Source organism: Priestia sp. FW507-14D1A, assembly GCF_058781295.1.
In genome coordinates this window covers 137950-253292 of record NZ_JBYSWQ010000006.1, presented here as the reverse complement: position 1 = coordinate 253292, position 115343 = coordinate 137950, and the positions used below count along the sequence as shown (strand labels likewise).

At 34.4% G+C, this 115343-nt stretch carries 115 protein-coding genes, 5 pseudogenes and 2 other annotated features (2 of these 122 only partly in view); of the genes and pseudogenes, 81 read left to right on the top strand and 39 right to left on the bottom strand.

Annotated features, from left to right (window positions below; translation table 11 throughout):
* Positions 1-113, bottom strand: the 5' portion of a protein-coding gene (locus AC3WJG_RS20755; protein WP_337133346.1) for an AraC family transcriptional regulator. 781 nt of this gene lie to the left of the window's left edge; only the first 113 of its 894 coding nucleotides appear in the window; the start codon lies at positions 111-113; its stop codon lies off the left edge, out of view.
* A gap of 192 nt (positions 114-305) precedes the next feature.
* Here AC3WJG_RS20755 and AC3WJG_RS20750 point away from each other — a divergent pair, with 192 nt between their 5' ends.
* The 4 genes from AC3WJG_RS20750 (at position 306) to AC3WJG_RS20735 (ending at position 2599) form a co-directional block, all read left to right on the top strand.
* Positions 306-893, top strand: a complete 588-nt coding sequence (locus AC3WJG_RS20750; protein ID WP_098332638.1) for an NDxxF motif lipoprotein — start codon at positions 306-308, stop codon at positions 891-893.
* Positions 894-1056: 163 nt separating this feature from the next.
* Positions 1057-1545, top strand: coding sequence for a hypothetical protein (locus AC3WJG_RS20745; RefSeq protein WP_028410006.1), 489 nt, complete (start codon positions 1057-1059; stop codon positions 1543-1545).
* 161 nt (positions 1546-1706) lie between these two features.
* Complete coding sequence (locus tag AC3WJG_RS20740; RefSeq protein WP_025749161.1) at positions 1707-1889, top strand: hypothetical protein; 183 nt, start codon at positions 1707-1709, stop codon at positions 1887-1889.
* Positions 1890-2197: 308 nt separating this feature from the next.
* Positions 2198-2599 (top strand): hypothetical protein, encoded by a 402-nt coding sequence (locus AC3WJG_RS20735; protein ID WP_034276572.1) that lies wholly within the window; start codon positions 2198-2200, stop codon positions 2597-2599.
* Between the two features lie 258 nt (positions 2600-2857).
* Here AC3WJG_RS20735 and AC3WJG_RS20730 read toward each other — a convergent pair whose 3' ends face one another.
* Both AC3WJG_RS20730 and cax read right to left on the bottom strand, forming a co-directional pair.
* On the bottom strand, positions 2858-4372 hold the full coding sequence (locus AC3WJG_RS20730; RefSeq protein WP_253352619.1) for an arylsulfotransferase family protein: 1515 nt from the start codon (positions 4370-4372) through the stop codon (positions 2858-2860).
* Between the two features lie 362 nt (positions 4373-4734).
* Positions 4735-5778 (bottom strand): calcium/proton exchanger, encoded by a 1044-nt coding sequence (cax, locus tag AC3WJG_RS20725; RefSeq protein ID WP_102813299.1) that lies wholly within the window; start codon positions 5776-5778, stop codon positions 4735-4737.
* Between the two features lie 430 nt (positions 5779-6208).
* Between cax and AC3WJG_RS20720 the strand changes: the two genes are divergently transcribed.
* On the top strand, positions 6209-7705 hold the full coding sequence (locus tag AC3WJG_RS20720; RefSeq protein WP_335571060.1) for a class I adenylate-forming enzyme family protein: 1497 nt from the start codon (positions 6209-6211) through the stop codon (positions 7703-7705).
* 72 nt (positions 7706-7777) lie between these two features.
* On the opposite strand, the gene AC3WJG_RS20715 is transcribed toward AC3WJG_RS20720, so the two are convergent.
* On the bottom strand, positions 7778-7999 hold the full coding sequence (locus AC3WJG_RS20715; RefSeq protein ID WP_098248860.1) for a hypothetical protein: 222 nt from the start codon (positions 7997-7999) through the stop codon (positions 7778-7780).
* A gap of 731 nt (positions 8000-8730) precedes the next feature.
* Between AC3WJG_RS20715 and AC3WJG_RS20710 the strand changes: the two genes are divergently transcribed.
* Together AC3WJG_RS20710 and AC3WJG_RS20705 are read left to right on the top strand one after the other, a co-directional pair.
* Positions 8731-9933 carry a DUF4145 domain-containing protein gene (locus AC3WJG_RS20710; protein WP_337133345.1) on the top strand — a complete coding sequence of 401 codons (1203 nt, stop codon included), beginning with the start codon at positions 8731-8733 and terminating at the stop codon, positions 9931-9933.
* 170 nt (positions 9934-10103) lie between these two features.
* A complete protein-coding gene (locus AC3WJG_RS20705) occupies positions 10104-10268 on the top strand; it encodes a hypothetical protein (protein WP_335571095.1) in 165 nt (54 codons plus the stop codon).
* 312 nt (positions 10269-10580) lie between these two features.
* On the opposite strand, the gene AC3WJG_RS20700 is transcribed toward AC3WJG_RS20705, so the two are convergent.
* Positions 10581-10802, bottom strand: coding sequence for a hypothetical protein (locus AC3WJG_RS20700; protein WP_028410011.1), 222 nt, complete (start codon positions 10800-10802; stop codon positions 10581-10583).
* A gap of 206 nt (positions 10803-11008) precedes the next feature.
* On the opposite strand from AC3WJG_RS20700, the gene AC3WJG_RS20695 reads away from it, so the two are divergent.
* A complete protein-coding gene (locus AC3WJG_RS20695) occupies positions 11009-11389 on the top strand; it encodes an immunity 22 family protein (protein WP_098332615.1) in 381 nt (126 codons plus the stop codon).
* Between the two features lie 476 nt (positions 11390-11865).
* Here the strand turns inward: AC3WJG_RS20695 and AC3WJG_RS20690 are convergent, their stop codons facing one another.
* Positions 11866-14088: an MMPL family transporter gene (locus AC3WJG_RS20690; RefSeq protein WP_337133344.1), complete on the bottom strand. Its 2223-nt coding sequence runs from the start codon at positions 14086-14088 to the stop codon at positions 11866-11868.
* A 135-nt stretch (positions 14089-14223) separates the two neighbouring features.
* Between AC3WJG_RS20690 and AC3WJG_RS20685 the strand changes: the two genes are divergently transcribed.
* The 6 genes from AC3WJG_RS20685 (at position 14224) to AC3WJG_RS20660 (ending at position 19221) form a co-directional block, all read left to right on the top strand.
* Positions 14224-14844: a TetR/AcrR family transcriptional regulator gene (locus tag AC3WJG_RS20685; RefSeq protein WP_098525854.1), complete on the top strand. Its 621-nt coding sequence runs from the start codon at positions 14224-14226 to the stop codon at positions 14842-14844.
* Positions 14845-15173: 329 nt separating this feature from the next.
* Entirely contained in the window at positions 15174-15947 is a 774-nt protein-coding gene (locus AC3WJG_RS20680) for a TerC family protein (RefSeq protein ID WP_016766363.1), read from the top strand.
* 693 nt (positions 15948-16640) lie between these two features.
* A complete protein-coding gene (locus tag AC3WJG_RS20675) occupies positions 16641-16838 on the top strand; it encodes a hypothetical protein (RefSeq protein ID WP_016766364.1) in 198 nt (65 codons plus the stop codon).
* Between the two features lie 17 nt (positions 16839-16855).
* Complete coding sequence (locus tag AC3WJG_RS20670; protein ID WP_013056394.1) at positions 16856-17146, top strand: spore coat protein; 291 nt, start codon at positions 16856-16858, stop codon at positions 17144-17146.
* 259 nt (positions 17147-17405) lie between these two features.
* Positions 17406-17732 carry a YflT domain-containing protein gene (locus tag AC3WJG_RS20665; protein ID WP_028410015.1) on the top strand — a complete coding sequence of 109 codons (327 nt, stop codon included), beginning with the start codon at positions 17406-17408 and terminating at the stop codon, positions 17730-17732.
* Between the two features lie 727 nt (positions 17733-18459).
* Entirely contained in the window at positions 18460-19221 is a 762-nt protein-coding gene (locus AC3WJG_RS20660) for a PAS domain S-box protein (RefSeq protein WP_225049663.1), read from the top strand.
* Positions 19222-19531: 310 nt separating this feature from the next.
* Here the strand turns inward: AC3WJG_RS20660 and AC3WJG_RS20655 are convergent, their stop codons facing one another.
* Both AC3WJG_RS20655 and AC3WJG_RS20650 read right to left on the bottom strand, forming a co-directional pair.
* A complete protein-coding gene (locus AC3WJG_RS20655) occupies positions 19532-19744 on the bottom strand; it encodes a hypothetical protein (RefSeq protein ID WP_016766369.1) in 213 nt (70 codons plus the stop codon).
* A 277-nt stretch (positions 19745-20021) separates the two neighbouring features.
* Positions 20022-20444 (bottom strand): Lrp/AsnC family transcriptional regulator, encoded by a 423-nt coding sequence (locus AC3WJG_RS20650; RefSeq protein ID WP_334036035.1) that lies wholly within the window; start codon positions 20442-20444, stop codon positions 20022-20024.
* A gap of 144 nt (positions 20445-20588) precedes the next feature.
* On the opposite strand from AC3WJG_RS20650, the gene AC3WJG_RS20645 reads away from it, so the two are divergent.
* Complete coding sequence (locus tag AC3WJG_RS20645) at positions 20589-20795, top strand: DUF1272 domain-containing protein (RefSeq protein WP_081085204.1); 207 nt, start codon at positions 20589-20591, stop codon at positions 20793-20795.
* A gap of 9 nt (positions 20796-20804) precedes the next feature.
* Positions 20805-21008, top strand: a pseudogene (locus AC3WJG_RS20640) (cysteine hydrolase); the annotation flags it as partial.
* 175 nt (positions 21009-21183) lie between these two features.
* Here AC3WJG_RS20640 and AC3WJG_RS20635 read toward each other — a convergent pair.
* Positions 21184-21681: a DinB family protein gene (locus AC3WJG_RS20635; protein WP_328239986.1), complete on the bottom strand. Its 498-nt coding sequence runs from the start codon at positions 21679-21681 to the stop codon at positions 21184-21186.
* Between the two features lie 214 nt (positions 21682-21895).
* Here AC3WJG_RS20635 and AC3WJG_RS20630 point away from each other — a divergent pair, with 214 nt between their 5' ends.
* Positions 21896-22690, top strand: a complete 795-nt coding sequence (locus tag AC3WJG_RS20630; protein ID WP_492588548.1) for a hypothetical protein — start codon at positions 21896-21898, stop codon at positions 22688-22690.
* 41 nt (positions 22691-22731) lie between these two features.
* On the top strand, positions 22732-23244 hold the full coding sequence (locus tag AC3WJG_RS20625; RefSeq protein ID WP_016766374.1) for a DIP1984 family protein: 513 nt from the start codon (positions 22732-22734) through the stop codon (positions 23242-23244).
* A 237-nt stretch (positions 23245-23481) separates the two neighbouring features.
* Here the strand turns inward: AC3WJG_RS20625 and AC3WJG_RS20620 are convergent, their stop codons facing one another.
* Complete coding sequence (locus AC3WJG_RS20620; protein ID WP_060745018.1) at positions 23482-23793, bottom strand: DMT family transporter; 312 nt, start codon at positions 23791-23793, stop codon at positions 23482-23484.
* Positions 23793-24131 carry a DMT family transporter gene (locus AC3WJG_RS20615; RefSeq protein WP_028410021.1) on the bottom strand — a complete coding sequence of 113 codons (339 nt, stop codon included), beginning with the start codon at positions 24129-24131 and terminating at the stop codon, positions 23793-23795. Before AC3WJG_RS20615 ends, AC3WJG_RS20620 begins: the two co-directional genes overlap by 1 nt.
* 184 nt (positions 24132-24315) lie before the next feature.
* On the opposite strand from AC3WJG_RS20615, the gene AC3WJG_RS20610 reads away from it, so the two are divergent.
* The 6 genes from AC3WJG_RS20610 to AC3WJG_RS20585 all read left to right on the top strand — a co-directional run bounded on the left by AC3WJG_RS20610 (position 24316) and on the right by AC3WJG_RS20585 (position 29384).
* Complete coding sequence (locus AC3WJG_RS20610; RefSeq protein WP_102813308.1) at positions 24316-25203, top strand: LysR family transcriptional regulator; 888 nt, start codon at positions 24316-24318, stop codon at positions 25201-25203.
* Between the two features lie 129 nt (positions 25204-25332).
* Complete coding sequence (locus AC3WJG_RS20605) at positions 25333-25809, top strand: hypothetical protein (protein WP_060745020.1); 477 nt, start codon at positions 25333-25335, stop codon at positions 25807-25809.
* 79 nt (positions 25810-25888) lie between these two features.
* Positions 25889-26374 carry a hypothetical protein gene (locus AC3WJG_RS20600; RefSeq protein WP_102813309.1) on the top strand — a complete coding sequence of 162 codons (486 nt, stop codon included), beginning with the start codon at positions 25889-25891 and terminating at the stop codon, positions 26372-26374.
* Between the two features lie 185 nt (positions 26375-26559).
* The gene (locus AC3WJG_RS20595) at positions 26560-27159 is read left to right on the top strand and encodes a hypothetical protein (protein WP_060745022.1); all 600 of its coding nucleotides are present in this window, start codon (positions 26560-26562) and stop codon (positions 27157-27159) included.
* A gap of 1013 nt (positions 27160-28172) precedes the next feature.
* On the top strand, positions 28173-28799 hold the full coding sequence (locus AC3WJG_RS20590; protein WP_337133341.1) for a hypothetical protein: 627 nt from the start codon (positions 28173-28175) through the stop codon (positions 28797-28799).
* A 66-nt stretch (positions 28800-28865) separates the two neighbouring features.
* On the top strand, positions 28866-29384 hold the full coding sequence (locus tag AC3WJG_RS20585; RefSeq protein ID WP_337133340.1) for a hypothetical protein: 519 nt from the start codon (positions 28866-28868) through the stop codon (positions 29382-29384).
* Positions 29385-29465: 81 nt separating this feature from the next.
* Here the strand turns inward: AC3WJG_RS20585 and AC3WJG_RS20580 are convergent, their stop codons facing one another.
* A complete protein-coding gene (locus AC3WJG_RS20580; RefSeq protein WP_013056404.1) occupies positions 29466-29612 on the bottom strand; it encodes a BH0509 family protein in 147 nt (48 codons plus the stop codon).
* Between the two features lie 946 nt (positions 29613-30558).
* Between AC3WJG_RS20580 and AC3WJG_RS20575 the strand changes: the two genes are divergently transcribed.
* Positions 30559-30762: a cold-shock protein gene (locus AC3WJG_RS20575; RefSeq protein WP_013056405.1), complete on the top strand. Its 204-nt coding sequence runs from the start codon at positions 30559-30561 to the stop codon at positions 30760-30762.
* A gap of 282 nt (positions 30763-31044) precedes the next feature.
* On the opposite strand, the gene AC3WJG_RS20570 is transcribed toward AC3WJG_RS20575, so the two are convergent.
* The gene (locus tag AC3WJG_RS20570; protein WP_028410031.1) at positions 31045-31248 is read right to left on the bottom strand and encodes a cold-shock protein; all 204 of its coding nucleotides are present in this window, start codon (positions 31246-31248) and stop codon (positions 31045-31047) included.
* 284 nt (positions 31249-31532) lie between these two features.
* Here AC3WJG_RS20570 and cshA point away from each other — a divergent pair, with 284 nt between their 5' ends.
* Together cshA and AC3WJG_RS20560 are read left to right on the top strand one after the other, a co-directional pair.
* A complete protein-coding gene (gene cshA, locus AC3WJG_RS20565; protein ID WP_337133339.1) occupies positions 31533-32933 on the top strand; it encodes a degradosome RNA helicase CshA in 1401 nt (466 codons plus the stop codon).
* A gap of 37 nt (positions 32934-32970) precedes the next feature.
* A complete protein-coding gene (locus AC3WJG_RS20560) occupies positions 32971-33144 on the top strand; it encodes a hypothetical protein (protein ID WP_176524049.1) in 174 nt (57 codons plus the stop codon).
* Between the two features lie 84 nt (positions 33145-33228).
* On the opposite strand, the gene AC3WJG_RS20555 is transcribed toward AC3WJG_RS20560, so the two are convergent.
* A complete protein-coding gene (locus AC3WJG_RS20555) occupies positions 33229-33429 on the bottom strand; it encodes a cold-shock protein (protein WP_016766383.1) in 201 nt (66 codons plus the stop codon).
* A gap of 714 nt (positions 33430-34143) precedes the next feature.
* Entirely contained in the window at positions 34144-34788 is a 645-nt protein-coding gene (locus AC3WJG_RS20550; RefSeq protein WP_337133338.1) for a glycosyltransferase, read from the bottom strand.
* 455 nt (positions 34789-35243) lie between these two features.
* Here AC3WJG_RS20550 and AC3WJG_RS20545 point away from each other — a divergent pair, with 455 nt between their 5' ends.
* The gene (locus AC3WJG_RS20545; RefSeq protein WP_337133337.1) at positions 35244-36839 is read left to right on the top strand and encodes an acetolactate synthase large subunit; all 1596 of its coding nucleotides are present in this window, start codon (positions 35244-35246) and stop codon (positions 36837-36839) included.
* Between the two features lie 60 nt (positions 36840-36899).
* On the opposite strand, the gene AC3WJG_RS20540 is transcribed toward AC3WJG_RS20545, so the two are convergent.
* Positions 36900-37460 carry a hypothetical protein gene (locus AC3WJG_RS20540; protein WP_225049670.1) on the bottom strand — a complete coding sequence of 187 codons (561 nt, stop codon included), beginning with the start codon at positions 37458-37460 and terminating at the stop codon, positions 36900-36902.
* Positions 37461-37794: 334 nt separating this feature from the next.
* Positions 37795-39225, bottom strand: coding sequence for a PQQ-dependent sugar dehydrogenase (locus AC3WJG_RS20535; RefSeq protein ID WP_337133336.1), 1431 nt, complete (start codon positions 39223-39225; stop codon positions 37795-37797).
* A 317-nt stretch (positions 39226-39542) separates the two neighbouring features.
* Here AC3WJG_RS20535 and AC3WJG_RS20530 point away from each other — a divergent pair, with 317 nt between their 5' ends.
* On the top strand, positions 39543-39917 hold the full coding sequence (locus AC3WJG_RS20530; protein ID WP_098248841.1) for a cupredoxin domain-containing protein: 375 nt from the start codon (positions 39543-39545) through the stop codon (positions 39915-39917).
* Between the two features lie 145 nt (positions 39918-40062).
* Here AC3WJG_RS20530 and AC3WJG_RS20525 read toward each other — a convergent pair whose 3' ends face one another.
* Positions 40063-41364: an MFS transporter gene (locus AC3WJG_RS20525; RefSeq protein WP_098333453.1), complete on the bottom strand. Its 1302-nt coding sequence runs from the start codon at positions 41362-41364 to the stop codon at positions 40063-40065.
* 369 nt (positions 41365-41733) lie between these two features.
* On the opposite strand from AC3WJG_RS20525, the gene AC3WJG_RS20520 reads away from it, so the two are divergent.
* The 8 genes and pseudogenes from AC3WJG_RS20520 (at position 41734) to AC3WJG_RS20485 (ending at position 49752) form a co-directional block, all read left to right on the top strand.
* On the top strand, positions 41734-42429 hold the full coding sequence (locus tag AC3WJG_RS20520) for a Na-translocating system protein MpsC family protein (RefSeq protein WP_043981826.1): 696 nt from the start codon (positions 41734-41736) through the stop codon (positions 42427-42429).
* Positions 42430-42606: 177 nt separating this feature from the next.
* Complete coding sequence (locus AC3WJG_RS20515) at positions 42607-42822, top strand: hypothetical protein (protein ID WP_337133335.1); 216 nt, start codon at positions 42607-42609, stop codon at positions 42820-42822.
* 139 nt (positions 42823-42961) lie between these two features.
* The gene (locus tag AC3WJG_RS20510; protein WP_337133334.1) at positions 42962-43651 is read left to right on the top strand and encodes a Na-translocating system protein MpsC family protein; all 690 of its coding nucleotides are present in this window, start codon (positions 42962-42964) and stop codon (positions 43649-43651) included.
* Positions 43652-43768: 117 nt separating this feature from the next.
* Positions 43769-44200, top strand: coding sequence for an anti-sigma regulatory factor (locus tag AC3WJG_RS20505; protein ID WP_098579001.1), 432 nt, complete (start codon positions 43769-43771; stop codon positions 44198-44200).
* Positions 44201-44705: 505 nt separating this feature from the next.
* Positions 44706-46094 carry an aminotransferase-like domain-containing protein gene (locus tag AC3WJG_RS20500; protein ID WP_098579002.1) on the top strand — a complete coding sequence of 463 codons (1389 nt, stop codon included), beginning with the start codon at positions 44706-44708 and terminating at the stop codon, positions 46092-46094.
* 112 nt (positions 46095-46206) lie between these two features.
* Positions 46207-47536, top strand: a pseudogene (locus tag AC3WJG_RS20495) (MFS transporter).
* Positions 47537-48034: 498 nt separating this feature from the next.
* A complete protein-coding gene (locus tag AC3WJG_RS20490) occupies positions 48035-49297 on the top strand; it encodes a glycoside hydrolase family 18 protein (RefSeq protein WP_337133333.1) in 1263 nt (420 codons plus the stop codon).
* 119 nt (positions 49298-49416) lie between these two features.
* Positions 49417-49752 carry a L,D-transpeptidase gene (locus AC3WJG_RS20485; protein WP_013082624.1) on the top strand — a complete coding sequence of 112 codons (336 nt, stop codon included), beginning with the start codon at positions 49417-49419 and terminating at the stop codon, positions 49750-49752.
* A 147-nt stretch (positions 49753-49899) separates the two neighbouring features.
* Here AC3WJG_RS20485 and AC3WJG_RS20480 read toward each other — a convergent pair whose 3' ends face one another.
* The 3 genes from AC3WJG_RS20480 to lgt form a co-directional block, all read right to left on the bottom strand.
* Positions 49900-50859: an aldolase catalytic domain-containing protein gene (locus tag AC3WJG_RS20480; protein ID WP_097823763.1), complete on the bottom strand. Its 960-nt coding sequence runs from the start codon at positions 50857-50859 to the stop codon at positions 49900-49902.
* Positions 50860-51335: 476 nt separating this feature from the next.
* Positions 51336-52382, bottom strand: a complete 1047-nt coding sequence (locus tag AC3WJG_RS20475) for a YeiH family protein (protein WP_060745046.1) — start codon at positions 52380-52382, stop codon at positions 51336-51338.
* A 280-nt stretch (positions 52383-52662) separates the two neighbouring features.
* On the bottom strand, positions 52663-53478 hold the full coding sequence (lgt, locus tag AC3WJG_RS20470; protein WP_028410060.1) for a prolipoprotein diacylglyceryl transferase: 816 nt from the start codon (positions 53476-53478) through the stop codon (positions 52663-52665).
* A gap of 260 nt (positions 53479-53738) precedes the next feature.
* Between lgt and AC3WJG_RS20465 the strand changes: the two genes are divergently transcribed.
* The 4 genes from AC3WJG_RS20465 (at position 53739) to AC3WJG_RS20450 (ending at position 57460) form a co-directional block, all read left to right on the top strand.
* Positions 53739-54308, top strand: coding sequence for a MarR family winged helix-turn-helix transcriptional regulator (locus AC3WJG_RS20465; protein WP_337133332.1), 570 nt, complete (start codon positions 53739-53741; stop codon positions 54306-54308).
* Positions 54309-54395: 87 nt separating this feature from the next.
* Positions 54396-55424, top strand: a complete 1029-nt coding sequence (locus AC3WJG_RS20460) for a serine hydrolase domain-containing protein (RefSeq protein WP_337133331.1) — start codon at positions 54396-54398, stop codon at positions 55422-55424.
* A gap of 229 nt (positions 55425-55653) precedes the next feature.
* A complete protein-coding gene (locus tag AC3WJG_RS20455) occupies positions 55654-56472 on the top strand; it encodes a mechanosensitive ion channel family protein (protein ID WP_013056437.1) in 819 nt (272 codons plus the stop codon).
* A gap of 226 nt (positions 56473-56698) precedes the next feature.
* Entirely contained in the window at positions 56699-57460 is a 762-nt protein-coding gene (locus AC3WJG_RS20450) for a class I SAM-dependent methyltransferase (protein ID WP_337133330.1), read from the top strand.
* Between the two features lie 173 nt (positions 57461-57633).
* Here the strand turns inward: AC3WJG_RS20450 and AC3WJG_RS20445 are convergent, their stop codons facing one another.
* Positions 57634-58038 (bottom strand): MerR family transcriptional regulator, encoded by a 405-nt coding sequence (locus AC3WJG_RS20445; protein WP_060745052.1) that lies wholly within the window; start codon positions 58036-58038, stop codon positions 57634-57636.
* A 244-nt stretch (positions 58039-58282) separates the two neighbouring features.
* Here AC3WJG_RS20445 and AC3WJG_RS20440 point away from each other — a divergent pair, with 244 nt between their 5' ends.
* The 4 genes and pseudogenes from AC3WJG_RS20440 (at position 58283) to AC3WJG_RS20425 (ending at position 59952) form a co-directional block, all read left to right on the top strand.
* Positions 58283-58603 (top strand): carboxymuconolactone decarboxylase family protein, encoded by a 321-nt coding sequence (locus tag AC3WJG_RS20440; protein ID WP_098333442.1) that lies wholly within the window; start codon positions 58283-58285, stop codon positions 58601-58603.
* 17 nt (positions 58604-58620) lie between these two features.
* Positions 58621-59016, top strand: a complete 396-nt coding sequence (locus tag AC3WJG_RS20435) for a cupin domain-containing protein (protein WP_060745053.1) — start codon at positions 58621-58623, stop codon at positions 59014-59016.
* A 201-nt stretch (positions 59017-59217) separates the two neighbouring features.
* Positions 59218-59295, top strand: a pseudogene (locus AC3WJG_RS20430) (TetR-like C-terminal domain-containing protein); the annotation flags it as partial.
* A 183-nt stretch (positions 59296-59478) separates the two neighbouring features.
* Positions 59479-59952 (top strand): hypothetical protein, encoded by a 474-nt coding sequence (locus AC3WJG_RS20425; RefSeq protein ID WP_060745054.1) that lies wholly within the window; start codon positions 59479-59481, stop codon positions 59950-59952.
* 213 nt (positions 59953-60165) lie between these two features.
* Here the strand turns inward: AC3WJG_RS20425 and AC3WJG_RS20420 are convergent, their stop codons facing one another.
* Positions 60166-60540 (bottom strand): winged helix-turn-helix transcriptional regulator, encoded by a 375-nt coding sequence (locus AC3WJG_RS20420; protein WP_098333441.1) that lies wholly within the window; start codon positions 60538-60540, stop codon positions 60166-60168.
* Positions 60541-60642: 102 nt separating this feature from the next.
* Here AC3WJG_RS20420 and AC3WJG_RS20415 point away from each other — a divergent pair, with 102 nt between their 5' ends.
* From AC3WJG_RS20415 to AC3WJG_RS20405, 3 genes are all read left to right on the top strand, one after another.
* On the top strand, positions 60643-61302 hold the full coding sequence (locus tag AC3WJG_RS20415) for an MBL fold metallo-hydrolase (protein ID WP_492588543.1): 660 nt from the start codon (positions 60643-60645) through the stop codon (positions 61300-61302).
* Between the two features lie 11 nt (positions 61303-61313).
* A complete protein-coding gene (locus AC3WJG_RS20410) occupies positions 61314-62120 on the top strand; it encodes a carbon-nitrogen family hydrolase (RefSeq protein WP_337133328.1) in 807 nt (268 codons plus the stop codon).
* A gap of 372 nt (positions 62121-62492) precedes the next feature.
* Complete coding sequence (locus AC3WJG_RS20405; RefSeq protein WP_098333439.1) at positions 62493-63086, top strand: hypothetical protein; 594 nt, start codon at positions 62493-62495, stop codon at positions 63084-63086.
* Positions 63087-63379: 293 nt separating this feature from the next.
* Here the strand turns inward: AC3WJG_RS20405 and speG are convergent, their stop codons facing one another.
* Positions 63380-63904: a spermidine N1-acetyltransferase gene (gene speG, locus AC3WJG_RS20400; RefSeq protein ID WP_060745059.1), complete on the bottom strand. Its 525-nt coding sequence runs from the start codon at positions 63902-63904 to the stop codon at positions 63380-63382.
* Positions 63905-64079: 175 nt separating this feature from the next.
* On the opposite strand from speG, the gene AC3WJG_RS20395 reads away from it, so the two are divergent.
* Entirely contained in the window at positions 64080-65402 is a 1323-nt protein-coding gene (locus tag AC3WJG_RS20395; protein WP_337133327.1) for a right-handed parallel beta-helix repeat-containing protein, read from the top strand.
* 302 nt (positions 65403-65704) lie between these two features.
* Here the strand turns inward: AC3WJG_RS20395 and recA are convergent, their stop codons facing one another.
* The 4 genes from recA to AC3WJG_RS20375 form a co-directional block, all read right to left on the bottom strand.
* On the bottom strand, positions 65705-66742 hold the full coding sequence (gene recA / locus AC3WJG_RS20390) for a recombinase RecA (protein ID WP_043981848.1): 1038 nt from the start codon (positions 66740-66742) through the stop codon (positions 65705-65707).
* 443 nt (positions 66743-67185) lie between these two features.
* Complete coding sequence (gene arsC, locus AC3WJG_RS20385; RefSeq protein ID WP_337133326.1) at positions 67186-67608, bottom strand: arsenate reductase (thioredoxin); 423 nt, start codon at positions 67606-67608, stop codon at positions 67186-67188.
* A gap of 23 nt (positions 67609-67631) precedes the next feature.
* Positions 67632-68930 (bottom strand): arsenical efflux pump membrane protein ArsB, encoded by a 1299-nt coding sequence (locus AC3WJG_RS20380; RefSeq protein WP_028410069.1) that lies wholly within the window; start codon positions 68928-68930, stop codon positions 67632-67634.
* An 18-nt stretch (positions 68931-68948) separates the two neighbouring features.
* The gene (locus AC3WJG_RS20375; protein ID WP_028410070.1) at positions 68949-69296 is read right to left on the bottom strand and encodes an ArsR/SmtB family transcription factor; all 348 of its coding nucleotides are present in this window, start codon (positions 69294-69296) and stop codon (positions 68949-68951) included.
* 407 nt (positions 69297-69703) lie between these two features.
* Between AC3WJG_RS20375 and AC3WJG_RS20370 the strand changes: the two genes are divergently transcribed.
* Both AC3WJG_RS20370 and AC3WJG_RS20365 read left to right on the top strand, forming a co-directional pair.
* Positions 69704-70033 (top strand): ArsR/SmtB family transcription factor, encoded by a 330-nt coding sequence (locus tag AC3WJG_RS20370; RefSeq protein WP_098792270.1) that lies wholly within the window; start codon positions 69704-69706, stop codon positions 70031-70033.
* A 50-nt stretch (positions 70034-70083) separates the two neighbouring features.
* Positions 70084-70512, top strand: a complete 429-nt coding sequence (locus AC3WJG_RS20365; protein WP_028410073.1) for an ArsI/CadI family heavy metal resistance metalloenzyme — start codon at positions 70084-70086, stop codon at positions 70510-70512.
* Positions 70513-71142: 630 nt separating this feature from the next.
* Here AC3WJG_RS20365 and AC3WJG_RS20360 read toward each other — a convergent pair.
* Positions 71143-71340 (bottom strand): annotated as a pseudogene (locus tag AC3WJG_RS20360) (MerR family transcriptional regulator); the annotation flags it as partial.
* An 878-nt stretch (positions 71341-72218) separates the two neighbouring features.
* Here AC3WJG_RS20360 and AC3WJG_RS20355 point away from each other — a divergent pair.
* Positions 72219-72419 (top strand): cold-shock protein, encoded by a 201-nt coding sequence (locus AC3WJG_RS20355; RefSeq protein ID WP_028414801.1) that lies wholly within the window; start codon positions 72219-72221, stop codon positions 72417-72419.
* A gap of 269 nt (positions 72420-72688) precedes the next feature.
* On the opposite strand, the gene AC3WJG_RS20350 is transcribed toward AC3WJG_RS20355, so the two are convergent.
* On the bottom strand, positions 72689-72892 hold the full coding sequence (locus tag AC3WJG_RS20350) for a cold-shock protein (RefSeq protein ID WP_016763693.1): 204 nt from the start codon (positions 72890-72892) through the stop codon (positions 72689-72691).
* A gap of 640 nt (positions 72893-73532) precedes the next feature.
* Here AC3WJG_RS20350 and AC3WJG_RS20345 point away from each other — a divergent pair.
* From AC3WJG_RS20345 to AC3WJG_RS20330, 4 genes are all read left to right on the top strand, one after another.
* Positions 73533-74387: a hypothetical protein gene (locus AC3WJG_RS20345; protein WP_028410075.1), complete on the top strand. Its 855-nt coding sequence runs from the start codon at positions 73533-73535 to the stop codon at positions 74385-74387.
* A gap of 124 nt (positions 74388-74511) precedes the next feature.
* Positions 74512-74697, top strand: coding sequence for a hypothetical protein (locus AC3WJG_RS20340; protein WP_034276589.1), 186 nt, complete (start codon positions 74512-74514; stop codon positions 74695-74697).
* A 26-nt stretch (positions 74698-74723) separates the two neighbouring features.
* Positions 74724-74912, top strand: coding sequence for a hypothetical protein (locus AC3WJG_RS20335; RefSeq protein ID WP_013082641.1), 189 nt, complete (start codon positions 74724-74726; stop codon positions 74910-74912).
* Between the two features lie 180 nt (positions 74913-75092).
* Positions 75093-75425, top strand: coding sequence for a hypothetical protein (locus AC3WJG_RS20330; RefSeq protein ID WP_337133325.1), 333 nt, complete (start codon positions 75093-75095; stop codon positions 75423-75425).
* Between the two features lie 192 nt (positions 75426-75617).
* Here AC3WJG_RS20330 and AC3WJG_RS20325 read toward each other — a convergent pair whose 3' ends face one another.
* Positions 75618-76343 carry a ZIP family metal transporter gene (locus AC3WJG_RS20325; protein ID WP_337133324.1) on the bottom strand — a complete coding sequence of 242 codons (726 nt, stop codon included), beginning with the start codon at positions 76341-76343 and terminating at the stop codon, positions 75618-75620.
* Between the two features lie 185 nt (positions 76344-76528).
* Between AC3WJG_RS20325 and AC3WJG_RS20320 the strand changes: the two genes are divergently transcribed.
* The gene (locus tag AC3WJG_RS20320) at positions 76529-76972 is read left to right on the top strand and encodes a hypothetical protein (RefSeq protein WP_098333355.1); all 444 of its coding nucleotides are present in this window, start codon (positions 76529-76531) and stop codon (positions 76970-76972) included.
* A 327-nt stretch (positions 76973-77299) separates the two neighbouring features.
* Here the strand turns inward: AC3WJG_RS20320 and AC3WJG_RS20315 are convergent, their stop codons facing one another.
* Positions 77300-78676 (bottom strand): amino acid permease, encoded by a 1377-nt coding sequence (locus AC3WJG_RS20315; protein WP_102813328.1) that lies wholly within the window; start codon positions 78674-78676, stop codon positions 77300-77302.
* Between the two features lie 43 nt (positions 78677-78719).
* Positions 78720-78934 (bottom strand) — a binding site (T-box leader).
* Positions 78935-79456: 522 nt separating this feature from the next.
* Here AC3WJG_RS20315 and AC3WJG_RS20310 point away from each other — a divergent pair.
* Positions 79457-79972, top strand: coding sequence for a DinB family protein (locus AC3WJG_RS20310; RefSeq protein WP_098248811.1), 516 nt, complete (start codon positions 79457-79459; stop codon positions 79970-79972).
* A 305-nt stretch (positions 79973-80277) separates the two neighbouring features.
* Here the strand turns inward: AC3WJG_RS20310 and AC3WJG_RS20305 are convergent, their stop codons facing one another.
* A complete protein-coding gene (locus tag AC3WJG_RS20305) occupies positions 80278-80445 on the bottom strand; it encodes a gamma-type small acid-soluble spore protein (RefSeq protein WP_033580113.1) in 168 nt (55 codons plus the stop codon).
* A gap of 1523 nt (positions 80446-81968) precedes the next feature.
* On the opposite strand from AC3WJG_RS20305, the gene AC3WJG_RS20300 reads away from it, so the two are divergent.
* The 5 genes from AC3WJG_RS20300 (at position 81969) to AC3WJG_RS20280 (ending at position 85990) form a co-directional block, all read left to right on the top strand.
* A complete protein-coding gene (locus AC3WJG_RS20300; protein ID WP_098113792.1) occupies positions 81969-82415 on the top strand; it encodes a MarR family transcriptional regulator in 447 nt (148 codons plus the stop codon).
* Between the two features lie 101 nt (positions 82416-82516).
* Positions 82517-83716, top strand: a complete 1200-nt coding sequence (locus tag AC3WJG_RS20295; protein ID WP_337133323.1) for an MFS transporter — start codon at positions 82517-82519, stop codon at positions 83714-83716.
* Positions 83717-84658: 942 nt separating this feature from the next.
* Positions 84659-84937, top strand: coding sequence for a MerR family transcriptional regulator (locus tag AC3WJG_RS20290; RefSeq protein ID WP_060745072.1), 279 nt, complete (start codon positions 84659-84661; stop codon positions 84935-84937).
* Between the two features lie 142 nt (positions 84938-85079).
* A complete protein-coding gene (locus tag AC3WJG_RS20285; RefSeq protein WP_258006078.1) occupies positions 85080-85205 on the top strand; it encodes a hypothetical protein in 126 nt (41 codons plus the stop codon).
* A gap of 599 nt (positions 85206-85804) precedes the next feature.
* Positions 85805-85990 (top strand): hypothetical protein, encoded by a 186-nt coding sequence (locus AC3WJG_RS20280; protein WP_025751520.1) that lies wholly within the window; start codon positions 85805-85807, stop codon positions 85988-85990.
* An 804-nt stretch (positions 85991-86794) separates the two neighbouring features.
* On the opposite strand, the pseudogene AC3WJG_RS20275 reads toward AC3WJG_RS20280, so the two are convergent.
* A pseudogene (locus AC3WJG_RS20275) lies at positions 86795-87106 on the bottom strand (hypothetical protein).
* Between the two features lie 417 nt (positions 87107-87523).
* Here AC3WJG_RS20275 and AC3WJG_RS20270 point away from each other — a divergent pair.
* The 4 genes from AC3WJG_RS20270 to AC3WJG_RS20255 all read left to right on the top strand — a co-directional run bounded on the left by AC3WJG_RS20270 (position 87524) and on the right by AC3WJG_RS20255 (position 92023).
* Complete coding sequence (locus AC3WJG_RS20270; RefSeq protein WP_050688989.1) at positions 87524-87724, top strand: hypothetical protein; 201 nt, start codon at positions 87524-87526, stop codon at positions 87722-87724.
* A gap of 1083 nt (positions 87725-88807) precedes the next feature.
* Positions 88808-89236 (top strand): VOC family protein, encoded by a 429-nt coding sequence (locus AC3WJG_RS20265; protein ID WP_337134095.1) that lies wholly within the window; start codon positions 88808-88810, stop codon positions 89234-89236.
* 130 nt (positions 89237-89366) lie between these two features.
* A complete protein-coding gene (locus AC3WJG_RS20260; RefSeq protein ID WP_337134093.1) occupies positions 89367-89840 on the top strand; it encodes a stress protein in 474 nt (157 codons plus the stop codon).
* Positions 89841-90153: 313 nt separating this feature from the next.
* Positions 90154-90397: a binding site (T-box leader), on the top strand.
* Positions 90398-90454: 57 nt separating this feature from the next.
* Positions 90455-92023: a 2-isopropylmalate synthase gene (locus AC3WJG_RS20255; protein ID WP_225049686.1), complete on the top strand. Its 1569-nt coding sequence runs from the start codon at positions 90455-90457 to the stop codon at positions 92021-92023.
* Positions 92024-92197: 174 nt separating this feature from the next.
* Here AC3WJG_RS20255 and AC3WJG_RS20250 read toward each other — a convergent pair whose 3' ends face one another.
* The gene (locus AC3WJG_RS20250) at positions 92198-93118 is read right to left on the bottom strand and encodes a DMT family transporter (protein ID WP_337134092.1); all 921 of its coding nucleotides are present in this window, start codon (positions 93116-93118) and stop codon (positions 92198-92200) included.
* A gap of 121 nt (positions 93119-93239) precedes the next feature.
* On the opposite strand from AC3WJG_RS20250, the gene AC3WJG_RS20245 reads away from it, so the two are divergent.
* Together AC3WJG_RS20245 and AC3WJG_RS20240 are read left to right on the top strand one after the other, a co-directional pair.
* Entirely contained in the window at positions 93240-94580 is a 1341-nt protein-coding gene (locus AC3WJG_RS20245; RefSeq protein WP_225049688.1) for an aminotransferase-like domain-containing protein, read from the top strand.
* Between the two features lie 689 nt (positions 94581-95269).
* Positions 95270-96748 carry an Lsa family ABC-F type ribosomal protection protein gene (locus tag AC3WJG_RS20240; RefSeq protein WP_225049689.1) on the top strand — a complete coding sequence of 493 codons (1479 nt, stop codon included), beginning with the start codon at positions 95270-95272 and terminating at the stop codon, positions 96746-96748.
* A gap of 405 nt (positions 96749-97153) precedes the next feature.
* Here the strand turns inward: AC3WJG_RS20240 and AC3WJG_RS20235 are convergent, their stop codons facing one another.
* On the bottom strand, positions 97154-98002 hold the full coding sequence (locus tag AC3WJG_RS20235; RefSeq protein WP_337134090.1) for a class I SAM-dependent methyltransferase: 849 nt from the start codon (positions 98000-98002) through the stop codon (positions 97154-97156).
* A 1270-nt stretch (positions 98003-99272) separates the two neighbouring features.
* Here AC3WJG_RS20235 and AC3WJG_RS20230 point away from each other — a divergent pair.
* From AC3WJG_RS20230 to AC3WJG_RS20210, 5 genes are all read left to right on the top strand, one after another.
* The gene (locus tag AC3WJG_RS20230) at positions 99273-99557 is read left to right on the top strand and encodes an HMA2 domain-containing protein (protein ID WP_225049691.1); all 285 of its coding nucleotides are present in this window, start codon (positions 99273-99275) and stop codon (positions 99555-99557) included.
* A gap of 18 nt (positions 99558-99575) precedes the next feature.
* Positions 99576-100109: an HMA2 domain-containing protein gene (locus tag AC3WJG_RS20225; RefSeq protein WP_047933083.1), complete on the top strand. Its 534-nt coding sequence runs from the start codon at positions 99576-99578 to the stop codon at positions 100107-100109.
* Positions 100109-102223, top strand: coding sequence for a heavy metal translocating P-type ATPase (locus AC3WJG_RS20220; protein WP_337134099.1), 2115 nt, complete (start codon positions 100109-100111; stop codon positions 102221-102223). The genes AC3WJG_RS20225 and AC3WJG_RS20220 overlap by 1 nt, the downstream gene beginning before the upstream one ends.
* Positions 102195-102785: an HMA2 domain-containing protein gene (locus AC3WJG_RS20215; protein ID WP_029714746.1), complete on the top strand. Its 591-nt coding sequence runs from the start codon at positions 102195-102197 to the stop codon at positions 102783-102785. The genes AC3WJG_RS20220 and AC3WJG_RS20215 overlap by 29 nt, the downstream gene beginning before the upstream one ends.
* Positions 102786-102850: 65 nt before the next feature.
* Entirely contained in the window at positions 102851-103075 is a 225-nt protein-coding gene (locus tag AC3WJG_RS20210) for a hypothetical protein (RefSeq protein WP_011106165.1), read from the top strand.
* 580 nt (positions 103076-103655) lie between these two features.
* Here AC3WJG_RS20210 and brnQ read toward each other — a convergent pair.
* Together brnQ and AC3WJG_RS20200 are read right to left on the bottom strand one after the other, a co-directional pair.
* Entirely contained in the window at positions 103656-105008 is a 1353-nt protein-coding gene (brnQ, locus tag AC3WJG_RS20205; RefSeq protein ID WP_492588533.1) for a branched-chain amino acid transport system II carrier protein, read from the bottom strand.
* A gap of 694 nt (positions 105009-105702) precedes the next feature.
* Entirely contained in the window at positions 105703-105945 is a 243-nt protein-coding gene (locus tag AC3WJG_RS20200; protein WP_263034303.1) for a hypothetical protein, read from the bottom strand.
* 154 nt (positions 105946-106099) lie between these two features.
* Between AC3WJG_RS20200 and AC3WJG_RS20195 the strand changes: the two genes are divergently transcribed.
* The 6 genes from AC3WJG_RS20195 (at position 106100) to ppsA (ending at position 114086) form a co-directional block, all read left to right on the top strand.
* Entirely contained in the window at positions 106100-107365 is a 1266-nt protein-coding gene (locus tag AC3WJG_RS20195) for a Y-family DNA polymerase (protein WP_136789468.1), read from the top strand.
* A 14-nt stretch (positions 107366-107379) separates the two neighbouring features.
* Positions 107380-107712: a YolD-like family protein gene (locus tag AC3WJG_RS20190; RefSeq protein WP_028408921.1), complete on the top strand. Its 333-nt coding sequence runs from the start codon at positions 107380-107382 to the stop codon at positions 107710-107712.
* Between the two features lie 121 nt (positions 107713-107833).
* Positions 107834-108349, top strand: coding sequence for an SMI1/KNR4 family protein (locus AC3WJG_RS20185; protein WP_098249971.1), 516 nt, complete (start codon positions 107834-107836; stop codon positions 108347-108349).
* Positions 108350-108362: 13 nt separating this feature from the next.
* Positions 108363-108740 carry an SMI1/KNR4 family protein gene (locus tag AC3WJG_RS20180; protein WP_337134089.1) on the top strand — a complete coding sequence of 126 codons (378 nt, stop codon included), beginning with the start codon at positions 108363-108365 and terminating at the stop codon, positions 108738-108740.
* A 543-nt stretch (positions 108741-109283) separates the two neighbouring features.
* On the top strand, positions 109284-110504 hold the full coding sequence (gene hmpA / locus AC3WJG_RS20175) for an NO-inducible flavohemoprotein (RefSeq protein ID WP_337134088.1): 1221 nt from the start codon (positions 109284-109286) through the stop codon (positions 110502-110504).
* Between the two features lie 975 nt (positions 110505-111479).
* Entirely contained in the window at positions 111480-114086 is a 2607-nt protein-coding gene (gene ppsA, locus AC3WJG_RS20170) for a phosphoenolpyruvate synthase (RefSeq protein WP_337134087.1), read from the top strand.
* Between the two features lie 148 nt (positions 114087-114234).
* Here ppsA and AC3WJG_RS20165 read toward each other — a convergent pair whose 3' ends face one another.
* Positions 114235-114981 carry a gamma-glutamyl-gamma-aminobutyrate hydrolase family protein gene (locus AC3WJG_RS20165; protein ID WP_028408913.1) on the bottom strand — a complete coding sequence of 249 codons (747 nt, stop codon included), beginning with the start codon at positions 114979-114981 and terminating at the stop codon, positions 114235-114237.
* Between the two features lie 291 nt (positions 114982-115272).
* Between AC3WJG_RS20165 and AC3WJG_RS20160 the strand changes: the two genes are divergently transcribed.
* Positions 115273-115343, top strand: partial view of an ABC transporter substrate-binding protein gene (locus AC3WJG_RS20160; protein ID WP_492588531.1) — the 5' portion only. The gene runs 1468 nt beyond the window's last position; only the first 71 of its 1539 coding nucleotides appear in the window; the start codon lies at positions 115273-115275; its stop codon lies beyond the right edge, outside the window.

Genomic DNA, 115343 nt, shown 5'->3' with positions numbered 1-115343 from the left:
TAATGAAAAGGAGAAAAGTAAGCAATTTCTGCTAACTTTTCTAAAGTAATTTGTGTCTCCAAATTCTCCTCAATGTAATCTAGCGTTCTCTGTATACAAGTTACATAATTCATTTACATTCACCTACCTTACGTTCACTATAACAGCAAACAAATCGTTGTTCTTAACATTTTTTGCTATATTCAATTAGATGAGGGTAGTTTTGCAATATACACCTCTAGATGTATAGTCCTAAGGTAATTTTAATGCTAAAATTTTCTATGTAAATTAATGGAATTAATACATTGGTAAAGGGAGCGTTTGAATTGAAGAAACTTTATTTTAGCTTAATGATTATTTGTTTATTAGGTGCTTGTTCTTATCAGGAAAGTACAAAAGAAGTTAGTGAAGAAATTGTATTACCAACTTCTATATTTAGTTCATCGAAAAATAATGCTGTAATTGATGAAAAGGAAATGAAAGAAAGTATAAAGACTTACTTAAATACTAACGAGGATTTATCCAATATCAGTGATCAATTTGAAGAAATGATGGATTCTGATCAACAGCTACCTAAAGCTGAAGCGAAAAAACTTGAACAACTAAACGATCTGGTCAAAGAAAATGATCGTAACTTTTCCACATATATCTCGCACAATACTTTACCAGAAGGATATAAAAAAGAGTCAGAGAGAATTAGCCGCTTTATTATGGGTTCCAATCAAATTTTGGATGAACTGGATCAAGCCATCGATGACATGGTTGAGCATATGAGCGAAGGAGATTTTTCTGAAACAGAAATTGAGTCACTTATGAATAGAAATGAAGGTGTAAATGGAAGGGAACAGAAAAAGATAGAGAATTTTCTAGATGACAACAATATTGATACAAAAGCTTTTGGACGAAAGAGTTAAAACAATTTAATAGATTTGCTTTGGTTAGGGGGAGTTTACTATTGGAGTAGTTAAGTCTACAAATAAACTTGCATTTTCTATTATCTATTTAGTCTTCGGTACAGCTTTGGGGATAATAGCCAAATATTTAGATACTATTGCAGGTGTTGATGGAAGCTGGTGGATGAATATTCTGCCGTATTTTGGGGATTTGTGTTCTAGGGCCGGTATTTGGGTCCTGATTGCTACCCTTATAGCCGCGTATAGTAAAACCAAAATTAGTGGGGCTCTTAATACATTCATGTTCTTTATAGGAATGCTAACAGGCTATTATATATATTCCGCTTTTCTATTTGGATTTTTTCCAACTAGTTATTTTTTACTGTGGGGAAGTATCGCACTAGCGTCTCCGTTTCTAGCAGCTATTATATGGATGGCTAAAAATAATTTACGTCTAGCTTGGATATTACCAGCGTTGCCTATGGGGTTATTGCTAAGTCTTTCTTTAGCGGTTGGAGTATTTTATATCCATGTAAGTTATATGGAAGAATTCATTATGTATGCTGTTTTATGCGGAGTCTTTTACAAAAATCCAAAGCAGCTAGCGGCAACAATTTCTGTTTCGTTTATCATTTCGTTTATTATCAAACAAGTAAGTCCACTTCACTTTTGATTTAGATGAAGGTTTTAAAAAAATGAAAATTCACTATGTGAAAAGGGGATTTCGGTAACTAACTATAAATACAATTCAAAACGGCTTTTACATATATATTCTTTAAAATACAGTAATTGGGAAACTTTTATAGAAGTAATTCGTATAAAAGGTAGGAGGTGATGGATATTAACACGGAAAAACGTCTGGATGAAATTGAAAGAAAATTAGATGATTTACATAATAAGATAAGTAATCAAGAAAGTAGAGCAAAGTATAAACCTATCTTTACAATTGTACTCATTTTATCTGCAATTCTCATATTTTTTGTGCTTATAGGTGTTGTAAGTTTTTTTACAGGTTAATTTTTTTACTAATCTCTCAGAATTATTTCTGGGAGACCTTTCATTATTTAAACTAACGACAATTCATTTTGTATAAACTTGTATATAATATACCCGCTTAAAATAAAAAGGGATAAAATTATGATGGGAAATGAAAAGGAACGTTCCACATTTAGTGCGGCTTTCAAAACCTATGAACAGCTATTAAAAAAGATCTTGCATATGTTCTTTACTAGATAATATTCTACGCCATGTTAACTAAAGGTATATATTTTAATAAAATATATAGTAGTAAAAATGACATTATGGTGTTTACATGGAGGAAGAGCATGAGAAAGTTTTATATTGCTTTATTTAGTCTTTTCTTTTTTATTTCATTAGTAGTTGGATGTCAAAGTAAAGCTGAGGATCCTTTAGAGTTTTCAGGTGAAACTCAAAGCTGGTCAGCTACTATTACGTTATATCCTGTTGAAAATAGGAAAGAAACAGCTCAAATGAACTTAAATTATCTAGGTGGTAAGGTAGAATCCGTAGGAGATTTTGGGATTAATTTAGACACTTCAAATAATCAAAATGGAATTGCAGTAAGAGACGCAAGGTTAAATAAAGAAGGGAATTTCAAAGAAAAAGTAAAGATTGATGCTAGTAAAGATGTAATTAAACCTGAATATATGATTTTAACGGTTAAATGGAATGAAAAGTCAGAAGATATGATTTTAAAAGTTAAGTAATTAGGGAGAAAAAGCACCTTATACTCATCTATATCAAATATTCCCCCAGTTCTTTATCCTTACTATTTGTTAAAATATAATATTATATATCAGGAATTTTATTTTTGCAGTTTAGATTAATATAGTAGCGGTTTTTTGAAAAAGTCCTTAGCTCATGTAATTTCTAGTTGATTCCTTAAAAGGTAAAAGACCCCCTCAAGCCTTCTGAGTGGGGCGCTATACGACCATTTTTAAAATCTAATAGAAGATTATTAATGCTCACTTTCGTCTATTTCGTCTTATTTTTACGTAAGTAGTCGGTGATGTACCAATGACGTTCCCACAGGAGTCTAATGCTTTTACTTGAAAATAGGGGCCAGCTGCCTGGACATGAATGTCTGTTTCAAATCCAGTACGAGGGCTACTAAATATCACCACTGACAATTTAAAAGGCGTTGGTCCTGCAAGTAACTGCCAAGCAACTGTTTCTGTTGAACCATTCCATGATGCGTAAGCTGTAGCTTGACCGTCATGCAATAAGTCTACCGTTATGCTAGGAGGGTAAAGTGGTAGACCTACCCACTTATTTTTAAACGCTCGATAAGAAAGATTCTGATTTGGATACCGCATATCATACAACAAATTAAATGAAGGATTTCTTTGTGTATTACCAGCATTTTTAAATTCTGAAAGGTAGGGCTCTTGCCCCCACCCAATGAGTTGATTTCCATTAGAAAGCTTTTGCGCATTTCCTTGACTTGGAACATATAAAGCTGGGTCATGATAATACGTTCGATCTACATTGGCGACCTTGTGTTTATAGTCTAAGTGAAGAATTAGACCACGCGCCTGTCCCTCAGGAGGAGAGGTTGAAGAGGCACAGCAGGCGTCATCAAACAAGCTTATCCTATTTTCGGACCTGTAGCGCGCATCATGCTGCCAAGAAAATGCAGCGTTCGGTCCAAACTTAAAATCACTTTGTTTTCCACCAAGTTGCCAAACTACCTTTCCCGTTTTTTTATCAATGTTATAAATGGCCCACATATTACGCATACTCACTAGAAGTGTATTGTTTGGCCCTTCTTCGACTGAATTTACGTGGTAGCAATCCCATATATTATTAGAACTTGTCGCGGATGAAGCAGGTACCACTGAATCAGCTGGATTAATATGTTCAAGTGCACTCCAAAAGAAGAGAAGCTCTCCCGTTTCAATATCTACTTCTTGAATAGAGTAATCATCAAAATATCCGCGTACTGGTCCACCATACTTAGATAAATCCGCAGGTACTTGTTTTACTGCCGTAAACAAAGCCGTATTCCGTTCGGTGATTGTAAACTCATGCACATCAGCTGTAAATCCTTTTTTAGCAAATAATTTTTTAATGACCTTATAATGCTGGTTGATAATTTGAAAATAAGCACCAGGTTCAGGGTCGCCTGCTGGAAGGTTTGGAGTTGCGGTTTGAGTTCCTGAAATTGTTCCTTGCCACATCGTAAGAACAGGGTTCCCGCAGTACATTTGTACTCGAAAGTCTGTGTTTTGAATATATCTACTAGCAAGTGGTCTAAACCACACTGGATTACCTGTCTGATCCATAATTAGTGCCCCAGTTTGGCCAATCATCTCTGCTTCATATACCGTATAGGGCGCAACAAATAATAGGCCTGGAGCTGTTCCGGGCTTATCAACATTAATGGTAACCTTCATGGGATGTAAATTAGGAGCCGAAACAAAATTCCATACTTGCGGGTTTGAATGATTGGTGGATGATTGTGAATTAAAATTATCCATTCCCACTCTCATCTCCTCTGAATTTTATTATTAGCACTGTCGAGCTATTAATATGTCATTTACGTCAGAATATGTACATATGTTTTAGGTTTACTTGTGTCTTTTATTTATTTTAAATGCTTGTATATAAGGGCAGATGAAATAAATGTAAAAAAAGAGCCCTTAGCAGATAAGAGCTCGTTTTTCTCGTTCATATACCTTTATATATTATCAATGCAGCAATATTTTAATCGTGTTTAAAGTTGAAAACCATGCAAAAGAAAAGCAAATTTTTGTACATATGTTATTCGTCAAGATTTAAAAAGATGACCAAGCGTTGTCTTTATGTAAGCTGAAATTTTCATCTTTTTCTTGAAAAAATTCTATAAAAGGTAAAAACTAAAGCCTATCGCAATGTAGGTACCAACAAGTAAAACACCTTCGAACCAGTTGGAATCACCGTCGTTAACAACGGTCACCGTCATGAGAGCGGCAAGGATCATCGCAATCATTTCCGCTGTATTAAATACAAGAGGCAAGAAATCATACAAGTATGAAAACAGAACGAGTATAGGAGCAACAAACATGGCCGTTTGGACGGTTGAACCAATGGAAATCTCCACCATTACGTCCATTCTGTTATTATAGGCCATTGCAATTGCTGACACGTACTCTGCAGCACTTCCCACTACGGCCACAACAATAATTCCAATAAAAACGTGACTCCAGCCTAAGGCAGCACCTACTGGCTCAATGGTGCCAACAAGTTTTTCGCTAATATAAGCTAGTACAATTGTGGCCAGTCCAAGCACAACGATTGCTTTCTTTTTTCCCCATTCTGGTTCCTCTCCATTTTCTTCTGCGTTTCCAGTAAAAATCCCCTTATGAGTGACAAGTTTAAAAAGAAGAGCAAGCAGGTAAATGGTCAGCATTACAATAGCAAAAGAAGTTGATAGAACCTGCATATCTTTATCATCCAAGCGCTTTGCAAAGATAAATGGCAATACAAAAGTTACGATAATAGCAAACATTAAGAGAGAGGTATTATGTCGTGTTTTAAACACACTAAATTTTTGCTTTTTAAATCGAATTCCTCCAACAATCATTGATATTCCGCTCGCAAAAAGTAGATTAACGAGGACTGCTCCAGTAATAGAGGAAATGACAATTGTATTTAGTCCTTTACTTAATGCAAAAAACGAAATAATAATTTCTGCAGCGTTGCCAAACGTAGCATTAAGTAATCCCCCTGCTGTTGGACCTACTACAACGCTAAGGCTTTCAGTAGAACGTCTGATGTAATTAGCCAAACTAATTAATGTCACACAGTAAATAAAGAACATGAAAATATAATTCCAATTAAAAATGCTGCCAATAATTGAAAGAGGTACACCAATAATCATAAAAATGAAAAAGACTTTATTCATATTTTCCTCCATGGTCATTTATAGATCCTATAGCAAGAAGAGAAGCTCTATATTATCTTAGCGTTTTTATTAATATAACTCTTAAGACTTTTGTTATTCACATGGAGAGTGCAACTAGCAATTAACTCGACGCATAGAAAGAGAATATACTTAATAGATGGTGTAAAGTTAAAAAAGAAAAGAATCGTACAAGATAAAGCGCTATGAACTCCTCAACATAAGCTTCAAAGTATATTGAATAGTCTGCTTTGAATAGCCAATATATATCTTCTACATGCTAAAAAGATATGAATTTTTCGAACGTCTACAATTAACGTTTGCGTTAACGTTAATTGTGGGTAATGTAGTTTATAGATTTAAAAATAATTAGAATGAAGCACCATTTAAATATGATTCAAACTGGTCATTATCATTAAAGGAGAGAGCTATCATGTATACACTTGGAGAACTATTAGAGCAAAGGGCTACACAATCTGCTGAAAAAGAGGCTTTAATTTGGAGTACATCTTTCCATACATTTAAAGAATATAATGAACGTGTCAATCAACTCGCTCATTATCTGTTAAGCCATAACATTAAAAAAGGGGATCGAATTGCAATTCTATGTCAAAATAATCATCCGTTTCCTACCATTCTGCTAGCTGCATTAAGAATTGGAGCCGTAGCGGTTCCTATTAGCTGGCAGCTGACGAAGTATGAAATTATCGATATTTTAGACAGTGCACAACCTAAAGTTATTTTCTACGACCAAAAATTTCATGAGGTTATTCCTTTTGATTCCGAACTATTAAATGACGTTATTACTTTACAAGTAGGAAGAAAAAATAGTGTGGAGACAACTGAAGAATATAATGAAATTTTTTCTGCGTATTCTATACTAAATCCAAATATAAAGGTCTCTCAAGATGACATAGCTATGCTTCTTTTTACTTCCGGAACAACTGGCAACGCAAAAGGCTGTATGATTGAGCATGGTCATGTGTATTCTTATATACAGCCATCGAGTCAACGAATAGACTATGAAGAAGATGGTCGATTTCTTGCCTCGCATCCTTTTTATCATATGAGTTCTATTAATAATATTTTGAAGTCTGTTTCCAACGGAATGGGGTTATTTCTGTTGTCAGATCCTACACCCGAAATCATTTGGGAAACGATTGAAACTCATGAGATCACGATGATGCTAGCGTTTCCTTCTATGTATATGCAAATGCTTGAAAGAGTAAAAAATGCAGAGTCAAAGAGCTCTTCACTAAAGGTTGCTATTGCAGGAGGAGCAAAAGTTCCTGCTTATCTTATTAAGGAGTATGAAGAGTTAGGCATTAGAATGATCCAAGGGTATGGAAGTACAGAAGCATGGACAGTGAGTGTATGGACACCGGATATGGGAAATGAAAAAATTGAATCGGCGGGTAAGCCTCTTTCCGGTGTAGAAGTAAAAATTATTGATCCCGAATCAGGAAAAGAAGTAAAAACAGGGGAAGTTGGAGAAATTATTATAAAAAGCCCCTATTGTTTTAAAGGCTATTGGCATAATCAAGAGGCAACTGACAAAGTGCTACGAGACGGTTGGTTCTATATGGGGGACGCTGGAAAGATAGATCAAGACGGATTTTTATATATTATGGGACGCTATAAAGATGTTATCGTATATGGCGGCGATAATATCTACCCCGATCAGGTAGAAGAAATTATTGAGCAAATGGATACGGTTATAGAAGCTGCTGTGGTAGGCGTAGAAGATCCTGTTTATGGAGAAAAACCTGTAGCTTACGTGGTAAAAGATCCTGTTTCTCCTTTAACAAAAGAAGATATTCTAAACTATTGTAGAGAACGATTGGCAAGTTACAAAGTTCCAGAAGTTTATTTTATTGATCAACTCCCTAAAAATCAGCTCGGTAAAGTATTAAAAAGAGAACTGAAATGAAGATAATTAAAGCGTGGGCTGAATGTAGTCCACGCTTTTATGATGGGAGATTATATATTTACAGCAGAAATGTTAAGTGGAAAGTCCTTTTATATCTGGATAACAAATACGAAGTGTATTCTCATACTCAGATTCGTATCCTGTAAATACCAGCTTTCTTTCGTTATTATCATAGTGAAATCCGAATTTCTTTAAATCATTCCTCAATATATCTTCATTACTTTTGGTGGAAGAAGCAATCTCCTCATAAGTAGCACCATTATTTAGCTTTTGAACAATTTCACCTATTAACAAATTACAACCTCCAGTACCATACGTTTATTCAATAATAATTTAACCTAAATAGCTGCTTTTATGAACGTTATACAGAAAGCTATTTTAGATTATTAAAATTTGCATCATGCGCTTCGTTTGTAAAGCAGTGAATTAATTATGTTTTTTCTTTTTACGATAATCAGTAAAACAATAAATTAAAAAAATCCCAATAAAAAAACCAATGAAAAGACCGATGAGACTTTCTATTGGTACATCTTTTTCTCCAGTTAATCGGCCGTAAATCGAAATTCTTCTTTTTATTATTGAATACGTCAATTAAGTGGACCTCGATATGTATAAAGGGAGAAAGAACTCTATATTTTATTTCTTTACAAGTAGATGATTTAGCCGGATTTATACAATTCCTAAAACAGTTATGATAGCCACTAAAGTTATATAGTTTTTTAAAGGAGTGATTTTTTTATGGGATTTTATGCTAAAATGATGTAAAATCAGCATAACTTTACATGTGAAAGTAACTGTTGAGTGCTAACGAATTAATACGTAATAATTGGTATCAAAAACATGATATAAAGTTTGTTTATCTACTCCAGATAATCAGTTTCCTAATTTGCAAAGGTTACTATCATATCAAGTGAAAGAGTAATAAAAGCATTCCTTAAATAAATTTCAACTAAATAGTATTGAAAACGAGTAATTTTCAATAAAACTTTTAGCTTAATAGATACTAAGAAACAGGAGAGAGAAAGATGAATTTTTTATTTGATTTCGTTAGACAATTCTCGAACGAATTAGCAAACCTGGCTGAGCGTATAGAAGATAATTTGTTTAACGAGCCCCATGCCTCATTGATACAGGCCCGTTTATATAGTGAGCACCTTGTGAAGTTAATCAGTAAGGAAGAAGAACTTGAGGAGCTATATGCCCTTAAGCATGCTGAGAGAATACATAAATTATATCGCCAAAATGCGATTGAAGAAGATATTTATCTAAAATTAGAGTGGATTCGAAAGAAGGGAAATAAAGCTGTACATGACGTGAAGGAAGTAGAGACTGCCGATGTGCTGCAGACTCATAAGTTTTTATTTGAAATAAGCGTTTGGTATATGCAGCTGTATGTGACATACGAGTTTAAAGCTCCGGCGTATAAACTTTCTATTGCCTCAGAAACAAATAACGATCAAGATAAAACACTTAAACTATATCTAGATCAAAAGATTGATGATATGAGGTTAGAGATTCAAAAACAATTTGATGATATGAGGTTAGAAAAGGAAGAAGTAAAAAATGTAGCGAGACTAAAGCTTTCCGCCACTAACGAGGCAATTCTATCTCCCATGAATGCTCATCTTCAATTTAAAAATGAAAAGATTTTTATACCTAGCGAACTAGCAGATATGCCTATCACTACGCTTCCTGTAAATGGATGTAAGTATCTATTGAGTGAGTTTTCACGTGTAGGAATTACTTCTCTAAATAAAATTAACGAGCCGATGGCTGAGCTGCATATGAAATTAAATGGTATTGGTACCCAAGGTATGGAAAAGTTTTGGGAACAAATTAATAGTATTGAAAGTGTAGTACGTATGAATATGTCAGAAACCCACGACACTGAAGTTAAAACCATTACGATAAGCGAAAAGGTTAATAAAATCTTTGATAAACATAAATTTAAATTGAATCACCCAACGAAAAAGGCTATAGAATTTGAACACAAAATTACTAAAGAGATTGTATATTTACTACCTAATAAGCTAACAACGATTGTTCTACACCCAGATACAGCTAAGGAAAAGTTTAGAATTCCTGACAAACCGAGTCACAATACGGCATTAAGAAGCTTTCCGAAAGCGATAAACAAGGGGAAAACACCAACTAATTTCGGCTACTCTTTTAAATTTCAAAGCGAAGAAGAACTAGATGATTTTTTATATAAGCTAAATAATGCATAGAGTTAGGTAGTAATATGGCTAAGCGAGTTCGCTAAACGGAAAGGGTTCTTAACCCTTTCAAAATTTTAAGGGTTTTCACCTTCCAGCTTAACTAAATAGAGATAGTTCCATTATCTTCAAGTTAGAAATATCTTATATTTTATAAAGAATACCCTAGGGAGGAGATCACTATGAAAAAAGCATTGTATTATGGAGGATGGGTAGTTGTTTGTTCGTCTCTGGTTACTTTAGTTGTTGCTATTTACTCAAGTTCATCTCCTGTGGATCAGGTACCAGCTGTACAAAAGGAAGTTTCAGAATTCGATGAAGAAAATGAATTTATATTAAATTATTAAGCCTTTGTGAAAGCTTTTTTATTGAGGTTAGATTTTAAATAGAAGAAATAAGGTGCTTAAAATAAAATGGATTTCTCTCTTTTTTTATTATCATAAATATGTTCTTGTTCCCTTCGCTCCTCCTAACCTCATTTTAAATTTATTGGGGAGCGAAAGGGACACATAGCAGATAATAAATGAAAAGACATTCTATACGTATGATGAATAAAAAAGCAACCAACTATTTGGTTGCTTTTTCCGAAAGTTAGACAAATATAATTGTATTTACCTAGTTAGTTTCACAAATTGCATTTGAAATTTCACTCTAGATTTTTAATCTCTTAAATAACCAATAATTCCACCAAAGACTCCTATCGCAAGCGAAATGGGGATAGCTGCTATTCCGCCATATGCCACTGCAAATCCTAATCCATCTCCATCTGAAGGATTGGTTATATGATTTCCTTGCATGGTCACCCAAATGAGTAGAGCGCCAACCATTACAACAAAAGAAATGATAGTAGTCAGTAAAAATGCGCTAAAAGCTTTAATCATAAATTTTCCGTCACCCTCGCAATATACACTATTTGTTATTCTTCTTATTATAGTAATGATAACCAATAAAAACCAGGGGATTTTGTTTGAGAAGTTATCGTAGTGGGAGATTGAACAGACTAAGTTACCTAATTGATTGGCAATTCGTATAAAGTTAGTGTAGAGATAAATGATTGAAAAAAATGTTTGTTAGAAAGGTTGATTGTATGGAGAAGATAAGTTACGTATCTTTATGGGTTGGTAAATTTTCGTCTATTGAAGAGCTAGAAAATTATCTTTTGATTGCTTACACAGAAGACGGAGACGCTATACCTTCACAATTCGAAAAGGACTTTAATATTGAGTACTTTGACGAAGATTTCAGTGAAGCTCACTATGAGGATGTTGAGGTTCATAAACTTTCACAATTACTAGAAGGTTGTTCGTACGATGATGTAGTTATTCCTAACTTTGTTGAAAAATACGGAGATGCCTTACCTACTAATGCTAACAGTTTGATTTTACTTTACGATTTTGAACATACAAAAAGCAGGGATGACGACGAGATTAACCGCGTTAAATATGTAGGAAGTGTTCAATATGAATAATTTAGTAAAATGTTTGTAGCTTGTTTACACAATAAATGCGTTCACTTATAAAGGTTATATTATGAGGAGGTGACGAGCTTGGAAATAGCACATTTAGTCATTATGAAGTCTGTAAAATGGGGAGTGGTTGCCAATGCAATATGTGGAGCGGCATTTGGTATTTTATATCTACTGGGAATAATCAACGTTAGCTTATAAGAATCGTAACAACTCAACATGTTGATAAAAAACACTGGATAAATAACTTTACATACGAGAAATTTATAAATTCAGCCAGCCCTAGTATTAGCCATGAACTGGTTGAATTATTTAGTTCCTAGAGGAAAGATTACGTCCACTAGATGGAGCTTTATGTGAAACCATAATTGCTTGAAAGACAATTATGGTTTCTTTTTTTGTGATATTTTCCAGTTTCTTATTTCTACATCCGTGAAGCTATATGGAAAATTACCTATAAAACATCTTTGTTTAAATACTTATTTCTCTTTTTCTGATACCATTTCCACTTTGCTTGGCCAAAAAGCAAACCTTCCTAAAACCGTCGTGATCGCAGGTACAAGGAATGGTCGCACAATAAATGTATCTAACAGAACACCTAAAGCCGTGATAATTCCGAACTGAACGAGAACTTGAATCGGCAGTGTTGCTAGAACCGCGAAGGTAGCAGCTAAAATAATTCCAGCGGATGTGATCACACCGCTTGTTTCGCTTACGCCTTCTTTAATCGCTTGCTTTAACGGCATGTGCTTCTTTTTCTGCCAGATGCTTGAGATCATAAAGATATTATAATCCTCACCAAGCGCCACTAAGAATACAAACGCGTATAAAGGGATCGCTCCTTGAATAGCATCTGCCCCCATGATGTTGTGAATGATGAGCCAGCCTAACCCTAAAGCTGCACTGTAAGACAAGATGACCGTTCCAACCAAGTAAAGCATAGCTACAATAGAACGCAAGTAAGCCAATAGCAGCAACGATATAAAAATAATGATTAGCGGGACAATGATACTGTTGTCTTTATCACTAACCGTCATCGTATCATATTGCGTCGCTGTTTGACCGCCAATCCATACTTTGGATTTCACTGTGGAAACTCCTGACTGCGATAGTGCCTTTTCTGCTGCATCTTTCAAGTCTGGAATAGCTTCCATTGCTTCTATACTATATGGATTTATATTAAACGTGACGTCATATACTTTTAAATTCTTATTACTTTTACCACTTTGAGGTGCAGAAACGGTACTAATAAGATCATTTTTCTTTAATGCTTTTTCTAGATCTATTGATTTTCCTTCCGTATCAATAACTACTTGTGCTGGCGCCAGTTCGCCAGGAGAGTATGCGTCAGAGATAACCGCAAACCCTTCACGAGAAGGCATATCTTCAGGGAAAGAAGACAATAAATCATACGTGTACTTGATTTGACTAGAATAAATGGATAAAGCTCCAAAAAAGACTAGACAAGCTACAATGATTGTCCACGGCTTAGTCGTAACCACATTACCAATCCAATTTCCAAAACGATTTTTTTCTTTTCGGTCACGCACCGGTTTTCCTTTCTTTTTCGCCAATTCTTCTTCCATTTCAGGAGTACGAGGGACGAAAGGATAAAAAGAACCTCTTCCCATAACCGAAAGCAGGGCGGGAATAAGTGTTAAACTTGCTAATCCCATAACTAGAATAGATAAGCTAAAAGGGATTGCAAAACGGTGGTAAGCACCGTATTTTGCTACAATCAAGGCCAGAAGAGAGATGACAACTGTAAATCCACTCATAGCTATAGCACCTGAAGCACCTTTAAAGGCGTTAATAAGTGCTTGTCTCTTATCTTTTACTTTGCGAAGCTCATCGCGATAATGAGAAATTAAAAATAAACAATAGTCTGTTCCTGCTCCAAATAGCAAGACCGTCATAATGGATATGGACTGCGAGTCAACCGTAATCCATTCTTTATCTGCCAAAATACCGAGAATCGGACTCAGCACCCCATAGGCAAAACCTACACCGATTAAAGGAATAATCGCTAAAATTGGGGAACGATAAATGACAAGAAGTAAAATTAAGACTAATAAAACTGTCGCGATTAGTAAGGAAACGTCTGCTCCTTCAAATAAGCTGGTTGCATCTACTTGAATTCCTACAGGTCCTGTAACACGCGTGCTTAGCTTATCTTTTGCATCGATATCTGTAGCAAAAGAATCATATGAAACCTGTTCTTTTACTTGTTTTTTAATCGTGTCTAGATTTTTTTCTAGTACATCCGTTTCAACGTTTTCTTTAAAGAAAATGGGCTGTACAAGCGTTGTACCGTCCTTCGAAATCATTTTTTGTAAAGCTGCTAATGGTAATTTGTGCAAAAGTGGAGTAGACGTTTGTTCTTCTAATGGTTTCTTTTCTAAATCTGCCGCCACTTGCTGAATAGATTTTAAGTCATCGGTATTCAAACCCGATTCTTTATGCCATGTAAGCAGGGCAGGAACCCCTGAAGAGTTAGGGAATTCTTTCTTTATGAGATTTTCAGCCTCTACGGAAGGTGAATTCTCACTTAAGTTTGGTGCATTGTTCACTTCCGTTTTATTAACGGCAGGCCAAGCAATCGTTAGAACTGCAGTTGCCAGAATCCATACGGCAATAACAACCCAACGACTCACTTTTCCAGTCATCAATCGACTGAATGTTGCTAAAGGTGATTCTTTCATTAATTCTCCCTCATTTCCAAATCTGTTTGTTTCTATTACAATATATATAGAACCTTCAATAATTATATATACCAGAAGGTTAATTAATCAACTAGTTTAAATGTGCCAATTTCTTGAACTAGAAGGAGGGCCCTTATGAATACGAATCAGACACCGAAAAAAAAGCCTGGCAGACCTAAAATAACAACTGAAAATAATATAACAAGAGATCAAATTTTAAAAACAGCTGCCCATCTCTTTATGGCATATGGATACGAAAAAGTTTCAATGGAGCAAGTGGCTGAAGCAAGCGATGTGACCAAGGCCAGCGTTTACTACTATTTTAAAAATAAAGCAACTTTGTTTACCGTTTCGGTATCAAGCATGTTTCAACGCATTACAAAACAAACGGAGAAATTATTACAAAATTCCAATGGTCTAAAACACAGATTATATGAGGTAACATTAGATCATTTAAAAAGACCGCATATTGATTTTGAAACATTATTGCAAGAAGCCACTTCTTCGCTTACAGAAGGTCATATTCATGAAATTCGTGAAGCGGAGAAAGCGATACATGAGGCATTAGAGAATGTATTCAAGCAAGCTGCAACCAGCGGAGAAATCGTCGTAGCAAGTCCCAGATTGCTTGCGCATACATTTTCCACGGTAACAATGATTCGGAACAAAAAAGAATTAATTACAGAATTAGGGGGCCCTGAAAAAACGGCTCAGGCTCTAGTGGATCTTTTTTGGGTAGGGATTAGTCCTAATTAATTTTCTTATTTCACTATAAAAACCAGCTGTAACATATTAACCAATATGTTACAGCTGGTTTTTTATTGTTCACAGGTACTTCTTGAGAAAAGGGAAAGGGCATAACAATAATAAGGTGACTTTCTAACCTATGTAAGTATGTTGACATAAACTATTTACTGACATACTGGAATTCGTATTTATGTTTATCTTAAGAGATGTTCAATTGTTGATTAGTGTTAAAAAAATGAAAATTTTATCTTTTAGAGTTTACTGCAGCATATATGGTTATTCTATTGTAAACAAAACTTTTAGCATAACAGCTTACATTTTGGAAAGGAGAAAAGCGGATGGAATCTATTTGGCTGGAATACGTATGGGCATTATTGATTCTAATCGGGTTAGAAGGATTATTATCAGCTGATAATGCTCTCGTACTAGCAGTTATAGCTAAACATTTACCCGAGGATCAGAAAAAAAGAGCGATTAATTACGGAATTCTTATGGCATTTATTTTTCGATTTGGAGCTCTTTTTGCCATTTCATTTATCGCCAACGTCTGGTGGATACAGGCCGTAGGAGCAGTTTATCTTCTGTATTTAGGTTTAAAACATGTCATTCAGGCGCGGTTTGGGAAACATAATGAGAATATTCATGATGATGATGAGAAGGAGTCTGCTGGAAAGGGGTTCTGGCCGACAGTTGGGAAAATTGCGTTAGCTGACCTTGCTTTTGCCATCGATTCTATTTTAGCTGCAGTGGCCATAGCTCTTGGACTTCCTGATTCACAGTTTGGAGAAATCGGTGGGATGGACGGAGGGCAGTTTGCAGTTGTAGTTCTTGGAGGAGTTGCAGGCCTTATCTTAATCAAGTTTGCAGCAAGCTGGTTTGTAAAACTCCTTGAAAAACGACCTGCCCTAGAAACGACAGCATATGCCATTGTTGCCTGGGTAGGTGTGAAACTTGCTGTTATTACTTTTGCACATAAAGATATCGGTGTCTTAGATCCTCATTTTCCTCATAGCACCATTTGGACCCTGATTTTCTATGGAGTCTTAGTTGGTATCGCGCTATTGGGTTGGTTTGCACCGGGCAATAAGTCATCAGAAAAATCATCAGCCTAGAAGGTAATTGAGTGTAATGCGCACCCTGAATTTACTAATCACCCTTACTCTTTCCGTCCAAATGGATCCTCATTTCAGCATTTAAAAGGATGTTTAGATTCTATAGAAAATTGAGTTTTGTGGTTTCAAGCGTAACCATCAAGTGCGTTAATCCAAAGCCGGGTTAACGCACTTTTTAATTGAAATGGTGGCGCAAACGAACTTGGTTATTTTATTTATTATTTTTGTTCTTTTTACGATAATCAGTAAAGCAGGAAATTAAGAAAATCCCAATAAAAAAACCGATGAAAAGACCGATAAGACTTTCTATTTGAACATCTTTTTCTCCAATTATTTGACCGTAAATTACCCTGAATATAACACCAACAAAAGAGAGAATAACAGCCGTGATGGTAATACGTAAAAAATTAATAAAATCACACCTTTTTACAAAATGTATTACCCAATTTTGAACGATTAAAAAGGGAAAGACTTACAATTTAAGGTTCATTGAAGGGCTACATATTACACCTAAAGGGATTTATTCTGCAACACAATGGAAGGTCAATTGCAAAAACAGGTGATTATTTTTGTTAGTTTTAATATTCCTGTTTCTTTTTCTAAAATTTTTAAAAAATAATGAATACTTGTTTAAATGGAAATGATTTGGGAATATAATTCACAAGTCAAAAAAATGACAAGGAGGATGCAAACATGGCAAAGGGACTAGCTATGCACGAAACGCTAGAAGTTCATGAAATCTTAACGCTTAAAACATCATGTGTAACAAAAGGAACAGCGATGTTGGAATTGGTAGAGGATGAGGAATTAAAAAAAATTCTTGAAGAAGATGTTCAAACATCTACTGAAGCGATTAAAGAATTGAAAAAAATCTTAAAGAAAGCTCAATAAATAGGAGGGGTAGAAAAATGGCCACTAAAAGTACTCTTACTAAAACGTTAGACGATCTTGCTATTGCGACCGATTTATTATTATCAGCTAAGAATGGTGTACGAACATATGCTGTAGCGCTTACGGAAACAGCGACACCCGAAGTACGAAAGGTATTAAAAAAGCAATTAGATAAAGCTATTGAGCTTCATGAAAAGATTGCTCAATATATGATTGATAATGAGATGTATCATGCCTATGATGTAGAAGAACAAGTAAATCACGATTTAAAAAAGGCAGATAAAGCGTTAGATTTAGCGAAAGGTTAACTAAAATTCCCCCTCTATTGTCAGAGGGGGAATTTTTTCAAGGTTACATAAAAAGTTCTCTTTCCATATTTCTAAAAAGGAAAAGAAGTCTATATTTTATTCTCTTAGAAGTAGATAATTTACCCCATTTTATACAATATTTAGATGATTTTTTATAGTCTTTTATCCCATATCCGAATAAATTGGTTTTAATTGGCTGCTGAAGGATACACCTATTAGTAGAACGACATATTCTATGGGGATAGAGGAGGAGAAAATAGTGAAGGAAATTAAAGTAGCAGAAAATAGTGGTCAGGCAAATAAGTTTATTGAAGAGCTTTTCGCTAACGGGTTTAGTAAAAGTGAAATTTATTTATTGACTTATAATAAAGAGCGCTCGGAATATTTAACAAATACAACAAATACAAAAGAATATCGAGGTTCTGAACAAGGAGTTTTTGAATCTGCAGTTAATAAGTTATTTTCTCGTGAAGATGAACTTCATTCTAAAATGGCCTCGTTAGGTTTAACCCAAGAAGAAGCTAAACAGTGTGTCGGTGAAATGAAACAAGAACGTATAATCATTATTGCAAAAAAAGATGTGTAATGGTTTTTCCTTGCAATAACTTTCGAAGAAACTAAGTGATCGAGAAGTATTAGTAAATCATACTAGCATGTTGCTTTATATATAATATTTGTTCTTCTGTACGAAGGGTTTATGAATCGGAAAGATACTGAACGAAAAGTATATTACTTGAGTCGTTTACTACTCTCATATGGAGGTGAAAGGGTAATGATTCAATTTTTGGGTATCCACATAGGGACGTTATACTTTCCTACAAGTATCCTTCTAATTACTTTATTAGTTTTAGTAGGTTTTATTATCTATTTTCTTAGTAGAAGAAAAAGAAATAGAGATCAAACGATTCATTCAAATGAGAATAGGGTAAAGGGCAAAAGAGGAAAAGACAAAACTCTGTAAATGATCTAAAAGAAGAATTAATATATTTGGTCATCAAAAAGAATTCTCGTTTGAAGTGAAAAAAAATCATCCTAATCCTACAGTTCCTGATACAGCCTTACACCATGATTTAACTCGTAAGAAAGTATGATTTAAATAAATGCAGAGAGGGCCCTTGAATTCATTTCTAAGGGCTGTTTTTATTTTTGTTCTGTAAAGGACAGACGACCTTTTAATCTTCTATTTTCTTACTATTTCTTATTTATAACTTCAAAGGAAACTTTATTATCATTTTTTAAGATCTTAAACAAGCAATTGAACCCTTGATAAATTGGAAATAGTAGTCTAACCTTCATATTAAGGAGTGAAAATTATGAATGAAAACATTTCAGGTATTGATTATCAGGAAGTCATTGAATATGCGTTAGATCCACTCATTATTCATTCAAATCATAAGATTATATATGTTAACCACGCGGCTGAACATTTTTTTAGAGGAAAAAGGGAAGATATCATAGGTGCAAGTCCTTTAGATATATTTCAAGAAACATCTAAAGCAGCAATAAGGAAAAGAATCCAATCTGCTTATGAACGTCCAGCAGAGCTCATTGAGGAAACCATATTTAGAATGGACGGCACAACTGTTAATGTTGAATTATATTGTCATCCCTTGCTGCTGGGAGATAAAAAAGTAATCCAAACCTATGTGAGAGATATTACGGTAAAAAAAGAGAGTGAAACAAGACAAAAAGAAATAATAAAGCAAATAAATGAACTGTCTACAACCCTTGTTCCTCTTTTAGAGGGAATCGCTGTACTTCCCTTAGTAGGATCCATAGATGAGGAAAGAGCAAACCAACTTTTAATGGCTGTTCCAGTAAAAGTGCAGACACAAAATATAAATTGTTTAATTATAGACTTTTCTGGTATTTATACATTGGATTCAATTGTAACGGAGCATCTGTTTAAAATTAATAGCGTTATGTCACTACTTGGAGTGCAATGTATCTTAACAGGATTAAGACCAGAATTATCTCGCGCTGCTGTACAGCTAGGTATTAACTTAGCTTCTACCCCGACAATGGCTACTGTAAAAAATGCACTTCATTTTTTAGGAATTACTTCTAGTAAATAACCTGTAAAATGAAAATAACCAAAGCAACTTTTACAATTTTAAAGATACATATTATATGAATCTTTAGGTGGTGCTAAACCTTTTAGAGGGATTTTTTAATTAAAGGAATAGTGGCATGATCTGTACGTTTTCGTGCTGTTTTAAATATCTTTAGGTGAGTTTTTTAAATTAGATTTGTATCCTGTATACATTAGAAAAACAAAAAAGAAACTCCTGAACATATACCAGGAGTTTCTTTTGTTTAAAATAATATATTGTGCAATTGCACGTTTGTTAAATAAAAGATAGAAGAATCATTGAATCGCTTTCTTCAGTTTAAGATCTTGTATAAAGCTTCAGAAGCGTTATCTATATCATAATCGTTATAATTTAAGGTTTTTTGATCCGTAAGTGTAGTGATTTGAAAAATCTTAGATGTTTTACAATACGACAGTTCCAGTACTTGAGGAATGGTATGAGTAATAGCGCTATCCTCATATTGAATCAGAGTATAAAGCGTTTTTTTTATTTCAAGTATATTCATAAAAGTACCTCTTTCCATTATAAGGAAACCCAGGGTACAAAGAGACCATATAATTTTAATTTATGTTCTTACTCTATTGTAACATATGAACGCATAGAAAAATACCTGTCGATAACAGACAGTATGGTAACTGCAATTGTAAATTCTATACACTTCTAATTCTACTAGCTGGTCAGTTAAAAAGGTGACTATCAACAGAACATGTTCTTCTTATAATAGAATTACTAATAGAATTACCTTGAATAGATTCAGTAATAAAAAAGAGTAGATTATTAATCTACTTTATTGCTTTATAAACAACTGGTGAAGAAAGCTTAATCAATGTAGACGGCTCTCCAAAAGCCATAGATTCATCAATAAATGCTTCAAGAGATTGAACAGAATTAGTTAAAACTTTTACTAGATAGTTGTATTGGCCTGCCAAACGATGACATTCGATAACTTCAGGGTGTTCTTTACAATATTCTATGAATTGCTTACATTTTGTATTGCTATATAAAATAAAAGCTGTTACAGGTTTATTAAAATTTTCAGGATTAATTATTGCTCTATATCCATCTATTATGTTTTTTTCTTCAAGTTTTTTTACTCTTTCATTAACAGCAGGGGTAGATAAGCCAACCAGCTTTCCCAACTGTGTAACGGACAAACGAGCATTCTCTTGTAGATATAGTAATATATTTCGATCAATTTCATCCATAAAACATACCCCGCTTTAAATTATAAATTAAAATAATGAATTTTCCGTCAATATTAAAGCTATTAACTAGTAATACAATAAAATAGATATGTGAAAATAGAAATTTATACAATACAATTTAATTATATCAAAAGGAGGGATTTAATGGCTTTAGAAATGAGAAATACATGCGAAAAGTGCAATAAGAAACTCCATAATAGCTCTGTCGCTTATATCTGTACTCATGAATGTACATTCTGTGATAAATGTAGTGAAAACGCGATGTATATTTGTCCTAACTGTGGAGGAGAACTAGTTAAAAGACCAAGGGGCAAAGAACATTCGTTAAGTTGCTCACTGAGCTTGTCATAAATTTAGAGACAACACTGTATAGATAGTGCAGTCAAAACAGCTACGATCAATGGAGTGGGCATTCAACAGCGAACCATAACAGGTTTAAGTACGGAACAAATTATAAAGCATCATAGTGAAAGTTTACATGGTCATTACAATGTTGGACACTTTTCAATTGTCAGAAATGCAGAAGAAGACTTGTTTTGTCCGACACATTATTCTTATAGGTAACTAATTGCACGAAGACAAAGATTTTTAGAGTACTGAAAATCGAATTCAGTAATCGATTGATTTATAGATGAAACAGAAGGTAATAGTACATAACTAAAATAAAGCCCTAAAAGTGTTTAATTGACGGTTCTTAGGGCTTTGTTTCTGCTAATCATTGTGTTTCAATCGTTTTTTATTAAGCAGGAAAGCCTCCTGTTGGCGGTGGCCATGCTCCGTTTAACCTTCTCATAATGACAATTTCACCTAGATGATAGCTGTTGTGAGAAGCAATATTACGCAGTAATCCCCCTGGGGTTTCACTTGGCCAAGCATCCAGAGGTTCTTCGATTGCTAATGTATCAGCTAAGTGACATGCTTCGTCAATTCCATTACAAAAATGCTGGATTGTCTTTTTCCATTCTTCCTCATCAAACGGAGCAGGGTGTTCAGGCCAGCTTTCACTTACACTTTTCGGTCTTTCAGGGTTTTCTCCTTTAGCAAGGGCAAGTAAAAAGTCTTGCCAATAGCTCATATGCTTCACTAATTGATAAATAGAATAAGGTAATTCCTCTTGTTTATGTGAAGCAAGCTCTATATTAATATCAGTTATTGCGTTAATCGTCGGAAGATGGCCTCTTTCACCTCGCAGTGATTTGATAAGCGCATCACGAAATGCTGTATTCGTTTGTGTCATGTTTTTTTCAGCCTTTCTTTTTCAAAGTATTAAGCTTGTAACAGTCTAACACAAATCAGTTTAATATATGTACTTCTGTGATTAACGACTTACTACAACAAAGCCACTAAAACAATTAGTATCAATCACAATTTTTTGTTTGTAAGTCACCTTTATATGAAGAAATATGGTTTAATATAAAATATATAGAAATAAGTAGAAAAAGGTACCCTTTATGGAAAGTAAAAAAGATTATGTGATTTTGAGAAAGACGATAACAACTCTTTCTACAAGCTTTATTTTAGCTTACCTTTTGACAATAACAGGTCTGATTCAACAGCTAACTGACGGAGAAGAACTATCGTATCATACTGGAAATGACATGGTAGGGTGGTTCCTTGTATATCTTTTTTATGTAGGGGACGTTATTGCTATATATGGAAATTTTGTCTCAGTTATACTGGACGCTATTCGAAAGAAATGGCTTCCCAACATGAGGTGGCTATTTGTCTTCTTCCACGGCATATTAGGCTTAATTAACGGTTTGTTTTTTCAAGATACACATTTGGCTTATTACGGGATGGCAGCCGCTATGTTATATGCATGTATAGATTGGTGGGTAGAAAGAAGAATTGACAGGGAAAAAAGTACAAAGGTATTGCTAATTATACCTCTTATTCTTTCACTTCTCAGTTGGAGTATATTAGAAGCGCTATCACCTAGCCTTCCGCCATTTACGAAAGAAGATGCCATAGAGTTTGCGACAAGTGGTGAAGGAACAGATATTGATTTATTTCCTGCTAAAGTTGGAACATGGAAAGGAGCTTTTGGAGGGTATCAAATCGAAAGAAAAACTCGTGCTAAAAAATTAAATAAAGAGTTTTATCTAGTGACGTTTGAAGAAAACTGGACTAAAGGTAAACAAAAAGGACGCTATGTAATGTCTTATAAAGTAGATCGCAGCAGTGTCTCAGGGGATGGCGGAAGTGGCACAACACCTCCTTATTATGAAAAGGTATTAGAACAATAAAATAGTGAAAATTAAGTTTATGGATAAAGGAGCTTTGATCTATGTCTAAGATTTCTCTAGCAGAGGCTGTGAAATTGAAAAGTGTATTATCAAAACGAATACATGAATTAGAAGAAGAGATGGACCGAGTTGCATTTGTAGAGATCGAAAAAGGGGAGAAGATTCCTCCTCAGGCTAGATCACTATCTGATGTTGAACAGGATTTAGAGGACATTCGAAAGGATTTGCGTCTACTTGATAAATTAATGTATCAAGCCAATATTCAAAATAATATTACTTATAATGAACACAAACTAACAATTGTAGAAGCGATTGAATATGCCACTCAATTACGTGCTAAAGCAAGAAAATATAAGGAGTTTGGTTCATCATCTAAAGAAGAATATCCTTACTACGGAGAAGGGGTATCCATTATTAAAGTGGCTACATTTGATCCTGAAGAATATCGTCTAAGAGGGCTAGAGGTTGAAAAGAAAGCAAATAGATTATCAAATTTAATTAACGCTAAAAACTATCAAATAGAGTTAGAGTTTGATGGAGATAAATATTTTTAACCCTTGAAGAGGTGAGACTCCCTTCAAGGCATAGAAGGAGAATGTTTAGTGTACTCAAAGTACTATTGTGATGGCAAGTGATAAAACCAATAATCCAATGACCCATTACACTGTTACTATTTACCAATAACCAACTATAGCAATGGACGGTCGATGACCAATACCTCCTTGTTTTTAACTCCTTCTATGGTGCCCTTACTTGTAAGTTAAGTAAGGGCCTTATTTATCTTATTTTTATTAGAAAGCTTTCAGTATAATAACACCTGTAATAATAAGAGTAACCGAGATAATCTTTCTTTTGTTTTTTGATTCCTTAAATATATAAATACCTAACAGCGTTGTACTAACAATCGTCAGCCCTGCCCATATAGCAAAAACGACGCCCATTTCAAAATAGTGTGTCGTTAGAGAAATAAAATAAATACAAGCAATGAAGAGTAGAAATGCCCCTATTGTGGGAACAGTTTGTCTAAAACCTTTGGATAGTTTTACGCACATTTGCCCTCCAATGCCTAAAATTAAGCCAACCGTTAAAAATACGTATCCCATTACGCTGTCATCCTTTCTTTAGAGCTCTCTTTAATGTTAAGAGAAACTGCACCAATTATAATAAGAGAAACACCTAAAATTTTAGATAAGGAAATAGTTTCATCAAAAAAGATAATACCTGTGACCACAACAAGTACGGTTGCTCCTCCAGCATACAAAGCACTTGCTACTCCTACTTCACCTTTGGCGTTGAGTAGCATATAAGCAGCAATTGAAGAACAATAAAATAGTATGGCAAAAACAGTAGGAACAAAGTTTGTGAATCCATTTGTAAGATTAAGAAAAAATACTGCGATTACCTCCAAAATGATGGCAAGAAACAATAGTAAATAAAACAATCAGATTTCCTCCTTTCAGTCACCTCATTTTAAGAACTTTACGTAATTTCTACTAAATAGTTGCAGTAGCACTCGGATGTCATTATTTTATCTAGAGCTTGATATCTTGTAAAATAATGATAAATGATTGTAGATATCACTATTATTAATACCTAAATGAATGTAAGTGGAAAGGAGGATGTTTATGGAAGTAGAAGATATACGCATATTTATGGCTGTAGCAGAATACGGCAGTGTAAGCCTTGCCGCTGATAAGCTAGGTTATGTACAACCAAATGTAACAGCACGCATTCGTTCTCTTGAACGAAAAATTGGACACCCATTGTTTCATCGTCACAGACGCGGAATGACATTAAATGTAGAAGGTCGAAAACTTTTAACGTATGGAGAACAAATGATGCGGCTGATGGATGAAATACAGAAAGCATTTCAAGATGAGCGTAACCTTGTTGGATCATTATGTATTGGGTTAGTTGAAACAGTAGTAGGGTTTCCTGAAATCATTTCTTCCTATCATAATAAGCACAAAAATGTGGATATTTCTCTAGTATCAGGAGTAAGTACACAATTAATAGAGAAAGTTCTTAAGTTCCAGTTAGACGGGGCATTTGTAGCAGAACCAGTAAATGTGTCAACGCTTGATCAAATTCTGGCTTTTGATGAAGAAATTGTACTTGTATGCAGTGCAAATGAAAAAGGTAAGAAGCAGATTCAGTCTGCCAAAGAGTTACTGCACTTACCATTCATTTTATTTAATGAAGGCTGCCAATATAGAGAAAGACTACAGCAGTGGTTACAAGACGAACAAATAGTATCACCAAAAATCATGGAATTTGCTACACTTGAAACGATTATGGGGACAGTAGTTTCTGGTCTTGGTGTGACACTTATAGCCCGGTCATTAGCGGAAAGATATGAGAGGGAAGGATTAGTACAACTCTTTTCAATACCCGAGCCTTACAGAAACCTCAGAATTGTGTACGTTCGTCGCTCCGACTCCTATCTAGGAGTAACTGAGCGTGAATTTATAAAGACAATCAGCGAAGTAAGAGAAGGGAAAAAGCAGAAATAAACAGACTGTTTTTTCATAAAGAGGTTTTTTATTTACCCTATGTATAAATGCACCAAGTGTTAACTAGAAAGGTAAAAGTGAGCTTTTTATATGGCATAAATCAAAAATGCTTTTAAAGGAGCAAGCACAGTGAAAATAGAGGACAGAAAATTTGCAGAACGAGTACTGAAGCACTTACTTATTGGCAGTCAAATAGACGGCGTAAAATTTGGGATTAATAGTTCTACAGCTCTATTGTATTTTACTAATTATAATAGAAAAGATGATGATGATTTTGTTTTAAGCATCGAAACAAATTGGACTGTATATCCCGAAGCCTGTGATACATACCCATCATCAGAGGATGAAGTGCCCTTTAATACAGAAGAGCAACATTTTAAGCATCTTTGGGATATTAGGAGACAAAAAGTAGTAAACGTTCAGCTAGATACTGTATCGCCTCATCTTATCATTTCTCTAGAATCGGGGAGAGTTCTATTTGTGAATGGCTACGATCCTAACTACGAATGCTGGCAATTAGGAGACCCTTTTGGAGGAGTTGATTGGCTTTTAGTTGCAACTCCGGGTGGTGACATAGCTATTTGGTGTCCTAGTGAGTTTGAATGAGCGTTATGTTAACTATTTTTGTATATAGTGTACAAAAAAATCATTTAGGAAAATGGTAAAACATATGGAGGAAACATGCATGAATACTATCTTAGAGAGCTTTTATGATTTAAAGGAAATAGTAAGTTCTTTTAATAATCTCCATGAGAAGTACAATTGGTTGTTGAGTGATTTAGATGGATCTTTTCCAGAAAAGTACCTTAATTACTTTACTGACTGCAGAATTTACAACAATGGAATAAACGGCAATACGTACTGGATTACAGGTGAAAAGCTCACGGAGCTTGCTAATAAAGAGGACATCTATTTTATATGGGGAGTTTTTTCTGCCTTTGATAAGAAAGAAACTATAAATTTAGATATGCTTAAAGAAGAGCCTTATGCTGATGGTAATCCGGATTTTTGGATTGAAACACCAACAATTCAGCACCCTAAAGCAATTATAGAATTAGTTTTTTGGGACTCATCTTTAATTTTACTTCTGAGCAAGGACGAAGAAATATCTAGAAATCTTAGAAACAAGTTTACAAAATGGAAAGACTTAGACAAGTATAATAATAAATAGCTTCATGACGTACATGTACTATTGAGGATTAACTAACGTATGAAATTTAATTATTGTTTAAAAGGACATGGTTGGGGCGATATGCTTGTTGAAATTGATTTTTAAAAATTTCACTTTAAAGATGTTCTTGGAAAGCTATTACGTAGTCCCGTCTCCTTGTTAATAGAAGTAGGAGGGAAAAGTTGATGATTGATAATAGGCTACGAAAGATAAAGAAACATGAAATCGATGATTCTTTATCTGAACTTACGGATACGGAAGTTTTATTAAATTTTCAGCGTGCCATTACCAGCTTATATCCCCACCTAATACGCATACATGCTCATGCTTATGAATCATGGGATGATATTGTCATCCCTTTATTTTATGAAATGGTTTATAAAACTTTTTCGTTTAAATATGGTGTTGAGATTATGGCAGATGAAGCACACCCTTTTTTGTTTACTTTAAGGTGCTACAAAGGCATTCATCATATCCAATGCCTTCCCAAAGCGTCATCGTTTCAAGGGATATTGAATAATGAGAAATTTGGCGTTAGTAAAGAGAACTTGGAAGGGAAAAAGCTTATTTTTAAGTCTTTTGGCGATAGTATTAATCGTTTAACAATGGGTCTAGATAGTGAGGATGCTCATGCTGTTCATTTTAATCTGGTTGAGGTAGATGTAGTATGTGCTCAGTCTAATAAATGTATTGATATTGAAGGGTGTACTACATTTTTTATTCATAAAGACGATGTAGAATTTGAATTTGTCGCTGAGACTTTTAACCAGAAGTTGCAAAAGTAAAAAGGAATGCAACAAACCTATGGTGTGGTGCATTCCTTTTTTGTACTTTCATTCTTTCCATATCTATTCAAAATAATATTTAGTACAATCAAAACTAAAAATATGGATAAAGTGTAATACCCTGGCCAACTTTTATCTCTCCAAATCAGATTGAAGACTGTACTGGATAATATTAGTATAGTTAGAACCCAAAAATAATTTCCTTTTAACTGTCTCATTAATAACTCCTTCAAAGTAGTACTCAACATTACTTACTTATTTATCCATAATAACATACTTTAATTAGCTATTTATTTGTAAACTAGAAATGCTTTGTATAACTCTTATAACATTTGTCTTCTAAAAACCATACACTTTTACATACGTATTTGGTAGACTAATAGGAAATAAATAGAAAAACCTATCGGAAATAGTTTTGTATACGAAATTATTTAAAGAAAGGAGATTTCTTATTGTCTAAATATATAGGTATTTTCTTTTTGAACCTTTTTATAGGGATTATACTATATTTCGTATTAGCTTCTCTTTTAATGAATGGTGATAATGCAGCAGAGGAGGCCATTAATACCTTTGGATTTACCCTCATTGTATTTCTTTCATTTTTTCTTTACTAAATGTATTACTTAATACATTTAGTAAAGAAAAAATAATAGGTATTGATGATGGTCTCATCGGAATTACAAAATAGACTAAAAACACTTATTGATACAATATGTTTCCTAGTTCCGTTTTTATAAACTGACTAAGAAAATATTTGATAACAAGGATCCTTTAGCAGAAGGTTAGTCTAAACCTCCATGTTCATACTTTTTCTCTATTTCTATTTCGGTAAACTTAACTCATTTGCTTGAAGAGTATTTATACGACTTAAAGCCTGTACAATTACATACTAAATATAAATAAAACATAATAACAATTGAAAGCGATACAATTGCGTTATACAAAGGTTTAAGCTTCACAAATTTACCACAACCACAAGGCTTGGGTCATTTAAGACAGGGGAGAATAGAATAATGAAAAAATTAATTGGTGTAACTATTATGGCTGTTTCGTTGTTAATAGGCGGAGCCTGTTCAAACCAAGGAAGCTCAGATGTAGAAAAAAATAAAAAAGTGTCAAAAGAATATCAACAAGATAATCAGAAAAAACCTTTTAAAATTACTAATGTTAAAGTAAAAGTAGTTAATGACAAAGGTTTGGTAGGATCTACAATAATAGAAGAGAACGGAAAAGAGAAAGAAATTGTCCCTCTTGCTCTTTACTACGATATGAAAATTAAGCACTACAGTGATAAAAACCTTATTGATTTTGATAAAGACGATTTAGATTTTAAAATTTTACCTGATAAAGAGCTAATAAAGGCCTCTAAGGATGCTGTAGGAGTTAATATTTTTGATGACGAGAAAGGTCTTGATGGATTAGGAAGGGGATCAGGATATGGAGATTTTAATAGAAATAGAACTGCTAAAATAAATGTAAGTTATGACTTAGGGTTCACCACTAAATCCGGAGGGCTGCCAGTGGCTCCTAATAAAGAAAAAATAAGAATGCTTAAAGAAAATGCTTTAAAAGGTGTTTTAATAGTCATCAAAAATAAAAAAGAAATAGGTCGCTATAACCTTAATGCCATAAACAATTAATACATTCTATTTCTTTATTTAGCTACTTACCAAGAAAGCTTTAACTGCAACTAAAAGGAGAAAAGCATGAGAGAAGCAACTAAATCAAAATTAGACAAATTGGTGGGCTTGAATTTAAGATACGCAGGGAGAGCCTCAAATTTGTTTTGGCTAGGATTTGGAGAAAAAATTTTAGTAACCAGAAGGGAGGAAAAAGAGGAAGTAGCTGAATACGCTTTACATATTCAATGTTCTTGGCGTATTGCCAAAGGTTATAAAATTGTAGTAGGGTCACGGGATTTCTATTCTCCAAGAACAGGGTTGAAGAGTGAAAATGAGCATTTTGAATGGGATATCCAAGGAAATAATCGATTTGATGAACGAATTGAATCTTTTATAAAAGATATAAACGAATACACGATTGTAGAAAGAGTTGAATCGGACGAAGTAGGAGGGCTAAAGATCTTTTTATCTCAAGGTTATTTATTAGAGGTATTTCCGGATACGTCAGAAGACGATGAATATAGTGAGTTCTGGAGACTTTTCAACCGGAAGGAAGACAGCCCTCACTTTGTTGTCACAGGAAATGGGACTAAAAACCAGTGATCGCATAATTAAAGAAACGAAAAAAGCACAAACCCGTTGGAACCAAACGTTTTTGTGCTTTTTTCTTATTTTATAATTGAGTTACATATAATCATAAGCGGAATCATCAAAATAGAGCCAGTGATAATATTCAACCTGCGGATCTGTCATCTTCGAAACTTCTTCTTCATTGAATTTTTGATACTCAACTAATTTCTGCACTTTAGAATTTCTTTCCACTTGGCTCATTTTAAATCCTCCTTATAGTTTGAGAAGTAACAATGTATTTAAATATAGAAAGCGTTTTCTTTTTCTTGTTTTTATTATATATCTCAATATGAGATTAAAACAATATCAATTATAGATGATTTTTCAAAAAACAATATAGAAATGGTATTATGGCGTCGGATTGGGACAACAAGGCTTCTGCAATCCAAATTAAATAATGGGTGATTCCCAATGGCAAGGCTAAAAATTTTTTGTTAGTATTGTTGCTTAATCCCTAAAAAACATTATGATAACTAGCTCTATAAATTAGAAATAAAGCTAGCTTAACACAGCTAGCTTTATATTTTTTATGCTGTTTTCCAGAGCTGTACATTTTCAACTGTCGTTCACTTTGTTATAAAAGCTCTTTAACATTTTCATCATGTTACGCCCTGAAGTTCTTGACATTTGATTATTATCTTCATCATCATGAGTACTCAGGTACCAGCTTCCTTTGTTATCTTCATTTAATCTATATACCTTATTCGTTCTACTGTCTGTATAAAAGTTTCCATCCTTCAGTCTCACACAATCCCCCCTCTACCAAGTGTCTATCCTGTATTATGCCCAAGATATCAATTTTATGAAAAATTTCATATACCTAAAAACAGCAGGTTTCTTAATGCGCTTATTATTTTGTAAGTAATCTACAGAGGTGCAAAAATGGTGAAAGTCCATTGAATTTACGTACTGCTAGTAAACCTTAAATTAGTTCTCAATAAGATACATATATTTCCACCTTGAATTTTATCTATTTTTCTGTATTTGCTATCTTCCGTTCTGTGTGTTACGCTTAGGTTAATTATTTTTGTTCGGTGTAGGATTGAGAGAAGAGAAATCTCTTCCACAGAAATTTTCATCTTAAGATAGTATGGTTGGACAAGGGTAGTAATACAAGTGTGGAGATTCCACACCAGGAGGCAATATTATGGAACAAGGTACAGTAAAATGGTTTAATGCAGACAAAGGCTTCGGTTTTATCGAAATTGAAGGCGGAGACGATGTATTCGTACATTTCAGCTCTATTCAAGGTGAAGGCTTTAAATCATTAGAAGAAGGTCAAAAAGTAACGTTTGACATCGAACAAGGCCAACGTGGAGCACAAGCTGCTAACGTTCATAAAGTAGCATAATTAAAATGAGTAAAAAAGACTCCACCTAGGAGTCTTTTTTTTACTTTTGATTTCAGTAGCTCGCAAAAGATATATTATATCTTATTTTAAAATCTCGTTATAATAGAAAAACCAGCGTTTTAAGGCTGATTTTTGGATAATACGAAGGTACAAGGTATGGACTAGTTAACCATACACTAGAAATACAAAGCAAATATGGCATGTTTGTTTGGTAAGAAGTTTACTTTCAGTTAAAGAAGTGCCGTAAGTTTTTTATAGATTTTTACAACAGACGGATATAAATTATTTTTGATGGGGATTAGGAGACGCACCTAAAAGCCGTTCTCCTGTTCTCATTTTATGGCCACATAAAGGACACTTTTGGTGTTTTTGATAAGAGAAATTTTTTCTCATCCAACCATTACATTCTTCTGATTCACATTCCCAAATCTCTATTTGTTCTTTAGGTAAGGGCTCTTGATTTTTCTTCCTATGGTTATAATACATAACTACATCATCCCTCCTCCTAAATAGTATACCTTTTAAAAAAGAAATAGTGAGAACCATATCTTTCTAAATTAAACCACACTTTATAGACCCTATAAAAATTTATAAATACACGTAAGCGCGGATAAAATAAGGCATGAATTCGCCTTGTATAGATACGCTAAAATAAGATGTTCGTGAATAATAACTCTGATTTCCAATACGCAGAAATGAATAAATAATATCTCTCGTTAAAGAGTACTTTTTTCATTTCTGAATTTAAGTAAGAGAAGGAGCACAAAAAAATGAAAAAATTTTCTGATTTTAATTTAAGCAAGGCCATTGAAAAGGCAGTTCATAACTTGGGTTTTGAAGAGGCTACGCCGATTCAGGCTGAATCCATTCCGATAGCTATGACGGGTAAAGATCTAATTGGACAAGCTCAAACCGGTACTGGAAAGACAACAGCTTTTGGCATTCCTCTTATAGAGCGGGTTGAGCTTGGTGAAGAAGGGATTCAGGGAATAGTCTTAGCACCGACACGTGAACTGGCTATACAAGTAGCAGAGGAGTTAAACCGAATTGGACAGGTAAAAGGAGTTAAAACGCTGCCCATTTATGGAGGTCAGGATATTAATCGTCAGATCAAAGCCCTTAAAAACAGACCGCATATTATCTCGGCAACCCCAGGGCGCCTTAAGGACCATATGAAGCGAAGAACCATTCGTTTAAATCATATTCGTACAGCTGTTCTGGATGAAGCAGATGAGATGTTAAATATGGGCTTTATTGAAGATATCCAAACGATTCTTGGCGGCATCTCTTCTCCCCATCAAACCTTACTATTTTCAGCAACCATGTCGAAGCAAGTACAAAGTCTAGCCCAGAAATTTATGAACGATCCTGAACTCGTAAAAGTAAAAGCAAAGGAGTTAACGGTAAAGAACATCGAGCAGCAATATATGGAAATTCCAGAGAATCGAAAATTTGATGTTCTTTGTAATCTCGTAGACCTTCAATCACCAGACCTTGCTATTGTGTTTGGACGCACAAAAAAACGTGTGGATGAACTTGCTGAAGGGCTAAAAAAGCGTGGGTATGCAGCAGAAGGCATTCATGGAGATCTTACGCAATCCAAACGTGCCGATGTAATTCGTCAATTCAAGAATCATACGATTGAAATTATGGTTGCAACCGACGTTGCAGCAAGAGGACTTGATATTACAGGTGTTAGCCATGTCTACAATTTTGATATTCCTCAGGACCCTGAAAGCTATGTTCATCGTATTGGCCGAACAGGACGGGCAGGTACTAAGGGATTGGCAGTTACCTTTATAACTCCAAGAGAACGTAATCACTTAAAAGTGATCGAAGATGTCACAAAAACCAAAATGTTTAGACAATCACCTCCTACTTCTAGTGAGGTAATGGCCGGGCATCAGGAAGCAATCATTCACCAGGTTTTGGCCGCTATCGACAAGGGGGAGTTTGTGGAATACAAGCCAATGGCGGAAAAGTTATTAGAAGAAGTTGATTCTGTTTCTTTACTGTCAGCCACTTTAAAGCTCTTAACAAAAGAATCAAATATGACCTCTGTCCAATTGTCTGAAGTGGCACCACTTCGTAATAAAAAGGCAAAAACAGAACGTAAGAGAAATAGAGGGAGAAAAGAAACAGTAGGCCGTAAAAAAACATATAGAAAATAATCCCTGATTATTTTTGATGCGAGAAAGGATAATGGCTATGAGTGAGAAAATATTTAGTAATGGAGAAGTAGTAGCGATAAGAGTATCGAATGAATTAGTGACAATCTTAAAAAGTCATTATGTAAAAAACATGAAAAGATACTCTTATACAGTCGACAAATACCCAAGTACCTTTTTCTTTGAAGAAGAGTTAAAAAAACACGAACTATAATTATTGATGAATAAGTGTTGATATAAAAATCTTTTTAAGTAAAAACAGACTCTGAAAATAGAGTCTGTTTTTTAGTATGGTTTCTTATGCTTTATTTACGTTTGTCGCTTGTGGTCCACGTTGTCCCTCTTCGATATCAAAAGTCACTTCTTGCCCTTCATCCAAGGATTTAAAGCCTTCACCTTGAATAGCTGAGAAGTGAACAAATACATCTTCTCCACCTTCGCGCTCAATAAATCCAAAACCTTTGTCAGCATTAAACCATTTCACTTTACCGTGTTCCATTTTTTGTTGCCTCCTAAAATGTAGAAAATAAACCAGATTATCATTAAATCTAGCTTATTTATATATTATCCCAATGGAGACATCTTAAACTTAAATTAATTTGATCTTTTTAACTTTCTTTATCATCACTCATTCCATTAAAATGTAACAAGTGTATGACTATAACATCATAGTGAGGTTCTCGTGCAAAAACTTCAAATAAACATGGAAATGATAGAAGTCGAGTATTAGCCACTGTTTACACAATCATTAAGGGTATTGAATTCATAAATATGAACCTAAATTAGATGCGAGAGCATAATGGGAGCCGTCTGTCCAAAAGAAAGGGAAGTTCACTCAAAAAACTTTTGAATAGTGGCGTAAAAATACATTCAATTAGATAGAAATCTATATACCTTTTTCATATAAATACAACCTTCGCACTAGAATCCGTAAACTTGTTTCCACATAAAAAATGACGCCGTTTTAGGCGCCATTTTTTATAGAATAGAGAAGGACACACCCTATGCACGGGCGGTACTCTTAACACATCGTCTTGATTTGATAATACCCAGTGTTTAAATTTAATAAACCTTTGGTTATGATGCTTTATGCAAAATATCTACGTGTACCTTTTTAGTGAACCTAAGGTTTCTTAGAGTCATCGAGCAAAAGAGCCCTTACAGATGGAGTGTTTTATGAAGAAATTTCAAATAATACTGGATATTATCAAAATTATTTATTAAATTTCTTTGGAAACTGCTTCACAACTCCCGCAGATATAGTATCTGCCATTAAGATAATATGTGATACTCCTTCATCAATTGCAACGATTCTTGCCTCCCAATCTTTTTCTAAGCTTGCAGATAAATCATTTGTCACTAATTTTAGATGCATATACAGTAATTTTTTCAAGTCTTCATTTTTTAAGTAAGGGTTGGCCTGGCTAAGGAACGCTGCTATATCATCAGCATTTCTATACCATTCTTTGTTTAATTGATTCACTAAGACGTTCTTTCCCGCTTTAGCTGCATCTACAATCTTGCCAGCAATCACAATATGTTCCTTAAGCAAATCCGTAAGTCTATTCCCAGCTTTCTCTCCGTATATCGGCTTAACAGCATTCCCGATATCTTCTTGATTTTTTAATAATCTTGTCAACACCTGTTTTTGGTCTTCTGACCCTGCTGTTGTTGCACTTGTAATATAATTGCTTGTCCACAGTACATGATCCATCCAAAGTCTTCTGAATTCATTTTCAAACTTTACCTGAGATTTACTAACACGATGTTCTTGTGTTTCAGCACGAGCACTACTTGGTTCAACCAGCATATTTAGTGAGAATAACAACATAAATCCTACCATTAATAATCTTTTCATAAAAACGCTCCCTTCAATTTAAACGAGTATGCGCCTTATTATTCGTATATGGGATTTTTTACATTCCTCAAAATGTTACATTCTAATAGAAAGTTTTATAGGGTATCTCCACACTTTCAATCAGTCAACACAGAGGAAGGGTTACAGAAGATACCTTTCTGTAAGGTTATAGTAGAGAAAATAAAGCCTTTTTTTGTTCACTAACAAAGAAAATGTCATTAAGGTCTAATTTCATTTCGATTTTTTTGACTCATTCAATTATTTATACATTCTCTAAAAAATATATTTAACATAAGAACCTAATGGCAACACTATAAACAATAGTTAGTGAATAGGATTTTCTTGCATATGTTTGGGATTTTTGCGAGTTGAAATTAAAAAATGTGATAAAGATTAATGAGCTGTTCCTTTCACATAAGCTTGTCAGAATACTATCTAGAGAGAGGTCGAACAATATGAAAGTGACGGATACACTTGTTCAATGTTTAGAAAATGAGGGAGTTGAATATATTTTCGGAATACCCGGTAAAGAGACCTTGGATTTTATTGATTCCTTATCCAACTCTAAACAGATTCAATTCGTGAATGTGAGGCATGAGCAAGGAGCTGCTTTTATGGCAGATGTATACGGAAGGTTAACAAACAAAGTAGGGGTATGTTTATCAACATTAGGACCTGGAGCTACTAATTTATTGACAGGTATATCTAGTGCAAAGCTAGACCATTCTCCTGTTGTTGCTTTAACAGGACAGGCTGCTTTGGGAAGGCAGCATAAAGATTCGCACCAGTATATGGACATTATCAAAATGGTGGAACCGGCAACGAAGTGGGGTGTTCAGATAAAAGATGCACAAACGCTTCCTGAGATTATTCGAAAAGCATTTAAAATTGCACAAATGGAAAAGCCAGGACCCGTAGTAGTAGAATTGCCAGAAGACTTAGCAACTCAAATCGTTCCCATTAAACCTATTTTACCTACATCTATACCCGTAAGCATACCTATATTGGAGTCCATTCAGGCTGCCAATACTCTTATTAAACAGTATGAGAGACCTTTTGTGATTATCGGTAACGGCGCTGTTAGACAGGGAGCCGTGGATGAGCTTCAGCCATTTATTGAACGCCTTCAATCACCGGTTACCCATAGTTATATGGCTAAAGGTGTATTGGCTAAAAATCATCCGCAAAATTTCTTTGCGTTTGGATTTAATGAAAAAGATGAGGTGCTCGCAGGCTTAAAGGAAGCTGACCTACTTATTGCAATTGGATTTGATTTTGTCGAAAAGTTACCCAAAGAATGGAACACGGAAAAAAAACCAATTTTACATATAGATACTTTACCGGCAGAAATAGATGAATATTACCCTATAGAGGTCGAATTGGTTGGAGATATAAAGCAGACTTTACGAGTATTCAATCAGCTTGATATTCCTTCTAAACCATGGATTCCCTCTGGTAATCTCCAAAAACAAATTAAGCAATCTTATCACATTGAAGAGAAAAAGATAGATAGTAATTTGCTGCCTTTAACAATCGAGAATATCTTGCATATTATTGACAAGCTCTCTTCAGAGAAAACCATTGTGATTTCAGATGTGGGAGCTCATAAAGTATCTATAGCCCGAACTTATCAACCTAAAAACCCTAACAGGTTCATTATATCAAATGGTCTAGCTTCCATGGGTATTGCTCTACCAGGCTCAATTGGAGCTAAGCTAGCCTGCCCTAATGATCCAGCTATTTGTATTACTGGAGATGGAGGAGTCTTAATGAATTTTGCTGAAATAGAGACGGCAAAGCGCTTAGGACTTTCATTCATCATTATTGTTTTAAACGACTCTACATTAAAAATAGAGCAGGAAATGATGAACAAAAAGTTTGGTAAGAGCTATGGAGTAACTTTTACAAACCCAGATTTTGTTCAACTGGCAAAAAGCTTTGGAATTAAAGGAGAACAGGCAAATAGTTTAGTTGAATTTAAAAATATAATGAAAAGAGCCTTACAAAGTTTAAATGAGATTGTCCTAATTGACGTTCTTCTAAAAAGCTGATTGCGATTTCTCCATTATTTTGACGAGTTATCTCTGTTAAGGGATTAATTTGTAGATTCACTAGGAAATAAATGTTTTTAATTTTTTAAAATAAGCTAAGCTGAGTTCAACCCAAATCCAACTATAAAGGAAAGTAAATATAAAAATTAAACCAGTAGTAGAAAAAGAAAAATTTCTGGAAATCACGGGACCTAGTACGGGGAATTTGAAACCGTACAATAAGGTAATAATCCCAACAGTTAATAGAGTGGCACCACTTACAACAATGTATAATCTCTTTTTTAAAAAGTAAAAAGAAGCTCCTATGCCCATTCCCAACATTCCTGTTGTAAAAGGAAAAATAATAAGTTCACTTGGCTGGATAATCAGAAGAAGCAGATTTGTTAGTATATAGGTAATAAATCCTAGAGGGAGCGAAAGTGTAAAACAAAAAAGAATGGGTGCAGTAGAGAAGGGACTAATAAAAATTCCTATTCCCGGTAAGAAACCTCCTGCTGATTGAAAAAGGGCTGCTAAGCTGGCGAAAAGAGCGCCTGATACAAGCTGCTTAGTTTTAGATAGTCTATGAAAAAAAAGCTGCGCAGATTTTACTTCATTTGAAAGAGACTTTAAAAAGTACATGAATTTCACCTCCGTTAACTGTTTTTACATTATTTTAGATCATTGTCTGATATATCAACTCTTACATGGAATATATGAAGAAATTAAGAGAGAGGACTAATAAGTCGCATTTACTTTTACAGGAATAGGTTATATCCGTTAAGATAAATTTCTTTATCTTTCTAAAGGTATGTACTGTAGCCCATAAAATGAATTTTTTATGGGCTTTATTGATTAAAGGCTTTTTTATTTTCTAGAAAGTTCATTTGTTCATTCTTATAAAATAGCTGGTGAAAAAATTAAGCTATGATTTTTGGAAGAAAATCGATATCCAGTCGAATTTTATAAATATAAATCATGGAACAATTTCAAAAACAGTACCTTGATTAAAGTCAGACACTTTCATAGAGCCATACACTCCTAAATAAAGCCTGGTTTGACCCAGGTTCGTTCCCAAACTAACGTAGTAAGCTGCTTGAGAACCAAAATTATAATCAATCTCCACAACACTAAAATCATTTAACTTACAATCTGTACCTGCTCTGGTATAAGCTAAAACTCCTCTAACTGGGGATTGAGATTCTTTAAACTGTGCAATATCCGTAAACATAACGCTTCCTGTTAAGCTAGGGATTTTATTCCCCATATATGGCTGAACTCCTGTAAGGGAGGTCCCTCCAAATTTATTGGGGCGGGGATCTTTGTGAAAATAACTTGTTAAAGGCTGAAGACGTCTCACTGAAGTTTTTACCGCTTCATTGTAATAAGCAATTATTTTCTCATCCAAGGCCGGATTTTCAGAACACCTTTTTATAAACGAAGTCGGAAAATCTCCTTCCCATCCCCGCCAGCCAAGGTTAATAAATCCTTCTTGGCTGGGTTTAGCTCTCATTAAAGAAGCTTGAACAAGTTGAGGAACAGGTATTGGCTTATAATGAACAAATGAAAAAATCGACTCTACTACATCTTGTCCAACATTTCCCACATATTTGATGTACTGATTATAAAATTTTTGAAATGAAATACCCGTTATATTGCGAACACCCTTAGCAATGAGCGTAAGAGTTTCCTGAATAGGTGAGGGGAGTTCACTAAAGCGTGTGACTACGGGTGGATTATGGATAAATGTATTCTTACCTACATCAATTTCAATTATTTTCCCGTAAATTTCTATATCATCCTGACTTAAGTTAAAGGGGTCATAGCCTGATCCACCATCTCCAGTTGTAAAGATAAGTTTTCCAGTTTCAGGTGAAAAGTTTAAGCTGTTGACACCATTATGATTAAAAAATGGTCTTCTTAAGTTAAGTAACGTCCGTCTTTTTTGAGGCTGAGCATTTGGTTGGAAAACCCATTCTTCCACTGTATCAATATGATCATATTTAGTTTCTCTATTTATCCACCTTAAGTTTAAAGTTTTAGGATCACACGGGTTAGGCCTATAATGTTCGGAAAGGGCACCTGGTCCTTGTGTTCCAGCTACTGAGTAATGAAGATAAAACAGACCGTTATAATAAAATTCTGGATGAAACGCTAGCCCTAGCAATCCTCGTTCATCATATCCTCCCCGGGAAACACCTGGTTCAGACGTACCTAATTTTATGATTCGTGAGCGAATATCTAAAAAAGTCTGTATAGCTTCGTCTCTTATGTAAAAGATCTCTCCTACTTGGGTTGCAATAAATAAGCTTTCAAATGAGTCACCAGGAAGTATAGCTGTTTTCAACACGGTAGGTAAATTTATTTTACTAACAATAGGCCGTAAACTAACCTTAGCTTTTATCAACTAACTTGACACTCCTTTTTTATTGTTTTCTTTTATAAGAATATGATTGTAACCGTTCTATTAGTATCAATACTATTTTATAAAGTTAGGTAACTTAACTAAGAGACCTAATTGAGAGGCTCTTTTCATAAAAATTATCCACTCCTGATTACGCCTGCTATTTTCTTCTTTTAGCCCTCACGCTTCTCTCAGCGTTCATAACTATTTGCGCTTTTCAGAAACTGAGATTAAGGAAAAGTAATACTTCATTCACAAAAAATAGTGATATTATTTTATGAATTGGAAAAGAATATGGCTTATGAAAGGAGTGAATGCAAATGTCTGTGAAAAACTGGTTAATGGGACTAGTCGTTTTGTTTGCGATGGTTATCAGTGTGATGACTTCAGGATCACTCGGTGTTTTAGCCGAATCAGACATGGTAAGACAAAAAACCATGGAGGTTCAGTTAAACGATGATTACTTTAATCCAGAAACCATCACTATCCCGAGTGGAAAAATGACAACATTGATAGTGAAAAATGAAGGTCAGAAAGAGCATACCTTCACAGTAGAAAAGCTCGGAATTGACGCTGAAGTCCAGCCTGGAAAAGAAAAAACCATTACTGTAAAACCACAAAATCCTGGTACATATGAACTGATATGTAGGTATCATTTTAATAGTGGAATGGTGGGGAAAGTGATAGTCAAATAACAAGCAGGGCCAATCGGTCTCTGCTTTTTGAAGTGAATATAGCATTATTTTTCCATAGAAATAAAAAAAGGCCTTTAAATTTAAAGGCCTTTTTATGTTTCGTTGATTTAAGTGAAAAAACTAATTCATTCATTTTATATTGGAGTTAAAATTCTTTATTTATGTTAAGCATGCGCTCTTTTTTTCCTTTATGCGCCCATATTACGACTGGAATCAAGATTAAAGATAAAATTCCTCCACTTAACGATAAGGTCGCATAGCTTGAATGAGCGACGACCATTCCAGATAAAGCCCCACCAGAAGCTCCTGCTAATGCAATTAAAACGTCTATAGTTCCTTGAGTTTTAGCTCGTGTTGATGGTTCTGTAGCATCAACAATTTGTGCAGTTCCACTTATTAATCCTAAGTTCCATCCCAATCCAAGTAAAGAAAGGGCAAGGACTAGAAAACCCATTGAATCACTTGGCGCCATAGCTGCTACGAGGCCTGCCAAAAGTAAGGTAACTCCAGAAGCAATGGTCATGGCAGTTCGGCCAATTTTATCAATTAAAATTCCCGTAACTAGTGAAGGAAGATACATTGAGCCTATATGAGCACCAATCACAATTCCTACTTCACGTAAACCATGACCATGATGGCCCATATGTACAGGTGTCATAGTCATAATAGAAACCATTACAATTTGAGTAAGTACCATAACCGTTGCACCAACAGCCACTCCTTTTTTGTTTGTTGACTGCTCAGCATTTCTTAAACTCTGTTGAGTGTCACGTTCTTGTTTATTCATTTCTATTGCTCTTGCTATTAGTAATGGATCTGGACGAAGCATAATAAAAAAGACAAGACCAGCTAATATATATGCAGCTGCTGCTAATATGAAAGGTCCTGCAAGTGCCGGAACCCCAATTGAAAGTGCAAAATGTCCCATGACATTAACTAAATTTGGTCCTGCAACAGCTCCAAATGTGGTGAAAACCATGGCCATGCTAACTGCAGTTGCCCGTTGTTTTACACTTGCTAAGTCTGTACCTGCGTAACGAGCTTGCAAATTAGTTGCTGTTCCTGCTCCATAAATAAGCAGAGAAGCAAATAAGAGAAAAATACTATTTATAATGGCTGAAAAGATAACTCCAATTGCGCCAATTCCCCCTACTATAAAACCTGTTGTTAGACCAAAGCGACGTCCATATCGTTGCGAAAGCCTTCCAACTGCTAAAGCAGCTCCTGCTGACCCTAAAGTAAACATAGCAGTTGGTAATCCTGAAACTGCATCTGTACCAAGCATTTGCTGAGCAAGGATTGCTCCTACAGTTATTCCAGCAGCAAGACCGGCCCCTCCAAAGATTTGTGAAAGGCCAACGATAAATAATGTACGTTTGTATAACCTGTTCTTCTTTTCAGGAGAGTCAATATAACTTTGAATTAAATCATTCGTATACCTTGTCATGTTAAACACCTACTTACATTTTAATTGTTAATAAATTGGTTCTATTTATATATATTCAATTATTCTGTGGAATCCTGGATAAAATCCCCTCCTTTAAATTTTATATAAGGTAAAGAATTCTCCTAGCTTTTATTATTGGAGCGTTTGTAATGAACTCAATAGGTATTACTATGATAAATAAAAAAAACAGCCAAATACGTGAGTGTCTTTTTCACAAGGAAGAGGTTTTGAACGTTTATAATTAGGTTAAACATATTGTAACAATTATTTTTTATTTATTCTGCATATTTAAATTATTCGTTCGTAATGGTACAATAAAATGATGGAAAGAGGATATGATGCTTCTTTCTTAATAAAGGATGAAGAAATATGGATATTAAAGCTCAGCAAACAAAGCTGGCGAATAATTTGGGAAAATTGTTACGAGATAACTTTGGAAAAGGCCCTGAGGCTGTTCATGTTACGATTTATGAACCTTATGTTGTTATTTATGTCAGTGGCTTCGTATCACCTATGGAGCAAGTACTGTTAAACCAAAATGAAGAACTTCAGGTTATGACTACAAGAGAGCTTTTAGTAAAGACTCTTGAACCTCAAATTACTGGACAAATTAAAGGGATTACAGACCTCGACATACAGCACTTATATTATGATTGGAATTTAGATCATCACTCCGGAATTTTTGTGGGAGTGTGTCTGGACGATTTGAAAGCCGATTTGACTGAGGGTGACCCTTACCCAGGAAAACAAGCAATTCATGATCGAATTATAAAGATGAGTGAGATTGCCCAAAAAGGTCCCGAAAAAATCTCGTCATATAAATTAAGCGATCGTACATTGGTCATCGTAAGAGAAGGAATACTGGTAGCTATTGAAAAACAGCTAATTTCGCTGGGTTTTGATGACACCTTGCGCATCTCTAAACGCCCTTTGGAAAAAGGAATCTTACGACAAAACGATGACTATGATGAGATATTAAATGCCGACATTCTTGATATTTTTGTAGATTGGGATTTTGAAAAGGATAATAGTATTATTACGCTTATTTTAAAACCAAAAAAGTAATGAGGCAGTAATGAATTGGACACATTGTGCCAAACATAAGCCGAGGAAGAAAAGCTCATACCTTTTCTTTTTCGGCTTATTTTTGTTGTCTAAAAAGAGTAAGTCCTTTTGTAACGGAATAATTCCCTAAAACAGCACCTGAAAATTGGATGTGCCAACAGAAAGGATTTGGTCGGGATGGCTGATAATCATGAGATTGTATTGTTTATAAAAGAGCTTCATCGATTGTTGCAGGATTACCAAAAGTATGACAATGAATTATACAAAGAAGAAATTAGCAAGGATATACTGCTTTTAAGTACAATTATCTATGGAAGTAAAATGGGAACTTTAAATAAAAGAAGAATCTTGAAACATAGGAAATACAAAGGGAAACAGAAACCAATCTATTAAAGGTATACTAGTATGCCTCGTTTACACTTTGTGGAAAGTTAATTCTTATTACCAAAAATGATCTTATGATGAAGAAGGATTTTTCATAAAACATCACGAATAGTATACCTTATGAAACTAGAAACTAGGTGCACCATCTATGGATAAAACGAAACTGGAAAAAGAATTAAGTAGCTATATGGGAAGGTTACTTCGTGAAAACTTTGGAAGAGGTCCTGGAGGTGTATTCACCGTCATTTCTCCTCCTTTTATAACCGTTTATTTTAAAGCCTTTTTATTACCTTTAGAAAAGGCTTTGTTAGACAAGGGACAAGTTATCTATGTTCAAAAAACACGTGATTTGTTAATGGAGACTTTAATTGAAGAGATAAAAGGATATATACAATTAAATATACATTTAGATATTAAAGAATTTTATTATGATTGGAATTTAGAGCTGCAGTCTGGGATGTTTATCATGATCCATTCTGATAAAGAAAACATAGCTAATCATTCCTATAAAAATCAGAAATTGCTGCATAAAGAAGTTGAGGAAGTAACTCAAAAAGCAGAAAAGTTCCCTCATAATGTTTCTTCTTATCTATTAGATCAGCGAACACTTCTTATAATCAGGGAAGGTATTATGGTAAGTATAGAGAAAGAATTAGTTCAATTAGGATTTGAAGAGAACCTTACATTAGCTAAAAGAAATCTCGAAAAAAGACTACTTCATGAACATAGTCAATCATTAGAAGTAATTTTAGATTCAAAGGTAACAGATATACTAGTCGCATGGGACTTTCATAAAGATAAAAGTACAATTCTTCTGATTTTAAACCCAACTTCATAACGGCACTGATAAGCTAGGCACTGAACTAGATGTAGGCCAAAAAGAAAGGTTATCTAACCTTTCTTTTTGGCCTATTGTTATTTTACTACTATTAAAATAAAGAAAGTGGTGATACTTATGCTATTTCAATCGGATGAAGGAAAGGAACCTTTAACTGTTGAGATACACACTGAAGTGGATATAGTAGAAGCACGTCAGAAAGGGCGAATGTTTTCTAACTGCTTAGGCTTCAGCACACTTGATCAAGCCCGAATTATTACGACTATTTCAGAATTATCCAGAAATATATATAAATATGCCACTACCGGAAAAATTACAATGGAAATAATAGAGAAACAACCTGAAATAGGACTCAAAATAATAGCTATAGATAAAGGGCCAGGCATTAAAAATATTCAAAAAGCGCTGGAAAGTGGCTATACAACGTCAGGAGGATTAGGCGTTGGTTTATCAGGGGTGAAAAAATTAATGGACGAATTCACCATATCATCTCAAGAAGACCATGGCGTTAACATCCAGGTTATAAAATGGAAAAAAAGAAATAAGTAAAAGGAACACAAGTTAAACTGTAAACGTTTATCTACAGCAGTAGGTAAAGATTTGTATAGATTTATGAGTAGCTAGACTGAAAAATCTATTTTTCATTAAGCCCTATTAAGGTCAAGAAATTTTAAAAAGTTTAAGAAAGAACGGACTTCCTCTTTACAAAAGACTCCTTTATTGAATAGAAGATAGCTTCTAAAAACATCATCCCCTGATGATCCGGCTCTAGGATAAGGTTAAGATATTTCACATGCGTGAGTTTGTACCTTCAGCATGTGCTTCTCCTCTATTAACTCTTAGCAGTAGGACAAAAATGTTTCTTCGCAGTAGTCACAAGAGGCTTAGAAATATGAGAAAAAGGTGTAGAAAATTATGAGCAATTATATTTAATCGTTAAAATAATTGATCATAATCAAGTCTCAAAAACCATAGATTCTTGGAAATTATTAATAATGATAATTGTGATATAAACAGTACAAGTATATAATTGTGTGAAAAAAGGATGGATACTATGCCGATTAATTCGTTTGAAAACTATCCGATGAGCTGGAAACCATCTGTTGATAAAACAAGAAAGCCTATTTACCAAGCCATTGCAGGACAATTGGAACAGGATATTATCAAGGGAGTTTTATTACCTGGAACAAAACTTCCTCCACAGAGAGAGCTAGCCGATTATTTAGATTTAAATTTGAGTACGATTTCAAAAGCATTTAAAGTGTGCGAGCTAAAGGGTTTATTAAGTGCTACTGTTGGAAGCGGTACATTCGTATCGTATGATGCGTTATCGAATGCGTATTTACTCGAAGATAGAAAGCCTAGCCACTTAATTGAAATGGGCGCGACACTGCCAGACAATGATTCATACGAGCCGCTTCTCCTTCAACTAAAAGATATGCTACAAGAGACTGATTACGAAAAGTGGTTTAGTTATGGGAGGCCAGGTGAAAGTCTTTGGCAAAAAGATGCAGCTGTAAAGCTGATGAGAAGAGGCGGATTCAAAACAACAGTTGATCACATTTTATTTGCAAATGGAGGACAAAATGCAATTGCTGCAATACTAGCGAGTCTTTGTCAGCCTGGAGATCGCATCGGGGTTGATCATCACACTTATCCAGGTTTAAAAACGGTTGCAGCTATGCTTAGTGTACAATTAGTACCGATAAAATCAAAGAATTATGAAATGAGTCCAACTGCTTTTGAATATGCATGTAAAAATGATAATATTAAAGGCATTTACTTGATACCAGACTACCATAATCCAACTGCTTGCTGTATGTCTGTTGAAAACCGAGAAAGGCTTGCCGTGATTGCAAAAAAATATAACCAATTTATTATTGAAGATGCAACGTATCATCTCCATCATGAGCAACCAATGCCAGCAGTGGCATCATATGCACCAGAACAAGTCATCTATATTGCGAGTTTATCAAAATCAATAGCACCAGGGTTACGACTAGCATATGTAGCAGCGCCTAGTCGATTCAAAGAGCCTATTTCAAAAGCACTTTATAATTTAAATATATCAGTTTCACCATTATTAGCAGAGCTAACAGCACGTATTATTGTGTCAAATCAATTTGAACCCTTAGTAGAGAATCATCGTCAACAAGCTATTCTCAGAAATCGAATTGCAAATCAACATTTAGAAAATTACACGTGTTTAGGTATGGAAACTGGTATATTTCGTTGGTTACTATTACCAGAAAAGATTACAGGTGCTGAATTTGAAACATTAGCTGCACAGCAGGGCGTACAAGTGTATGCAGCAGAACGCTTTGTAGTGGGAAACAGTTGTCCAGACAGAGCTGTAAGGATCGCTGTCTGTGCACCGAAAACGATTGGAGAGCTTGAGCAAGGATTGGTTATCCTTAAACGTTTACTTAACGACTATTTATAATATTGTTTGCCATACAATTATAATATTGTATGGTTTTTTTATGCGTGTTATGATAATCCAAATCTAGTGAGAATATTTTTAAAAATAGAATGAGTTTTCTGAAAGGAAGGTTATGATGGTAAACGAGGATCATGTAAAAGCTTCAGACACCCAATCAACTTGTTTACAAGAATTTGTTAATTCACCAGAGAAACAAAAAGCTTTATATAAACGAACCTTATTTGTTGTAAGTGTTTCTCAAATCTTTGGCGGTGCAGGATTGGCAGCAGGAGTTACTGTCGGTGCACTTATTGCACAGCAAATGCTTGGTACAGATGCCTATGCAGGAGTACCGACGGCTCTATTTACTTTAGGATCTGCAGGAGCTGCTTGGTTAGTAGGAAAGCTTTCTCAAAAAAAAGGGCGTCGTGCAGGACTTACGACGGGTTTTATTCTAGGGGGAGTTGGAGCAATTGGTGTTATTTTTTCTGCCATTCTTAATAGTGTTTTTCTTCTTTTTCTTTCGCTCCTCGTTTATGGATCCGGAACAGCTACTAATCTACAAGCGCGTTATGCAGGAACAGATTTAGCCAAAGCAAAACAACGGGGGACCGCTGTTAGTATGGCCATGGTTTTCACTACATTTGGAGCCGTTGCAGGTCCGAATTTAGTTAATGTAATGGGAGATTTTGCTCTTTCTATTGGTGCTCCAGCACTTGCGGGACCTTTCATTTTAGCAGCAGTTGCATATATAGTAGCTGGTCTTGTATTTTATATTATGCTGCGTCCGGATCCGTTACTGATTGCAAGAGCAATAGAAGCGAATAAACAAGAACGTGATGCTCAAAAAAATTTAATAAATACTGAGCGATCAACGAACAAAAAAGGAGTGGCTGTTGGCGCCACAGTTATGGTCCTTACTCAAATTGTAATGGTTGCTATCATGACCATGACACCTGTGCACATGAAACATCATGGCCACGGGCTAACTGAAGTAGGAGTTGTAATTGGCTTTCATATTGGTTCTATGTATCTTCCTTCATTATTTACAGGGATTTTAATTGATAAAATTGGACGAACGGCGATGACAATTGCTTCAGGAATTATCCTTCTTTTAGCTGGGCTGGTAGCAGCTATGGCACCGAGTGATTCAATGGTTCTTCTAGTGGTTGCTCTATCGTTACTTGGAATTAGGATGGAACTTAGGTTTAATTAGCGGGACAGCTCAAATAGTGGATGCTACAGAACCATTAACACGTGCGAAAACACAAGGTACTATAGACGTTTTAATTGCTTTAGCGGGAGCTTCCGGAGGAGCTTTATCCGGAATGGTTGTGGCTCAATCAAGTTATGCCGTTTTATCATTAAGTGGAGGAATTGTATCTTTGATATTAATTCCGGTTATCATATGGGCTTATAGAAGTACAGGTGAAAATAAAGTTAAAGTAGGTCAAGGACTTTAATTTATCTGCGGTATGGAAGCCCGGCGCTGAAATAAATCATGTCACTCAAATTTACTTGTATTCTTCCACTTCCGTTTAAAGAATTGAATTCTTTTTTACAGAGACTACATTGACATTTCAATTACACGAATGACCTTCTACCTAACAGAGGAGAAGGTTTTTCGATTTTAATTATTCATTAAGACTAATATTAATCGCCGCGTTGTTTATATTGTTTAAAATAGTTTTATTTCTTAACTTAATCCTACCCGACAAATAATCATCCTTTCTCAAGCACGCTAAAAGCATACGTTTATGATATATAGATTTTGATGTAATCTTTGGAACATTTCTACCCGTATGAGGGACGCAATAGAGGAGGGAGTGTGTAAAGAGTTTCCCCCTCACTTAACTCAGTTATATATACAAAGAATACTCATATACATTTATTGAATGGCTTCTTTAAACTTGTCACGAAATAAAACATAATTCGATAAAGAGTGCATAGGAGGAAAAAACATGTTTGTTCATATAGTTCAACCTGGTGATACGCTGTCTTCAATAAGCAGTAGATATGGTTACTCCATTGCTCAGCTTAGGAGTGTGAATGGGTTAGAAGAAACGAATATTGTTCCAGGTCAGGCCTTACTTATAGCTTCTTATGTATACACAGTTCAACCTGGTGATACAATGAGCAGCATTGCTAAAAAAGCTTATGTATCCTTAGAAGAATTAAAAAGGATTAATTCTTCAGTTCATTATAATTATTTGCAGGTGGGAATGAAAATAAAAATCCCTAACATATCCAACTACATTGCAGGTACACTGCAATACTATGCTGTTCGAAATCCAGAGTTAGATCGCAGCTTAATTACTGATTTTGCAACTTATTCCTCGTCCATTTCTATCTTTGAATATCATTTTGGCAGCAATGGAGATATTATGAATGATTTAAACGATTTAGTAGCGATTGAAACGACTTGGAAAAACCGAGTTACACCGTTAGTTACGATTACTAATCTAACTTCTGAAGGATTTAGTTCTGATCTTGCCCATCAAGTTTTAAATAATCCTCAGGCAAGAAACAATCTTGTTAATAATATTTTTTATTTAGTATCTAGAAAAGGCTACGGGGGGGTGAATATTGATTTTGAACGTGTAAAGGCCGAGGATAGAGATCTTTTTACAGGATTTTTACGTCAGCTTGGTGAACGTTTAAAACCTGCAGGGTACGTGTTGACCATAGCGGTTCCAGCGAAGACAAGCGAAGATATTCCTTGGTTAAAAGGGTATGATTACGGGGGAATAGGTGCCGTTGTTAACTATATGTTCATTATGGCATATGATTGGCATCATGCAGGCAGCGAACCAGGGCCTGTTGCGCCTATTACTGAAGTAAAAAGAACAATAGAATTTGCGATAAAAAGTGTTCCGCGAAGAAAACTTATCATTGGAGTCCCTTTGTATGGATATAACTGGTCAATTCCTTACAAGCCTGACACAGTAGCATCTGCTATATCCAATCAAAATGCGATTAAAACAGCGATGAGATATCAGTCGCCCATCCAATATTCTAACGAGTATAAATCCCCATTTTTTCAGTATAGAGATCAAGCGGGGCAAATGCATGAAGTATGGTTTGAAGATGTAAGAAGCATGAGTGAAAAAATGGTGTTAGTTCGTAAATTTGGTTTGCAAGCAATAGGAGCTTGGCAATTAACACTTGGATTTACGCCAGGGCCTTGGCTTTTAAAGAAATTTTTCACTATTAGAACGGTATAAATAGCATTGGTTTTTATGGATTAATTTAGATGTTTTTCAGTTAACAGTTATTCGATATACGTTATTAACAATAAAAAAATTCTATTTATAGTAACTTATAAGAAGTTGGAGGTACTGCCATGGCAAAAAGGATAGATGTCTCAATAAAGCAGCATCAATTAAAACTATATGATGGAGCTAAATTAGTAAAGACATATCCTATTGCTGTAGGGAAAATGATTACGCCAACTCCAACTGGAAAATTTAAAATCATTAATAAAGATACTACCCCTCCAGCTGTATTTGGTCCCTTATGGATGGGACTATCAAAACCTACATATGGAATACACGGGACTAATGATCCAGCTTCTATTGGCAGAGATATGTCACATGGATGTGTCAGAATGGACAATGAAGATATTCTAGAACTTTCCTCTGTAGTTCCCATTGGAACGCCGGTTTACATACATAAATAATAGTTTAAGAAGAGCACGACTGTTTACATTTAGCTAATTGTCGAGATCGAGGGTATCAAAGTTTAAGTAGATGCTATACAATCATGGGCTCTTTGTACAAAAACAAAAAAGTACCCCGATTAACAGAGGTACTTTTAGCATTTTAACTTATTTTGATGATGGAGACGTAGTAACTTCTGGAGACGTCACTTTGTCATAAAAATCTACGAATTTGTCACGATCCTCGCTATCACGGTAAGCCATAGCAACACGTGGATGTTCATTCAGCACACCAGAAATCATGTAAGGAATGATATAGCCCCATTCCCACTTTTGACGCATTTCAAGCATATGCTTTTCAATTACGCCAAGAATCGGCTTCATCTCATAGCGTGGTTTTGGTATGTAGCTAACAAGCAGCTCTGTGTTACAGTTACCAGCTGCACGGCCCATACCATAAACAGATGAATCAAGGAATGTAACGCCACTGCGCATTGCAGTTAATGTATTAGCAAAAGCTAGCTGCATGTTGTTATGGGTATGGATCCCAAGCTGTTTGCTAGGAATCATGGCTTGAAACTTTTTCACTTGATGCTCAATATCCGCAGGGTCTAGGCTTCCAAAGGAGTCAACGATATATACAACATCTACGGGGCTTTTCTTTACCATTTCAAATGCTTCAATAAGCTGATTTTCCGGTACGCTAGATAGTGCCATAATGTTAAGTGAAGTCTCATAGCCCAAATCATGAAACATTTTTATAAGCTCTAAGCCTTTATCTACTTCGCGAATATAGCATGCCACTCGAATCATATCTAACATACTTTGTTCACGTGGCAGAATGTCATTTGGATCTACACGCCCAATATCTACTAAGGCAGATAGCTTCGTGAACTTTTTCTCAGGGATAATTTCTTTGAGAAAGTTATCGTCAAGAAATCTCCATGGATTGGGCTCAGTTGCTTGAAGAAGCTTAGGTGAATTTTTATAACCGATCTCCATGTATTCAACGCCGGCTGCGCTTAGGCCGTTATATAAGTCTTGCACAAATCCAACGCTAAAATCCCAATTATTAATTAAACCTCCGTCACGAATGGTACAGTCTATAATTTTGCTATTATGTCCCATGGTAGTTGTTTCCTCCTATGTATTCTATTTATATAAATATTGTTTTAAACTTTATCGCTTTTATGCTTTTAAGTGCTAAACTCTCCTATTGTGTTTATACCATGACTGATTCAGGGGCGTCAATGTATTTTCTAAATGTTTCACTACTTTACTGCATTTCATGGTAGGAGATGCTTCGGCTTTTTATCCGCTTGATGCTCTTAAAACAACACCAAGTTCAGCACTACAACCCCTAGTATATACAAATACAACCTTTATTACATCACTACTTACTGCAATAAAGATTGTTTTTTAAGTGAAAACGTTTATTAAGGAGGGAACTGCCATTAGTATCTAGGTTATAGGTTTAGATTGCTCTATAATTAATCCATAAATTTGGGAAGAGATTTAAAACCTGAGAAATAAGAAACTTTTTTCGCATTAACAGTTATATAGGAAGTAGTAGCTGTTACTTAATCATTTTAATTTACTTGTCTTTACATCGTCCAAAACGTAAGAAATGATAAGAGTATAGAGGTAATAAACATCGCAATCACCGGCTTTAATGCTTTTGTTCGAAGAGCCTTCAAACTTACATTTAACCCTAGCCCGACCATAGCCATTGTTAAAAGAAAGGTAGTTAGAGTTGAAATATCATCCATGATCGTTTTAGGTATTATAAGGTGCTTACCAACGACATAACTCCCAAAAATACTCATGATTATAAAACCTATTAAAAACCAAGGGAATTCAATCTTGGTATCCTTTTCAATTTTTCCTGTTCGCTTCATCCAGTACATTAAGATAAAGCTTAATGGCACAAGTAAGAGCACTCTGCCTAACTTAGCCAACAGTCCAATAGCTAGAGCATCGCGTCCAGACGGTGCTGCAGCTAGAGCTACATGGGCAATTTCATGGAGGCCTACGCCTGACCAAATTCCATATTGAATATTCGTTAAATGGATGTAAGGCCTTAAAATGGTATATCCAATCGCAAATAGGGTTCCCACTAAAGCAATAACACCAGCTCCGATAGCTGTGTCTTCTTCTTTTGCTTTTACAATCGGAGAAACAGCTGCAATAGCTGCAGCACCGCATATTCCTGTTCCTATCCCTAAAAGAAGGGATAAACCGCTATCAGCCTTCATCCATTTGGCTAGAAAAACCGTTAAAACAATCGCAAATACAGCCGTTCCCACATCCCGAAGCAACAATCCTAACCCTTGATGAATAACAACATCAATATTAAGCTTTAGGCCATATAAAATGATGGCATAGCGTAACAGCTTTTTAGAAGAAAATTCAATTCCAGATCTTATTTTTTCAGGGTACCCCAAAATTTGACGATAAATGACTGCCATTATAATTGAACAGGCTAGTGGACCGATATGATTAAACCCCGGGACTTTTGCTAAGCCATAAGCAAGTAAAGCAAAAAGAAAAGTAAAAGCGACTCCTCCAGCCGATACAGAAACAGTAGGTGACGTCCGGATATTTATTCGTGAGAATAGATTTTGCTTTTGAGCTTTATTTATATTTATCATGCATTTCATCTCCAATATAGATTCTTATCAAGTAAAGCTTCACATAAGAAATATGTACTTTAACTATAAAAGACAGTTTATTATTAGTAAAATATAGATAAATCATAATTATAATTAAAAATATTAATGAATGATGCAAAAAAACAGCAAATTGATTTTCAGTGACTCTGAAGATCAACTTGCTGCTTTTATTGGTTTTTATCCCTAATTACACGTTTTGATATCTGAAATATAGTCCATAAACTACTAATTTTACAAAACTGCATAAAAATATAGGTTCTTATGAGAGAAAGACAGCCTTGCTAGTTGCTAAGCCTTTTTTACGTCTATACCATAGCAATATCAAACTGCCTAATACGCAAAGGAAAGACACTAATTGAGCTATTCTGATATGAGAAGTTAGCATTAAGCTATCTGTACGCAATCCCTCTATAAAAAATCTTCCTATCGAATACCATAGCAGGTAAGTAAGAAAGACTTCGCCTCTTTTTAACAAGGATTTTCTTAGTACGATTAGGACAAGAACACCTATTATGTTCCAAAGTGATTCATAGAGAAACGTAGGATGATAGTAGGTTCCATCGATATACATTTGGTTAATAATAAAATCAGGTAAATGTAAAGTTTCTAAAAACTGACGTGTAACAGGTCCGCCATGTGCTTCTTGATTCATAAAGTTTCCCCACCGGCCAATAGCTTGTCCTAATAATAAGCTAGGAGCTAAAACATCAGCCATTTTCCAAAAAGAAAGATTCTTTTTTCTGCAAAACCATATAGCTGTTAATACAGATCCAATAATTCCACCGTGAATGGCTATGCCTCCATGCCAAATTGCGATAATTTCACTCGGATGTTCTTTATAATAACTCCATTCAAAAAGCACGTAATAAATTCGAGCTGTAATGATAGCAATCGGTAGTGCTAGCAGAAGTAAATCAGAGATGGTTTCTGAAGAGATCCCTCGTTTCTTTCCTTCTTTCGAGGCTAACAAGAAGCCTAAGAAAGCTCCTATCCCTATAATGATTCCATACCAATGGACTTCAAGTGGACCAAGGTGGAAAGCGATAGGGTTTAAAGGTTGTGTGTGCTGGTTCATGATTTTTCTCCTTTACTTCATATCGGTTGTCTTGCATTTTTTGAGAGTAGTATTAAATTAGAGTGCCTTTTTAGTATATCTAATTAGATAAAAAAAGGACAATTTTTGCTTACGAACGATCAATATTTCTTTGTCTACTTTAGTGTAACAGAATAGTCTCCTTAGAATAGTCAAAATTAAAATAGACAGTACATTGACTTAATTACCAAAATATACTATTCTTATTTTGGACAATATACTGTCTAAAATGGAGGGTGAATATGGATATTTATAAAGAGCTTTTTCTAATGCAGCAAACTTACGCTACTTTATTTTCTCTGGCAAATAAAATCCAAGTAAAGGGTGATAAATCTCTTGAACTTTTAACATCAAGACAGCATATGGCGATGGTGGCAATTGCTCATTTACCTAAAGATGAAACAACATTGAATAATATTGCTAGAAAATTAGGAACTACAAAACAAAGCGTCAAACAGTTAATTACCATTATGGAAAAGAAAGGTTATGTGGACGTAATTCCTAGCAGTAAAGACAAGCGTGCAGTTAACGTAAAAATTACAAAAGCGGGAAAAGAGGCACTGCTTGTTGTTTCTGAAAAAGGAATCTTCTTTTTAGAAGAACTTTTTAACAAGTTCTCAACTGAAGAGTTAGAAATAATGTGGAAACTTTTAAAGAAACTTTATAGCTTTGATGGTGAAGAACACGATGGATTTGAAGAAGAAGGCGACATCAAAATGGATGAAGATCACACTGAATTACAGTTGAGAGTAATAAGAGAGTTTGAAAGTCGAAGAGTTCAAGCAATTGATAATATGAGAAAGAATATATAAAAAAACTCGAGAGGCTAATCTAACTTAAAGCATATCGATTAATCCTTTTAAAATTTTAAAAATAAAGGATAAGGGAGAGCAATCATTATGTTTGAAATCAGCGATGAAACATTACGATTAATTAATAAAACCTGTAAAGAAAAAAAGCACTTGAAACTAACCGTTGGCTACTTAACGGACAATCAGTCTATTATAAAAGTCTATAATGAAAGCGGTGAAATTGACTCGTCAAAAAAATATCATTATGAAATTGGTTCTATTACGAAAACTTTTACGGTATCGCTGTTATCAAAATACATATTTGAAAACAAGGTGTCGTTAAACGACTCTATACAAAAATACATAAAAGAACTTAAAGAAGACATGTATTATCCTACATTGCTCCGCCTCGCTACTCACTCTTCTGGATATTCAGGAAGCTTACCTTTAAATAAAAGGGAATATTTTAAAATAATTTTAGGTTTGATTTTTGGCGGAAGTGATTTGAGCAAAAATAATCCGTTGCATATGGATTTTAACAAAATGAAGATGCTAATCGAAAGAACTAAATTGAAAGAAGTAGATTATTCATGGAAATATTCCAATTTCGGCATCTCACTTATTGGGTATGCGTTGGGAATGGTATCGGGAAAGGGATATTGGGACACTATGAATGACTTTCTCCATGATGAGCTTGGACTAAAGGATACTTGTTTAGGCAGCTCAAATAATAATTTACAGGGTTATGACCGCAAAAATAATGATTGCGGTAACTGGCATTGGGACAAGGGGAATTTTATATCACCTTCAGGGGCGGTATCCTCAACCGCTGACGATTTACTTAAATACGCAAAAATAAATATGTACGAAGATAAACTATATCTGTCTTTATGTCATAAAAAACACGGCAATGGAACAAAGAAGTTTGATATGGGTCTTGGATGGCTGCTTTTAAAGAAAAACAATAATGTAGTGTTGCACGGCGGTGGAACAGGATGCTTCAGCTCCTTTTTAGGGATTGATAAAGAAAAGAAAGTTGCGTCCGTCGTTTTAGCTAATTATAGACTAGGCAGAAATGATGACGAGAATATAGGAATAGCTTTATTGGAAAGTCTACGGAAGTCAAAAGATATATAAGAATAGTCTGCAAAAAAACGAAGAAAATTAGTCTATTACAGTTCACCTTACCCCTTTAATTTCAATTAATTGAGAGATTATCATCGATATACCGACCCTCAAGAAGCGTAGATACCGCTTCTTTTTTTGATAAAACCGTGCTATTATCATTAAGGTTTGTGAAGAACAGAAGATTTTTGTCTTTGCATACATTCTTTTGGTATAGTGTTAGAAATAAGGAGTGGGTAAGTTGGTTTTTACTGAATTTTTCCAGCAGTTTCCCGTAAAGGTTTTAACGGTAGCGCTGCTGATTATACTTATCGTTTATTTTATTCGTAAATTTATTAAGCTTTTCTTTGACAAAACGAGCTTTTTAGATGAAAAACGAGAAGAGACCTTGATGCATTTTTCTAATCAGGTGACAAGAGTAGTAGGCCTGGCTTTTTTCTTTATTTATGTGCTTAGCCATTTCTTTGACTTCGGAAAGATTCTCACTAGTTCAGTAGTGTTGGCCAGTGCCCTGGCAATAATCCTCCAGCATATCATTCGTGATTATATAATGGGACTGACTTACTTGTTTGAACGTCAGATCCATCACGGAGATTATGTTATTCTCAACGGAAACCGCCAAGGGAAAATAGAGGAAATTACGATGCGCTACTTAAAGATTCGTCAGTATGACGGCTACCTCTATACCGTCTCATATAGCAACATTACGGAACTTCAGAACGGAACCCGAGGAAGGCGCCGGGTAAATGAAAGTCTTATTCTCAACTATAGACAAAACCCTGACGATGCCTTCAAAGTAATGGAGCAAGTAGCACAAACATGTAACGAGAAATATGGTCAATATTTGTTGAAAGATGTGAATGGAATTCCTATAGAGAGCTTTCAATTCAATCAAATTACTGAACTGAACGTAGATTTTAAAGGTCACCAATATTCATTATCAGGCCTTGTAAAAGAAGCTGATTTTGTAGAAGCGGGCCAAAAGGTGAGATATGAACTCGCAATGGCTGCCTACAAAAATGACCTTATGATGGCTGAAAGCTTCGAGACAAGCCATTAAAAATAAAACTCGTCCCCTATTTATATACAAGATTTTATATTTAAGAAAAAAACACCCTTTTAATTTTTTTAAAGGGTGTTTTTTATTTTAAAGAATATCTATTAAGTACTTCTCCAATACAGATTAATTATCCGAAACCGAAAAAATTATTTAGTACATCTAAATTATTCTTCTAACAACATGGTAAAATTAAACAAAACACTCAAAAGGTAAAGGGGGATTAACTATGTCGCAAAAATCTAATTATACAAAAATCAACTCAAAAATGTGGGATGAATGGGCTTCATCAGGAGGAGAATGGTCATTAGCTATTAACCATCAAGATTTTGTAGATGCAACTCAAGGTAATTTTGATATTTACTTAACACCTTGTAAGCCTGTTCCACATCACTGGTTTATTCCATTTGAAAAAGCAAAAATATTGGGACTTGCTAGCGGAGGAGGACAGCAGTGCCCGGTCTTTGCAGCGCAGCATGCAGAAGTTACAGTGTTTGACTACTCTGATAAACAATTAGAATTAGAAAAAATGGTGTCCGCTAGAGAAGGTTATTCTATTGATTTAGTTAAAGGCGATATGAGTAAGACATTTCCCTTTGAAGATGAGACGTTCAATATGATTTTTAATCCCGTATCAAACTGCTATATTCAAGATGTTGAACACGTTTGGCAAGAATGTTTTAGAGTTCTTAAAAAAGGTGGCGTTCTGCTATCTGGATTTGCAAACCCTGCTCTCTATTTATTTGGCGAAGATGAGAAGGAATTACAAGTGGTTCATAAATTACCTTATGACGGAACTAAAAGTACGATAGAAAATGATGAAGAACTTATAAAGAACGGCGGTGTACAGTTTAGTCATTCTTTAGAAACTCAAATTGGAGGACAGCTAAAAGCTGGATTCACTCTACAAGCTCTTTATGAAGATCATCACCACAAAGGAAAAATCACTGAATATATGCCTTGTTATCTGGCAACTAAATCCATTAAATAATAGTTGGTTATCATGTTGAATGAGTTACCTCAACTTTTTCTAACAGACGATCAAAGGGGGACAAGCAATTTTGTTCATTCCTATACTAGCCGAATAGATTAAAAAAATACATTTTAGAAAAGAGATTTCCACCTAAACATAAGACAATAGAAAACTTTTTCTATTGTCTTATGTTATGAGTTTGATTCTTCATTTGGATAAAGAACAAAATCATATAATTCGCCTCTTAACCGATCGTTATAAAATTCAATTTTACGATTTAAAATGTCTAAACTCTGTTGTAAAGTTTGTATCTCCTGTTGCACAAGGTGTTTGCGGTTTTCAAGTAGATGTAATCTCTCTTGGATTGTTTTATCACCTATCGCACGCCATTTAGTGTATTGTTTTAACTCTGTTATTAACATACCTGAATTTTTTAAATGGAGGAGAAACTTCGCCCATTCAATATCATCATCCGTATATCTTCGTAAATTATTCTCATCCCTATTAGGTGTAAGCAAACCTTGTCTTTCATAATATCTGAGTGAACTTGCTGTTACGCCAAGGATTTTTGCAAATTCTCCAATTGAATAAGCCATCGTATTCACCTTTTCTATCATTTATTTGGACTAATACTGAATGCTTAAAATCAGTTATATATAATTGTTTTTTCTTTAGTATTGTCTCCTTATATCTATTGAACTTATCATTTAAAGTCGACTTTAAGTCAATAATGAATTTCTTCTTAAAACATCGACATTCTCTTGTTGACTTAAACCTAAGTTTAAGCATTATACTACATCTGTTGTAACGATCAAAATAGAAAGAAAGGATGAGAGAGAGATGCCGGAAAAACAAACCGCAGGACGAGAACTGTTAGGGGAATTTGCTCCAAAGTTTGCTGAGCTTAATGATGATGTTTTGTTTGGCGAAGTATGGGCGCGAGAGAAAGAGTTATCTCCGCGTGATCGAAGTATGATTACAGTTTCTGCCTTAATTGCGGGTGGAAACTTTGAGCAATTAACGCCGCATCTTCAAAAAGCAAAGAAAAACGGAGTAACCAAAGACGAAATTGTAGAAGTGATTACTCATCTTTCGTTTTATGCAGGGTGGCCCAAAGCATGGTCTGCTTTTAATATTGCTGAAAAAATTTATATCGGTTAAAAGGAGAGAGAATAAATATGAAGCATGAAAAATTAAGTAATAGCACAATCTTTCCATTAGGACAAAAAGTGGAAGCCAACTTTAGTGGAGATGCCTATTTAAAAATGGTATTTACAGACGAAAAGCCGCTTAACACATCTATTGGAAATGTAACTTTTGCTCCAGGATCTCGTAATAACTGGCACTCTCATAAAGTTGGACAAGTATTATTAGTAACAGCTGGAGAAGGCTGGTATCAAGAAGAAGGTAAAGCAGCACAGTTAATAAAAAAAGGTGATGTCGTGAACATCCCGCCAAATGTGAAACATTGGCATGGCGCCACAAAGGATAGCTGGTTTGTGCACTTAGCAATGACACCAGGAGAAACAGAATGGCTAGAACCTGTTGATGATGAATGGTTTAATAAGTTATAAGCATAACGTATATATGCCGTTTTAAGAAACTGATCACATGATTACTCGCTTTTCATTTTATGGCTAGCAGCAATTGGCTCTGAAGAACCCAATGAAAAGCTTTTCAGAGATAAGAAACAAATCGATTGGTAACACCCGTGAGTAAAGATCAAAAAAGATTTATAAAGAGAAAAGCTGTATGTAAAACTAAATGAATTATTACTTGCTGAATTTGTTGCTAATGCGTACGTCAGCGTAGTTGAGTGGTGGCTCAAAAATGAAATGCCATATTCACCGTGAGAAATGGCAGAAAAAGCAGGAGAGCTTTTAGAAAGAAACTTATAAACTTAGGTTTGGTTGGACAAAAGCTTTAAAAGAAGAAAATTATCCATCTCCTATTCTTAATTATAATACCTTTTTTGTTTTAATTTGGTAACAAAGGGTAAATGTTCCAAGAATCACCTAAAAATAGGAGGAGATCAAATGAGAAAAGCGAAACAAGCTGTTGTAGCTTCTGCCGTAGGTTTAGCTGTGTTAGCGACGCCATTAGCTCTACCGAATTTAGGAGGTTCTGCAGGCTCTGCAGAGGCTGCAGAAGTTGGAGGAGACGTAACAGTTGATCCCGTAGCTATAGGACAAGCGATTGCAGATGCGGCTAAATCAGCCGACAATCGAAGTGGTTTCGTCAAGGGAGCAATGGAAAAAGCATTCTTTGAATCAGGTCAACAATACAATGTAGTGGTTATGAATTTGAGCCAAGGGTATAATTCAGATCAATTACAAGGTGTTCAATATTTTGACACCGTAGATTATGATGGTATTACCTATGGTGTCTGGGTATTTGAAGAAGGAACATTTATTAATGAAGGCGATGGAGGTTATGATAACTGGGCTTTCAGAGGGTGGTTTGAACGAACAGGAGATGACGAGAAAACAGTCAATTTTCATAGACCTTAATTAAAAATAGAGATAAAGATAACAAGAGATTCCCATTAGGGAAGATCATAGGAAGAGCCTTTACCGCCATGGTAAAGGCTTTTCTCATTGAATGAGTTTGCATTTTCAAGTTAATATAGTTTCGCGGATACTACTTAATTAAGTACTTACATTATAAAAAACAAGGCGTCATTAAAAAGAAGTAAAATATATTTAAGGAGTTTATTTAAATCATTACAATTTTTTTAATTCCTCTTCCTGCTGACTTATATAAACATTGCCCCACTTCTCTAAAGATTTTAGTATTGGAACAAAACTTTCTCCAAGATCTGTTAAATAATATAAAACCCTTTTAGGGTTATCGTTTGTTTCTTCTCTTTCAATCAATCCGTTTTTTTCCATATCCCTAAGCTGCAGTGTAAGGATACGCTGGGTAATACCCGGTATTTCACGGCGCATTGCATTATAATACATGGGTGATTTTGATAACAAAGATAAAATAATCCCTTTCCATTTACCACCCATCATATGCATCGTTAACTCAATTGGACAAGCGCGCTTTACAGTTAACGTACAAGGACCGTATTGATCACTTTTAAAGTCTGACATTTTTTCACCTCAATGGCTAGTAACAAAATTGTGCCTTCTTGTTACGTCTATTTTTTCTTACTAAACTTATATTATCAAATAAAACAAAAGAAGGTGCATCAATTGGAATTTGTCCAAATTTCTAGACATATTTACAAACTTACTTACAAAACTGTTGTAGGAATTCCTGTCAAAATTAATACATGGTACGTGCTAGATGGTGAGAGTGTTCATATCATTGATACAGGAATGAAAGACTATGCACATACTCAGTTAAATATAGCAAAATCTTTAGGTATCCCCAAAAGTATTTTACTCACACATGACCATTTAGATCACATTAATGGCGCCAAGTATTTAAGAGATAATTTAAATATTCCTATTTACGCCCACGAAGTTGAAGCGCCTTTTATCAATGGCGAAAAACCATATCCAAATAAGGCAGAAAAGGAAACAACAGGGGTGGAACATCAAGTTGAAAGTCTAAGTAACAACATCATTAAAAAGTTACCTGTAGATGTGTATTTAACACCCGGTCATACACCAGGACATGTGATATACCACCATAAAGATGACAATGTGCTGCTAACTGGAGACTTATTCTTTTCTAATGCTGAATCCTTACATCCGCCGATTCGAAAGTTTACAGTTGATATGGGTGAAAATATTAATAGCGGGCGAATTATAGATGAAATTAAACCTTCTATTATTTCTTCATCACATGGCGAAGATGTCAAATACAACTGTGATTTATATCCTATTTATAAATTTATATATGAATAAGAGGGAGAAAAATGAAAATACAATTATTTCAAACAGAGATTATAGAAGGTGAAGTTAAGCAAAATGAAAACCGCATTGAGTCCTTATTTGAAGAAAAGCTGCATATAGATACTGAGATTGTTGTGATACCTGAAATGTGGAATACAGGTTATGATTTAAAAAATGTAGCAGAAAAAGCAGATATTGATTTAAAGAGAGCTTTTCCCTTTATTCAACGTTTAGCAATCAACTATCAAGTGAATATCATTGCAGGTTCAGTTTCAAATAAAAGAAATGAAAATATTTATAATACAGCCTTTGCTGTATCAAAAACGGGTAAGCTGCTCTATCAAAAAGATAAGATACATCTCGTGCCGATGTTGGATGAACATCATTATTTAACAGGGGGAGATGAAGTCCCAGATGTCTTTGAGATTAACAATATCAAAGCCAGTCAAATTATATGCTATGATTTACGTTTTCCAGAAATCACACGCTACCCAACGTCTCAAGGTGCAAAAGTCATATTCTACGTTGCACAATGGACTACCAGAAATATAGACCATTGGAGAACACTATTGAGGGCAAGAGCTATAGAAAATTGTGTTTATGTCATTGCATGTAACAGCGTGGGAAAAGTGAGTAATGAAAATCATGTCGGCAACACATACGCGGGGCATTCAATGGTCATTGATCCCAATGGAAACATCGTAGAAGAGGGGGGAGATCAAGAAGAGATTATAACAGCGGAAATTGATATACAGAAAGTTACAGAACAACAAACATACATTCCAATATTTGAAAGCCTGAGACCGGATGTTTATAAGCATGCAGAATAGAAATTTGTATATCATCTTAAATTTGGATGTTATCAGAATATCTTATGAAGGTTTACTAAAAAAAAGAGGCAGTTTCACCTGAAAATACTATATTTTTTAAAATTAACATATGTATAAAAGGTGCACTTCTTATACATTAGTTTCTCATCCACCTACTGAGAAAACGTTGATCAGTCAACAATGTATAAAAAGCTGCATACTCCGGAAAAAGGATCCTTGGAAGAACTATCCTTCGTCAAGGGTCCTTTTTTATAATGTTTTCTGGAAGAGTGATTGTGTTAACAAATTATGTATGAATTATACATACGCTTTTATAAGGGTTTTAATATATAATTAAGGTAAAAAAGAATTATTTTAGGAAGAGGAAAATGTGTGAAACGCAGTCGATTGTTGCTTTTATCGCTAATTAGTAGTTTGTTCGTTATTTTAGTGTCCTTGTTCCAGTGGGATCTGGTTGATATTATAACGGAATTTTTAATGTTACCTATTTGGTTATTTGTATATGCTTTCTTTATCATAATGACTATATGGACATTAATTCATCTTTTTAAAAAGAGAAAGTGGCAGCCGTTTCTTATTCAGCTCATTACTATCTCATTGTGGTTTTTATTTCCATTCAATCAAGTCAACTTAGATCTCAACTTTAAAATCCATCAAGATAAGAGAGAAGAGGTTGCAACTAAAATAGAAAATGGTGTTATTAAACCTAATGTATCTGATAGTCCATCACTTATTCAATTACCTAAAAAGTATACTCAATTGTCTAAAGGTGGGGGCGACATCGCAGTAGAAACAAAAGGAAAGGCTAAATCAATTCTTTTCTTTACATACCGTGGGATGCTAGACAATTTTTCGGGATTTGTATATAACCCAAACGATAACAAACCTTCAAAAAGCGATTTTAACGGGGATTTTAAACAAATAAAAAAAGTACATAAAAACTGGTATTATGTATCTTCTTATTAAAGAGAACCTGCTGTTTTGATAGCAGGTCCTTCTTGTTACTTATTTCTTTTTTAACCTTTTAACAACTTTAAAAGCTAGGAATCCTATTAAACCAATAATTATTAAGAATAATAGCAATCCTGTTGGATTAAATGTACTCATAATACCATCCTTATGGTTTCTATAATTTACAATGTTATCATATTTAAATGGTTTGCACATTTCTCCTTCAGGATTTTTTACTCCTATACTAGAAGCCCAATTTCATTCTTTCTTCTTTTTTAGGTGACCAGGACTCTTATACTAGTTCAACCTTAGTTTTTATTTTTGGTTTGTAAATATTCTTTTTGAAACATACACATTCTTATAGCATTATGATAGCTTCCATCAACAAAAAATTCATCTTTTAACTCACCTTCAATAGAGAAACCAACCTTCTTATAGATATGAATTGCTTTTTCATTTTCCTTGTCTACAATTAAGTAAAGTTTATGCATATTCAATACCGAAAAGGCATAATTCATTGCTAGGTTTGTGGCAACCATGGCGTAGCCATGACCTTGATACGCAGGGTCGATGATAATTTGAAACTCTGCTCTACGATGAATATAATCAATTTCGACTAATTCCACTAATCCAAGCATATCCCCCTCCTTTTCAAGGATGAAACGACGCTCACCTTGATCGTGAATATGTTTATCATATAAGTCCTGTAGCTCTACAAAAGCTTCATAAGGCTCTTCAAACCAATAAGACATAATGTTTGCATCATTATTAAGTTCATGGACAAATTTTAAGTCTTCTCTTTCCAAAGGACGTAACTTAAGTTCCTTATTCATTTCTCAAACCTCCACATTCTAGCATTACTTTAGCACTTTCCTTTTTAAATGTAAAAATTGCTGTAGTTTTAAAAAATAATAAGATATAGTGCGATTATTTACATCCTTATGAAAAGAACCATAGTATAATTTAAAAATCTCGCAAGTGAAATTCATTAACTTTAAGGAGGATCTTATGAAAAAAGCAGTTGGTATTCTTCTTATTTTACTATGCTGTATAAACCAAAGGGTTGAGGCAGCTAATCAACCTTCAGCAGCTCCTACAATACATCATGAAATTTATGTTTCTCCTACAGGGGATGACAAAAACCTGGGTACTAAAAGCAAACCTTTTAGAACATTAAGAAAGGCAAGTGAAGTAGCTCAGCCCGGAACTACCGTTTACATCAGAGGCGGTATCTACTATGAACAATTAATTATTAGCCGTTCAGGTACTAGACAAAAGCCTATTATCTTCAGGAACTATAAAAGTGAAAAGCCTCTTATTAGTGGAGAAAAAATAAAAAGTCGTTCTACAGATGGAGGGCTAGTTAGCATAAAAAATAAGAGCTACATAACAATTCAAGGTTTGAATATAGGTCATTCGTCTACTTCTAAGGAACAAAATACACCATGTGGTATTTTAGTAGAAGGAAGTGGAAAGAACCTTCGAATTATTAATAATCATATTTTCGATATTAAGACTGCACATAAAAATGGAAACGCTCATGGAATAGCTTTTTATGGATCCAAAGCGCCGCGTTCGTTAGAAAACATTGAAATATCGCGAAACCTACTTGAAAACCTGACCTTAGGTTTTAGTGAAGCACTAACTCTAAATGGAAATGTTAAAGATTTTATCGTCAATGCCAATACAATTCGAAACGTTGATAATATTGGGATTGACGTAATTGGCTTTGAAAAAGTAGCTCCTATTGAGAAATATGACCGAGCTCGTGAAGGACTCATTAGTGAAAACCATATTTACAACGTCAGCAGTTATTCAAATCCTGCTTACAAACATGAATACTCCGCTGGGGGAATCTACGTAGACGGAGGAAAAGATGTTATTATTGAGCATAACGTTTCAAGTCATAACGATCTAGGAATAGAAATCGCAAGTGAACACTATGGTAAACACACTAGCAATGTTCAAGTTATACGGAATATGATTTATAAGAATCGTTTTACAGGAATTTCAATTGGAGGCTATGATAAAAAACGTGGAGGGACGATAAATACTCTTATTGAACATAATATTTTATATGGAAATGATACGATGAACATGGATGGTGGCCAATTACTGATGCAATATCATGCAACTCATAACGCTATTAACAATAATGTTATGGTTTCAGTAAAATCTAATTTGCTTCTGGCCAATCTTCATTACTCAAATAAATATAATCAACTTAATCATAATGTGTACCTAAATAAAAGTAGAGATAAAGCGAATCGATGGATATGGAAGGGGAAAGAAATAGAAAGTTCTACTATCGTATCACCTAGGCTTTTTTAATGAAAATTTCTTTTTGGAAGATATTCTTTATTTAGTTGCTCGCTGGGATTCTATTTAAGGCCGAAAAATTATTCACTTCACTATCTGCTGGTTATACTTTTTATTTCATTGAAACAAAGAGAAAGGTGCGTTCATTGTAAATATACAAATGGATTGCAAGAAGATTCATGCTGGTTCTCTATATGAGTAGTGTTTATTTAGGTGCAAATCAATAGCCTTGACATAAAAACACCCCCATCATTAGAGTTTTTTTATCTAATAATGGGGTGCAGTTCAAGCCGTGGGAAAGGTGTTTTATGCCTTTATTGATTTTCGTTTTCGCTATCGTTATCTATAACATTATCGTTATTAATATTATCACCATATTTGAAATCAATAATTCTTTTTCTAATTTCTTCTCTAATTTCAGGGTTTTCTTTTAAGAAAATCTTAGCGTTTTCTCGTCCCTGTCCTAAACGCTCCTCATTATATGAAAACCAAGATCCAGACTTTTGAACAATATCTACTTCAGAACCGATATCTAAGATTTCTCCTTCTCTTGATATACCTTCTCCATACATAATATCTACTTCAGCAATGCGGAAAGGAGGCGCCATTTTATTTTTGACTACTTTAATTCTTGTTTTGTTACCAACTATGTCATTTCCTAGTTTAAGTTGTTCAGCACGGCGAACCTCAAGACGAACGGAAGAATAGAATTTTAGTGCTCTTCCACCTGGCGTTGTTTCCGGATTTCCAAACATAACGCCTACTTTCTCCCTGATTTGGTTGATGAAGATGGCAATGGTTTTGGACTTATTGATTGCTCCAGATAGTTTACGAAGAGCTTGAGACATCAAACGAGCTTGTAGACCTACGTGAGAATCTCCCATTTCTCCTTCAATTTCTTTTTGGGGAACTAATGCAGCTACTGAGTCAACAACAATAATATCTACAGCGCCACTTCTAACTAATGCTTCAGCAATTTCAAGTGCCTGTTCACCAGTATCTGGTTGAGATAACAGTAACTCATCAATATCTACACCTAGTTTTCTTGCATAAACTGGATCCAGTGCGTGTTCAGCATCAATAAAGGCAGCTCGGCCTCCATTTTTTTGTACTTCTGCAATTGCGTGTAAGGAAACGGTTGTTTTACCTGAACTTTCCGGCCCGTAAACTTCCATAATTCTTCCTTTAGGATAACCATTAATTCCAAGAGCTATATCTAAAGCTAATGAGCCTGAGCTAGATGCCTCAACTTTTGTATGTGTGCCTTCTCCCATTTTAATAATTGATCCTGTACCGAATTGTTTTTCAATTTGTTTTAGAGCCATATCTAGTGCTGCTTTTTTATCATTCATAATTTGAAACCTCCGATTGTTATTACGTTTACAATAAACGCCAAGGTATTTCGATAAAGAATAAGAGTTGGCTCAAATGTTTTTGCTCCGTGCGAGAAAATTTTGTGTTTAACTGTCTTAGTTTGTTCTGGTGTTCCTTTATTCATCTCTAAACCCTTAGTATCGAACAAATGTTCCTGTTGTGTAATCATACAATAAATGCATCTAATTGTAAAGGCGAAAGTTTTTCTGCAAACTAGCTAAAAGAATATCTTATATTTATAAAAAGCAAGTTTATACTTTCATATAAGTTAAATTAAATAAGAACCATTTTTAAATTTTTATGTACATGAATCTACCAATCTGATTACACTAATGACGTATTCCTCATATTCCTAGTTACTATAAAACAGATTTTAGGAAGAAATAAAGCAGTCTATACAAATAGACTGCTTCTTGATTAATTATTTACCTGTTTCAACAAAACGTTGAATACGTTCAGCAATTTCATCACGTACACGCTGGAAAAACGCCCATTTTTCTTCTTCTGTTCCTTCAGCTTTTGCTGGATCATCAAATCCCCAGTGTTCACGTTTCACATGGGGAGGCGTTACTGGGCAGTGATCTGCTGCATGGCCACATAATGTAACGACTAAATCCGCATTATTTAAAATTTCAGGGTCAATGACATCAGATGTTTGGTTTGAGATATCGACGCCAGCTTCTTTCATTGCTTTTACGGCGTTAGGATTTAATCCATGAGCTTCTAACCCTGCACTGCGTACATCCCATTCATCATTACTTAGATATTTTTTTGCCCATCCTTCAGCCATTTGGCTACGGCAAGAGTTACCTGTACATAAGAAATAAAGTGTTTTTTTAGACATGTGTAAAATCTCCTTTAAATGTGTTATGAAATAATTGATAACCAAATATATAAACCAACAAGCGTAATAAACAATGTTGGGATGGTTAAGATAATACCTGTTTTAAAGTAGGTTCCCCAAGAAATCTTAACTCCTTTTGCCGAAAGAACGTGGAGCCATAAGAGAGTGGCTAGAGAGCCAATAGGTGTAATTTTTGGTCCTAAGTCCGAACCAATGACATTTGCATAAATCAAGGCTTCTTTAATTGTACCTGTTGCAGAAGTTGCATCAATGGCCAAAGCATCAATCATCACGGTTGGCATGTTGTTCATAATCGATGAAAGTATGGCTGCAATGAATCCCATGCCAATGGTTGCGGCAAACAATCCATGGTCAGCGGTTGCTTGGATGAGGCTTGCTAATACTTTAGTTAGCCCTACATTACGTAATCCATAGACAACAACATACATACCAATCGAAAAGAAAACAATCGCCCACGGAGCTCCAGCTAACACTTTTTTAGTGTGAACAGCGGGACTCTTTCTTGCTATTCCTAGGAATAAAACCGCAATAATACCTGCGATAATAGAAACAGGAATATCGAAAAACTCACCAATAAAGTAACCAAGGACTAAAATGAATAAAACGATTCCTGATAAACGGAACATTTTCTTATCTTTAATGGCTTCAACCGGTTTCTGTAAATCATCTAGATTGTATTTCTTAGGGATGCTTTTACGAAAGTACAAATATAAGACAACAATACTTGCCAAAAGTGAGAACAGATCTGGCACAATCATACGTGATGCAAATTCAGAAAAGCGAATACCAAAGAAATCAGCTGATACAATGTTGACCAAGTTACTTACTACAAGAGGTAACGATGTTGTATCTGCAATGAATCCACTGGCGATAATAAAAGGGAAGACCATTTTATCTTCAAATTTAAGTGCTCGTACCATGGCAAGTACAATAGGTGTTAGAATTAAGGCTGCTCCATCGTTTGCGAATAATGCTGCTACTACAGCTCCAAGGAGGGATACATAAACGAACATGCGAACGCCATTGCCTCCTGCAGTACGCGCCATATGTAAAGCTGCCCACTCGAAAAATCCAATTTCATCTAAAATTAAGGAAATAATAATAACTGCAATAAACGTTAATGTTGCATTCCATACAATTTGAGTTACATCCAGCACGTCATGGAAATCAACCACACCTGCTAAAAGAGCTAATACTGCGCCTCCACATGCTGACCAACCAATAGACAAGTTCTTTGGCTGCCAAATGACAAAAATCAATGTCACTAAGAAGATGAGGGAGGCTACTATAACTGATATCACTTTACAGACCTCCTATTATTAGCAACAATTAATACGTAAACCTTGCTTTTCTAGTTCTTTTAATCGTTCATCTTCGCTTGGTAAAGAATCGAGTATATCAAGGACAAACTGATAATAGCTGTTTTCTTTATTTAAGGAATAGAAGATCCAATGTCCTTTTCGTCTTTCACTTACGAGTTCGATAGCTCTTAACTTCCGCAAGTGTTGGCTAATAGCCGGTTGACTTGCTTTATAAATTTCAACTAGCTCACAAACACAGCACTCGTTATTTTGGAGCAGCTTCATCATTGACAATCTTGTCTTATCTCCAAGCAGCTTCAGTATCTGTACTGCTTTTTCCACTTCTACCTGCGCTTTTACATCCATTATGACTCGCCTCCTTATTTTCACATATAATTATATAAGTATTTTATTATATATTCAACAGAAATATACATTTTAAAAATTAATCAAAAAAAGTTGATTAATGCCTTGATTTATCTAAATTTTCCAGATATGATGAATACATCAAAAAAAATTGATTTATGAAAGTGAGGATGAAAGCAGTGAGAGTCAACAACTCTGGAAATTTATCTGTTACGTACTTTCGAGCCTATTTTCATTTAGTTATGAACACCCAAGGGATGGACCAGAAGGAAGCACAAAACCTAATCTTTCAGCGTTTTTTTCATCAAGATCCTATGCTAAGAGGGGAAACTACATATAGTAACTTTAAAAAAGCTGCCGAAAGCTTCGATCATTAAATCAAAAAAAGTTGATAAAGGAGAATGACAATGGAAACAGTTAAGGAAGGAAAGCACTCATTTAAACAGTACGAACAAAAATTTAAAGCACTTGCTGATCAAAAGAGATTAGAAATTATGTATGAGCTCTGCCAGCGAGGACAGACATGCGTATGTGATCTAACTGAATGCTTTGGAATGTCTCAATCTAAACTTTCCTATCATTTAAAGATTTTATTAGAAGCAAACCTTATCACAAAAGAAACGAAAGGGACATGGAGCTATTATGATTTAAATGATAAAGAGGTAAATCACCTGTTATCTGAGGAGCTTTGCTGCTTGTTTAGAAAAGATACAAGTAAAAGCGGCTCATGCTCGTAATTTACTACATTCAAAATAATATTGTTTATCATGCGGAGGAGGAAGTATAAATGAAATATGTTCATGTAGGAATTAATGTAACAAATCTAGAGGCGTCCATTGAATTTTATCAAAAGGTATTTGGCGTTCAACCTGTAAAAACGAAAGTAGATTACGCTAAATTCTTATTAGATGAGCCAGGATTAAATTTCACTTTAAACGTACGAGACGAAGTAAAGGGTAATCAAGTAAATCATTTCGGATTCCAAATAGAGACGCCTGAAGAAATCCATTCCCATAAATCACGATTAGAAAAAGAGGGCTTCTTTGCTCGTGAAGAGATGGATACGACTTGCTGCTATGCTGTGCAAGATAAGTTTTGGGTAACAGATCCGGACGGAAACGAATGGGAATTCTTTTATACGAAATCTGATAGTGAAGTTCACAAGAACAGCGATGGGCCAAATGAAAAGCTACCTGTAACTAATGCTTGTTGTTAATCATTAGTTAACATAAAACCATTTATCGGTAAAAATAAAAAGCAGACCTTTAATTAAAGATCTGCTTCTTTTCTTTAGCAAAAACTAAATATGTTCCCACTAAAAACATGATGTCCAAGCCTATAAACATTAACCAGTACGTTAAAGGGAAACTATAGGAAACTTTCATAACTCCAGTATTTCTATCTAATATTCTAACAGTATAAGGAGTATATGCTGTCTTAATAGTTAAGTACGTTGATAAAGCTTGAGCAATAAGAACTATCCCTATTGCACATTTCATTATATTTCCTTCAGACTCATACATGTTTCTGTGTACAGTTTAACACAAAGGGGTTTACTTAATATGCTAGTTACCATAATCACTCTTTCAGGAACATATAAAAAAGAGAACCTTTATGGGAATAAGGGTTCTAACAGAGTCATTTTTATAAAATATAGACATCTTTATACGTCCCTTATGTATCAATGTTTCTCTCTAGGCTAAATAATAATGGAGTGCATAAAAGTCTTATCTTATATACATTTATAAAAAATCCGAATAAAAATAACCCAGTAAATATTGAATATAGAGATTGAGTAAGCATGAACAAAGACTAAAAGAACAAATCAAATTTACCTACTTTAAAATAAATCCTTACGCATTTCCCGTGTTCTAACACCATCTTCAATTTTTTCTGCAATGTCCATTAACCTTTCAATGTCGGAAAAGGAATACATTCGGGTACCTGAAGAGTTTCGTTTTGGAAAAATAAGCTCTCGCTCTTCATAATAACGAACTTGTCTTTCTGATAAACCTGTCATTTCAGTAACGATTTTTATAGTCATAACTTTCTCATCTAAATATGGATGATTTTTAGTCAAGATTATCCTCTCCTATTTCCATTCTTTATCAGTATATATGTTATTAACTTTTGGTTTGTATATAGAAATGAAGTTTATTAAAAATAGCACGTTATAAACACTTCTTGACGAAAGGCGTTTGTAGTTATTGAGAGTGACATTAGGTTAACTAATTTCAAAACAAGTGTTTCAAAATCAATAATAAGAAGAAAATAAGAGCTTCTAAATTGCTCAAATTTACGTCGAACTATTTATTTTATTATATGTAAAACCAAAGTTCATTCCCTCAGAGAGCGTTTCTCTGTATATTTGAAATATATTTTAATCTGATTACTAATAAAATATATGGATACGGTGCAACCTATATCATTCTAGTCATTTTCATTCCTATAAATAAAAAGACTTGCTTTAGATAGAAAGCAAGTCTAAAGAAGGATAATCACTTTGGTGATTCCATTATAATTCAATGATTATAGTGAATCATTAAAATATGGTTAAAAATAAATTAAAAGTAAATTAATTCATTAAAAGTATTAATTAACCTTTTATTTAAGTTTCGTTAAAGCAATTTTATTAATTCCAATAAATTTTTTAACTTTATTACTTTAGTGGTTGAATAAAGTTAAAAATTAGGAGTCCTTAAAAGTATACTTTTTCGAATGGGATAGCTTTTTAGTGAAGAATGGAAAAAGCAATTATTTGCTATAAATATCTCTATGTGTTACACTATGTTTAACTTGTTTTTGTTCGGTATAAGATTGAGAGAAGAAAAAACCTTAAACAGAAGTTTTTATCTTGAAATAGTATGATTGGGCAAGAGAGGTAATACATTTGTGGAATATTCCACAGCAGGAGGCAACATTATGACACAAGGTACAGTAAAATGGTTTAATGCAGACAAAGGTTTCGGTTTCATTGAAATCGAAGGCGGAGAAGATGTATTCGTTCATTTCAGTGCTATTCAAGGTGAAGGTTTCAAATCATTAGAAGAAGGTCAAAAAGTTACTTTTGATATCGAGCAAGGTCAACGTGGAGCACAAGCTGCTAACGTTCACAAAGCATAATTAAAAGTGATAACAAAAAGGACTCCTTATGAAGGAGTCTTTTTTTATGGTCTTATAATTAGAAAACCATGATTTATCTACTATTAGTTCAATAGAAAACCCAGGCTTTAAAAAAAGCCTGGGTTTTAGACAAGACGATCGATACAAGGTATAACTAGTTATAACATACAATAGAAATAGAAAGCAAATGCAAATAAATTAATTATATTTTCAATTAAATTAAATAATTTATTAGTAATTTTTAATCTATGCGATAGCATTGGTACAAATTATCTTCGATGGGGATTAAGGGGGATTTTATTAATAAGCCGTTCTCCAGCTTCCATGTGATTTCCACACAAAGGGCATTTTTGGTGGTTGTCGTAAGAGAAATCTTTTCTCATCCAGCCCTTACAATCTTCTACTGTACATTCCCAAACCTCTGTTTGTTCTTGAGCTAAAGGTTCTTGATTTCTTTTGCCGTAATAATACATACTAACATCACTACTCCTCATATTACATTATAGCTTATAAAGGAGTAATAATCATTTATATCAATTAGTGTTTCTTACCATTTTATTTTCATGGAATAATGCACGGAATTTTTGATATGAGAATTTCTAAACACTTGGTAATAATGTTCATATCTTCTTCTTTTGCTTTTTAATTGTCCCACTTACTGTAGCAGTACATCCCTAAACTAAGCCGCCAACGTAATGAGGGTTAGTTTAAAGATTAGTTTAATGGTGGAATCATTTCGCTTATCACCAGTAATCAAATGGTTATTTATAGGGACTTTCCAGAAGTTTCATGACTTGTTGGAGACTTGTATTTCGATTTATTATAAATAATAAAACTTCATTTTACCTCAAATCAAAATATATTGTCAATGAAAAATTTGTAATATTTTCAAAAAATGTTATAATAGTTTTACAATTGTTTTTTCGATCGTATTTCGAATTCCGCTGTGTTTTTTTCAGATAGAATTATGGATACATTTTTTCAATACCCTTTTTAAAATTGAAAAAAAACTCAAACAGTTGTGTGAGCTTTAAAGGTAAGTTAGTTGAATAAAATTATTAATTTACTATCTAATAGTAACCGAGTTTTTATTCTACAAGGAGGCCTAGAATAATGAATCTAATCAATAAGAAAGTTACACACAAGCTTTTTGGGATAGGCAGTATAGTTAAATGTAATGATTCTAGTATTGAAATACATTTCGCATCGGAAAATAAAAAGTTTGTTTTCCCCGATGTATTTGGAAAGCATCTAAAACTGCATGATAAAAGTGTTGCTCATTCACTCGAAAAAATTATAGAAAAAAAGGAAATGGAACACAACGAGGAAGAACGGAAGAAGGAAGAGGAAAAAAAGCTACAACGAAAAAACCAGGAACTTCGCTGGGGACTTGAAAAACTTATGAAAAATCATAAACTTCATTCTGAATCACAAATGGTTTTTTGGTGTGACACAGAAGAACAGAATAGTTCTTTTTTAGAGTGGAAGGTTTTTTCAGGTGTAATAAAAAGCGGTAATAACAAGGGGAAGCCAACCAAACCCATCCGTTTGCACCAAAATAGTGCTGTCTTGTTAACAGCAATAGATTCCAGTATGCCTGAAAAAGACAGACGTATCTTAGGCGTCTATATGGTGAATGAAGATTTTATCGGTAAGCTTTGTGAAGATGGATATATTCCTGCTCATTCAAAATACAGACTCCAGCTCACAGAACAGGAATCGGATCAGATGCCTTTCTGGAAATATTATGTAAATGAAAGAACGTCCCAAAAAATGACATGGAATACAGGTAAATACCGTTATTTTGATAATTTATGGATGGCTCAAATTTTGCTTGATATAGCTGAGTTGAAAAGTGACGCAAAGGAAAGAGAGCTGGCACAACAATTTTTTGAACATTTTTGTAAAATGAATCTGATAACAGCTGAGGAGTTACCAAAGCCTAATGGCGCATTGATGCGTATGTAAACGTTAGCCCAAAGATAATAGGAATGATTAGGGACTGACACATTTTTCTCACCCATCATTAATAGCGAACGCTCCTTGGCTCTGTTCGCTATTAAAAAGGCAAGAACAGAACATAGGAGAGAAGATGGAAGATGAAGGATATAACGTGAAAATATTTAGTAATGGAAAAACAGTAACTATAAGAGTATCGAATGAATTAGTAACAACCTTAAAAAGTCATTATGTAAAAAACATGAAAAGATACTCTTATACGGTTACTAAATATCCAAGTATTTTTTTCTTTGAAGAAGAATTGATGAAACAAGAATGATAAGTAGATAATGAGGAGATACACCTATGCTTAAATTTAAAGTTATTTTCGAATTTATAAATGGCAGAACAAAGGAATTAAAATTCGAAGCCGCATCAAAGAAAGAAGTCATTAGTCATATAACAAAATATGAAAGATTCATTTCGAATGAAAAAGAGTTAGTGCACATCAATTTAAATAACGTGGTACAGTTTATGATTACAGAAGAAAAATAATAATAAAAACTAGGCATCTATTAATTGAGGTGCTTTTTATTTTAATAAATAGACTGATTTAAATTTAAATGACATTTCTGAGAGTAGTAATAAAATTGAGCGGTTAATTTTGATATATAATCAGATTAGCATTAGGCTTATAGCTAAATGGAAATATGACCCTAAGGAGATATCACAATAATGCAAGACCTAAAAAATAATAAACCGACAGCAGCTTGGCAACAAAGAATGGAAGATGATGAAATTTTCACTGCAGAGAATATTAAAGCCACTGATGAAATCCTTGAGACCTATATGAATAGACTTAAAGGTTCTGTAGATAAAATGTCAGAACAAGATATCTTAGAATATGTAAAAGAGGTAGTTATAGGATTAAACGAATTAAATGAACAATTTGATTATTTCATTGAAACATTAGAAAGAGAAGAACTTTGTGAGTTTATCATTAAAGCTGCAAATGCAGCTGGCTTAGAAACTGAAGAGGGTATCACAGAAGAGTGGAGAGAGTGGTAACATACAGATGCTTACATATAAGAGAATGAAATATGGGTTCTAAGCAGTTATTTCTAGTTACCATAATCATGACTCTAGGAAGTAATGTAAAAGAAGAACATTGTATGAAATGTTCTTCTTTTATAAATGATCAGAGTGAGGTATAGCTGCATATATTTGCAGGTGTCTTTTTGACACTTAAACTTAATCATTCTAATGGCCATGAAATAAGGAAAGAGAATATTGATAAACATAAATAATTACGAATCCTAGCGAAATTAATAGCCATACATGCAATTTCCTGAAGTGCTTGATGGTATTTCCAATTATTTCATGAAAGATAACAAAAGACAGTGTACCGATTGCTGCGCCAGTCGATAAAGCTTGTAGTTTAAGTGAGGAAACTTGTACACTTTCACCAATGAATAAACTGCCTCCTAAAGACAGCGACAGAATGGCTACAATTAGTAAAAAGAAGATGTTAGGTATTTTTGCTATAGAAAGGACTGTCATAATTGCCATCCCCTCTGGGACCTGATGTAAAAGGGTAGCTGCGAATACAGAAGCTGATTGGTGCATATCTGTTATTCCAAATGTAATACCTGTGATGACATTATGAAAAAAGATAGCAACCGTTAATAAGATAAGTGCCTGTAAGGGTGAAATTTCGCTGTTTTGTTTATGCAAAAAGAGGTCAATGCATAGCATGATGATATATCCGGCTACAATTCCTAATAAAACGCCTCTTAAATCATATAGATGCCAAGTAGACGGAAGGATATCAAAGAACAATAAGCCCAATAAGATTCCACCGCATATAGCATACATAAATTGGATTCTTCCCCTTGCCAAATGGTTTACTAATTTGAGAAGTCCTCCTCCTACTAATAAACCCAGTAAAGAACCTAAAGTAAATAAGATATTCATTTCTATATGCATAATTGCTACTTCCTTTCCGCTACATGTTTTTTTACAACTAACCTATTCAAAGGAAAGGCAATCATACCTATGTTTTATAAATGGTTAAAAAAATAAAAGTACATGATATTAACTTTGGAGTGATTTTTAGGTAAATCACTAATAAAAAAGGACATACTAACGTTATCTAAAAAAGAGGTGTTGCTATGGAATCTCCTTTTGAAATGATAACCAATGTGGACAAGGTCGAAAATGCTTATTATATAGAAGTGAAACCAGGGGAGTACAATGCAAAGTATTGGAATAAAGAATCGGTCTATTTTGCTGATGAAGCTTTTGCTTATTTCTACACCACGATTTGCAAGTATGTGCCACAGTATCAACCTACCCAAGTGACAGAAATCAAAGCAGAAACATGGCTGAGGATCAGTAATCAGCTGCAAGAACTCGCGTATTTTTTGAGCACCAACCCGCCTATGATTAAACTAAAGAAATGGATTGATTTTAGCAAAGTAGAAGAAACGTACAAACAGTTTGATCATCACAAAAACAAGTACATTCGTGAGTTAATTAACATGATTAACGAATTCACAGTGTGGATAACAAAGATATGTCAAACACAATCGTACATCACCATTTTGGGCACTTAATGGGAATCAATGTTGCTTATTGTAATCTACAAGCTGTGCAGAAAATGAAAGAATTGCTCAAACCGAATATGGCATCTTGTATGGCATATTACGCTAAAGAAATAAACTACACTCACAGCGAAAACAACTATAAGGAGATGCAAAGAGTATCTTACACTTACCATGCCTTGAAACCTTAGAGGCTTGGAATGAAGAGCAAAAATCCAAAAAACAAATCGTGAGTTAAATCACTAAAAATGCTGTCAGATGAAGTAAGTGATTCTATAAATCAAAAAAGCTACTTTAAAAAGTAGCTTTTTTGATTTGAGTTTTTGAAGAATGTAAAATCTAATTGGTATCATTCGGTATTTCAAGAGAAGTAGGTTTGGTGTTCTTTTTGAAAAATGAAAGAATTACCATTACAAGAACGAATGCTACACAAACTATAGAGCTTAACTTATTCCCACTGTCTATGAGAAAGACTATGAAGCTAATAATTAATGTACATGCGGCAAAAAGCGTTAAATAAGGGAAGCCCCAAAGTTTAAAATATGGTTTTTCTTTATATTGAGGACGTAGCTTTAGCTGAGCTAAGCAAATACTAATCCATATAAGAGAAACTGTAAATCCAGGAATAGCTAATAAATAAGAAAAAGCTTTTTCAGGATATAAGTATACAAGGTACGTTCCCAATAATAAAAATAGGACACTGAAAGCTAAGCTGTAAACAGGTACGCCTTGTTTATTTACATAGGACAAACTTTTAGGAGCATCTCCCGACTGAGATAAAGAATGAAGCATCCTTGTACAGCCATAAATACCTGAATTGGCTGCTGAAAGGACAGCTGTTAATAAAATAAAGTTCATAACATGAGAAGCCCCTTGAAGCCCGGCTGTTTCAAATACTTGGACAAAAGGGCTAGCATTTGCATCAATTTTATCCCATGGTATCAAGCCACAGATAATAAAAATAGGTAAGGTATAAAACAGAACTACTCTCCACATAACGCCTTTAACTACCCCTGGTAAGACCTTTTCAGCATCTTTTGTTTCTGTAATAGTTAAACCAATGAGTTCTGATCCTCCATACGAGAAAATGACTACAAGTAATGTAGAAAAAACGGCTTTCCAGCCATTCGGCACAAAATCACTATAATTGTGAAGGTAATGAGAAGATGAATTATTACTTGGCATAATTCCAAATAGTATCGCTATACCTAATAAAATAAAAGCAATAATAACAAAGATTTTAATACCAGCAAACCAAAACTCAATTTCTCCAAAAGACTTTACGCTTGTAGCATTAATTAAAATAAGTACAATTGAACAAATGAGACAGAGAATCCATAAAGGAATAGAAGAAAACCAATATTGCAGAAAACTACCTGCAGCGATGACTTCAATAACGCACACAGTAAGCCACATAAAGCAATAAGTAGCTCCTGTTACAAAAGAAAAACGTCTTCCAAAAGCTTTTTGAATTAGATCTTTCATATTGTGCGATGGGTATACAATAGCCATTTCAGCCAAAGCTCCCATTACAATGAGGAGCAATAGTCCAGCAAATAGATACGAAAAGATAACCGAAGGTCCTGCTAATCCAATTGTATCAGCACTCCCTTTGAAAATTCCTGTCCCAATCATTCCTCCAATAGCAATCATTCGAATGTGGCGCGGTAATAACTGTTTTTTTAACGTATTCTTTGATGCGGTATTTTCTTTCATGATGCCCTCCTTTTAACATAAAAAAGTCCCTGCTGAATAATTCAGCAGGGACGAAAATTTCGCGGTACCACCCTATATTGTAAAAACATCTTACCTCTTAATTAGCATAACGGTTTTATCCGTCCTCTCTAAAACACCATTAGAAGAGGAAGCTCTAGGAGTGAATTTCATCTCTAATCTTTGTACTGACTTCCACCAATTATCAGCTCTCTATAACAGGGAGATTAGGATTACTTAAGATCCTATCTTAGCTTTTGTTTATTAAATTGAAGTATATGTAATGTATATCATCTTAGTTAGTTTGAAATTAAATGTCAATATATTTTTATCTATTTACAGCTATAAGAAGAGTTATTAGCTTTTACATAAAGATAATCATTACCACTATTCGGTATTTAATCATTCCTTTTCCACTCGTTTGTACTGTGATTGAATTATATGCTTTTCTATAATAGAAAACCTACTGTGCAAACAAAAGTACAGTAGGTTTTCAAATCAGAATAAAAATGGTGAGAAAATATCTCAGTATTGTATTTTATCCTAAAGAATAGAACAAGGCAAGAGTTATTCTTTTCTTTTACAACATTTGAATTACACATATACAAAACCTTTAATAATAGGAATTTTAAAGGTTTGTTACTTCTTATAATTCATATTAATTGAACAAAAAACTCCTTTAAACAAAAGGTCTGGAGAATATTTTTATAGAAGTATAGTTAAGTTGACTACCGATACCTTGTGTAATGTCGATAATGAATTGGGAAATAGGGGGAGTTTCAAATGTCACATCACTCATTAAAATTGTACGACTACCATGTATGGGCAAACCAAAAAATTTTCGATCGATTAAAAGAACTTTCTGAGGACATTTACGAAAAGGAAATTCAGAGCGTTTTTCCTTCTATATCAAAGTTGATGGCGCACATTTATGTTTCTGACAACATATGGTTAGATTGTATTTCTGGTAAAAAGTTTGATGAAGCGTCTGCGTCGGCTAATCAATTGAGAGAACAGATTGAAACGAAAAGAATCGAGGAAGTAGAAACAATGTTTTTCGATTTATCTGGCCGGTACAAAGGGTTTCTCAATCGTCAAGAAGATATAGAAACCGCCTTTGTGCTTGAAACTTCATTTGCTGGACGACTCGAAACCCGTTTATCTGATGTAGTACAACATGTTGTCAATCATGGAACATATCATCGTGGCAATATTACAGCTATGCTAAGGCAACTGGGCCATCCCGGTGTTATGACTGATTATATGTTATATTTATATGAAAGGGATATAAAAGAGTAGTTTCTCCTCTATCTAAAAGGGGTAGCGTCAGGAAATGCGGATTTACAACGTTAAGGGAAAATTAAAAGGCATGGGTCCAGTCGAATACTGTACTCATGCCAACTACGTTGCTTAAATATCAATTGTCTAACTTTTTGGGTTCAGTCCATTTCCAAGGGTTCTCTTTTTGCGTTTGTTCCGGAAAGAAACATTATGTTAACTAAGTTTTTAAGATATATCTGTAGAATAAACTTTGATACAAGCTAATAGGAGATTAAGCATAAGAAAGGGTTCTTTCAACGATTATGAAAGAACCCTTTTAAAAATTATTTTTGGTTTTTGTTGGCTTGAGCGTTTTGACGCTTCACGTGTTGTACGTCAGTCTCGCTTGCAAATTCTGTACCGTATTTACCAGAAGATGCTTGAGCATTTTTTTGCTTCACATGTTGTACGTCTGTTCCTGAAGCAGTCTTGTTAGAGTATTTGTTTTCCATTACTATCACCTCCACAAGAATTAATATATCCAAGTGAAGAGCCAGTATCCTTAGAATCACCTGGTAAGAAAAACTTAAAGATTTCAGAAGATATTGGGCACATCGCTATCAGAAAGCAGAACGTATTTAAAAGCTATAGTAATCAACATTAAGTTTTAAAGCTAAAAATAGAACAACCTGCTGTCACTCTCAGCAGGTTGTTCTATCAGGTAACATGTACAAGAATTCTTTGTGTAATTTTAGAATAGATGTACACCTTAAAATAGAGAGGTGTATAGAATCATGAAAAAGAATAGGCTATTTTTAATACTGTTAGTTATCACTTGTTGGTCCAGCTTTTCATTTATGAAGAGCAAAGATTTTAAACGTTTTCTTCCAGCATCCATTGCTATCTGCATGGTGACTAAATACCTTAATTGTTATGCTAAGAGGAAGAATTTTTGGTCTTTTAAACGCAGTATACATCCGAAAATTCCTGGTGAAGATGTGTGGACATGGGGGCCCTTTTTTACCGTATCTATGTGGGTGCTTAAATCCACATACCGTAAGTTTCCTCTGTATATAGCTGTAAATTTTATGATACATACTACATTCACATTCGTAGTTGTACCCAAATTAAAAAAGACAAACATCTTTACGCTGAAGAGAATTAATCCGTTTCAGTATGTAACCATTTTGACTGTCAGACAACTCCTGTTATATGGTTTTCAATATATGAGTGAACTTATTATGTCGAAAAAGTGAAAGATTAAATTAGATAATGGGTAGCATTTCCTTATTAGGTATGTGATAAAAGTATCTGGTCATAAGACACAACAAACTCCTGCTGAATAGCTAATTGTTTCTTGAGTTGTCTCTACTCGAGAGTAGAGACAGCTTTTTTAACACCCTCATCTCTTTTTTCTCGGTTATCACAAACTTACTTAATTATGTTATTTTTGTTTTAATATAAAAAAAGGGAGGCGTTTTAAGAATCAACTAAAATAGGAGGAGATCAAATGAGAAGAGCGAAACAAGCTGTTATAGCTTCAACTGTAGTTTTGGCTATGTTAGACGCCATTAGCTCTACCGAATTTAGGAGGTTCTGCTGGTTCCGCAGATGCAGCTAAAACGGCCGACAATCGAAGCGGTTTTGTCAAAGGAGCAAGAGAAAAAGCTTTCTATAAAGCAGGTGAGCAATATAACGTAATTGTAATGAACTTGATTCAAGGTTACGATGAGAAACTACAAGGCATCCAGTACTTTGATAAGGTAAATTATGATGGTGGGATATTTGGAGTGTGAGATGGAACATTTGTTAATGAAGGGGATGGGGGATATGATAACTGGGCCTTCAGAGGATGGTTTGAACGCACAGGAAATGACGATAAAACCGTCCATTTTCATAAAAGAGTTTAATAGTTGCTTCTCATTAAAATAACGTTTATTACATATTCTTAATAAACATTATAATGCTTTATTTCGTTTTGTTGTGAAAGAAACAAAAACTCGTTATACTGTATACAAATTAGGGAGGAGTCATTATGGATAAAAGACAGCAGTTAATGAGTGAACTTATGGATTTGTGTAATGAAATAATCTGGCGTAATAAACCGGAAGTAGAATTGGCTTTAAAGGACTATAAGTTGAGTGAAATAGAATTGATCGAAAATATTGCTCTAATCCCAAATGCAAATGTAACAAAGCTTGCAGCTGCAAGCTACATGACTCGAGGTGCTATAAGTAAGCTTACTAAGAAGCTGATAGCTAAAAATATGATTGAGAGTTATCAAAGTGTTGAAAATAAAAAGGAAATATATTTTCGCCTAACAACCAATGGACAAAAAATAAATGATGTCCATCAAGAATTGCACCAATCTTTTCTTGAACGTGATAAAGAAGTATTTAAGTACATGACCGATGAGGAATTTGACACTATTTTTCGTTTCATTGGTCGATATAGACATCATCTGAAAAATATCACTGAGTAAGTGGTGTTTTTTTTACGATGATTTATTGTTGACGAGGAAACAATAAAGAAGTAAACTTATATTTGTTTCCTTAGAAACAATAAATCTAAAGGAGAACTATCATGGATACTTCAATAAATAAACATGCCCTAACGTTTGGGTTTATCACTGTCTTCTTAACTGGTCTTGGATTGACTATAGTTAGCCCTGTTTTACCTTTTTTAGTAAAGACTTATACTAGTAGTCCCAATAGTCAAGCTACTGCAGTAACATTACTTACGTCTATTTACGCTCTTTCTGTCTTTTTGGCTGCACCAGTCTTAGGTGCGTTAAGCGATAGATATGGTCGTCGTCCAATATTAATTATTAGTCTTATTGGTTCTGCTCTTGGTTATTTTATCTTTGGACTTGGAGGTGCACTTTGGATTCTCTTCATTGGTCGTATTATAGAAGGTTTGACAGGTGGCGAAATTTCAGCGATTTTTGCTTACTTTGCAGATATCACCCATTCAAATGAACGCACTAAATACTTTGGTTGGATTAGTGCTGTTGTTGGGATTGGCACTGCTCTGGGCCCCATCATTGGTGGTGCACTTGCAACTTTCGGAAACGGTGTTCCTATGTATGCTGGTACGGTTATCACATTGCTTAATGCCATATATGGCTATTTTTTCATGCCTGAGAGTCTTGAGAAGTCCAGACGCTCTTCCAGTATATCTGTTAGACATCTTAATCCATTTATACAATTATCAAAGGTTTTTTCCTTTAAATCTGTTAAATGGCTGCTAATTGCTGGGTTCCTAATTTGGATTCCTAACGGATCATTACAAGCTATCTTCTCTCAGTTTTCAATAGATACATTTGCATGGCAGCCTATATTTATTGGTCTGACATTTTCTATAATAGGTGTACTGGATATCTTTTCTCAAGCAATCATTATGCCACGGCTACTCAAATTTTTGACGGATAAAAAAATTGCTCTTTTAGGCATGATAAGTCAAGTTATTGGCTTTATCCTTATTGCGATTTCAGCCCTTACAGCTTTTTATTTAGTCTTTATTGCTGGGATGATTTTCTTCGGACTGGGTGATTCGGTCTTTGGGCCATCATTTAATGGTATGCTTTCAAAATCTGTTAGTGACAGTGAGCAAGGTCATATACTAGGGGGAGCTCAAAGTATTCAATCTCTAGCCCGGTTCATGGGACCAATTATTGGCGGTCAGTTGTATTCAGTAGTTAGCCACACTACTCCGGCAATCATGGGTGCAGGATTGATTGGTATCTCTACTCTCGTTTTATCAAAAAAGCAGCGTTATATTTAATAAAAAACAACCATTAAACAAGAACAGAAGAACTGCTTCTTCACCGATAGCAATTTTTTCTGATTTATAACTGTATATCTTATACGCGTTTAGTTAACATAAAGTCTCTTTCCAGAACATACAAAAAAGAGAATAATAGGAAGGCAAGGGTTCTCAAGGAGTTTCTCGTTATGAAGCATGCAGATTTTTATACATTTTTGAAAAGATACTTATTCTGTTAATCCGGGCAATGAAAGCAATGTATAAAAAGTGCATCTTATAGATATATACTCTTCTAAAAAAGATAGTATACGAAGGGGTAAAATGGTAAAAATCATTTGTCTCACACATGGATATATATGAGCCTGATAAAGAGCAATTCTGTAATCAAATAACAAGTTTCCCCTTCTTACAACAAAATTTGTATGACAATCTTTCAAATAATATGTTACAATGACTACAGATCTAATATTTCTTATATTTTAGTATAGAAAATCTAAATTCCCAAAAAGCACCCTTACTCTTCAATGCCATTAACGATGAGGGTGCTTTTTTCTATCCCTATTTATCCTTTAAAGTTAATTAGTTTGAATGGAAATGTTTAATTCAATTAAGAAAAGACCCTTATGCAGTTAATGTAGCAAGGGCCTTTTCTTTGACTATATATAAGCATATTCAACTGGAATTTTGAACTATTTTCTCTAAGCAGTATAGTAAGAATAAAAAGATTTTTATGTATTATTTTTTGTTTAACATTGGAGAAAAAGTCATAATTAAATATTTAATATGTCAGGATTTATAACCAAGTTGTAGATTATTTGTATGTTTTACTGCTAATGTAAACATAATTATTTGATAATTCAGATATATACAACTGAACAATAAGTGAAGTACACAAATTAGCTAACTAATAACTATATTTCTGTTTTACAATGAACAAACTAGACAAAGGAGCAAGATGATTTGAAGAAACGTTACGCATATCGAGACAAAAAAATAATGACCATGAAGATTGTTACTGACATGACAGGACTTTCTGAAAGGAAAATCCGTTATTTTGAAACCAAAAAGCTTATTTTTCCTGCACGCACACCTTCGGGCACCCGAAGATATTCCTTTTCTGACATTGAAACACTAATGGATATTGCAGAAAAAATAGAAGAGGGCGTGCTCACTCGAGAAATTCGGGATGATTTTTATAAAAGAGGAAAAGGTATTCGTAAAGCAAATAAAAGATTGTAGACTAATTCACTATTACTTTTCTACAAATTCCACTTGATAACTTCACAGCTAAGCAGCAATTGTTATTACCTCACTCAAGATTAATACTCTTACATTTAAATAAGTTGAAACGAATAGCTTATATGGGGAAGGGGCCAATAATATGAAAAAATTTATAGGGATGAGTATTAAAAATAGTATTTGTACAGTTGAATTTATTTACTTGTATGCATTGCTCTCTTTTGTGGAATTACACGTTGTTATCGTAAAATCACTGTCGATGAAGTAATTTTTTACCCAAAAGATGTATATTATATATATCTTTAGTTGTCAAACTATTTCTTATCACCAACCACATCAACGTCTATCATTTTTAAAACTCAGTATTAGAGCTTATCAGCTTAATTATTTGCATCAATTACATCTAGTCACTGCTGTTAATATCAATGTTTTAAAGAACAGCTACAATAATTTTTTTTATATTAATTAGACCTTATTTCTATTTCAAATCCTGTTTTATACTCTATCCGTCATGCACACATGTTCTGATGTACCCACCAAAGTTTGTTTTTATGAAATAAAATTATACACATGGATATAAAGAGTAAGCTCACTTGAATTAGAGGTTACCCTTTGCTGTTCTTAACTGCCTTATATATTTATAGACTACCTCATTTTTATAGTAATTGCCCATACGTTTCAAGAGATATGTTACCCTCTACAAATCTTTTGAAGGTGATCAATGCAGCGTAGTTGAAATTGCTATAAAACTTATATGACATAGATATTACTAACATATATGAATAATAGGAATGATTGGTTTCTCCTTGAATGAAATGGGGATTAGTAAAAGGACAGTCTTAACAACCTTAAATAGGAGGGAAGAAGATGTTTAATGATTGGAAAGAAGAAATTCAAGCTCATTTAATCAAAGAAGGTTATAGCGTTAGAGAATTTTTAGGTGAATCCCGAAGTTGGTATTACTTTAGAGTCAATAGTATTTGGATAGGCGACCATATAGTTAAAGTCCAAAATGGATTTCTAGGTTATTTAAAAGAAAGGGTTAGTGGATAGAGAATACATTGTTTAAACAGCACGACCATAAAGCATTTTAGGAAAAAAGACAAACCGAAAGTAAAACATATTTTTCTACGTAGAGATTAAAGGTTAAATCTTAAAAATAAAAAGGGGGTTCTATAAAGAACTTTTTTTGAAATCCTTTAGTGGTATCAAAATCCTGTTTAATTACAGTTGTGCTTATATATTTATATCTAGTTATTTGTTATTAACAGTTAAAAAAGTTCACAGAAGACAGTCTTCTATTTAGCTTTCCTTAGACTAACACACTTACATCCATAACCTCTAGAGTAGTGGATCAATAGGTCTTTGTTAATTAAACTTATTCTGTTGAGTAAATAGTAAAGTAGCTCGTTGAGATCAATATTTTTACTATTTAAACTTAGTAACGACAAATAAGGCCTTTTTCTGATCGTAATATATATTATATAGTTTTTAAAAAAATGACGTAAATCTAAAAGGTATAATGGTTTCTATATAAAAAGTGTTGTGTTTATACGAAATATAAAAAAGACCAATAATCGTATTGGTCTTTTTTTATGAGATAAATCTACTTGTTTAGGCGTCTTAAAATGGAGGAAATACTATATATTTCTCTTTAAAATAGAAAAGCCCTCTAACCGTTTTACGATCAGGGGGCTCTTTTCATCATATCATACTTAGTTTGTTAATCTTTCTTCAGGCGATATTATAATTTATACATGCTGACAATGTACTATACTTCAATAGAGCATAAGATCACAAACAGAAAAACACGATAGTAATTATTGTTTTATAGGGTATACACAGTGTTTAATTGATTTAATCCCATACTATGGGACGATCAACCTCCATTGTTCTTAAATATTGTAAGAGTTGTCCAGCGTGTACGGACTCGTGATAACCTATGGGCATTAACATATCTCCTAAAGAACGAACGTAGCCGACATCTGAGCGATCTATTTGAATATCTGTTAAATCTGCATTCGAAAAAGTGCTTATCATTTCTAAGCATGTCATAGCTTCTTTATCTGGCTTCCAATTCAATTTACTTTAAGGAATTGCTTCCCATATTTTTATACTTCTTCTTCTAATCTCTTTTGTGTTTAATAATATGATTTCCGCTGTGCTCATTCTTACTTCCCCCTTTTCACTAAATTAGATTATTTTACCAAAAAGAATAATATCCAATTAACCTTATTTCAAATGCTTATGGTTCTTATAAAACCCACTATGCTAACTAAAACTGTATAAAGGGAAGAAGGCCACGTTAAAGATCCTCTTCTTTTATAGAATTTAAGATTATATGTAAAGCTTTACAAGCAGTTTTTCAATTTTGATTATGCTCATAAATAGGTGTATCCCTTTCTACTATAAGGAAACATCAGGTGCAAAGAGACCAAATAATTTATTTTATTTTATTTGTTTCTTCCCTGACACTAACATAATAGGGTGGAGAAAGGTACATTTATGTGAATAGCACATTAGCAAAAGGGTTTTTCCTTTTTAAAGCAGAATAGGTTCCTTAAAAATCATAAAGGGGTTGATTTCATGTCTGAACAAATGAAAGATATACAAGTAATAAGGCTTTTGAATTCTCAAATTCACTTGTGTGATGAGATTAGAAAGTTGTTAATAAAAAAAGAAACAAGGAATTTACCTTTTGTACAAGAGTATACAGAACATGACATAATAGACATTGCTTTAAACAGATTAATGAGTGAGTTAATATCCAGACATAAACATGTATAGTTGGTGAGTGGATTTAATAGATAGTTAAAGAACGAATGTTAAAGCAGCCTAAGTGTTATTAGACTGCTTTATCTTTTCCTGAAAAATATTTTATGTTAACTAAATAAGTATAAAATATACAGCTATAAAACAGAACAACCTACTGCTCCTGTACAGTAGGTTGTTCTGTTGGGAATACGAATATGATTTTAGTGGTAGATACCTCACGGCGTCTTAAGTAGTTTGATCCGGATAGAAAAAATTTATGTAAAAAAACAAAAAATTAGTGTTTTCTTATATTTACGATTTTAGCAACGTTCTCTAAATGGATGCTTAACAGCGTCTTTTCTATCTTATGAGTAAAAGAAAAAGCAGGCTTAAGTCTGCTTTTTTAATAGGAGTTCCGAAAATAAACATTGTGGTAACTAAGAGTATATATTGTAATCCTTTAAAAAATAGAAAAACCTATCTCTTCCCAGTCAAAAGAGGTAGGTTTTTTCTGTTTTAGAACGTATTTGTATGAGACGATGCTTGAAAACATCTTAGATAGTTTGTTCAATTTAATGAGCTTTATTCCTACACAACATATCCATTACTTTTTCTATAAGTAAAATGTCTTCTTTAATCAATACTTTCATATCGTCAAGCTGAATGTATTCTTCTTTTAAACACTCTAATTCCCTGACGAACAGGGATTCAGTATAGTACCCGAAATTTGTCACTAATGCATATTCCCCTTGTATGCTATTAATATATTTAATTCCCCTTCACCTATACTTATAACCATTAAAAGGAAGTAATATAAAAATAATCCTTTGCTGATAAAGGCAAAGGATTTTCAAATTTATTGGAGTAGGGGGAATATGTTATTAGTCTGGCCAGATTTGTAGATTCATATACAGATATACTTGAAAATAAATGTTTTAGTGAATCATTTTTCTACAAAAAATATAAACCATATAACAAATAAGACCTAGTGACAGCTTAACAATATTTTGTTTGAAAGGAATTTGTAACTTTTTAATAGAATCATTATGAAAATGAACAGATAATAAAATTTCACGCATAAGGAGATAAAACTATGGAAAAAACAACTTACTAAGAATGGACAATGTCAGCATTGTCGTAGAATCCCTTGATGACGCAATTTCTTTCTTTGAGGAGATTGGCTTGAGTCTCGAAGGGCGAACCACTGTCGAAGGTCAATGGGCTGGATGCGTAACGGGATTGGGTTCTCAGCGCGTAGAGATTGCGATGTTGGTTACTCCAGATGGCCACAGCCGGATTGAACTTTCGCGATTTTTCACCCTACCTACTGTATCAGATCACCGAAATGCTCCTGTCAACGCTCTCGGCTATCTACGCGTTATGTTCACAGTTGAAGACCTTGACGAGATGGTGTCCAGACTCACCAGGCTTGGTGCTCAGCTCGTTGGCGAAGTGGTTCAGTATGAGGACTCGTATCGGCTCTGCTACATCCGTGGAGTAGAAGGACTTTTAATTGGTTTGGCAGAACAACTTGGTAATAAATAATTAAGCGATATTCTATCCTTATCTCGCATTTACTCAGTAATCCTATTTTAACTTAATTATGGTATTTTTGTTTTAATGTGTAAAAAAGGGGTAAATGTTTTAAGAATCAACTAAAATAGGAGGAGATCAAATGAGAAGAGCGAAACAAGCTGTTGTAGCTTCTGCCGTAGGTATAGCCATGTTAGCGACACCATTAGCTCTACCGAATTTAGGAGGTTCTGTTGGCTCTGCGGAAGCTTCAGAAGTCGGAGCAGACGTAGGGATTGATCCAGTAGCGATTGGACAAGCGATTGCAGATGCAGCTAAAACAGCTGACAATCGAAGTGGATTTGTTAAAGGAGCAATGGAAAAAGCTTTCTTTGAATCTGGTCAACAGTACAATGTAATGGTGATGAATTTAAGTCAAGGTTATAATTCTGATCAACTACAAGGTGTACAATATTTTGATACTGTAGATTACGATGGTATTACGTTTGGAGTTTGGATATTTGAAGAAGGAACGTTTATTAATGAAGGCGACGGAGGATATGATAACTGGTCCTTCAGAGGATGGTTTGAACGCACAGGAGATGACGGTAAAACCGTCAATTTTCATAGACCTTAATTAAAATAGAGATAACAAAAGATCTAAAACGGTAATAATGAGAAGAGCCTTCCCCTTTAATGGTAAAAGGGAAGGCTCTTCTTATTATGCAACCGGTTTGGCTATTTAGAAAAAGTTCATATTTTTCTCCAATGTAGCAATATAAAAAAATCTTTTTAAGAAAGTATTTTAAACATCACTTAAGGATAGCAGATATTTATGTGCAAATTAATAATTTGTGAAAAAATGTTATCATAATCAGAATAAATTTTTTATTCAAAAAATTTATTGACAAATCAAGTGGATAAATATAATATTGCATGTAATCAAATAAAAATAAGCAAAGATTGGAAATAGTAGAAGGATATATAAACTTGTCAGAGAGCCGATGGTTGGTGAGAATCGGTAGTTATTGCCTTTGAACTCATCCAAGAGCTACTCCCTGAATATTATAAGTAGGGGATGTCGGTTTTCTACCGTTATGAAGATAGGTGGTGATAGCTGCCGAAAATGAGTGGGTTAATTATGTAATGATTGATCAATTAGAGTGGTACCGCGAGCAACGCCTCGTCTCTATGTTTTTATAGAGACGGGGCTTTTTTTATACATTAATATGACAAAGGAGTGTTTCTGAAATGACGAGAAAAATTTGGATGTTTGATACGACTTTAAGAGATGGCGAGCAAGTTCCGGGGGCTAAGCTGAACCTGTATGAGAAACTAGAAGTAGCACAGCAACTAAAGAAGCTGAAAGTCGATATTATCGAAGCTGGTTTTCCTTCGTCTTCAGCTGGTGATTTTAATGCTGTGAAAGAAATTGCTATGAAAATAGGAAATACAGACGAAACGATCATTACAGCGTTAGCAAGAGCAGTAAAGACTGATATTGATGCTGTTTATAATAGTGTGAAATATGCTAAAAGACCGTTAATCCATATAGTTTTAGGCGCTTCAGACATTCATGTGGAAAAGAAGTTTGGAAAATCGAAAAGTCAAATTTTAGATCTTGGTGTTGATGCAGTAAAATATGCCAAAACATTTCTACCAAATGTACAATATTCAACGGAGGATGCGTCTCGCTCCGATTTTGAATATTTATGGGCAACGATCGAAGCTGTTGTAAAGGCGGGGGCTACCATTATTAATGTGCCCGATACAGTTGGCTATGCCGAGCCGGAAGAGTTTGGTGAACTAATATTTAAAATAAATGATCGCTTGAAAAATTTGAATGATAAAGTGCTTTTAAGTGTCCATTGTCATAATGATCTTGGTATGGCGACTGCGAATACGTTAGCTGCAATTAAAAATGGAGCAGATAAAGTTGAATGTACGATAAATGGTATTGGTGAGCGTGCAGGCAATGCTGCACTAGAAGAGGTCGTGATGGCAATTAATACACGCTCATCAGTTTATAATGCGTACACAAATATTAATACAAAAGAAATCATGAATACATCTAGATTGGTAAGTAGTTTAATGGGACTTGATGTACAAGTAAATAAAGCCATTACGGGTGATAATGCTTTTGCTCATTCTTCAGGTATACACCAAGACGGCTTATTAAAAGCAAGAGATGCCTACGAAATCATTAGCCCAATTGAAGTTGGTTTAGATGATATGGAACTTGTTTTAACCGCCCGTTCTGGACGTCATGCGGTGAAAAATGCTCTTGAATCATTAGGCTTTAATGAGATGACTAACATGCAATTTGAAGGGATATTTGAAGCTTTCCTTGCATTGGCAGATGCAAAAAAAGAAGTATATAATCATGACTTATATGTCATCGTTGAGAATTATTATGCGAAAAATGATATTCATAATCAGGATATAATGCACTATAGTAATCATTTTTATGAACTAATCGACTTGCAAGTGATTAGTAATACAAATTTTCCGTCTGCAAGTGTGAAGATTAAAAAGGGTGATCAAATATTGAAAAGTAGTGCAGTCGGTTCTGGTCCGATTGATGCCTTGTATTCAGCTATTACAGAAATTAGTGATTTAGATATTAAATTGATCGAATATAATATTAGCAGTGTATCAAGAGGTAAGGAAGCATTAGGGAAAGTTAAGATTCAAGTGGAATATAGAGGAGAAAAGTATGTTGCCAAAGCAACAGATACGGATGTTATGAAAGCAAGTGCATTTGCTTATATCAATGCTGTAAACAATATTGTGGTTGATACTTTACTTCCGATTGAATAAATAAAAGGTAATATGCACCTTGATATGCTTAGTTTGTTAAAGTATGGACATGGCAATATTTACTGGATATTAAGTTAGGCTACTATGATGAATGAAAAGAAACATGAATGCAAAAAACTTAGGAATCTATGGATTTCTAAGTTTTTTGTATCCTGGGAATGTAGATTATGGAAACTAGGCTTTTTTACTGTGTTTACCTTTTTTACCAAAGCAATTTGTTCCTATAACTCCTGCAATAATGATAAGGGCCCCGACTAGATGGTAAAGGTAAAATTGTTCTTTTAAAAAAAATACTCCTGCCAAGATTGTAATGAGTGTAGCAAAGTTACTAAAGACACTCATTTTAGATGCTTCTATTTTTGATAAGGCGTAATTAGAAAGATAGGAAGTAACTAAAGATGATAATAAACCTAAATAGACAATTGCAATCACAAAATTCAGATAAAGAAAAGGCTGTATAAATTGGTGGATAGTGTTATTCATAAGATGATTTGTCAATGCCAAACCATTAAAGGTAATAAAACCAAATAAAGTCATGATATATGTGATAGCGAATAAGGAATATCGTTGAGTTAAATTTCTAGCACATACATTGTATAGGGACGATACAAGTGCAGAAAGTAAAATCAAGCCAGTTCCTAGTAGACTAGTATTTTTATTTTCTATATCGTTCATATACATAATATATATCACACCTACTACCGAGAAAATAATAGCTACCTTTTGGCCTAATGTAGATGTTTCTTTTAAAAATACGCTCGCAAAGATTAAGGTGAAAATTGGGATTGTTGCTTGAATAATTCCAGCTTCAGATGATGATACATTTACTAATCCAAATACCTGAAAGGCAAAAAAGAGAGTGGGGTATAAAATAGCTAACAAAGCAATGATCCCTATATCCTTTTTGGTTACTTTTAATGCTTTTTTCGTCAGTACTTTTAAGGTGGTAACTCCTATAAAAGCAATAGTAAATCGATGTGCTAGTGCATCAAAAGGTGTAGCAATAGTTAATGCAACTTTGACAAACATAAATGACAATCCGATAATAATGGCATAAGTAAGTGCAGCTATATATGCTCTTTTCTTTTCAATCATGTGAATAACCTCCTTTAGATTTTATCCGGCCGGTTATCACTATAGTAAGAGAAACTAACAATATCTACGATATGAAAAATACACATCTGTATCGGTACAGATGTGTATTTGGAGGAATACTATGCTTAAATATGAAACAATTTATCATTCACTGCTTCAAAAGATACAGTCTGGGGACTTTCAAGCAGGAGGAAAATTACCCTCAATTAGAGACTTATCGTACCAATATATTTGTAGTAAAAGTACAATAATATCTGCCTTAAAACGTTTGGAAGAGCAACATATTATTTATTCCATTCCAAAGAGTGGCTATTACGTTGTGGAACATCAGGTCTTCGAAGAACCTATATCTACTGAAGGTGTTGATTTTGCAACATCATCTCCAACATGGCATGCATTTCCTTATAAAGACTTTCAACAGTGTATTAATAAAGCGATTGATACATATCAAGAAGAATTGTTTCGTTATGGAACACCAAAAGGTTTATCTTTATTAATTGTAGAAGCTAAGAAGCTCTTAGAATCTTATCAAGTATTTACGAAATCTGAACAGATCTTCATCACTTCAGGGGTTCAACAGGCACTCGCTTTACTGAGCATGATGCCTTTTCCAAATAACAGATCTACTATTTTAGTTGAACAACCTAGTTACCATTTATATATGGATATGCTGAAAACATATGGAATTCGTGCAATAGGCATTCAACGTACAGCGCAAGGTATTGATCTAAAACAACTAGAGAAAATATTCAATGAAGAAGAGATTAAATTTTTTTATACAATGCCACGCTTTCATAATCCTTTAGGAACATCATATAGCAAAAAAGACAAAGAAGCTATTTTACAGTTAGCTTATAAATACAATGTGTATATTATAGAAGATGACTATTTAGCAGATTTTGAATATAACACAAAGAATGATCCTCTTTTTGCAGAGGATATAAAAGAACAGGTTATCTACTTAAAGAGCTTTTCAAAAATCATGTTTCCAGGTTTAAGGCTTGGTTTAGCCGTTCTTCCTCCCTCTATTCTCAGCACCTTTCAAAAATTTAGAATGACCTTAGATATAGATAGCTCTATGCTTTCACAAGCTGCACTATATCTTTATATAAAAAGTGGTATGTTTGAACATAATAAATTAAAAGTAAGTAGTATTTACCATAAACGTGCACAAATTCTTCATCAATCGCTGAAAAATTATCTAGCTAATTACGAATCATCGTCAGAAATAGTTATGCATGGTCATATTTTGTTACCTAGACAAGTAAATATGAAGTTATTTATTCGTTATTTATACGAGCAAGGTGTATATCTGGATTCAGTTGAAAGTAATTATTTAGCCAACTTTCACAAAGAACGGGTTTTAAAGTTAAATGTGTCAAATGTTGAAAATCACCGAGTTGAAGAAGGAGTCAAAAAAATCGCAAGTGCTTTAAAAAAAAGAGATAATTATTTTTCTTAATTACCTAATGTAATTAAGGTCTTTAACACTGTTTAAGACGAAGAGACTTAAGAGTATTATTCTTGTAATGATATACATTTTCTCGCTTGCCTTCTATAATTTCTTCCTACCGGTAATATTGGTTATGTTAATCAGAAAGACTACTTAACATCAATTTGCTTACTTCTAATTTGGTTTTTATTACATATAGAAGGCATAAACGATATGGAATACATTGTGAAATTGTATTTCATAAAAAAAATTGTTAATATAAAGGTACAATTATGAGAGGACTGATGAATGGACAATGATTAATTAATCTATATTTTTTATTTGAAATGAATAACTTCAAACTACAAAATATAGGATTAGTCTATCCATTTTTATAAATCAGTTTATACTTCATTTGTCATTATTCCGATGGCAAATAAGCACTTATTTAACATAAGTGAAAGACTAATCCTTCCAATTACAAACTGGGAGGATTTTTTATGCTCTCATAGGTAGGCTTAATATTTTTTAATGCTGCAACGTAATCTAATGAATAAAGGAGAGAGAGAAATGAGCAGTTCAGAAACTATTGTTACGCATGTAATACTCTGTATAAGTCGTTAACATCCATCAAACTTATACAGAGTAATTTAGAATAGATGGAGGTGCCGACTTTGTATAAAAAGTAAAAAGTGTTGCTATACAAAGGAGGAATTATTATGTCAATGATACAAGTTCAAAATTTAACTTTTTCTTATCCGAGTAGTTTTGACAATATTTTTGAAGATGTAAACTTTCAAATAGATACGGATTGGAAACTTGGATTTATCGGTAGAAATGGACGAGGTAAAACAACATTCTTCAATTTATTATTAGAGAATTATGAGTATAGTGGAGAAATCATTTCATCTGTAGAATTTAATTATTTCCCTTATCCAGTTTCGGATAAAAACAAGTATACTCATGAAATCTTAGAAGAAATCTGCCCCCTAGTAGAAGATTGGGAATTTCTTCGTGAAATATCCTATTTGAATGTTGATGCGGAGGTCATGTACCGACCATTTAAAACATTATCTAACGGGGAACAAACGAAGGTGTTGCTTGCTGGACTTTTTTTGAATGAGGGTCAATTTCTATTGATTGATGAACCAACCAATCACCTAGACACTGATGCACGAAAGATAGTCTCTGATTATCTAAGGAAGAAAAAAGGGTTTATTTTAATTTCCCATGACAGAATGTTTTTAGATGGATGCGTGGATCATATCTTATCTATCAATAGAGCAAACATTGAAGTTCAAAGTGGTAACTATTCTTCGTGGAAATTCAACTTTGATAGACAGCAGGAGCACGAAGAAGCAAAGAATCAACGTCTACAAAAAGACATTGGAAGATTAAAACAATCTTCAAAGCGTGCAACAGGTTGGTCTAATCAAGTGGAATCTTCCAAAAATGGGACAACAAGTTCTGGTTCTAAGTTGGATAAAGGTTTTGTAGGACATAAAGCAGAAAAGATGATGAAGAGAGCAAAGACCCTTGAATCAAGGCAACAAAAAGCTATTGAAGAAAAGTCCAATTTGTTAAAAAATGTAGAAAAAACCGAAGCTTTAAAATTAGAACCATTGGAATTCCAATCGAATGAATTAATTAATTTAACTGGTGTATCTGTTAAGTATAATGCCCAAATAGTAAACAAGCCAATTAGCTTTAAAGTTGAACAAGGTGATCGTATTGTACTTGATGGAAAGAATGGAAGTGGCAAAAGTAGTATTCTAAAACTAATTCTAGGGAAATCCATACAGTATACAGGCTCAATGAATGTAGGCTCTGGCCTCATTATTTCTTATGTCCAACAAGATACCTCTCACTTGAAAGGACGATTATCGAACTTCATTAAAGAATATAAGATTGATGAAACATTATTTAAATCTATCCTACGTAAGATGGATTTTGACCGAATTCAATTTGAGAAAGATATATCTCACTATTCTGGTGGACAAAAGAAAAAGCTGCTTATAGCCAAAAGTTTATGTGAAAAAGCTCATTTATATATTTGGGATGAACCATTAAATTTTATTGATATTTATTCGCGTGTGCAGATTGAAGAGCTCATTCAAAGTTTTAGTCCCACAATGGTTATCGTTGAGCATGATCAAGCATTTCAACAAAAAGTTGCAACGAAAATTATCTCTATGTAAGCAAATATGAGGAATTAAAGCTTTAATTGTAGATTAGATTATTAAACAAATTATAAGGAGCGTTAGTCTAAGAAAAGATTAGCGCTTCTTCTTGGTGCCAGGAATACGTTTTATAGCAACTAAGGTTTTATATCATATATAGTCGGAAAATAGAAAAACCTACTGCTCCTGTACAGTAGGTTTCCCATGTTTAGAATAGGAAATTTGGTGTGATGCCTTACGGCGTCTTGGGTAGTTTGCTCAAGGCGTTCTATAATTATTAAAAAAAGAAACAAACTAACAAAAATGTTTCATCAAACTCTAATCCATCTTACTACTATGTCCATAACGATTTAAATTTCCCCACTATCAGCGAAAACAAATTCCCCATTGATCTTCACCAATCGCACCCTTTCGGAATAGAGCCTATTCAACTACAGCTAGTGCAAAGTACACGTTTTTATGCGCCTTTAAGTTCACATTTAATCCTGTCATATATCGTTTCTCAATATCCGTCGGGCTTAAATTCTCGAGCAAATCCAATCCGAGTTCTACCATTTCTTGCTTCATACTAGCTGGATCAAAACCTGTTTTCATTGGCTCTCCTATCTTATTCATCATTTTTTCTTTCCTTTTCAAATCAGTGGAAGTAGTTTCCTCATTAAATTCATCTACACTGAAGTAATCAAATACAATCATGCTCCCAGAGGGAGTCACCTTAGGTATATTAGCTAGTGTTTTATATACTTCTTCTTTAGATAAGTACATTGTAACTCCTTGCCAGCTGAAAAAACTTTTGGATGGGACAGAATAGTTTAGTGATGAATTGAGTTTATTTACTATATCCTCTCGAGTGAAGTCGATAGAAATGTAATGTAGGTTTTCTGGATGATCCCAATCCACCTTATCCACACATTGACGTTTAAAACTTTGCGTCGCAGGATGATCTAGTTCAAATACATTAAGACTCTTTAACAAATCAGGATATCTAAATGCAAAAGTATCTAAGCCAGCACCTAAGATTACATACTGTTCTAAACCAGTTTCAATCGCCTTCATTAAACAATCTTCTGTGTATCGAGAACGACTGATAGAGGCTGTAGAATTCATCAAAGCTTCTTTTGGCATAATCTCCTCTATTAATTTTTTTTGTTCTTCAGGAATTAGTTCATATGCCAAAAAGTCATTGAAAATTTTATGGTTTGCATATTTTGAGTGAATACCTCGAATATAAGCTGTCATCATCGCGGTAAAACTGATTTGGTTTTCTTTCATTTATGAATCTCCTTTTGCAATTACATTTGATTTTAACATTCAAATATTATTTTACCTTTAAAGGGTTATTCCAGAAAATGGACCGTTTGTGGCATAACCTTATATTACTTTTACTATAGGAAACCCCTTCAGATGTAGGGTTTAATACAATCTGGTCACCAAGTGCTTCAATTTTTAATTCTATAACTTCTACTTCACTAGTTACCTTTAAATTCTTCCCCAATTTCTTTTATATGAATACCAATCCTAATCTGTATTTTATTGAAAAAAGATTTAAATACCAGACTGGAAAAAAGTACAAAAATGTGGTGTTATAAAGGTAGGAAATGAATGATTTTTAATAAAAATAATAAGTTTTAAATAGATACTTTGAAGAGAAATATGAAAAAACCTGTATTTTAAAATACAGGTTTTTTTGCTTCTTATAATTGGTTTTATGGTAACTAAATATCTTGATCATACGGCTTAAAAATAAAAGAACCTACCTCATTCTTAGTTAGGTTCTTTTGGAAAGCAATTTATTTTTAATGACTTCATTCACCTTGAATATTGTGTGCAACTGTTGTAGCAGGTATGTAAACAATTATATCTAAAGAGAAGGGCAAGATTAGTTTAGGTAGAAAATAATAAAGAGCTAATCCAAATAACTCCCTTAATAAAAAACAGATATTTAATCAGGTTGTTTATGTTCTCTGTAGGTTAAAAAACAAAAAAGCTCCTGGTATAAACAGTATGTATTATACCTTTTATTCAGTTTTTAACTATTAAACTAGAGTTAGGTAGATAAGTTAATTCATTGACATAAACCAATAATCCAGGGTGATTCCTACATAGTTTCCAATTATGTAGCCAAGAAAATAGTATTTATATTGAAAAATATGTTATAATTCTGCTATCGTTCGTACTCGGATACGTATGAATGAACCCTTACATGAAGCAACCTCGCCTGCCAATGTCGAGGTTGCTTTTTATTTTGCTAATATTAAGTTTTCTTCAATGCAGGTGGTCTAGAAGTACATAGTTTTTAGACACCATTGTACTCGAAAGTATTTAAGCTAACAAATAAAGAAACTTTAAGCATCTATATAAAAAACATATCTATTATCATCCTATATCATCCTAAAATACTGTAAATTTTATTACTTATCTGTATGTAATAAAATTTACAGTATTTTAATAATTATATTGTTATAAAATATATGATTTGGTAAAATAAAGAAAAAAGATTGGTGGTATTTGGATATTAATGAGTATCAAAGAGAAATTATTAATGAAATTTGCAGAGAAGAAATTAAATAAGTTACAGATTAATCTTGTACATTTTATTCCAGGAAGAATGAGACTTCGTTCAACTGTTTGGAAAGATAATAGTAAGCTAGTTGAATTAATTATTTTAAATTTGAAATCTCAACCCCTTGTCTATGACGCAGTATTTACATCAGATACCGGGAGTTTACTTATTACATATAAAGCTTCCCACATGACAAATAACAAAGAAATTGAAGAGTGGTTTCAACTTATTGAACAAATATATCAAGAAGAATATAGAGCTTAAGGAAAGGGAGGGATGAGCATGCTTCCTACTGTAATTGGTTTAGGTGCCTCTTTTATTGCTCCAAAAATTATGTCTCAATTCCGTGATCAAAAAATAAAAGTATTGCATGCGATGCCGGGGCGACTGCGTATACAATGTGACAGTTGGAAGCACCGTATCATTGCACATGCTCTAACGGAAGAAGTAAAAAAACATCCTCTTATTTTAACATCGGAAGCTTCAGAACTAACCGGCAGTTTGCTGCTTCAATTTGTTGTACCTCATATTAACCAGGAAGAGCTAGATGAACTGATGAGTTATATCGTACAAATAGCAGCTAACGCCATTTTAAACAAAGATGCTACATTGATGAATGGCATGACTAACACACTTGGATTTATAGATAAAGGAATTAAAAAGCAAACTAATGGCTTTGCTGACTTTGATAGTTTATTTGTTCTATTTTTATTAGGAAAAGGAATTCAGACGTTTGGAAGTGCGCCTGCTTTCTCTGCAAGCTTACTTTATTGGTCATACAACATCATTAAGGATAAGGGGGAAAAGAATAGGTGATGATGTTCGGGGTAAAGGTAGCTCATTCTCTCCCTGGAAGAACCCGATTTTATATAACTAAACAGCTAGAAACAAGCCATATTGAAACTTGGTTACGCTCTTTTCCAGGGGTATATTCTGCAAACTATAATCAAGTAACCGGAAGTCTACTCATTTATCATCATATTACTCTCTCTTTATACAGTCTAAAATCGTTCATCCATAAATATAAACATACACTCATGCAAGCAGCATGTTCATGGAAAAAGGCTATACCTATCATAGCTTGTGGAACTATTTTTTTAGTTAACTGGTACCTTCAACGTTCTTCGTATCCTGCTATAGTAAAAGTACTTTCCTATTGGGTTAGCACCTTTACTGCTATTAGTACTTCCTATGATGTAATTAAAGATGGTGTTCTTCATGTTCTAAAAGAACGAAAAGGGAATGCTAATACATTAACAGCTGCTTCTATATTCGCTTCTTTGTATATGAAGAATCCAGGATCGGCTTTAATTATCACTTTGATGTCTACTATTAGTGAGCTATTAACAGACTATACGTCTGAACAAACCAAGCATTATATTCACTCCGTTCTAAAATTAGATGTCTCATATGCCTGGAGAGTAAAAGAAAAGGGTGTTGAAGAAAAGGTTTTAGTCGAGGATATTCAAGTTGGTGATAAGGTTGTAGTTTTTACTGGAGAAATGATCCCCGTGGATGGAATCATAATAGAGGGGAACGGTACAGCAGATGAGGCCTCAATTACTGGGGAGTATATGCCGCGAGAGGTAAGTGGTGGAGATAATGTGTACGCTGGAAGTGTCTTGCAGAGTGGACATGTTACCGTAACAGTTGAAAAAGTAGGAGAAGATACATCTCTCTCTAAAATTGTGAAACTGTTGGAGGAAGCACAAGATAAACGCGCTCCTATTCAAAATATAGCCGATACAGTAGCTGAAAAAATGGTTCCTGTTTCTTTTAGTTTGGCACTGCTTACATTTCTCTTCACTCGAAACCTTAACAGAGCGATGAGTATGTTAGTTATTGATTTTATTTGCGGGATTAAATTATCAACGGCAACAGCTTTATACGCATCCATCGGACGTGCTGCAAAAGAAGGGGCTATTGTTAAAGGCAGTCATCATATTGAAAAGATGTCTAAACTAAATACAGTTATTCTTGATAAGACAGGAACTATTACAGAAGGAACGCCTGTGGTTCAGCAAGTAATTGCTGCTGAAGGCTTTAATCAAGAAGATGTTATTCGTTTAGCTGCAGCAGCTGAGAAAAATTCTACCCATCCTATTGCTGATGCAATTATGAAGCAAGCGAAAGAATGGAACATTTTAATTCCTATTAGAGACAATAATGCTCAAGTAGAAACAATGGTAGGAAAAGGAATTTCCACTTGGCTAAATGGTAAAAGAGTTGTTGTTGGAAGTTTACGCTTTATGAATGAATTAAAAGTCAAAACAACCAACTTACTTCAACACATGCAAAACGACGAAAATGTGATTTATGTAGCTTATGATCAAACACTTGTAGGAGTAGTTAGCATTTTTGACAAAATACGTTCTGGTATGCACCGCGCAGTGAATAATCTTCGACATCAAGGTATTAACGACATCATTATGCTTACTGGAGACAAGAGAACGGTTGCAAGAGAGATGGCGCGTCGCTTAAAACTGAACTGGTATCATGCAGAGGCTTTGCCAGATGATAAAGCCTTTTATGTGAAGAAGTATGGGAGCACAGGAGCTGTCATGATGGTAGGTGACGGCATTAACGATGCACCAGCTTTAGCTCATGCCGATGTAGGTGTAACGATGGGTGCTAAACGAACAGACATTGCTTCGGAAGCCAGTGATGTTATTATCACGTCTGATAGCCCAGAAATGCTTTCTGAGTTAGTTGGACTATCTAAAAAGACTATGAACATTATTAAACAAAACTTTATTGCCACGTTTGCTATTAATGGTATGGCAATTTTATTCGGTGCTTTAGGTATCTTCTCTCCAATTGTGGGAGCAGCTATTCATAATGCGGCCACTATTGGTGTAGTAATAAATAGTGCAAGAATTTTATGGTTAGGGAGGGAAACCAATGAATCCCAAATTCTACGTTCTGCATGATATACCAGGTCGTATTCGATTTCATATCCCAGCATTGAGAGATAAGAAAAATCATGTGGAAATAGAGCATATGTTTTCTGCTTTAAAAGGTATAACGAGTGTGAGAATAGAACCCACCATTCAAACCATGCTTATTTACTATGATGTTTCACAACTTTCTCGCAATACCATTTTTCGTTATGTATCTATCTTTTTTCAGCAAACGCGTTTAGATCCATTAGATGATATTATGATTCAAATGGATCCTGCCACACGAAATGATTGGCTACGTACATTGTTTTCTGGGGGATTACTTCTACTGGCAGGTATTCGAAAATCATCTTTTTATAAACCAGATGCACTCGTATATGGAGCAGTAGTTGCAACAGGCTATACGGTCTTATCTCATGGTACGAGCAATAAAATGAGGCACCCAGATATTTTAACCGGCATTGTTACGATGTTATCTCTAGGGCCATCAAATATGCTATATGTAGCGATGATTACATGGATTGTGAATGTGTTGGAATTGTTACATGAAAAGCAGAAAGTGCAATCACAAAAGCTATCTACAATTACGTAAGATATTCATTCATACCTTTTGTATGAATTGATATAAAAAACTTAGGATTATGGGGGAGTTTTATAATGATTAATCGCGATTTTCTAATGGGATTTGTATCAGGAACAGTGGTAGGCGCAGTAGGCTACCGTTTATATGAACAAAACGGTGGGCAATTACAACGTTTGGTTCAACCTAAACAGGCATATGGTGGACAACAAACTATTTCATCTTATCAACCTTCTATGGAAGAGCTTCAAGCACAGAAAGAGCGTCTAGAAGATATGATTGCTGAATTACAAGTAAAATAATGATAAAAAGAGTGAGGGATAGTTCCAGGCTAACTCTCACTCTTTTTATTCATAATGAGGGAATCATTTTTAAATGATGAAACGCTTATTTACCGTACGCTAAAAAGTTTCCTGTGGTAAACTCTTGTTATTATTATATTCTGCAATTTAAAAATTATCAATAATTATAGAGGGGAATGTTTTAATTTTACAAATGATCAGAAGGAGTAATTTACTTTTTATTTATACAGCGTTAAAAAGTTACAAATAAGATTCTAGACTTTACCTCTATAACTTTTGAAGAAAATTGAACGTACCGACCGTAAAAGTATACCTTTACGAACCTATCATTTACATAAGAAATCTATTATTTTTACCGTTCGTTTAAGTTTAAAGATGACATATAAACGTCCTCTAAAAACATAGACTTTAACGAACTTATTTTCGTAATAATATAAATATTAATTTAACTTAATTATAAAAGTACAAAAGAAGGAGCATCATCTAAATATATAGGAAACTCATAAGAAGAGTCTTTAACTTATAAAAAGTAAAGACTCTTTTTGTATTTGCTTTATTTAAGATAATTAAAGTAAAATTATTATTTATTTAACCTTGTTGATTTAGAAGTAAATTGCTCTTTATTTTTAAATAAGTTAACTCCATAACCTGCAAGACCTCCAATAATTGCAGGGAATATCCAACCTAATCCAATATGATAAAGAGGAAGATAGTAAGTAAATAATTGGTCAATACCAGGGATGTGTAAGCCAAAATCATTTAATCCATCTGCCAGACTTACAATAAATGTTAAGAATAGGCTACCTTGGTATACCTCAGCACATCCTTTAAATAAAGAATGAAGGAAAGTCAAAAAGATTAGAACAATTGCTAATGGATAGAGCACTGTTAAAACAGGTACTGAAAAAGAAATTAAATGATTTAATCCAACATTTGCGATGATTGCGCTAAACACGGATAAGCTAATCGCAATTTTCTTATAAGAAATAGAGGGTAATAATTTATGGAAATAAGAAGAGCATGAAGTAATAAGCCTTACGCTAGTTGTCAGACAAGCTACTGTGATCATTAAGCCTAATAGTAAACCTCCATATTCTCCAAAATAATAATCAGAAACTTTCGCTAACACCGTACCACCATTATCTAAATGTCCAAGCTTTTCTACACTTGAAGCGCCCATGTATGAAAGAGCAGAATAGATAGTTGCAAGAATAATAGCAGCAATTCCTGTAGCTTTTAGGCAAACAGTTATAATTTGCTTCTTTGTTTTAGCGCCTTTTTCTTTAATTGCATTGATAATAATGATTCCGAAAACGAAAGATGCAAGAGTATCCATTGTTAGATATCCTTCTTGGAACCCATTAAAAAAAGAGTTTGTTACATATTTTTCTGTGGGTGCTTGAAATTTTCCAATAGGATGAATAAAAGCTACTAGAACTAGAATTCCGATGAATGTTAATTTAATCGGCGTTAAGAATTTTCCGACAATATCGACAATTTTCGCCGGATTGAGAGAAAAAAAGCATGTAATAGTGAAAAATATAATAGTAAACACGAGTAAAGCTATAGAACTAGAGCCTTCAGAAATGAAAGGTTTAAGTCCGATTTCAAAAGAGACGTTACCTGTTCGTGGGATAGCAAATAAAGGTCCAATAGCTAGATAAAGAACAGTTGTAAATACTAAACCAAAGATAGGATGTACGCGACTTGCTAATGATTGTAAATCTTCTTTTCCGGAGAACCCAAAAGCTAGTACACCAAGTAAAGGCAAGCCTACTCCAGTAACTAAAAAACCCGCATTTGCTGACCAGATATTTGCTCCCGCTGACTGACCAAGCATGGCAGGGAATATTAAATTTCCAGCTCCAAAAAATAACGCAAATAACATTAAACCAATGATTACTATAAAAGAAAACGGTACTTTGTTTGACACGGTGAAACCCCCATTAAAAATATTCTTTATAAAAAATTAAATTTTCAGACAATTTAAATTACAAATAACTTATCTTTTTTGTATTATAAACAGTCAAATTACATATTTCAATATAAAAAATAAACTTTTTTAATAAAATTTAAAAAATTATCAATTTTCCGTTCATTATCCATTATTAAAATAAAAATAATATTAAAAATCCAGATTTTTATTCAAAATGCGTACGTTAAGTGAGTTAATAACGGTATTTTTTAAAAAAAATTATAAATCATATTCAAATCGCGTATATTATCCTTTTAATTAATTTGATTGAATGATATGCAAGGAAGTTTGGAAATATAGTACTACGAAACTTATAAAACTTTTTAATATTAGCTAAACACCTGAAAGGAAAAAGTAGTTGATTTATTGCTTCAAGAAATGGAGCATTCTAAGTCTTATAAAGAACGCTTACTTTTATCTCCTGAACTAGTAATTTGACAATCAACAGCTTATCTCTAGACAAAGTACTTTTCTAATGTAAAATCACTGTCTAGAATCACAAACGTTTCTGTTTCCTTTGAATGATTATCTTATGGTACTCCATTCAAGCAGTCAGAGGATAAGTAATAATGATCATTTTTTCTTTTTTAAAATATGTCATAAATTTTATATATACTGAAAAGACCTTATTAACAAATTAATTAAGGTCTTTTTATCTTTTCTTTTTGAAGCCAAAACTCAGCATATAAGCTATTAATAAAGAGATAAAAGCAGCAAAACTAATTTTTATGTAAGAAACCTCTAAAGCCCAAGGACCATATTTTTTTATATTTAAACGATACATAGACCACCACTGTCCATTTTCACCTTTAAAAAATGAGAAGATAATCCATAAAAGAACTAGAAACAAAAACCATGATAAAAAGATAATATAATTAAGCATTTTTCTATTCATAGGTCATCCCTCCGTTCTTCCCGTTTATATGTGATGCTCTTTTCTCTTAATTATAGTAACAATAATCGGGGAAAATTTAGAGTTTTTATTGAATAAAGAACGTTTGTTCGTATATAATAGAGAACAAATGTTCTTTATTTGAGGAGTTATTCCAATGGATTATGAATATCTACCAAACAGAGTCATTATTTGTATTGATATGAAAGCATTCTTTGCTTCTGTTTCATGCGTGATACGTAGGCTAGATCCATTAAAAACAAAGTTGGCAGTTGTAGGAGATACAAAGCGGTCGGGATCAGTTGTGTTAGCTGCCACACCCTTATTAAAGAAAGAAGGGATCAAAACAGGCAGCCGTCTTTTCGACATTCCTAGAAGGAAAGATATCCATGTCGTAAACCCATCCATGGAAAGGTATGTCAAGGCCTCGAACTATATTTCTAGTTTAGTGTTACAGTATGTCGCTCCTGAAGATTTCCATGCATATAGCGTTGATGAGTTGTTTATTGATGCGACAGCTTCTTTACATTTATTCGCTCGTACACCAGAAGAATTAGCCCGTAAAATCATCAACGAGATTTATCGTAAAACACGGCTTACAGCCACCGCAGGAATCGGTCCGAATCTCTTGCTGGCTAAGGTGAGCTTAGATCATGAGGCCAAGAATAGCCCAACAGGGGTAGCTTATTGGCGATACGAAGATATTCCTTTTAAATTATGGTCGATTCACCCAATGAAAGATTTCTGGGGAATCTCATCTGCTACGGAAAGACGCTTAAATCGTTTGGGCATTCACTCCATTAAAGAACTCGCTCTTTCTTCTGTAGAGATGATACGTAAAGAATTTGGTGTCTTAGGAGAGGAAATCCACCAACATGCAAATGGAATTGATTTTAGTCGCATTTCTGACGTGTATATTCCGAGCTCTCGATCATTCGGGAAGAGTCAAATTCTGTTTCGAGACTATACAAATCGAAAAGAAGTGGAATTGCTGCTATTAGAACTGTTAGATGATGTGTGCTTTCGTTTACGTATGCATCAAGTCGTGGCACAAACTATTCATTTATCCATTGGCTACAGCAAACAAACAGGTGGCGGCTTCTCAAGACAAAAGAAAATGGGGCGGGCTTCGAACCTAAGTCAAGATATCTTTCCTTATTGTTTAACCATACTACACACGTTTGATAGCGGAATGCCCATTCGATCGATTGGAATTTCTTTATCGAATACCAGTATTCAAGAAGAAGAGCAAATGAGTTTATTTGAAGATATTGACCAGCGGGAAAGAGCCTATGCACTTGCTAAAACAATTGATGAAATACAGATGCGTTATGGGAAGAATAGCGTTTTGCGAGCTTCAAGCCATCTCAAGCATTCAACAGCTCGTTATCGAAACGGCCTTTTAGGAGGTCATAAAGCATAAAGGAGGAAGATGATATGCAAAACAGAGGAATGAAAAAGTGGCGACCATTTGCAACTATGCCAGAGCAATACAGAGGATTACAAGAAGTTATAAAAAAGCAGTCAGAAATACCTCAACCTTTTTTAACAGAAGATCAAATGGAACAAATTAATTTTACCTTGATCGAAGCGCTCCATACACATAAAAAAGTATACCTTACGTATTACAAGCACGGGCAATGTATAACGGAAACAGGAGTTATTCAATTTGTAGATTCCCTTGGAGGTTTATTTGTATTTATAGATGAAGGATGTAAGCAAACGGAAAAAATGAGGTTAAGCGAGCTAATTGATGTTCGTTTCGTGTAGTAGAAAATAATAAAACAGTTTATTTACATAAGATTTCCATACATAATTAGTATAAGCTTAAAAAGTATTTAATCATTTTTCATAGATTCATTTAAAGATGTTATATAAGGAGGCTCCTAATATGAAGCAGGTTTGGACTGAGTTTGAGCAGTGGTTAAAAATAAATCGACCAGAAGCAGCAGGAACGCTTAATGAAGCAGCTTCTGAATTAGAAATTGCAGAGGTTGAACAAAAGATGGGACTAACATTCCCCAAAAACCTTAAAGACTGGTTAATGATACATAATGGACAGCGTGATGAATATATAGCAGCTATCGATAATTATACGCTACTACCTTTAGAGGAGATTCTGTATACATGGCAAACATTAAAAGAACTTTTAGACGGAGGAGAATTTGAAGATTTTCCAGAAATTGAACCTATTGGACCAGTAAAAAGAGAATTTTGGTGGAACCCACGTTGGATTTCGATTGCCACGAATGGGGGAGGAGATGATATTTGTATAGACTTGGATCCTGATAAAGAAGGGAGAATTGGCCAAATTATCACCTTTTGGCACGATTGGGAACAGCGTGAAGTAATAGCGGACAGCTTAGAAGAATGGGTAATAGCCACGATAAATCATACAGATCATTAAAGGGGAGAAGTAAATGATAAAACCTGATATAGAGAAAATCTATAAAATTCTCAAAGCACTTCCAGGTACGTCGGTGAGAGTAGAATTTGAAGATAAAGTGGGAGAAATTCTTTCTACTCCTTATTATATCTACCTAAAAAGCGAGTTTCTTGATGGACAATTAGGCTACAGAGAAGATTTAGAAGCCAATTCTCTTATAGGAAATCAAGAAGGAGATTGGCAAGAAAACTGGTTTGTTATAGGTTGTGATGAAGAAATAGGCGGTGACCCGCTCTTTATCGACATAGGGAATGAAGATTATCCAGTTTTTACAGCTGAACATGGCATGGGCGAATGGGAAGCTTTAGAAATGTATGATTCTCTAGAAGAGTTTGTAGAAGATGTTACTTAATTATTGCTTCGTTAAAAGATTTTGATAAAAGTACGGCTAGAAGAGGACAGATAGTAGTTTAGTATATACCTAACTGTCCTCTTTTTTAGTACCTATTAAACTTAGAAAGAATGTAGAGGAAGGAAGGGACTGATGGTAGGAATCGATTTCTGTATTGCCGATATACGAAGGCGCAAAGGCATTCATATCCTTTGCGTTCTTTTATCGTTGAACACTGCTAACAATTGAATAGTATATGGCTACAATGATCAAAAGCATGCCAATAATGTATAAATGAGGTATATCTTAAAGTGTTGGTCATAGAGACATTCACCTTTCTAATTTAATTCTAATTCAACAAATTTTTATTAGTTTATTTAACCACAGAAAATATGATGTACAAAAAGGGGAGATTGTTCTTTTGTTTCTTAAAGAACCTATTCATTACGTTAACTAGAGTTAGTATTTTCATTCCCGTATAGGATAATCCAAATTTAGCCATATTAAATTGTAGTATTAAAAAAGATTAATACATATGAAAAATTCTTAAAAGGTGGATGTTATATGCTTGATTCTAAAACGATTGAAATTGTCCAATCAACAGTGCCAGTTTTAAAAGAACATAGTAAACAAATAGGAAAGAGATTTTATGAATTGTTATTTGAAAAAGCGCCGGATTTGTATAATATGTTCAATCAAACAAATCAAAAAAGAGGAATTCAACAGGAAGCATTAGGCTATGCCGTGTATGCTGCTGGGGAACATATTACAAACTTAGAAGCCATTAAACCTGTAATTGAACGAATTTCACAAAAACATCGTGCGATAGGGGTAAAGGCAGAACAATATCCAGTCGTTGGTGAAACTTTACTTCAAGCAGTAAAGGATGTTTTAGGAGATACAGCTTCAGATGAGATTATTGAAGCATGGGGAAAAGCGTACGGATATATTGCCAATGCTTTTATTGAGCTAGAAGAAGCTCTTTACGAAGAGACAGAGAGTCAACCTGGAGGTTGGGAAGGATATCAAAGCTTTTATATAGATAAGAAAGTAGAAGAAAGTGATAATGTAACATCTTTTTATTTAAAAGCTAAAAATGAGAAAGAAATTGCCTCTTATAAAGCAGGACAATACCTTACATTAGCAGCAAATGTTCCGGGAGAGAAATACACGCATATTCGCCACTATAGTCTTTCTGAAGCCCCTGGAAAGGATTATTACCGAATCAGTGTAAAACGAGAAGATGCGCATGACGGTGCGCCAGCAGGAATCGTGTCAAACTATTTACATAAACAAGTTCAGACAGGAGATATTCTTAAGTTCTCAGCTCCCGCTGGAGATTTTGTACTTGATCACAGTGAACTTCCCGTTGTGCTAATTAGTGGAGGTATAGGTATTACACCTTTGCTTAGTATGCTGAATACCATTGTAGAAAAACAACCTACACGTAAGGTTACCTTTCTTCATGCAAGTATTAATGGGAAAAAGCATGCTTTTAAAGAACATGTGGCTCAACTAAATAGAAATAGCGAAAATGTTACCTCCTTCATCTGTTATAGTTCGCCTAATGAAGGGGATCACCTTGGTACTGATTTTGATAAAGAGGGTTATATTGATTTAGAATTGTTACAATCCGTTGTTCCTTCAAAAGAAGCTGTCTTTTATTTCTGCGGATCGATTCCGTTTATGGAAGCTATTCTTAAAGCACTACATAGATGGGATATACCAAACGAACGTATTCATTACGAGGTATTTAGCCCTGTAGCCATTTTAGGAGAAAAATAAAGAAGTAATATTTACCAATAAATGAAAAATATTCGATTGAAACACACGTCCTGTTTAAATAAATATGCTGTAAAAAAGCACTCATAAGCGTGCTTTTTTACTTTGCCCTAAGGAATGATTCTACAAACGATCATGATACATATAAGTATTTCTACACTCTCTGCGTACAAAAAACTGGAAAAAATTCTCTTCGGTAATTTATAATAATAGAGAACTGTGTCGAATCCTAACTATTGGAGAGATTACTATATGAGAAGACTACTTCCTTTTATAATTTTTACCATTTACTGCATTCCATATGTTTATTTATCTATGCGAAAAGATTTTGAGGATGATTCAAAGGTAAGCTATATAATCATGGCCATAGTTACACTAGCACTGTCTTATCTAAGTGGGCTTATTAGAGCGGATTTATCACTTATTTTAGGAAATATAATTTCTTTTAGCACTTCATATTTTTATAACGCATTAAGGCTTCCTGATTCTAAATGGGAGAAATATTTTTCGCCCTTTAATTCTGTCGAACAGGTAGTACTGATAAGTCTTACGGCGCTTGTGCTGCAGGTGATTGTTTATACACTTGCTCGAAAACGAGCGAAGAGATACATTCGTAATACTATGGTTTCGGAATAGTTCAAAAAAAGAGAGTTAATCATCTAATGAGCTAGACTCTTCAGGTGACCAAATGAAAGAAGGGTTAAAATAAGGAGAGCTGCTGAAATTTTATCCTCTAAAAAGAAAGTGCTAAATGAGGAAGAACAACAAATCTTTAAAACGTGTACTTACCTGCTTTAAAAAGGATACGAATCAAATAAGTTAGTTATACAACTTTTAAATATGTAAACGCAAACAAAAAGGTAGGTATTTCTCTTCCTACTTTAATTATACCACATAAAAAAACGTCGATATAGACTGTTTATTCTCATTTACTGCTGGTAAAATCAATAAAACATTACCGGTTAGGAGAGATGTTGAATGAACTCTTTAGTTCTTAGCTTTCAAGAAATAAAAGATACACAGCTTTCACTTGTTGGAGGAAAAGCCTTAAATTTAGGCGCGTTATCAAAAATTCAAGGAATACAAGTACCCGAAGGATTTTGTGTGACAGCGGCCGGGTATCAAAAAGCCCTTGAACAAAATGAAACATTTCAAGCGTTACTGAACCAGCTGACGATGCTAAAAGCTGATGACCGAGATCAAATTGGTGAAATCAGCGAAAAAATTCGCCAAATCATTCTGGAAATAAAAATTCCTTCTGACGTTGTAAAAGCAGTTATTCATTCTCTCTCTCAGTTTGGGGAAGAGCATGCTTATGCCGTTCGTTCAAGTGCGACTGCTGAAGATTTGCCACATGCTTCTTTTGCTGGTCAGCATGACACCTATTTAAACATCAGAGGCAAAGAAGCCATCCTTGAGCACATTAGCAAATGCTGGGCTTCCCTGTTTACAAATCGCGCGGTAACCTACCGTATTAAAAATGGATTTGACCATAGTCAAGTGCACGTATCGGTTATTGTTCAACGAATGGTTTTTCCTCAGGCTTCAGGTATTTTATTTACCGCTGACCCAATTACTTCTAACCGAAAGCTGTTATCAATCGATGCGGGATTCGGACTTGGAGAAGCGCTGGTGTCTGGTTTAGTCTCTGCCGATTGCTATAAAGTAAAAGAAGGCGAAATCGTCGATAAAAAAATAGCAGCTAAAAAGGTAGCTATTTACGGATTAAAAGAAGGCGGAACAGAAACGAAGGAAGTTCCTTCTGACCTGCAAAAAACGCAAGCGCTCACTGAACCTCAAATTTTACATCTAGCACGCGTTGGCAGACAGCTTGAAGCTTATTTTGATTGTCCTCAAGATATCGAGTGGTGCTTGGCTGATGATACATTTTATATTGTCCAAAGTCGTCCAATCACTACTTTATATCCAATTCCTGAAGCGCATGATCAGGAAAATCGCGTTTATGTATCTGTTGGACACCAGCAAATGATGACCGATGCCATGAAACCACTGGGATTGTCTTTTTTTCTGTTAACAACTAATGCACCGATGCGTACAGCCGGTGGAAGGTTATTTGTTGATGTTACACCTATGCTCGCTTCACCTGGCAGCAGAAAAATGATGTTAGGTGCCATGGGACAACATGATCCGCTCATGAAAGACGCACTTACGACCATAATAGAGCGAGGAGACTTTATAAAACCTTTACCAGATGATCAAAGTTCTGGTAAAAGCAATAAAAGCGTGCCGCCTACGAAGCCTAAGGCACAAATCGAAAACGACTCGACAATCGTTTCTGACTTGATCAAGAAGAATCAAACATCAATAGAAGAGCTAAAACAAACCATCCAGACGAAATCAGGGTTGGAATTAGTCGATTTTATTTCAGAAGATATCGGGACATTAAAGAAGATTTTATTTGATCCACAAAGTACAGCTGTGTTTATGACCGCTATGGATGCTTCATCATGGATCAATGAAAAAATGGAGGCGTGGCTAAATGAAAAAAATGCAGCAGACGCGCTTTCTCAATCTGTACCAAACAATATTACTTCAGAAATGGGTCTGGCGCTATTGGATGTCGCAGATGTAATTCGTCCTTATCCAGAAGTCATCCATTATTTACAGTATGTAAAAGATGATAACTTTTTGGAGAACCTGGTCAAGTTTGAAGGTGGACTGGAAACCAAAGGCGCTATCTATGATTATCTCAGCAAATACGGAATGCGATGTCCCGGCGAAATCGATATTACGAAAACTCGCTGGAGCGAAAAACCGGCTGCATTTATCCCTGTGATTCTTGGTAATGTTAAAAACTTTGAGGCTAACGCTAGTAAGCAAAAGTTTGAAAAAGGCCTGCAGGAAGCCTTGAAAAAAGAGCAAGAGCTATTAAATCGATTAAAGCAATTGCCGGATGGTGAACAAAAAGCTAAAGAAACAAAAGAAAAGATTAATCTTATCCGAAATTTTATCGGTTATCGTGAATATCCCAAATACGGCATGATTAGCCGTTATTTTGTTTATAAACAGGCTCTTTTGAAAGAAGCCGCGCAGCTTGTAAAAGCGGGCGTTATTTCTGAAACAGAAGATATATACTATCTGACGTTTGAAGAACTTCAAGAAGTCGTGCGCACACATAAAGTGAATGATCAAATCATCACCAAACGAAAAGAAGAATACCGATTATACAAAAAGCTAACACCTCCGCGTGTAATCACGTCTCATGGCGAAATTGTTACAGGTGCCTACAAACGAGAAAATCTTCCGTCCCAGGCAATTGCAGGTTTACCGGTTTCTTCAGGAGTGATAGAAGGGCGCGCACGCGTCATTTTAAATATGGAAAATGCTAATCTATCAGAGGGAGATATATTAGTCACTTCCTTTACTGACCCTAGCTGGACCCCGTTATTTGTAGGGATAAAGGGGCTTGTTACGGAAGTTGGCGGACTGATGACTCATGGGGCAGTCATTGCACGTGAATACGGATTGCCAGCGGTTGTTGGAGTAGAGAATGCTACTCGGCTGATAAAAGACGGACAGCGAATTCGCGTACATGGAACAGAAGGGTATATTGAACTATTGTAAAAGCTAAAGATGCTTGCGCTGTTTTTCTTCTTTTTACCTAATTAATAGATGAAAATTTGTCTAGATTCCTATACGTATCTTCAGTCAATACAAAAAGGCAGGCCGTTATAACGGCCTGCCTTTTTCATATTGGTGAACCAGTAGAACGTCAAATGCTGACTTTCTTTACAGCCGACTGCTGCACATGCTCCATAAACAGTTTGAACAAGTTTAGCATTGAAGTATGTTCTTTTGCCATCATTTCTGGATGCCACTGGACGCCGACTACAAATTGCTCTCCTTGTTTTTCAATGGCTTCAATAACTCCATCTTTTGCCCATGCAGAAACTTCAAAACCTGGCGCTACGTCTTTAATAGCTTGATGGTGAAATGAATTAATAAGAGCTTGATTACCGTAAAGGTCATGCAGGCGTGTTCCGTCTTTAATCATGATGGAATGAGAAGGGTCGCTTGTATTGTTGTATTGATCATGTTTGATAAATGCCTCTTTAATATCTGACATATCTTGATAAAGAGTGCCGCCGTAAGCAACGTTTAAAATTTGTAAGCCGCGGCAAATCGCTAACACGGGCTTTCCTTGATCGATCACATGCTTTAACAATAGCTGTTCAGACTGATCTCGTGCTAAAAAAGGTGAACCCGTTTTGGTTGTCGGTTCTTCTCCGTATAAAAGGGGATTAACGTCTTGTCCACCTGATAAAATCAACCCGTCTATACTTTCTGCCTGCGCTTTAATCATTTCTTCGTCTTTTAGCACTGGCAAGATGAAAGGAACTCCGCCGCTGAGCGCTGTTGATTCGATATAGTCGTTATTCACATACGCTCGCTTATAGCCTGGAAAGCGTCCTCCTTGATCCACAATAATGCTTCCTGATATACCAATTAAAAATCCCACTGTTGTTTTCTCCTTTTTTGTTAAATTACCATTTCTTGAAATGTTTTTTCTTTTGTAATGCGCTGATAAAGTGTTCTCAACCGCTTGCTCTATAAGAAATAAATGGTTCTTTTATTCAACTATTATACATATATACCATATTTATTTAATAGAAAATGGTATAATAGCCTCTGTGTGTCAAAAATACTAATTGCCAAAGGTAGAAGGTAGTGCTACAATTGTTCACATTCCTACTATTCTTCTTATTATAGTCGGATTAAAATTTTATACAAGGAAATAGGAGTGATTTTAGTGAAAAGGACTTATTTACTTTTCATCTCTCTTTTAACCATTGTCCTCATGGTAGCAGGGTGCAGTGGTAA

Bases quoted from the DNA above. Each gene is read 5' to 3' on its own strand.
- AC3WJG_RS20410 (WP_337133328.1), top strand. From the start codon at position 61,314: ATGAAAATACAATTATTTCAAACAGAGATTATAGAAGGTGAAGTTAAG.
- AC3WJG_RS20445 (WP_060745052.1), bottom strand. From the start codon at position 58,038: ATGGCTTATTCAATTGGAGAATTTGCAAAAATCCTTGGCGTAACAGCA.
- AC3WJG_RS20270 (WP_050688989.1), top strand. From the start codon at position 87,524: ATGTCTGAACAAATGAAAGATATACAAGTAATAAGGCTTTTGAATTCT.
- AC3WJG_RS20515 (WP_337133335.1), top strand. From the start codon at position 42,607: ATGGCTGATAATCATGAGATTGTATTGTTTATAAAAGAGCTTCATCGA.
- AC3WJG_RS20525 (WP_098333453.1), bottom strand. From the start codon at position 41,364: ATGACAAGGTATACGAATGATTTAATTCAAAGTTATATTGACTCTCCT.
- AC3WJG_RS20530 (WP_098248841.1), top strand. From the start codon at position 39,543: ATGTCTGTGAAAAACTGGTTAATGGGACTAGTCGTTTTGTTTGCGATG.
- AC3WJG_RS20475 (WP_060745046.1), bottom strand. From the start codon at position 52,382: ATGATAAATATAAATAAAGCTCAAAAGCAAAATCTATTCTCACGAATA.
- cshA (WP_337133339.1), top strand. From the start codon at position 31,533: ATGAAAAAATTTTCTGATTTTAATTTAAGCAAGGCCATTGAAAAGGCA.
- AC3WJG_RS20395 (WP_337133327.1), top strand. From the start codon at position 64,080: ATGAAAAAAGCAGTTGGTATTCTTCTTATTTTACTATGCTGTATAAAC.
- AC3WJG_RS20570 (WP_028410031.1), bottom strand. From the start codon at position 31,248: ATGTATTATAACCATAGGAAGAAAAATCAAGAGCCCTTACCTAAAGAA.
- AC3WJG_RS20315 (WP_102813328.1), bottom strand. From the start codon at position 78,676: ATGAAAGAAAATACCGCATCAAAGAATACGTTAAAAAAACAGTTATTA.
- speG (WP_060745059.1), bottom strand. From the start codon at position 63,904: ATGAATAAGGAACTTAAGTTACGTCCTTTGGAAAGAGAAGACTTAAAA.
- AC3WJG_RS20505 (WP_098579001.1), top strand. From the start codon at position 43,769: ATGCTATTTCAATCGGATGAAGGAAAGGAACCTTTAACTGTTGAGATA.
- AC3WJG_RS20655 (WP_016766369.1), bottom strand. From the start codon at position 19,744: ATGAATATACTTGAAATAAAAAAAACGCTTTATACTCTGATTCAATAT.
- AC3WJG_RS20305 (WP_033580113.1), bottom strand. From the start codon at position 80,445: ATGGAAAACAAATACTCTAACAAGACTGCTTCAGGAACAGACGTACAA.
- AC3WJG_RS20465 (WP_337133332.1), top strand. From the start codon at position 53,739: ATGGATATTTATAAAGAGCTTTTTCTAATGCAGCAAACTTACGCTACT.
- AC3WJG_RS20345 (WP_028410075.1), top strand. From the start codon at position 73,533: ATGAATCTAATCAATAAGAAAGTTACACACAAGCTTTTTGGGATAGGC.
- AC3WJG_RS20210 (WP_011106165.1), top strand. From the start codon at position 102,851: ATGATTAATCGCGATTTTCTAATGGGATTTGTATCAGGAACAGTGGTA.
- AC3WJG_RS20630 (WP_492588548.1), top strand. From the start codon at position 21,896: ATGGAAAGTAAAAAAGATTATGTGATTTTGAGAAAGACGATAACAACT.
- AC3WJG_RS20335 (WP_013082641.1), top strand. From the start codon at position 74,724: ATGCTTAAATTTAAAGTTATTTTCGAATTTATAAATGGCAGAACAAAG.
- AC3WJG_RS20560 (WP_176524049.1), top strand. From the start codon at position 32,971: ATGAGTGAGAAAATATTTAGTAATGGAGAAGTAGTAGCGATAAGAGTA.
- AC3WJG_RS20645 (WP_081085204.1), top strand. From the start codon at position 20,589: ATGGCTTTAGAAATGAGAAATACATGCGAAAAGTGCAATAAGAAACTC.
- AC3WJG_RS20310 (WP_098248811.1), top strand. From the start codon at position 79,457: ATGTCACATCACTCATTAAAATTGTACGACTACCATGTATGGGCAAAC.
- AC3WJG_RS20600 (WP_102813309.1), top strand. From the start codon at position 25,889: ATGAATACTATCTTAGAGAGCTTTTATGATTTAAAGGAAATAGTAAGT.
- AC3WJG_RS20440 (WP_098333442.1), top strand. From the start codon at position 58,283: ATGCCGGAAAAACAAACCGCAGGACGAGAACTGTTAGGGGAATTTGCT.
- AC3WJG_RS20490 (WP_337133333.1), top strand. From the start codon at position 48,035: ATGTTTGTTCATATAGTTCAACCTGGTGATACGCTGTCTTCAATAAGC.
- AC3WJG_RS20300 (WP_098113792.1), top strand. From the start codon at position 81,969: ATGGATAAAAGACAGCAGTTAATGAGTGAACTTATGGATTTGTGTAAT.
- AC3WJG_RS20480 (WP_097823763.1), bottom strand. From the start codon at position 50,859: ATGGGACATAATAGCAAAATTATAGACTGTACCATTCGTGACGGAGGT.
- AC3WJG_RS20355 (WP_028414801.1), top strand. From the start codon at position 72,219: ATGACACAAGGTACAGTAAAATGGTTTAATGCAGACAAAGGTTTCGGT.
- AC3WJG_RS20675 (WP_016766364.1), top strand. From the start codon at position 16,641: ATGGCAAAGGGACTAGCTATGCACGAAACGCTAGAAGTTCATGAAATC.
- AC3WJG_RS20260 (WP_337134093.1), top strand. From the start codon at position 89,367: ATGAGAAGAGCGAAACAAGCTGTTGTAGCTTCTGCCGTAGGTATAGCC.
- AC3WJG_RS20670 (WP_013056394.1), top strand. From the start codon at position 16,856: ATGGCCACTAAAAGTACTCTTACTAAAACGTTAGACGATCTTGCTATT.
- AC3WJG_RS20320 (WP_098333355.1), top strand. From the start codon at position 76,529: ATGGAATCTCCTTTTGAAATGATAACCAATGTGGACAAGGTCGAAAAT.
- AC3WJG_RS20230 (WP_225049691.1), top strand. From the start codon at position 99,273: ATGAAATTTGCAGAGAAGAAATTAAATAAGTTACAGATTAATCTTGTA.
- AC3WJG_RS20280 (WP_025751520.1), top strand. From the start codon at position 85,805: ATGTTTAATGATTGGAAAGAAGAAATTCAAGCTCATTTAATCAAAGAA.
- AC3WJG_RS20365 (WP_028410073.1), top strand. From the start codon at position 70,084: ATGAAATATGTTCATGTAGGAATTAATGTAACAAATCTAGAGGCGTCC.
- AC3WJG_RS20295 (WP_337133323.1), top strand. From the start codon at position 82,517: ATGGATACTTCAATAAATAAACATGCCCTAACGTTTGGGTTTATCACT.
- AC3WJG_RS20590 (WP_337133341.1), top strand. From the start codon at position 28,173: ATGAAAAAATTAATTGGTGTAACTATTATGGCTGTTTCGTTGTTAATA.
- AC3WJG_RS20620 (WP_060745018.1), bottom strand. From the start codon at position 23,793: ATGGGATACGTATTTTTAACGGTTGGCTTAATTTTAGGCATTGGAGGG.
- AC3WJG_RS20425 (WP_060745054.1), top strand. From the start codon at position 59,479: ATGAGAAAAGCGAAACAAGCTGTTGTAGCTTCTGCCGTAGGTTTAGCT.
- AC3WJG_RS20340 (WP_034276589.1), top strand. From the start codon at position 74,512: ATGGAAGATGAAGGATATAACGTGAAAATATTTAGTAATGGAAAAACA.
- AC3WJG_RS20545 (WP_337133337.1), top strand. From the start codon at position 35,244: ATGAAAGTGACGGATACACTTGTTCAATGTTTAGAAAATGAGGGAGTT.
- lgt (WP_028410060.1), bottom strand. From the start codon at position 53,478: ATGAACCAGCACACACAACCTTTAAACCCTATCGCTTTCCACCTTGGT.
- AC3WJG_RS20250 (WP_337134092.1), bottom strand. From the start codon at position 93,118: ATGATTGAAAAGAAAAGAGCATATATAGCTGCACTTACTTATGCCATT.
- AC3WJG_RS20245 (WP_225049688.1), top strand. From the start codon at position 93,240: ATGCTTAAATATGAAACAATTTATCATTCACTGCTTCAAAAGATACAG.
- AC3WJG_RS20500 (WP_098579002.1), top strand. From the start codon at position 44,706: ATGCCGATTAATTCGTTTGAAAACTATCCGATGAGCTGGAAACCATCT.
- AC3WJG_RS20375 (WP_028410070.1), bottom strand. From the start codon at position 69,296: ATGGATGTAAAAGCGCAGGTAGAAGTGGAAAAAGCAGTACAGATACTG.
- AC3WJG_RS20735 (WP_034276572.1), top strand. From the start codon at position 2,198: ATGAGAAAGTTTTATATTGCTTTATTTAGTCTTTTCTTTTTTATTTCA.
- AC3WJG_RS20420 (WP_098333441.1), bottom strand. From the start codon at position 60,540: ATGTCAGACTTTAAAAGTGATCAATACGGTCCTTGTACGTTAACTGTA.
- AC3WJG_RS20220 (WP_337134099.1), top strand. From the start codon at position 100,109: ATGATGTTCGGGGTAAAGGTAGCTCATTCTCTCCCTGGAAGAACCCGA.
- AC3WJG_RS20325 (WP_337133324.1), bottom strand. From the start codon at position 76,343: ATGCATATAGAAATGAATATCTTATTTACTTTAGGTTCTTTACTGGGT.
- AC3WJG_RS20555 (WP_016766383.1), bottom strand. From the start codon at position 33,429: ATGGAACACGGTAAAGTGAAATGGTTTAATGCTGACAAAGGTTTTGGA.
- AC3WJG_RS20580 (WP_013056404.1), bottom strand. From the start codon at position 29,612: ATGAGCCAAGTGGAAAGAAATTCTAAAGTGCAGAAATTAGTTGAGTAT.
- AC3WJG_RS20720 (WP_335571060.1), top strand. From the start codon at position 6,209: ATGTATACACTTGGAGAACTATTAGAGCAAAGGGCTACACAATCTGCT.
- AC3WJG_RS20255 (WP_225049686.1), top strand. From the start codon at position 90,455: ATGACGAGAAAAATTTGGATGTTTGATACGACTTTAAGAGATGGCGAG.
- AC3WJG_RS20240 (WP_225049689.1), top strand. From the start codon at position 95,270: ATGTCAATGATACAAGTTCAAAATTTAACTTTTTCTTATCCGAGTAGT.
- AC3WJG_RS20690 (WP_337133344.1), bottom strand. From the start codon at position 14,088: ATGAAAGAATCACCTTTAGCAACATTCAGTCGATTGATGACTGGAAAA.
- AC3WJG_RS20285 (WP_258006078.1), top strand. From the start codon at position 85,080: ATGAAAAAATTTATAGGGATGAGTATTAAAAATAGTATTTGTACAGTT.
- AC3WJG_RS20185 (WP_098249971.1), top strand. From the start codon at position 107,834: ATGAAGCAGGTTTGGACTGAGTTTGAGCAGTGGTTAAAAATAAATCGA.
- AC3WJG_RS20370 (WP_098792270.1), top strand. From the start codon at position 69,704: ATGGAAACAGTTAAGGAAGGAAAGCACTCATTTAAACAGTACGAACAA.
- AC3WJG_RS20705 (WP_335571095.1), top strand. From the start codon at position 10,104: ATGAAAAAAGCATTGTATTATGGAGGATGGGTAGTTGTTTGTTCGTCT.
- AC3WJG_RS20180 (WP_337134089.1), top strand. From the start codon at position 108,363: ATGATAAAACCTGATATAGAGAAAATCTATAAAATTCTCAAAGCACTT.
- AC3WJG_RS20625 (WP_016766374.1), top strand. From the start codon at position 22,732: ATGTCTAAGATTTCTCTAGCAGAGGCTGTGAAATTGAAAAGTGTATTA.
- hmpA (WP_337134088.1), top strand. From the start codon at position 109,284: ATGCTTGATTCTAAAACGATTGAAATTGTCCAATCAACAGTGCCAGTT.
- AC3WJG_RS20350 (WP_016763693.1), bottom strand. From the start codon at position 72,892: ATGTATTATTACGGCAAAAGAAATCAAGAACCTTTAGCTCAAGAACAA.
- AC3WJG_RS20450 (WP_337133330.1), top strand. From the start codon at position 56,699: ATGTCGCAAAAATCTAATTATACAAAAATCAACTCAAAAATGTGGGAT.
- AC3WJG_RS20225 (WP_047933083.1), top strand. From the start codon at position 99,576: ATGCTTCCTACTGTAATTGGTTTAGGTGCCTCTTTTATTGCTCCAAAA.
- AC3WJG_RS20595 (WP_060745022.1), top strand. From the start codon at position 26,560: ATGATTGATAATAGGCTACGAAAGATAAAGAAACATGAAATCGATGAT.
- AC3WJG_RS20695 (WP_098332615.1), top strand. From the start codon at position 11,009: ATGGAGAAGATAAGTTACGTATCTTTATGGGTTGGTAAATTTTCGTCT.
- recA (WP_043981848.1), bottom strand. From the start codon at position 66,742: ATGAATGATAAAAAAGCAGCACTAGATATGGCTCTAAAACAAATTGAA.
- AC3WJG_RS20585 (WP_337133340.1), top strand. From the start codon at position 28,866: ATGAGAGAAGCAACTAAATCAAAATTAGACAAATTGGTGGGCTTGAAT.
- AC3WJG_RS20730 (WP_253352619.1), bottom strand. From the start codon at position 4,372: ATGGATAATTTTAATTCACAATCATCCACCAATCATTCAAACCCGCAA.
- AC3WJG_RS20685 (WP_098525854.1), top strand. From the start codon at position 14,224: ATGAATACGAATCAGACACCGAAAAAAAAGCCTGGCAGACCTAAAATA.
- AC3WJG_RS20710 (WP_337133345.1), top strand. From the start codon at position 8,731: ATGAATTTTTTATTTGATTTCGTTAGACAATTCTCGAACGAATTAGCA.
- AC3WJG_RS20330 (WP_337133325.1), top strand. From the start codon at position 75,093: ATGCAAGACCTAAAAAATAATAAACCGACAGCAGCTTGGCAACAAAGA.
- AC3WJG_RS20190 (WP_028408921.1), top strand. From the start codon at position 107,380: ATGCAAAACAGAGGAATGAAAAAGTGGCGACCATTTGCAACTATGCCA.
- AC3WJG_RS20510 (WP_337133334.1), top strand. From the start codon at position 42,962: ATGGATAAAACGAAACTGGAAAAAGAATTAAGTAGCTATATGGGAAGG.
- AC3WJG_RS20740 (WP_025749161.1), top strand. From the start codon at position 1,707: ATGGATATTAACACGGAAAAACGTCTGGATGAAATTGAAAGAAAATTA.
- AC3WJG_RS20235 (WP_337134090.1), bottom strand. From the start codon at position 98,002: ATGAAAGAAAACCAAATCAGTTTTACCGCGATGATGACAGCTTATATT.
- AC3WJG_RS20635 (WP_328239986.1), bottom strand. From the start codon at position 21,681: ATGACACAAACGAATACAGCATTTCGTGATGCGCTTATCAAATCACTG.
- arsC (WP_337133326.1), bottom strand. From the start codon at position 67,608: ATGTCTAAAAAAACACTTTATTTCTTATGTACAGGTAACTCTTGCCGT.
- AC3WJG_RS20215 (WP_029714746.1), top strand. From the start codon at position 102,195: ATGAATCCCAAATTCTACGTTCTGCATGATATACCAGGTCGTATTCGA.
- AC3WJG_RS20610 (WP_102813308.1), top strand. From the start codon at position 24,316: ATGGAAGTAGAAGATATACGCATATTTATGGCTGTAGCAGAATACGGC.
- AC3WJG_RS20460 (WP_337133331.1), top strand. From the start codon at position 54,396: ATGTTTGAAATCAGCGATGAAACATTACGATTAATTAATAAAACCTGT.
- AC3WJG_RS20680 (WP_016766363.1), top strand. From the start codon at position 15,174: ATGGAATCTATTTGGCTGGAATACGTATGGGCATTATTGATTCTAATC.
- AC3WJG_RS20700 (WP_028410011.1), bottom strand. From the start codon at position 10,802: ATGATTAAAGCTTTTAGCGCATTTTTACTGACTACTATCATTTCTTTT.
- AC3WJG_RS20520 (WP_043981826.1), top strand. From the start codon at position 41,734: ATGGATATTAAAGCTCAGCAAACAAAGCTGGCGAATAATTTGGGAAAA.
- AC3WJG_RS20200 (WP_263034303.1), bottom strand. From the start codon at position 105,945: ATGAATAGAAAAATGCTTAATTATATTATCTTTTTATCATGGTTTTTG.
- AC3WJG_RS20540 (WP_225049670.1), bottom strand. From the start codon at position 37,460: ATGTACTTTTTAAAGTCTCTTTCAAATGAAGTAAAATCTGCGCAGCTT.
- AC3WJG_RS20265 (WP_337134095.1), top strand. From the start codon at position 88,808: ATGGACAATGTCAGCATTGTCGTAGAATCCCTTGATGACGCAATTTCT.
- AC3WJG_RS20650 (WP_334036035.1), bottom strand. From the start codon at position 20,444: ATGGATGAAATTGATCGAAATATATTACTATATCTACAAGAGAATGCT.
- ppsA (WP_337134087.1), top strand. From the start codon at position 111,480: ATGAACTCTTTAGTTCTTAGCTTTCAAGAAATAAAAGATACACAGCTT.
- AC3WJG_RS20575 (WP_013056405.1), top strand. From the start codon at position 30,559: ATGGAACAAGGTACAGTAAAATGGTTTAATGCAGACAAAGGCTTCGGT.
- AC3WJG_RS20435 (WP_060745053.1), top strand. From the start codon at position 58,621: ATGAAGCATGAAAAATTAAGTAATAGCACAATCTTTCCATTAGGACAA.
- AC3WJG_RS20745 (WP_028410006.1), top strand. From the start codon at position 1,057: ATGAATATTCTGCCGTATTTTGGGGATTTGTGTTCTAGGGCCGGTATT.
- AC3WJG_RS20550 (WP_337133338.1), bottom strand. From the start codon at position 34,788: ATGAAAAGATTATTAATGGTAGGATTTATGTTGTTATTCTCACTAAAT.
- AC3WJG_RS20485 (WP_013082624.1), top strand. From the start codon at position 49,417: ATGGCAAAAAGGATAGATGTCTCAATAAAGCAGCATCAATTAAAACTA.
- AC3WJG_RS20660 (WP_225049663.1), top strand. From the start codon at position 18,460: ATGAATGAAAACATTTCAGGTATTGATTATCAGGAAGTCATTGAATAT.
- AC3WJG_RS20195 (WP_136789468.1), top strand. From the start codon at position 106,100: ATGGATTATGAATATCTACCAAACAGAGTCATTATTTGTATTGATATG.
- cax (WP_102813299.1), bottom strand. From the start codon at position 5,778: ATGAATAAAGTCTTTTTCATTTTTATGATTATTGGTGTACCTCTTTCA.